Consider the following 111546-nt stretch of genomic DNA (forward strand, 5'->3'; position numbering starts at 1 on the left):
AGAACGGTCATACCTGAGGCGAGAAAGTTGATCGCAACCCCCGAGATCAGCTGATTGCCCCGGAACGTGATCGACGCAAACCCGTGTAGCGCCGAAAGGACCAGAGATGCCGCGATCCCGGCCAGCAATCCCAGCCACACCGAACCGGTTACGGCGGCGACGGCAGCCGAGAAGAATGCTGACATCAGCATTTTGCCTTCAAGGCCGATGTCGAAGATGCCCGCGCGCTCGGAGTATAGTCCGGCCAGGCAGGCAAGCAGCAAAGGCGTAGCCAGTCGGATGGTCGAATCCAGAACCTGGATGAGTGTCAGGAAGAAATCCATCAGGCCGACCCCTTCCGAAGCGCCATGAACAGCTTTTCAAGCGGCATGCGCACCATGTTGTCCAGTGCTCCGGTAAACAGAATGACCAGCGCTTGGATGACCACGATCAGTTCGCGCGGAATCGATGTCCAAAGCGCCAGTTCGGCCCCGCCCTGATACAGAAACCCAAACAGAATAGCGGCTAGAAATACCCCGAATGGATGCGACCGACCCATCAGTGCCACGGCAATTCCAATGAAACCCGCGCCTTCGGTTGCGTTCAGCACCAACCGCTCGGCTTCGCCCATCACGTTGTTGACTGCCATCAGGCCCGCCAGAGCGCCCGAGATCAGCATGGCAATAATCGTGATACGTACAGGCGAGATACCGGCGTAGACGGCACCGGTTTCCGAATGGCCGTAGGCGCGGATTTCATAGCCCAGCCGAGTTCGCCAGATCAGCGCCCAGACAACAAAACACGCAAGGATTGCGACGAAGAACGAGATGTTGGCAGGCGCACCTCGGAAAACGATGTTTTCGGCGCTCGAGAACATCGACTGGAAAGTCGGGAGATGCACTGCCTCGGGGAAACGAGCCGTTGCTGGATCTTGCGACCCTTGCGGGCGCATGACGTTGACCAGCATGTAATTCAGGAAAGCGGCAGCGATGAAATTGAACATGATCGTGGTGATCACGATATGGCTGCCCCGCTTCGCCTGCAGATAGGCCGGGATCGCGGCCCAGGCTGCACCGAAGATCATCGAAGCAGCACAGGCGGCCAGCAAAGCTATTGTCCAATGCGGCCAAGGAACCGATAGGCAGACGATGGCAACGCCCAGTCCGCCCAGCATGGCCTGACCCTCGCCGCCGATGTTGAACAAGCGCGCGTGAAAGGCAACTGCAACCGCGAGTCCGGTGAAGATGAAGTTCGTTGCATAATAAAGTGTATAGCCCCAGCCGTAGGTTGACCCTAGGGCCCCAGTGACCATCAGATTTACCGCCTCAAGCGGATCTTCCCCGATGGCCAGGATCACGATTGCCGAAAGGATTGTGGCTAGAAGCAGACTGATTAGCGGGATCAGTACCACATCGGCCCATTTGGGCATTTTTTCCATGGTTCAGGCGGCCTCTCCTGCAACACCGGCCATCAGCAGGCCCAGTTCTTTTTCATCCGTCTCGGCGGGCAGACGCTCGCCCATGATATGTCCGTCAAACATAACCGCGATCCGGTCCGAGAGTGAGAAGATCTCTTCCAACTCGACCGAAACCAGCAGTATCGCCTTGCCCTGATCCCTCAAGGCGACGATCTGTTTATGAATGAACTCGATGGCACCGATATCCACGCCGCGCGTGGGTTGGCCCACCAGCAGCAGATCGGGATTGCGCTCGATTTCTCGTGCAACGACGATTTTCTGTTGATTGCCGCCCGAGAAGCTTTTTGCCGTCAGCCAGCCATTGGGCGGGCGCACGTCGAACTTCTCGATCTTGGCTTCGGTGTCGGCACGCAGGGCGGCGTTGTCCATGAACAGCCCGCGTTTGTAAGCAGGGTCGCGGTGGTAGCCGAACGCCACGTTCTCCCACGCGTGAAAATCCATGATCAGGCCTTCGCGCTGCCGATCCTCGGGGACATGAGCGATATGTCGGGCGCGCCGCGCTTGCCCGTCCGATCCGGGGCCGTGCAACGCCAGAGGCTCGCCGTTCAGTTTGATCGAGCCTACCCCGGGTCGCATACCGCCCAAAACTTCAAGCAGCTCGGACTGCCCGTTGCCAGCAACGCCCGCGATGCCAACGATCTCACCCGCACGAACGGTTAGGTCGATGCCTTTGACACGCTCGACACCGGCCGAATCGGTGACACTGAGGTTTTCGATTTCCAGAACCGGTTTGCCCGGCTGTGCAGGCACCTTATCAACCTGTAGCAAGACCTTGCGGCCAACCATCAATTCGGCCAGTGCCTGCGGATTGGTATCAGCTGTTTTGACGGTGGCGGTCATCTCACCACGGCGCATAACCGAAACCGTATCGGTGTTCTCCATGATTTCGCGCAGCTTGTGCGTGATCACGATGATTGTTTTACCCTCGGACCGCAGCCGGTCGAGAATGCGAAACAGCTGGTCCGCCTCGGCAGGGGTAAGAACGCCCGTGGGTTCGTCCAGAATCAGAATTTCGGCGTTGCGGTAGAGCGCCTTGAGAATCTCAACCCGCTGCTGCATGCCCACACCGATCTCATCGATGCGTTTGTCAGGGTCGACGAACAGTTCGTATTCTTCCTCTAGATCTTTCAGCTCTTTCCGGGCTTTCGCCAGCGACGGAGCCAACAGCCCACCGTCTTCCGCACCCAGAACGATGTTTTCCAGAACGGTGAAATTCTCGACCAGTTTGAAATGCTGAAACACCATCCCGATGCCCGAGGCGATCGCCGCCTGGCTGTCAGGAATGTCGGTCTTGGTGCCGTTGATCCAGATTTCGCCTTTGTCGGCTTTGTAAAATCCGTAGAGGATGCTCATCAGCGTGGATTTGCCCGCTCCGTTTTCACCGATGATCCCGTGGATCGCTCCGCGGGCGACGCTGATAGAAATATCTTTATTAGCCTGAACCGGCCCAAAGGCTTTGGAAATCCCTTTGAGTTCAATGGCGGGGACGGTCATATCTTGTCCTTGGGTTGCCGAAAGGGCCGCATGCGGCAGAGTGGTGCAGGGCGGAGGCCATGGCCCCCGCCCCCAGTTACATCAGAACTGCAGTGCAGGGCAGCTGTCGTTCTCGTAGTAGCTGACAACGCTTACGTTGCCATCGATGATGTCGCGACGGGCACTTTCAATGGCCGAGCTCATTTCTTCGCTCACCAGTTCCGCGTTGTTTTCATCCATCGCAACGCCAACGCCATCTTGTGCAAGACCCATGGTGTAAACACCGGTCTGGACGTCTTCGCCAGCTTTCATGGCGTCATATACAGCAACGTCCACACGCTTGAGCATCGAGGTCAGGACCTTGCCCGGGTGCAGGTGGTTCTGGTTGCTATCGACACCGATTGACAGGATGCCTTCGTCGGCTGCGGTTTGCAGAACGCCAACACCGGTACCGCCCGCAGCGGCGTAAATCACGTCAGCACCCTGGCTGATCTGTGCTTTGGTCAACTCCGAGCCCTTCACCGGGTCGTTCCATGCTGCAGGGGTGGTGCCTGTCATATTGGCAACAACGTTGATGTCCGGGTTCACGGACTTCGCGCCTTGTGCATAACCACAACCAAAGTGACGGATCAGAGGGATATCCATACCACCGATAAAGCCCACCGTGCCGGATTGGGACGCCATCGCCGCCATCATGCCGACCAGGTATGATCCTTCATGTTCGGCAAATCCTATCTGGCGAATGTTCGGGGCTTCCAGCCAGGTCACGTCGACCGCAACGAATTTGGTATCCGGATAGTCACCTGCCACTGCAGCCAATGGATCGGCCATGGCGAAGCCCATTGTGATAATCGGGTTTGCGCCCGCTTCGGCAAAGCGGCGAAGCGCTTGTTCGCGCTGCGCTTCCGACTGAAGCTCGATCTCGCGATAGCTTTTGCCGGTCTGTTCCGCCCAACGCTGAGCGCCGTTATGCGCGGCTTCGTTGAACGATTTGTCGAACTTGCCACCCAGATCAAAGATAAGGGCCGGTTCTGCCATAGCAGCACCTGCTGTTAGTGCAACCGCAGCGGCTGCGCCCATCAAGGATTTCATAAATGTCATTTGTTACTCCCGTTGGCTGTTATCGGTCCGGGGCTTAATCCCCCGGTACCCACTCAGAGCGAGCATACCTGTTGTGATGGCGGGAATTGAAGCTGTTTGCAACAGCTTCGGTCAACACATTTTTGACCATATGGTCTAAAAAAGAGAATATTTTTCGCTCAAGGGGCGTTCCATGACGATCGCATCGGCGTTTGGGCCACTTTTGCGATGATAATAGGCTGCGCGATTGCCGCATGGCGTGTATCCGCTGGTTTGGTACAGAGATATCGCCGAATGGTTATCTGAGGCAACGTCCAGAAATGCACGGATTGCACCGAGTTCTCGTGCCTTGGCGTGCCAGTCTGCCATGATGCGCCGCGCCAGCCCGCGTCTTTGATAGTCTGGACGTGTCGCGATCGTGAGCAGCTCGGCCTCTTCGCCGATCACTTGAATGAGGGCGAAAGACCGTTTGTCGCCAACAACATGGGTAAAGCGATTGGCAATCAGATTGCTGAATTCTTCCGCGCTCCACGGGCGTGACTGTGTGAAGGCTGCGGCGTGGGTTTCTGCCATGTCCTGTGGTGTCATTCGTCCAAAAGCACCGGTGGTACATCGCTGGAGGGGGCCGCATCTGCAGGGCGGACATAAAGCGGAGCAGGTGGCGCTTGAACTGTCGTCCAACGACCAGCGGCCACCTGGGCGATCGCACGGGCCTGCTGTTCTGGGTCCTCGCAGAAATACAAGGGACCAATATCGTCAGCGGCATGACGTGAGGTCAGGTAAGGCGCGCGCCCCTTAGGTTGCACATAAACCTGATCGCGCGGTGCAGCTATCGCCGGGAGATGCCCGCCGGGCGCAGTTTCCGCAACTGCATCAAACCCCGACACCCCAACCGCCGGCACACCAAGCCCAAGCGCCAACCCGCGCGCGGCGGATACCGAGATACGGATGCCGGTGAAATTGCCGGGGCCGATTCCGACGGCGATCGCATCAAGGTGCCGCCATGTGCAATTGTTCCGGGTCAGGATTTCTTCAAGCAAGGGCATCAACCGTTCCGCCTGCCCACGAGTCATCGCCTCGGCGTGCGATGCGATAATCTTACCCTCTCGCAGCAAAGCGGCCGCGCAATGCGCGGCCGATGTATCGAATGCCAAAATCGTCGGTTCAGACGGCAACAGGGCGAACCTCGGTCACTTCGGGGATGTAGTGACGCAACAGGTTCTCGATCCCCATTTTCAGCGTTAGGGTCGAGGACGGACAGCCCGCGCAGGCTCCCTGCATGTGCAGATAAACAACGCCGCGGTCGAAGCCGTGGAAGGTGATGTCACCGCCGTCCTGAGCCACAGCAGGACGCACGCGGCTATCCAGCAGATCTTTGATCTGGTTGACAATCTCTGCATCTTCGCCGGTGTGTTCAGCGTGGCCCGAGGCGGTCTCTGCACCTGCGCCCATAACCGGTTGGCCGGACTGGTAATGCTCCATCACAGCGCCGAGAATTGCGGGCTTGATGTGATCCCACTGCACGTCATCAGATTTGGTTACCGTGACAAAATCGTTGCCGAAGAACACGCCTGTTACGCCGTTTACACCGAATATGCGTTTGGCGAGCGGTGATTTTTCTGCAGCGTCGGCGCTTGGAAAATCAGCGGTGCCTGCTTCCAGAACCGTCTGGCCGGGTAGGAATTTTAGTGTGGCCGGGTTGGGTGTGGATTCGGTTTGAATGAACATGGCGCGGCTCCGTCTAAGATGCACCTGATATGCGCGTCCGTGCGGGGGAAGTCAAGATTTGGAACCGTTCTAAATTGTGGCGGCGTAAGAAATCGCATCATCCAGACGATCATCACCCCAGAACAGCTCGTCCCCAATAACGAAACTCGGCGCACCAAAGATGTGTTTAGCCTTGGCCTGAGTAACTTGCTCGAACAAGGCAGCCTTGATCGCGGGGTCGCTTATCCGATCCATCAGATCAGTCGAAACGCCAGATTTGGTAAGGCACTCAGCCAGAACCGCCGGATTCGATATTTCACGACTGGAACCAAACTGTGCAGAATAGACAATGCGTACAAAGGCTGCCCGTTGATCAGCTGGTTCGATCGCCAGCGCTAGCCTTGCTGCTTTCAGGCTGTTTTGCGGAAATGGCTCAGGCCGCCGAAAAGGTAAATCGCGCGCGGCGCAAAGCCGTTCCATGTCCCGCCACATGTACCGACCTTTTGCAGGGTAGAGGTTGAACGGCGAGTTTTTCCATCCCTGTTCAGCAAAGATCGGCCCCAGAAGGAATGGGTGCCATTCTACGGCAACTCCATATTCCGAAGCCGCCTGCTGGATACGCATCGCGCTGAGATAAGAATAGGTCGATGCGAAGTCGAACCAGAACTGCAGCTTCGCGGACATAAATTCACCTCAGGTGATGGCTTCCAGCTTCTCTTTGCTCAGATCGCCGGGCACGATAGTAATAGGAATGGGCAAACTTCCAGAGTTCCGGGTCAGTTGTGTCACCAACGGTCCGGGGCCTTTTTTGTCAGTACCTGCACCCAGAACCAATACGCCGATCTCGGGATCGGATTGGACATGTTCAATGATTTCGGCCACCGGATCGCCTTCACGGATTGCCAATTCGGGCTCGACACCCTGTTTGTCGCGCATCCATTTGGCGAACACCTCGAAATGGGCGTGAATACGTTCACGCGCTTCTTCGCGCATCACCTCGGCAACACCGATCCAGTGGTTGAATTCGTCCGGTGGAATTACCGAAAGAACCGTAACCCCGCCGCCAGTATGTGCCGCACGCATAGCGGCAAAGCGCATGGCGTTCAGACATTCGCGGCTGTCGTCCAGAACGACTAGGAACTTGCGCATGTTTGTCCTCGTTTGTTTTCGGGATCATGCCTCACAGGGTAAGCAGTGGCAACTGAAACAGAAAAGGAGCAGATCAGCAATTGCTTGCAGCCCAATCCCAGTACATCTCGCGTGTGCGACGGGCGATTGGGCCCACCTGATACTGGGTGTCATCCAGCGCGGTGATTGGCGTCACTTTGCTCATGTTACCGCTCATGAACACTTCGTCCGCGTCGTGAAAGTCATCGAAACTCAGCACGGTTTCATGCACGGTTACCCCGTCGGCGCGCAGGTTTTTAATATGCCGCGCGCGTGTAATCCCGGCCAAGAATGTCCCATTGGGGATTGGAGTAAAAACCTCACCATCGCGCGCCATGAAGATATTTGCGGTCGCAGTCTCGGCCACATGCCCCATCGCGTCGGCCACAAGGGCGTTTGAAAAGCCCTTGCTGCGTGCCTCCTGCAACATCCGGGCATTGTTCGGATACAGGCACCCTGCCTTTGCGTTGACCACAGCGGATTCCAGAACAGGGCGGCGGAACCGAGTGGTTGTCAGCGTCGCCGAGGCGGTTTTGGGTGCCATTGGGATTTCTTCAAGACAGATGGCAAAGCCAGTGCTGTTTTCCTGAGGGACGATGGCGGTGTGATCCCCGTCGATGCCCCAATACATGGGGCGAATGTAAACGGCGGTGTCAGGTGCGTAACTTTGCAACCCTTCGTGAACCAGATCGACCATCTGTTCGGTTGTTACAGAAGGTGTCAGCATCAGCGCCTCGGCTGAACGGTTCACGCGGGCACAATGGGCATCCAGATCCGGGGTCATACCATCAAAGTACCGGGCTCCGTCAAACACCGATGAGCCCAGCCATGCGCCATGGTCAGCAGCGCGCATGATCGGTGCGTCCCCGTCATGCCATTGGCCGTTGAAATAGGTGCGGATGTTTTTGCCGACTGCCATTGCGCCCTCCCTCAAGCTTCGGGGAAACCTAGGTTGGGGCTGACGCAAGGTCCAGCAGATTATCCATGGTGCTGAGGCAGCGCTTCGCGTTTGACCATGGTGCGCAAAGCGAAGTTTGATCGTAGGTTTCGAATGCCCGAAATTTTCATAAGCCGGTTTTCCAGAAATGCATCAAACGCATTGAGGTCTTTGGCAACCACGCGCAGCAGAATGTCGCGTGATCCGGTCATAAGGTAGCATTCCATCACCTCGTCGCAGCGACGAATCGCCTTTTCGAAGGAATCGATGGCGTTGCGATCCTGTTTCTCCAACTCGACAGACACAAAGATTGTAACGCCGAATCCAAGCCGCTCGGGGTCGACCTGTGCGGCGTAGCCGGTGATAATCCCGTCCCGTTGCAGCCGATCCAAACGCCGTGCGCAGGGTGTCGGGGACAGCCCGACATGCTCCGCCAAATCGATGACAGTCATACGGCCATCGTTTTGAAGGGCGCGGATTATCTTGGAATCGATATCATCCATGGCGAAAAACTCCACAAAAGTTTTCAATCTTAGATGTTAGCACCAAAAATTTCCCTGATATAGTGACAAAAGGGTGAAAATCACTCGACGATAGGTGGCAAACTCTCGGAAGCACTCCGGAGGAGAAGAATGGACATCACCATCGTAGACGCGCCAGAGCACGAGCGCGTGGTCGAATTCAAAGATAACTCACTTGGTCTATTGGGCTACATCGCGATCCACTCAACGCAACGTGGCCCCGCTGCGGGCGGTGTGCGTATGCGCCCTTACGGCCACCCAGCCGAGGCCCTGGACGATGCTTTGCGACTGGCAAGGGGCATGACGTTCAAGAACGCCGCGGCTGATCTGCCGCTCGGGGGAGGCAAGGCTGTCATTATCGGGGATCCTCATGAGGATAAATCACCTGAACTTTTGCGGGCCTTTGGGCGCGTGATTCAAGGTTTGAACGGTCTGTACTGGACGGCAGAAGATATGGGTATGACGCCTGCAGATATGGCGCATATCGGGTCTGAAACCGAATTTGTGGCTGGGCTGGCGGAAGGTGAGTTCGCCAGCGGTGATCCGTCTCCGATAACGGCGCGCGGGATATTCAATGCTATCCGGGTGACAGCGCAGCACCGGTTTGGATTTTCTGGCCTGAAAGGCCTGACTGTATCGGTTCAGGGGCTTGGCCATGTAGGCGAGCATTTGTGCCAGTTGTTGCACGATTCTGGTGCGCAGTTAATCGTAACTGACATCGACACCCGGCAAGCGGCCCGCGTGGCCGAACGGTTTGCGGCACGGGTCGTTGCACCCGATGCGATCTACGGCGTTGAAGCGGATATCTTTGCGCCTTGTGCGATCGGCGGCATCCTGAACGAAACGAGTATTCCATTACTGAAAGTCGGCGCTGTGGCCGGAGGGGCAAATAATCAGTTGTCCAGCGATCGGGACGCGCAGTTGCTCCACGAGCGTGGCATTCTTTACGCCCCTGACTTCGTCGCCAATGGCGGTGGTATCGTGAATGTGGCGACGGAAATCCTGCGTGTCGCAGAGCGTGAAGCTTGGGTCGCCGGTAGGTTGCAGGCGCTGGAGCAGACGATGGATCGCATCCTGACACGGGCCAAAGCCGAAGCGGTCAGCCCGCACGAAGTTGCGGAATCCATCGTGCACGAGATGCTGAGCCTGCAGGCGGCATAAGAGCCGACGGAACGAAAAACGCCGCCCGAGAAAGGGCGGCGTTCTTTTTCGATTGCGATCGCGTGGTCAGGACTTGCCCGCGCCGACCATCCCTACAATCTCGTAGGTCTGCTGCAGAATCGGGGCCGCGATTGCACGTGCCCGTTCAGCACCTCGGGCGAGAATCTGATCAATCTCGGCCTCTTCGCCCATCAGGCGCGCCATTTCGGTTGAAATGGGTGAGAGTTTCGAGACCGCAAGTTCTGCCAACATTGGCTTGAACTCACCGAATTGCTTCCCGCCAACCTCAGCCAGCACTTGTGCGGCCGTCTGGTCGCTAAGCGCGGCATAGATATTCACCAGATTGCGCGCCTCGGGACGGTCTTCAAGGCCATCGACCTCCGACGGCAAAGCGTCCGGATCGGTCTTGGCTTTACGGATCTTCTTGGCGATGGCATCGGCATCATCGGTCATGTTGATCCGCGTCATATCAGACGGGTCTGACGACGACATCTTCCGGGACCCGTCACGCAGGTTCATCACACGGGGCGCAGGCCCACCGATGACCGGTTCGGTCACCGGAAAGAAATCGACGCCATAGTCATGGTTGAACTTGATTGCGATGTCGCGCGTCAGTTCCAGATGTTGCTTCTGGTCTTCACCAACAGGCACATGGGTCGCGTGATAGACCAGAATGTCTGCCGCCATCAGGGCAGGATAGGCGAACAGACCCAGCGAAGCATTCTGCGCATTCTTACCGGCCTTGTCCTTGAACTGTGTCATTCGCTGCATCCAGCCGATACGGGCGATGCAGTTGAAGATCCATGCCAGCTGTGTGTGCTCGGGCACCTGGCTCTGATTGAACAGGATGGATTTCTCGGGATCCAGACCAGCGGCAATGAACCCCGCGCAAACTTCGCGGGTCTTTTCACGCAGACGATCCGGATCTTGCCAGACAGTAATCGCGTGGAGGTCGACCATGCAGTAGACGGTCTCGTATTCCGGCCCCTGCATATCCACGAAACGTTTAAGTGCACCCAGGTAATTACCCAAGTGCAGGTTTCCTGAAGGCTGGATGCCGGAAAACACGCGCGGCGTGAATTGGGTCTCGGTCATCGAAGGAAACTCCTGTCTGGAAAAATCAGCCCCCGTCGCTTACCCATGAGGCCAAGGGACGTCAACAGCCGAGAAAGGCCAGCCCAATGAGCAGTGAGCATTATACACCGCCCGTGAACCCTCTGCCGCCGGTCGTGGTGGCGCTGGTTCTGTTCATCATCGGGATTGAACTGATCTTCTTGCTTGGCAGCAGGGGCTTGGTCGGAGGGCCGACTGCTGTTGGTTGGCGCTTGGATGCGTTGCAGCGATATACGTTTTCGCCCGATATATTCGATTGGATGGTCCAGAACGGGCGCTGGCCGTTCGAACACGCGATCCGCTTTGTCACATATCCCTTTGTTCAGGCCAATTTCACACAAGCTGTGTTCGTCTGCGTGTTTGTTCTGGCGATGGGGAAGATGGTGGCTGAGGTCTTTGGCAGCGTCGCCATGCTGATCATATTCGTCTTGTCCGGTGTCGGCGGAGCGTTGGCCTATGCAGTGCTGTTGAACCCGCCATATCCACTGGTTGGTGGGTTTCCTCCGGTCTACGGGCTAATCGGTGCGTTCACGTGGTTGCTATGGCGCAAGCTTTCTCTGGTGGGTGAAAACCAATCGCGCGCATTCAGCCTGATCGCGGTTCTTATGGGCATTCAGTTGCTGTTCGGTCTGATCTTCGGTGGGACCTCGGATTGGGTCGCCGATCTGGGCGGTTTTGCCACCGGGTTTGGTTTGTCTTTCTTTCTGGCTCCGGGTGGATGGGCGCGTATCCTCAGCAAAACCCGGCGGGATTGATGCGCCTTAGCTACGGCGCAGCGCTGTTCGGAATTCCGAAATCCTGAAGGCCCCCAAGAGGTGCCCCAAAAGGAAGTAGGCCACCGCCGCAGTTACAATGAGCACGATCAGCGCAAGGTAACGCCAGCCTGGTACGCCGAACGTCCAGCCGAAGAGGTTAATGGCCGTAAACAACACCACCCCCATGCCAGCCGATGCCGCCACGACCCGCCAGATCCGCTGTTTGAACCGGTCATCAAATCGGGCTTCGTCGCCCATTCTGCGCGCGCCGATTGCAAGCAGCGCAACCATGGCCCAGCCAGCAGTCGACGCTGCGATTGCGGGCGCAATCCACCCGAAAATGGGATAAAGCCCAAAGGCAAGCCCGGCATTCACCACCATTGCAACCACAGCGTATCGAAACGGTGATTTGGTATCCTCGCGGGCGAAGAACAACGGTTGCAGCAGCTTCTGCAGCATGAATGCGGGCAGCCCGATACCATAGATGGCCACGGCCAAGGCGGTCGCCGCTGTATCTTCGGCGCTGAACTGGCCGCGTTGGAACAGGACCGAGACCAACGGGCCGGGGATGATCATAAAGGCAACCGTTGAAGGCAAGGTCAGAAGCAGAGTAAACTCTCCGGCTCTTGAAAAGGCGTTGCGTGCTCCATCTTTGTCGTCTGCGCGCAGGCGGCGCGACAGGTCGGGTAACAGCACGATGCCGACGGCAATGCCAACCACTCCGAGCGGCAGTTGATACAAACGATCTGCGGCAAACAACCAACTGACTGCCTTTTCGGTTTTTGATGCCACAAGCTGTCCGACTACAAGATTGACTTGCGTTACGCCCATGGCCAGCGCCGCAGGAACCGCGATCCGCACCATGCGGCGCATTTCCGGGCTGAGCTTTGGCCGACCGAGCCGAATGCGAATTCCGGCGCGTTCAGTCGCAATCCAGACAAGCGCCAATTGCGCGATGCCTGCGACTGGGATGACCGCGATGAGCCAGCGTACGATTTCTCCACCAGATATCGCGCCAAAGATTAACGCGGAGCAGGCGAATATGTTCAGCAGCACAGGAGCGGCGGCTGCAGCGGCGAAGCGTCCGGTTGCGTTCAATACTCCGGAAAACAGCGCAGCGAGGGACATAAACAGGATGTAGGGGAACACGACGTAACCATAATCCAACGCCAGATCGAAGCGTTCATCACCATAGAATCCTTCGGCGGTTATCCAAACCAACGCGGGCATGAAGACCATCGCCAGACCGACTAGCGCCAACACCGCCACCGCCAACAGGTTAAACGCATCCTGTGCGAAACCTTCGGCGTCTTCGCCGCCTTCAAGGCGTTTTGAAAACATTGGAACAAAGGCTGCGTTGAATGCGCCCTCGGCAAAGAAGCGGCGGAACATATTGGGTAGTCGGAAGGCTGCGACGAAAGCGTCCATCACCGGTCCGGGCCCGATATAAGCGGTCAGCAGGATTTCCCGCAAAAAGCCCAGAATGCGGCTTGCCAAGGTCCAGAACCCAACGGTGAAAAAGCCCGAAATCAGGCGGATCGGCTTCATGATGCGGCCCGCTCGGCACCTTCGGTGATGGCCGCGCGCAGCTTGGCTTCCAACCCGCGTTGCTTGGCCTCAGAGTGGTATTTCAGGCCGAACATATCCTTGACATAGAACGTGTCGACCACCTGTTCTCCATAGGTGGCGATCACTGCGTTCGCGATATAGACATTGGCGGCTGCCATCGTGCGCGTCAAATCATATAGCAGTCCGGGCCGGTCGCGGGTGTCGACTTCGATGATCGTGTAAATCTCTGAACCTTCGTTGTCGAAGGTGATATGGGTCGGGACGTTGAAGGCGCGTTCGCGCTTCTTGATCTTGTCGCGGGATTTCAATGCGTCCCGTGCGACAACCTCACCCCTGAGTGTCTTGTGAATCATCTGGGTCAGCCGAGGCAGGCGCGTGGCCTCGAAGGGATGGCCCTCGGCGTCCTGAACCCAGAACGCATCAGTTACATATCCGTCTTTCGTCGTATAGCTGCGGGCATCAACCACGTTGGCTCCTACAAGGGCAAGTGCCCCCGCTATGCGAGAAAAAATACCCGGATGATCACCCATGGCAAAACACGCGCGGGTGGCGTCGCGATCCTCATCCGGATGCAGACGGATTTCTACGGCACCCGGATCGCCGCTGTCCTCCAGCGATTTCAACATTTCCGCGAATTCGACATGTGTCGAAAGGTTCAGTCCCTGCCAATACGGATCATAATGCCGCCCGGTTTCGGTTTTCAGGTCAGATTTGGACCAGTTTTCCAATTCGGCCCGCAACCGCTTTTTCGCCCCATCTCCACGATTGGCTCGGTTAAGCGCCTCCATCCCGGATTCCAGTGCGTGTTTGGTGTCAGCATGCAAAGCGCGCAGCAATGTAGCCTTCCAGTTGTTCCAGGTCGTTGGTCCGACACCGCGGATGTCACAGACTGTCAGCACCGTCAGCAAGTCCAGCCGTTTGACGGTTGCAACAGCTTTCGCGAAATCGCGGATTGTGCGCGGGTCTGAGATGTCGCGTTTTTGCGCCATATCGGACATCAGCAAGTGATAGCGTACAAGCCATTCGACGGTTTCAGAATCCGCCTTGCTCAGCCCCAATCGTGGTGCCACTTTGCGCGCGATTTGCGCACCCAGAATCGAATGATCTTCGGGGCGTCCTTTGCCGATGTCGTGCAGCAACAGAGCCACGTATAGAACCTTTCGGCTAACACCACCCTCCAGGATGGATGACGCCAAGGGCAGTTCCTCGATTAACTCTCCTCGCTCGATCTGCGCCAAATTGACAATGCACTGGATCGTATGCTCGTCCACCGTATAGCTGTGATACATATTGAACTGCATCATCGCCACGATGTGCTCAAACTCGGGCAAAAAGGCTGACAGAACCCCCAACTCGTTCATGCGTCGCAGGGCACGTTCGGGGTTGCCGTGTTTCAGCATCAGATCAAGAAAGATGCGCCGCGCCTCTTTGTCGTTGCGCATCTCATCGTCGATCAGGTTCAGGTTGGCCGTTACCAACCGCATTGCGTCGGGATGGATCAGCATACCCGTGCGCAAACCCTCTTCGAACAACCGTAACAGGTTGACCTTGTCTGACAGGAACGTGTCAGGGTCCGCGATATCCAGGCGGCCATGGACCACGCGGTAACCGGCCTTGACGCGGGGGCGACGGCGGAAAATACGTTCCAGCAAGGCCGCGCCCTTCATGTGCGAGGCTTCCAGTTTGGTCAGGAAAATCCGTGTCAATTCGCCCACACGGGTGGCTTCGCGGAAATAGCGTTGCATGAACACCTCGACGGCGCGCCGACCGGCGCGGTCTTGATATCCCATACGATCGGCCACCTCGACCTGCAGATCGAAGGTCAGTTGTTCCGTCGCGCGGCCCGTCACCAGATGCAAATGAGACCTGACGGCCCAGAGGAATTCTTCGGCTTGCGCGAACTCGTCAAACTCTTCGGGCGTAAAGAGGCCCATAGGGACCAGTTCGGCCACATCCGTTACGCCATAGATATATTTTGCGATCCAGTAGAGCGATTGCAGGTCGCGCAAGCCGCCCTTGCCCTCTTTGACATTGGGTTCGACCATATAGCGTTCACCCTGCTTCAGGTGCCGCTCATCGCGCTCTTTCAGCTTGGCTTCGATAAATTCCCGCTCGGTGCCTTTGAAAAGATCGGTCTTCAGGCGCGCTTCAAGTTCTTGCGCAAGGGGCTGATCCCCGACGAGATACCGTTGTTCCAGCATGGCGGTACGGATGGTGAAATCATCGGCCCCCAGACGCAGGCAATCTTTGATCGTGCGTGAAGAGTGACCGACCTTCAGCCGCAGATCCCAGAGAATATAGAGCATGGATTCGATCACGCTCTCGGCCCAGGCGGTGATTTTGTACGGCGTTAGAAAAAGCAGATCTACATCGGATGACGGGGCCATCTCACCCCGGCCATAACCTCCCACTGCCAGCACAGCGATTTTCTCGCCTTGCGTTGGATTTGCCAGCGGATGCAGATGCTCGCTGGCGATGCGCATTGCTGTCCCGACCATCTGATCCGTCAGATAGGTATAGGAATGCGTCAGCGGCAGTGCATCAAATGGGCGCTCGGCAAAGGCGTCCGCAATCGCCTTGCGGCCTGTCTTTTGCGCCTCTCGCAGAATGCGCACCGTCTCGGCGCGCAAGGCTGCGTTGTCCGAACTGATTTCAACAGCGGCGGACAGGTTGGCATTGACCTCGGCGTTGTTAAAAATCTCGTCAGCCGCGCAGATCAGATTGACATCGGGCGCAGAGCCCTGCGCCGGTCGATTAGAATCCGGCGCCAGAGAAGCTTTGTGGGGCAGGGTCAATCACAACCACCTGTTTGTTCTGGATCGTGGCAACAGCCAGACCGCGTTCGTTCGTACCGTTCGGCCGCAGGCGGAAAATACCGCCGACACCCTGAAAACCGGCGTTCTGGGTTAATGCTGCACCTGTCAACGCGTTCGATTTGCCCTGGCTAACCAAGGCTCCGATCGCAGCGATTCCGTCATAGGCAAGCCCGCTGATCGGGTGTGGTGCCTCACCGTAGGTGTTGTTGTAACGCTGGCGATACGCCTGTGCCTTTGCCGGATCGGGAAGTGCGAACCAGCCACCTTGTACGCCAGGCAATTCCAGCGTTTGGGCTGGAATGTCCCAACGTGTCAGGCCGATATACTGAGTTGTCGCAGGAGACACACCAGCCTCGGGCAACAACTGGCTGTAAAGCGGCAGCGCGCCTGCGGTTGTCGCGGTCAGGAAAATCGAATCTGCGCCGGTCGAATCGACCGTTGCTTTAATCGCCGAAACAGAATCGATCACGCCCTGCTGAGACCGGTCATATCCAACTGTGCCCGCATTGTTGACGCGGCTGTTGCTGAGCGCGGCAGCGATGGCAGACTGGCCTAGCTGGCCCGCTGAGTCATTGCTGTGCACAATGACAGTACTGTTTTTACCCTGCTGTCCGGCGTAGTTCACCAGTCTGTTGGCCGTGTTCTGGAAAGTGGGGCCAAGCACATAGACATTGCCGCCCGCAATGCTGGTGTTGTTCGAGAAGGACAGCACGTTCACATTGTTGTTTAGCACCGCAAGTCCTGCCGCGTTTGCGGCTTGTGCGTACACTGGCCCAAGAATGATCTTGGCCCCGTCCGCTACAGCTTGCTGTGCAACCGCCGAGGCCGTTCCGGCATTGCCGGCCGTGTCGTAGACGCGCAGATCAATCTTGACGTTCGGCAAATCCGCGATAGCCAGCCGCGCTGCGTTCTCAAGGCTACGGGCAAGGGCCGCATCGCCAGACTGAGGTGATCCGCTTGGGACCAACAGGGCCACCGGAACCGGGTCAGAGGTGTCGATCGAGGGGCCTCCGCTGATGCCGCCGACTTCACAGGCGGCCAGAAAAGCGGCCGTGGCCAGTACTATGGCGGATTTCGCCAGTTTGCGTGCGGGCTTGCAAACGGTAAACATCTAAAAGAAAACTCCCTGATCCGGCGTCTGAGGGCACCTTGGTCTATTGAACCGCGATAATAAACGTCACGCTGTGAGGGTCCAGCTTTGAATTTCCAAAAGATCAGATTGGCCGCTGGGCTGTACTTTATTGCCACCCCAATCGGGACGGCACGCGATATTACGCTCAGGGCGCTCGATGTTTTGGCCTCGGCGGACATGATTGCTGCCGAAGATACACGCAGCTTGCGACGTTTGATGGAAATCCATGGCGTGCCGCTCGAAGGGCGCCGTATATTGGCCTATCACGATCACAGCGGCGCGGGCGCGCGGGGCAAAATACTTGAGGCGCTGGAACAAGGGCAATCGGTGGCTTACGCGTCCGAGGCGGGAATGCCGCTGATCGCCGATCCCGGCTATGATTTGGGCCGTCAGGCGGCTGAGGCTGGGCACAACGTGACATGTGCTCCGGGACCGTCTGCTGTTTTGACGGCGCTGACATTGGCGGGGCTTCCCACGGATGCATTTTTCTTTGCCGGGTTCTTGCCCAATGCCTCTGGCGCACGGCGTTCACGAATCGAATCCCTGCGCAGCGTCCCCGGAACGCTTGTCTTCTATGAATCACCGAAGCGCGTGGCTGCCTGCCTCTCTGATCTCGCGGATATTTTGGGTGGAGACCGACAGGCGGCCCTGTGCCGTGAACTCACCAAAAAGTTTGAAGAAACTCGCCGAGGGACGCTCGCTGATCTGGCAACAGAGTACGAGGGCTTATCGGTTAAGGGCGAGGTGGTTCTGCTTGTGGATCGCGCCCATTCGCAATCTGTTAAGGACTCTGACGTAGAAGAGGCATTGATAAAAGCTTTGCAAACGCATTCGGTGCGTGATGCGGCAGATTTGGTGTCAGAGATGTTCAGCCTGCCGCGCCGCCCGATCTATCAGATGGCTCTGAAGCTGGGAAAGGGATGATATGGCACAGAGATCCGTTCGGGGTTCTGTATCTTATCACGCTGGACAATCCGCCGAACTTTGCGTGGCCGCCGAATACGTGCGCCGGGGTTATTCAATCGCAAGACGCAGGTGGCGCGGTGCTGGCGGTGAAATAGATCTGATCGCGCGCAACGCAGATGGGTTGGTCTTCATTGAGGTTAAGAAAAGCCGTAGTTTTGACCGTGCAGCCGCTCGGATTAGTCGCCGACAGATGGATCGAATTTGCGCATCCGCTGCCCAGTTTCTTGAACAGGAGCCTGCTGGTCAGCTGACGAATACTCGGTTTGATGCGGCACTGGTTGATGACACTGGAACTGTTCAAATCATCGAAAACGCCTTTGGTTTGGACTGACCCCCATTGAACCCGTCAAGCCTCTGCGCCATGTATCGAGCGTGGAATTGAGGGATACACCATGAAGATCGCCTTTCAGATGGACCCAATCGGGGCCGTGGATATCAACGCCGACAGCTCTTTCCGTCTGGCAGAAGAGGCTCAGGCGCGCGGCCACCAGCTGTTTTATTATGGCCCGGATCAATTGGCTTACCAGGAAGGCAAGATCACGGCGCGCGGCCATGACATGACGGTGCAACGAGTCGCTGGGAACCCGGCAGTGTTGGGCCCTGAGTGTGAAGTGGACCTTGCTGAATTTGATGTCGTCTGGCTGCGCCAAGACCCCCCGTTTGACATGCACTACATCACCTCGACCCATTTGCTTGACCGGCTAAAGGGGCAGGCCCTGGTGGTTAACGATCCGTTTTGGGTGCGAAACTATCCCGAAAAGCTGCTGGTTCTGGATTTCCCTGAACTGACTCCGCCCACCACGATTGCGCGGGATTTGCGAACCATCAAGGCGTTCAAGGAAAAGCATGGCGATATCATCCTCAAGCCGCTTTACGGCAACGGAGGTGCTGGCGTATTCCGTCTTGATGCGAATGACCGCAACCTGACGTCGCTGCATGAGCTGTTCACCGGCTTTTCTCGTGAGCCTCTGATCGCGCAGAAATTCCTGCCCGATGTGCGCAATGGCGACAAGCGGGTCATACTTGTCGATGGTGAGCCGGTGGGCGCCATCAACCGCGTTCCGGCTGAGGGCGAGACCCGCTCGAACATGCATGTGGGCGGGCGCCCCGAGAAAATCGGCCTGTCCGAGCGAGATATGGAAATCTGCGCTGCGATTGGACCGTTATTGAAGGAACGTGGTCAGATCTTTGTGGGGATCGATGTAATTGGCGACTACCTGACCGAGATCAACGTGACCTCACCCACTGGTATTCAGGAGCTTGAGCGGTTCAATGGCGTGAACATCGCCGAGAAAATCTGGCAAGCGATTGAGGCGAAACTTTAAGCTCCTGCTTTGGCGCTGATGCGAAAGCTCAGCGCCTCGGCGACATGGGGGCGGCGCACATCCGGCTCACCTTCGAGATCGGCAATGGTGCGGGCCACGCGTAGGATGCGGTGAAAGGCGCGGGCCGACTGGCCAAAGCGTTCCGCGGCTTTCAGTAATAGTTCTTTGCCCTGGGCATCAGGGGCGGCGATTTCTTCCAGCATATTGCCTTCGACATCTGCGTTTTGACGGGTATTTGGCGTGTCGCGAAAGCGATCTGCTTGTATGGCGCGCGCCGCTTCAACCCGCTCTGCGACGTTCGCAGAGCTGTCGCCAGTAGGCGGCAGGTCGAGATCGGTAAATCCGACCGGAGGGACTTCGATGCGCAGATCGAACCGGTCCATCAACGGCCCTGAGATACGCCCCAAGTAATCCTCACCACAGACCGGCGCGCGTGAACAGGCGCGGGATGGGTCCGTCAGGTATCCGCATTTGCACGGGTTCGCGGCGGCTACCAGCATAAAGCGGCATGGGTATTTCACATGGGCGTTGGCGCGGGCGACCATTACCTTGCCGGTTTCAATAGGTTGGCGCAGGGTTTCTAAAACTGTGCGCGGAAATTCGGGAAACTCGTCCATGAACAGGACGCCGTTATGCGCCAGTGAAATCTCACCGGGTTTCGCGCCTTTGCCACCGCCCACGATCGCGGCCATCGAAGCGGTATGGTGCGGCTCGCGAAACGGTCTGGCGCGGCTGATGCCACCTTCGTCCAGTAAGCCGCAAAGCGACTGGATCATCGATGTCTCTAAAGCTTCGACCGGGCTCAGAGGCGGCAAAATACTCGGCAGACGCGCCGCCAGCATGGATTTGCCGGAACCCGGTGTCCCGATCATGATCAAATGATGCCGCCCGGCTGCGGCGATTTCCAAGGCGCGTTTGGCGCGCTCTTGCCCCTTCACGTCCCGCAGGTCCCGTGCGTTGGGTGATAGTTTCACTTCGCCCGGTGTCGCAGCGGGCAGCGCAGACTGACCGGTAAAGTGCCTTACTACATCCCCCAACGAGCCCGCTCCGATCACCTGCGTGGCATCCACCCACGCGGCTTCGGCGCTCGAGGCGCTGGGACAAAGCAAGCTGCGATCATCGGCGGCTGCTGTCATGGCAGCGGGCAGCGCGCCGACGACGGGTACCAGAGAACCATCCAAAGACAACTCGCCCAACGCGACAGCGCCCTCGGCAGCATCCGCTGGGATGATTTCCAACGCAGTCAACAAAGCGACGGCGATAGGCAGGTCGAAATGGCTGCCCTCTTTGGGCAGATCGGCAGGCGAAAGGTTAATCGTGATCCGTTTCGACGGCAGCGCGATCGCCATCGAACTTAGCGCGCTGCGAACCCGGTCCCGTGCTTCGGAGACTGCCTTGTCAGGCAATCCCACGATGGAAAAGGCCGGAAGGCCCGGTGAGACGGCGCATTGCACCTCGACCGGGCGGGCATCGACTCCTTGAAAGGCAACAGTGTGGGCGCGGGCGACCATGGCAATCCTGTTCTTGGTTAACAGGACGTTGCTGCCATGGCTGCAGTTTAAGAATCGTTAACGTCAGCAACCATCGCCGTAAATTTCGGCCACGCCTCAGGGTCGGCAATGGTCTTGTCTCGGCAAAACGGATTACAAAAGCCCCAAATCTTGCCATCGAGTTCCAGATAGTCTTGCACAGGCTTGCCGGAATAGGGGCAGGCTGTGTTGACCGAGGGGCCGTTGCTGACCGCCAATACCCCTGAATCCCCGCCAATTGGCCAACTGTGTGCGGGAAGGTCTTGCGGATACGGGAAGGGCTCATACGCGACCGTCATGCCCATGGCGCGCCATTGTCGAACTGCGATATCCGAGAGCAGGTGCATGCAGTATGCGCGATTGTCTTCGGAGACTGGCAGTCCGTAGCCAATAATTCGCGCAGCGACCGGCGTGTAGAAAACATCAGCCAGAGAATAGGCACCAAACAGCGGGCCCGACGCGGCGCCAGAGACCTTCCGTGCATGGGCCCAGAGGGTTTCGATCCGCTGCAAATCAGTCATCGTTTCAGGTGAAGGTTTGAACCCTTCCCAGCAATGTTTCAACTGCATGGGGCATTGCCCCCGTAGCGCTGTGAAACCGGCAACCATTTCAGCACAAAGCCACCGGGCTGTGGCGCGGGCGGAGCGGTCTGACGGCCAAAGCCCTGCTTCGGGATGGCGTTCTGCCAATGTCTCTGCCATCGCGAGGCTTTCGCCGACCACGGTTCCATCTGGAAGACGCAGCGCAGGAACAAGGCGCGCCGGGCCCAGTGGTTCCATATCTGCCGCCATGGTGCCGGAATAAAGGCCAATCATGTGGGTGCGGTATGGCAGGCCGAATTTTTCAAGCATTAGCCATCCGCGCATGGACCAGCTGGAGAACAACCGGTCACCGATAAAGAGATCATATGTCATACAGCAACGATGTCGGACAGAGACGCGTCGGTAAATCAGAGATTTGTGCGCACACTTATCACGGTCGGTGATTAATCCGACCTACGGTCCAACCATCGTTATGGCGCGTGATCTCGGTGACGGACAGGTTGTCGATGCGGTGACCAAACGCGTGTTGGGCGTCTACGTCCAGAGCGCGTTGGACCTGAGTCAGGATCACTCCGAAATGGGCGACCAGGACTAGGTCACATCCGGTATGGGCCGCGATCAGGGTGTCGACGACCCTATCGACACGCGCGCGGACCTCATTCCAGCTTTCCCCGTTTGGAGGCCTGACCTCGCCCGGATTATCCCAGTAGGCAAAGCAAAGCTCGGGATCTTCCGCCTCGATCTCGGCGAAGGGGCGCATCTCCCAGTTGCCGAAATTAATTTCGCGCAGATCGCGGTGGTGCGGAAGGCGGAGTCGCGTGCCTTGAATGGCGCTGGCCGTATCGCTGGCGCGTGACAAGTCTGATGAGATTACGACGGCATTGGAAGGCAGATGCGCATCAAGCCGTGCAATCGCGGCCTTATCACTCAAGTCGGCAGGAAGGTCGGACCAGCCTACCATAGTTTTAGCATGGGTGGGGCCGTGCCGTACCAAATGCAGGCGCGTCATAGGGGTTGCCCTTTGAGAACCAGCGGCAGCCCGGCCGTAACCTGCACCACCCGCTCTGCCTGCGCAGCCAGAGCGATGTTCAGCCGTCCCTGCGCCTCGCGGAATCGACGGGACAAGGCGTTGTCGGGGACGATCCCGTGGCCGACTTCGTTTGATACCACGACGATCTGGGCGGCACAGGTCTTCATCGCCTCAAGCAGTCCGGCCTGTGCTTCCTCTAGGTTATTCTCTGCCAGCAGGTGATTTGTCAGCCACATGGTTGCACAATCGATCAGGCAAATCTGATCATTTGTCAGCTTGGCGAGTTCCGGCGATAGATCAAATGGCGCTTCGATCGTCGTCCACCCGCTGCCGCGTTGTGCAATATGTTGCCTGATTTTTAAGCGCATCTCATCATCAAACACTTGTGATGTCGCAAGGTAAACGCGGTTTTTCCCAGTTGAAACAGCAAGTTGCTCCGCAAAAGCAGATTTTCCGGATGCCGCCCCGCCCAAGATAAAGGTTAAATCGGCATGCACTTTTATTACCTTTCTGGTGATCCACCCGGTTTTGTCCTGCGTATCGACCACAAGTCGGCAAGGCAAGCCCGGCCCATCGCCTGTGATAAAAGGGGAGAATTGCATGGCACTCGACAACGCACATGATTTTTCGATGTCCCGGCAGGCAATGAAGGCCGAGCTCCTGGATGCGGAGACTGAATTGAAACTGGCCTATGCCTGGCGCGACGAACGCGATGAGCAGGCGCTGCATCGCCTCATTACGGCTTATATGCGGCTGGCGATATCAATGGCGGCGAAATTCAAACGCTACGGCGCGCCGATGAATGATCTGATTCAGGAGGCGGGACTGGGCTTGATGAAAGCCGCCGACAAGTTCGATCCGGATCGGGGTGTGCGGTTTTCAACGTATGCAGTGTGGTGGATCAAGGCCAGCATTCAGGATTACGTGATGCGCAATTGGTCGATGGTGCGCACTGGTTCGACCTCTTCCCAGAAATCGCTGTTCTTCAACATGCGTCGGGTACAGGCGCGTCTGGAGCGCGAAGCCGCGACCGAGGGGCTGGAGCTGGATCGCCATCAGTTGCATCAGAAGATTGCCGCCGAAATCGGAGTCCCGCTGCGTGATGTCGAGATGATGGAAGGCCGTCTGGCAGGGTCCGATTTCTCGCTGAATGCGGTGCAGTCTGCAGATGAGGACGGGCGCGAGTGGATTGATGCGCTGGAAGATGACAGCGAACAAGCCGCCGAGGTAGTAGAGAACAGCCACGACAACCAGCAACTGCGCGAATGGCTGGTGGCGGCGATGCAAGCTTTGAACGATCGCGAGCGGTTTATCGTCCGCGAAAGAAAACTGCGTGAGCCTGCCCGGACGCTGGAAAGTCTTGGGAAAGAGCTTGGCCTGTCGAAAGAGCGTGTGCGCCAGCTCGAGGCGGCAGCATTCACAAAGATGCGCAAGAACCTTGAAGCGCAATCGCGCGAGGTGCAACACTTCTTCGCATGAAACCTCTTGCGATTCTTACAGCTTTTGTGTTGCTCGCCACTTTGCCTCAAACGGTTCGAGCTGCTGAATTTATCCCTCAGGACGTGTTGGCCGACATGCGGGCCGCGGATGTCGTCATTCTGGGCGAGATACATGACAACCCTCAGCATCATCTGGTCCAAGCCGAAGCAGTTGAAGCAATCACGCCCACGGCGGTTGTCTGGGAGATGGTGACCGAAGAAGGTGCTCAGCGGTTGGCTCAAAAAGCGGCAACCAATCCCGAGGAGCTGTCCCGAATTCTGCGCTGGGCAGAATCCGGCTGGCCGCCTCTCAGAATGTACTACCCCATTTTTCAGGCCGCGGATGTGCCGGTGTATGGCGCGATGGTTCCGCGTGAGGCGGCCCGCGCTGCTATGGAACGCGGCGCGGCCACAGCGTTGGGGGCTGATGCGGCCAGATATGGATTGACGGTACCCCTGTCGGATGAAGATCAAGCCGCACGCGAGGCTGATCAACTGGCGGCACATTGCGACGCATTGCCCGCTGAAGTTCTACCGCAGATGGTAGCCATTCAACGTCTGAGGGACGCTGTGTTGACCCGAGCCATTCTGCGCGCCACCGACGAAACTGGCGGGCCTGTCGCGGTCATCACTGGCAATGGCCATGCCCGTAAGGATCGCGGAATTCCGACTTTTCTGTCGCGACTAAGCCCCGGTTTGAAGGTCTTTGTACTTGGACAATCGGAAGATGGGGTCGTGAGCGGGGATTTTGATGCTGTTATCGATAGCCCCACAGTCGAGCGAGAAGACCCCTGCAAAGCCTTTGAGGTGCAGAATTAACTGCTGGAACTGCCCGCCAGCGTTGCCTAATGTCAGGGCCGACCGGGACGGGAAGGGCGAGCCATGCTGTCATCGAAACGTATTTTGCTGATTATCGGCGGTGGGATTGCGGCCTACAAGTCGCTGGACCTGATCCGGCGGTTGCGGGAACGTGGTGCGGCGGTCACGCCGGTTTTGACGCGTGCTGCCGAAGAATTCGTAACTCCGTTATCCGTGTCTGCCCTGGCCGGTGAAAAGGTCTATCGAGATCTCTTTGATCTGACCGATGAAGCGGAGATGGGTCATATTCAGCTTTCCCGTTCGGCTGATCTGATCGTGGTTGCTCCGGCAACGGCCGATCTGATGGGTAAGATGGCAGGCGGGTTAGCTAATGATCTGGCCTCGACCCTTTTGATGGCGACCGATACGCCGGTTCTGTGTGCGCCTGCGATGAATGTCCGCATGTGGGAGCATCCCGCAACCCGGCGTAACCATGCGCAACTGGAAGCAGACGGCGTGCGTTTTGTCGGCCCGAACGAAGGCGATATGGCTTGCGGTGAATACGGTCCGGGCCGCATGTCGGAGCCACTTGAAATTGTCGCGGCGATTGAGGCGCAGTTCGGGGATGGGCCTTTGGCTGGCAAACGTATTCTGGTGACATCGGGTCCGACACATGAACCAATTGATCCGGTACGATACATCGCCAACCGATCATCGGGCGCGCAGGGAACAGCTGTTGCACGCGCGCTATCTGCATTGGGGGCCGATGTTACATTTGTTACGGGTCCGGCTGACGTGCCTCCGCCAGACGGCATAAAGGTCGTGCGTGTAGAGACCGCGCTGCAAATGTCGGATGCGGTCGACGCGGCGCTTCCGGTGGATGCGGGGGTATTTGCAGCTGCAGTGGCCGATTGGCGGGTATCCAGTGCCTCGGACCGGAAGCTGAAGAAAAGCCGCGACGGGGTGCCCGCGCTAGAGTTTGCCGAGAATCCCGACATTTTGAAGCGCATCGCGCGAATGGGAAGTGGCAGGCCCGATTTGGTGGTGGGTTTTGCCGCCGAAACAGACAACGTGATCGAACATGCTACGGCCAAACGTGCCCGCAAGGGATGTGACTGGATCGTTGCGAATGATGTCAGCCCCGCGACAGGTATCATGGGCGGTTCTGAGAATGCGGTGATCCTGATCTCAGAGCAAGGTGCCGAAGAATGGCCGCGTATGGGCAAGGATGATGTGGCAAAGCGGTTAGCAGCCAAGATCGCCGGCGCGTTGACCAGATAGCAGCCATAAAGACAAGAGGTACAGGTATGGTGGCAATTCGCGTGATCCGAGAGGAGGGGGCTGACCCGTTGGTGCCCTTGCCTTCATACGAAACCGCGGGTGCTGCCGGGGCGGATGTGCGCGCCAATCTGCCGGATGGTGAGTCTGTTATTCTTGAACCGGGCCGTCGTGCGCTGATACCGACAGGCCTTAGGATCGAAATTCCGCAGGGGTTCGAGGTTCAGGTGCGTCCACGATCGGGCCTTGCCTTGAAACACGGGATCACCTTGCCCAACACTCCGGGTACAATCGACAGCGACTATCGCGGGCCGTTGGGCGTGATCGTGATGAATGCGGGTCAGGACCCCTTCGAGATTACGCATGGCGAACGTATCGCGCAACTGATCGTCGCACCGGTGGTGCAGGCCATGTTCCAGGACGTTGAGGCTCTGACCGAGACTGATCGCGGCGCGGGTGGCTTCGGCTCGACCGGGCGCGGCTGATGCTGCTGGTTCTGATCCTTGCCGCCGGGCTTTGGGGTGTCGGCTATATCGCCGGGGTGTCGCGCAGCGCGCGTCTGGTTTCCATTGGCGCGCTCCTGATAGGCGTGATTATTGCTCAACTTCTCCTGCCTGAGGGAAACCCGTTGCGTCAGGCGACCGGTGGGTCGGCAGCGATGTGGCTGATCCTCGCTGGAGCGGCTGTGCTGGTGCTGCTTTATGGGCGGGGTTTGAAGGCGTTGCGAAATCGCGCCGCGTCCGGCCAGACGTCGGAGCCCGCCAAGCCATCCGAACAGTTCAGCGAGACCGAGCTTGAACGCTATGCCCGCCACATCGTTCTGCGTGAACTGGGCGGTCCCGGCCAAAAGCGAATGAAACAGGCGCGCGTGCTGGTAATCGGTGCGGGGGGGCTCGGCGCGCCCGCCCTGCAATATTTGGCTGCCGCCGGAGTGGGAACAATCGGCGTGATCGACGATGACGTGGTCGAGAACGCCAACCTACAGCGGCAAGTGATCCACCGCGACGCAGATATCGGCATGCCCAAAGTGTTCTCGGCCCAGCAGGCGATGGTGGCGCAGAATCCCAACGTGGTCGTCTTGCCGTACCACCGTCGCCTGACCGAAGAGATTGCAGCAGATCTGTTTGCTGATTTTGATCTGATCCTCGACGGCACTGACAATTTCGACACCCGCTACCTTGCAAACCGTACGGCGGTTGCACTGGGAAAACCCCTGATATCTGGCGCGCTGTCGCAGTGGGAAGGGCAGCTCAGCGTCTTTGACCCTGCCACCACCGGCCCATGTTATCAGTGCATTTTCCCCGAAGCACCCGCCCCCGGCCTTGCGCCTTCTTGCGCCGAGGCTGGAGTAATCGGCCCACTGCCGGGTGTGGTCGGCTCGATGATGGCGGTTGAGGCGATCAAGGTGATCACCGGCGCCGGGCAGGCATTGCGAGGTGAGATGTTGATCTACGATGCGCTATACGGCGAAAGCCGCAAGATCACCCTGGCGCGTCGCACCGATTGCCCGATCTGCGGGGCATCTCATTAAGGTGGGCTCAAATTTTCGGGTAGCTCTGGATCATTTCGACGGGTGGTCTTAGCTATGAGGTCAAAGGAGACCTCAATGACCAATCCGATCCTTTCTGACTGGAACACGCCTTTCGAAATCGCACCGTTTGACACAATCTCGGATGATGATTTTTCCCCCGCGCTGAAACAGGCGATGCACGCACATGATGCCGAGATTGAGGCGATAGCAGCGAGCCCGGACACGCCCACATTCGCCAATACGATCGAAGCGCTGGAGGCTGCAGGCGAGCAGATGGATAAGGTTCTGTCGGTCTTTTTCACCGTTGCAGGTGCGGACAGCAACCCCAAGCGTGAAGAACTGCAACGCGAATTTTCGCCCAAGCTGGCGGCACACTACTCGCGCATCTCATCAAACAAAGCACTGTTTAAGCGCGTGGCGGATTTATGGGACCGGCGCGATAATCTGGACCTGACCGATGAACAGGCGCGCGTTTTGATGCTGTCTCATCGCGGGTTCGTGCGGGCGGGGGCGGCGTTGACCGGCGAGGACGATGCGAGAATGCAAGAGATCAAGGCCCGTTTGGCGTCTCTGGGCACGTCCTTCACGCAGAACTTGCTGGCGGATGAACGCGACTGGTTCATGGATTTGACCGAAGAAGACCAGCAAGGCTTGCCGGATTTTGTTATCGATGCAGCGCGCGCAGCGGGTCAGGAAAAGGGGGCGGATGGCCCGGTGGTGACCCTCTCTCGGTCGATTATCGTGCCCTTTCTGCAATTCTCGCCCCGCCGGGATTTGCGTGCAAAGGCTTATCGCGCGTGGACTGCACGGGGGGCAAATGGAGGTGAGACCGACAACCGCGAGATTGCGGCGGACATCCTGCGCCTGCGCGAAGAACGCGCCAAGCTGCTGGGGTATGCCAGCTTCGCCGCCTACAAGCTTGAGACCGAGATGGCCCGCACACCAGATCGCGTGCGAGAGCTGCTGCTGGATGTGTGGGAGCCCGCCAAATCCCGCGCCGACGCAGATGCCGAGGTGCTGACGGCAATGATGCAAGAGGATGGCGTAAATGGCCCGCTGGAGGCGTGGGATTGGCGCTACTATGCCGAGAAACGCCGCAAGGCCGAACATGATCTCGATGAAGCGGCGCTGAAGCCGTACCTGCAACTGGACCGGATGATCGAGGCGTCTTTCGCCTGCGCCACACGGCTGTTCGGGCTGGAGTTCGCGCCGCTTGATGTGCCGCTCTATCATCCCGATTGCCGTGCGTGGGAGGTGACCCGTGACGGGCAGCATATTGCGGTGTTCATCGGTGACTACTTTGCACGCGGATCGAAACGGTCGGGTGCATGGTGCAGCGCAATGCGCGGGCAGGCGAAATACCCGAAAGAACAGGCTCCGGTCGTGATCAACGTCTGTAACTTTGCCAAAGGTGAACCAGCGCTTTTGTCCTATGATGACGCCCGAACGTTGTTTCACGAGTTCGGCCATGCCCTGCACCAGATGCTGTCCAATGTGACCTATGAGAGTATCTCGGGCACCTCGGTGGCGCGTGATTTCGTTGAACTGCCCAGCCAGCTTTACGAACATTGGCTGGAAGTGCCCGAGGTATTGGCTGAGTTCGCCACGCATGCCGAAACGGGCGCACCGATGCCGCAGGAGATGTTGCAGAAGGTGCTACAGGCCGCCAATTTCGATCAGGGGTTCCAGACGGTGGAATATGTTGCCTCGGCCCTGGTCGATCTGGCGTTTCATGAGGGGGCTGCCCCCGCTGATCCGATGGAGAAACAGGCCGAGGTGCTGGCCGAAATCGGCATGCCTCGGGCCATTGGAATGCGCCACGCCACCCCGCATTTCGCCCATGTCTTTGCGGGCGACGGTTATAGCGCAGGTTACTACAGTTATATGTGGTCCGAAGTCATGGATGCCGACGCCTTTGCGGCCTTTGAAGAAGCAGACGGTGCGTTTGATCCCGAACGCGCCAAGGCACTGGAGGAACACATCCTGTCAACTGGCGGATCCCGCGAGGCGGAAGAGCTGTATCTGGCCTTCCGTGGACGTCTGCCTGGCGTCGAAGCCTTGCTGAAAGGCCGCGGGCTGATCGCGGCCTAGTACCCAAGCTTTCGGTCGACGAGGTGGAGAAAGGGTTCACCCGCTTCACCTCGGCGAATGTTCTCGCAGATCACCTGAGCTGCGGTAACAGGTCTAGTTTCCGAGGCGATATGCGGCGTCACCGTCACATTGGGATGTGCCCAATAGGGATGCTCGGTCGGCAGGGGTTCGGTGCGGAAGACATCCAGCGTGGCGTGCCCGACCTGCCCTGAATTCAGCGCGGCCAGCAGGGCCTCATCATCGATAAGCGGCCCGCGACCCGGGTTGATGATCTTGGCCCCTTCCGGCAACAGCGCCAGTGTTTCGGCGTTGAGCGTGTTTTCGGTCGCCGGAGTATCTGGCAGCAGCAAAACCACTATCTCGGCCTGGGACAGTGCATCGCGCAGCCCGTTCTTACCATGCAGACAGGTCACGCCGGGAATAGTCTTGGCGGTACGGCTCCAACCGATGACATGGAAATTCAACGCTGCCAACGCGTGGGCCGATGCTTCACCCAATGCGCCCAAACCCAAGATGCAGACGGTGCGTTGCTGGGCCAGTGGTGGCGCATCAGGTGTCCAGACCCCATCCTGTAGCGTAATGTGTTGGTCCATCCCAAGGTGATAGCGCAGCATATGGCCCACCACCCATTCCGTCATGCCTTGCGTTAACCCCCCGTCAACCATACGCGCCAGCGGAACGGTCAAGGTTTCATTGCCCGAGATTTTCTCAACCCCCGCCCAGAGGCTCAGCACCGCCTTGAGCCGTGTGAAGGGCGTGAAATCCTGTACCCCTCCGTTCGGGGCGTAAACGATGTAGTCGACCTGATCTGCAGGGATGTCCGTGGCCAGATGAAAATCTAGCCCTGCGTCCGACAAGTATTGATGCATCAGAGCTTCATACTCAGGCCACAACTCAGGGCGCGCGGAAAACAGGACATTCACGGGCATAGGAAACCTTTCAGCGGGGACGATGTATATGGGCGCTTTGAACGATGCCAAAGGCGGCCATCAGGACCAGCATGGCCGAGCCGCCATAACTGACCATCGGCAGCGGTACTCCGACCACTGGGGCCAGCCCCATCACCATCGACATATTGACGGCAAAAAACAGGAAGAAATTCAGCGCGATCCCAAGTGTCACCAGAGACGAGAAACGATCCTTGGTCGACAGCGCCGTGACCATGCAGAAGATCAGGATCAGACCGTAAAGGATCAACAGTGTGATGCCGCCGACAAAGCCGAACTCTTCGGCCAAGGTGGTGAAGATGAAATCGGTGTGTTTTTCGGGCAGGAAGTTAAGACGTGATTGCGTTCCCTGCATGAAACCGCGCCCATTCCAGCCCCCCGAACCCAGAGCGATCTTCGATTGCGTGATGTGATATCCCGCTCCCAACGGATCGGTTGAAGGATCCAGAAACGTATCGATGCGTCGGAACTGGTAATCTTTGAGCAACTGCCATTCAGTCCCTCGGCTGTTGAACACCGCAGCAATCAGGCCAACCCCCGCTGCAATCACGGCAGCGAAATAGGCCCAATGCACCCCGGCAAGGAACAACAGACCACCACCAGCAGCCAATAACAGGATCGATGTGCCTAAGTCGGGCTGGCGCAGCACCATGAATGTCGGGATCAGGATCAGAATGACCGGGATAATCACCCAGAGCGGGCGCGAGGTTTTGTGCGCCGGAAGCCAGTCGTAATAAGCGGCCAGCACCATCACCAACGCCACTTTCATTACTTCTGAGGGTTGCAGCCGCATGAAGCCCAGATCAATCCAGCGCTGCGCCCCCATGCCGATCGTTCCAAACAGTTCGACCACGATCAGTAGACCGATCGCGCCCAGATAGGCCACAACCGACATGTTCCGCCAGAACCAGATAGGCACAAGCGCGATGATAAACATGGCTGCCAAGCCCAGACCGAACCGTTCCATTTGCGGTTCCGCCCACGGCATCCAGGATCCACCCGCGACCGAGTAGAGCATCAGGAACCCCGCGCTTGCCACGCTGATCAGCAACAGGGTGAGCGGCCAGTTCATATAAAGGAACTTGCGAAACCCCGACGGCGTGGATTTGACGGCATATTCAAGATAGCTCATGCGCGGTCCTTCTCGTCAGGACGCGCTTTGGGGCGACGGTCACCCTCCAGCCGTTTCTGTTGTTCTTTGATGCGCTCTCGGTCTCCGGCCGGATACGCCTCGAGCGGTGGCGTGCCATCGTAGAGTGCCTGCAGCATGATATCGCGCGCCACTGGGGCCGCGGCTTTGGAGCCGCCGCCGCCGTGTTCCACCACCACAGCCACAGCGTATTTCGGATTGTCATAGGGGGCGAAGCTGACGAACAGGGCATGGTCTCGACGCTCCCATGGCAGGTCTTCGTTTCGGATCACACCTGCGGCGCGTTCTGCCTTGGTAATATTGCGCACCTGACTGGTGCCGGTTTTGCCTGCCATGCGGAACTCATCGGCGATGATGCGACTGCGATACGCGGTGCCACGCCTGTTATTCGAGACTGTGAACATGGCTTTGCGCACTTGCTCAAGGTTGTTGCGGTTCACCTGCAGCGGTTCACCCGCGCCCGAGGGCTGTTCAACCCCATTGATTGATCGAACAAGGCGTGGTTGCACGGCGCGACCTGTCGCCAAACGCGCCGTCATCACGGCCAATTGAAGCGGGGAGGCAAGCATGAACCCCTGACCGATCGAAGCGTTTGCGGTGTCGCCTACCAGCCAGTCCTGTCCGTGAACCCGCTGCTTCCATTCCTGATTGGGGGCAAGCCCGGCAGCAACGGCAGACATCGGAATGTCATGTTTGATACCCAGTCCGAAGGTGCGTGCCATCTCGGAAATCCTGTCGATCCCGACACGTATTGCCACGTCGTAATAGTAGACGTCGCAACTGCGCTTCAGCGAAGTTTCAAGGTCGACCGTCCCGTGCCCGCCGCGTTTCCAGCAGTGAAAGCGGCGGCTGCCCACCTTCATGTGACCCGGACAGTACACCGTGCTGGAAGGGCTGATCACCCCGGCTTCGAGCGCAGCCATGGCGGTGATCATTTTGAAAGTCGATCCAGGAGGGTAGGTGCCCTGTACTGTCTTATTGGCAAGCGGGCGATACTTGTCCTGCGTCAGCATCTGGTAGTCCGCCACCGAGATCCCACGCACGAACAGGTTCGGATCGAAGCTGGGGGCCGAGCTGATGGCGCGGATGTCGCCGGTTTCGCAATCGATCACGACCGCAGCGGCGCTTTCCCCAGCCAATCGCGCCTGCGCGTATTGCTGCAGATTGGCGTCGACTGACAATTGCAAATCTGCCCCGGCTTCGCCGACCTGGCGGTCCAGCTCGCGCATCACCCGGCCTGTGGCGTTGACCTCAACCCGCTTGGCCCCGGCCTTGCCGCGCAAGGTGATCTCTTGCTTGGCTTCCAGCCCGACCTTGCCGATCTGGAACCGTGGGATGCGCAGTACCGGCTCGGGGTCTTCAATCTGGCTCAGATCATAGTCGCTGACCGGGCCGACATAGCCGACTACATGGGCGAAATCTTCATAGCGCGGATACTGGCGTGTCATGCCGACCTCGGGCGTGACACCAGGCAGTGCGGGGGCATTGACCGCGACTTTCGAGATATCCTCCCACGTTACTTGATCGGCCAGCGTGACCGGCAGAAACGGGGCCGATCGGCGCATTTCGGTTTTGGCACGCTCGATCTCATCCCCGGTCAACGGGATCAGTTCCGAAAGCTTGGCGATGACCTTGTCGATATCGCCTGCATCCTCGCGCACGATGACGATGCGATAGGACTGAGAGTTTAATCCGATGATCTGCCCGTTTCGGTCATAAATCCGGCCCCGGGTTGGTGGGATCAGACGGATGTTGATCCGGTTTTCTTCGGCCAGCAGACGGTATTCATCCGCTTGATCCACCTGCATGAACCGCATCCGGGCTGCCAGCCCCCCGATAAAGGCCGCTTGTAGCCCACCGAGGATCAAGGCGCGGCGCGGCAAACGTTTGTAAGCAAGGCCCTTGGGCTTTGGTTTGCGCTGCTTCATGGCCGCACCCTTGGCATCGTGCTGTCGGCAACAGATTTGCGCCTAACGCCAAATACAGTTTGGCTCATCAAAACCATCACAGGATAGATTGCGATTGTCAGAATAACTTGCACCACTACCGGTCCCAGAGTTGCCTGTTGCACCGAGAGGATAGCAAGAATGAGTCGATTGAGCACAAACACAACCGTGATCACGGCCCCGACGGTTGCCCATTCGCCCACAAACCCGCTGTCTTTCATGCCAGCTGCAGTGGAATGAAGATAGGCTGCACCCAGAACCACTAACGCAGCAAGCAACCCGGGTGGGCGTTGCAACAGCAAATCGGCCATGAACATGACCATGGCAATGATCAGGATCGGAATATATTCCGGCCGCCGCAGCACCCATGCGTAGGTAAGAGCGATCAGTATGTCAGGAAAGGGCAGGCGATCAGGTTTTGTATCCAGCGGCAACAGGTGCAGAAACACCACAAATACCGCCAGAGCGACATAGAGACCGCGCTTGGCCCACAGATCTGAGACCGACCTATCCATCATTGACCTCGGATGGGGTCAAGGATGCTTCGGGTTGACGGGGGCCGACGATATCACCGGATTCCGTGATTGGTGGGGCCGACTGATAGCGTAGTACGCGCAGAAACTCGAGCCGCTCGAAATCTGCCGACAGCCGCACGCGCAACCTGCCACCGGGATCAACCGTGATTTGACCGATCAGCAAGCCACCGGGGAACACGCCACCATCGCCTGATGTAACGACCCGGTCGCCCGGTCGCACGAGTTCCCGGTTTTCCAGAAACTCCACCGCAGGGGCTGAAGTATTGTCTCCTGCGATCAGCGCCGTCTGCCCCGAAGGCTGGATCGTCGCCGGGATCGCGCTTGAGGCATCGGTCATCAGGATCACGCGCGCGGTATCCGGGCCAACACCCGATATGCGCCCGACCACTCCGATCCCGTCCATTGTTGCCCAACCATCCACGATCCCGTCACGCTCCCCCACGTTCAGCAGCACAGATTGCCGGAAGGGTGAGCCGCTATCCGCCATCACCACCCCAGTGACATAGGTCAGGCGCGGATCGAGCCGAACATTGTTAAGGTCCAGCAGGCGGGCGTTTTCCTGTTCCAGCTGCAGCGCGGCCTCTTTCCAGGCGCGCATCAGGCGCAGCTCGCTGCGCAATTCCTGGTTCTGCTCGCTGAGCCGCTGATAGCTTTGGAAATCACGAGACAGGTTCACCAGCGCAGTGACCGGGACCATTGCCCACTCCATCGAGGGGACTACCGTATCCACCACCTGCGCGCGGAACCGTTCCACTCGCGGGCTGTCGATGCGCCAGATCAGGAAGATACCCAGCAGGCACAGGACCACGATCCCCAGCAGCAGGCGGCGCAAAGGGGTCGTGTATTCGTCGCGCTGTGAACGGTCTTTTGCCACAGGTTACCTTCCCGTGCTGCTCGTGCCCGAGTTCTCACCCCATCAGGGTGCGCGCCTTAGCTTTCGTAGTCAATCGCGTGGCGCAGTTGTTTTTCGTATTCGAGTGCTTTGCCCGTGCCCAAAGCCACACAATTCAGGCTTTCATCAGCAATAGAAACTGCCAAACCGGTCTGCTCGCGCAGCGCCAGATCCAGATCGCCCAGCAAAGCTCCGCCTCCGGTCAGCATAACACCCCGGTCCACGATATCAGCCGCCAGATCGGGCGGCGTGGTTTCCAGAGCTGTCATCACCGCCTCGCAAATCTGCTGCACGGGTTCAGACAGTGCTTCGGCCACCTGAGCCTGACTGATCTCGATTTCCTTCGGTACACCATTCAACAAGTCGCGCCCGCGAATATGCATCGACTGGCCACGCCCGTCGTCTGGCATCCGTGCGGTACCGATGGTGGTCTTGATCCGTTCCGCAGTTGATTCACCCACCAGCAGGTTCTGTTGACGCCGCAGGTACGAGATGATCGCCTCATCCATCCGGTCGCCACCAACGCGGACTGAGCGGGCATAGACGATGTCGCCCAGCGACAGAACCGCAACCTCGGTGGTCCCGCCGCCGATATCCACAACCATGTTGCCGGTTGGATCGGTGATCGGCATTCCTGCACCAATCGCAGCGGCAATCGGTTCGGCAATCAGGCCCGCGCGGCGCGCGCCTGCAGACAGAACCGACTGGCGGATTGCGCGTTTTTCAACCGGGGTTGCGCCATGAGGGACGCAAACGATGATCTTGGGTTTCGAGAAGGTCGAGCGTTTATGCACCTTGCGGATAAAATGCTTGATCATCTCTTCGGCGGTATCGAAGTCCGCGATGACACCCTCGCGCATCGGACGGATGGCTTCAATGGAGCCGGGGGTCCGGCCCAACATCAGCTTGGCGTCCTCGCCAACAGCAAGGACTTTCTTGACCCCATCCTTGACGTGGTAGGCAACGACCGAGGGCTCAGACAGGATCACTCCGCGCCCTTTGACATAAACCAGCGTGTTAGCTGTTCCAAGGTCGATAGCCATGTCGGCTGTGAACAGGCCGCCCAGATTGCCAAAGATGCCCATATTTCCCCGATCCCGTTTGTCAGAATTTCCACTGCCCGCGACTCGACGGTTCCGGGACGGATGCCTTATAGGGTGCCAACTCGCCCGGTTAAAGGGCTGATTCCGCGACAATCAGCACCTTTCCGCCTTATTGATGGAGACTTTAGAAGGCATAATGCTCTCATATCAACACATTTACCACGCTGGAAATCTGGCTGATGTGCAAAAGCACGCTTTATTGGCGTGGACGCTGCGTTATTTGACCCAAAAGGACAAACCCCTCAGCTATATCGAAACGCACTCCGGGCGTGGACTATATCACCTTGACGCGGCTGAGGCGGTTCGAACGGGTGAAGCTGTCGCCGGGATCGGGCGCGTCAGGCGCGAAGGTTGGTTTGATTCCGATCATCCAATGGCGCGGGTGCTGGATACCATACAGGCCAGTCACGGCGTGCAAGCGTATCCCGGTTCACCCCTGATTGCGGCCAACCTGTTGCGAAAACAGGATAGCCTGCATTTCGCCGAGCTGCATCCGCAGGAACATTCGGCACTTTCACTGGCATTGTCGCCGTTCGGTGCGAAGGTCTATCAGCAGGATGGGTTTGAGTTGGCCCAATCGTTGCTACCCCCGACCCCTCGGCGCGGGATGATGCTGATCGATCCCAGTTATGAAGTGAAGGCCGAGTATGACCGATTGCCCGGGGTGATCGCCAAGCTGCACCGCAAATGGAACGTGGGTGTGATCGCACTTTGGTATCCAATCCTGACGGATGCACGTCACAAGGCTATGATTTCGTCTCTGAAATCCGCTGGATATCCCAAAACGATTTGCCATGAGGTCACGTTCCCTCCGGCGCGGGAAGGTCATCGCATGGTCGGATCAGGTATGTTCATGTTGAATGCGCCCTTCGGGATCGAAGACGAAACGCGCCGCTTGTCGGAGCTGTTCGCTCAGCTTTGAAAAGCAAGAATTACACAGGGAAAGCTCCCGCTCCGTTTGCCTGCATCAAAGATGCCGTCAAACGCGTTGGGCCCGGCAGCGCGCCAGTGGCGCGCTGCCGGGCCCAAAACCCAAGAAGGGTCGGCGAAGCCGGGCCGCCGCGGGCGCGGGAGCCATTCGCCTTACCCTTCGATCAGGTCAGGTCTTTGTAGCTGATCTCGCGTGTATCTGCCCCCGGACCAGCCTTTTCACGACGCATGATCAGGCGGTTCAGCGCGTGGATATAGGCTTTGGCCGACGCAACCACCGTATCTGTATTTGCAGACTGACCGGTGGCGATCATACCATCCTCTTCCAGACGGACCGAAACCGTGGCTTGCGCGTCCGTACCTTCGGTCACCGCATGCACCTGATACAGTTGCAGCCGCGCAGTGTTGGGATAGATCGCCCGGATCGCCCGGAAGGTTGCGTCTACGGGGCCGTCACCGTTTTCCGTGGCGATCCTGTCCGCACCCTCTACCTCCAGTTCGACCGTCGCTTCGGCCTGACCTCCGGTACCGCAGGTCACTTTCATCGACACCAGCTGAAGGTGATCGTCCGCTTCGTCGTCGACGCTCATTAACGCGATGAGGTCATCGTCAAAGACTTCTTTCTTGCGGTCGGCCAGATCCTTGAAGCGCACAAAAATGTCTTTGAGCTGGTTGTCACCAACCTCATACCCGAGCGTTTCGAGCTTATCGCGCAGTGCAGCGCGGCCCGAATGCTTGCCCAGCGGCAAAGAGGTGCCAGAGAGCCCAATGTCTTCAGGGCGCATGATCTCGAAGTTTTCGCGGTTCTTCAGCATGCCATCCTGATGGATGCCGCTTTCATGGGCAAAAGCGTTCTTGCCGACAATGGCCTTGTTGAACTGCACCGGAAATCCGGCCACGGTCGCGACCCGTCGCGAAATATGCATGATCTTGGTGGTGTCGATGCCAGTATGCCACGGCATGATGTCGTTGCGTGTGCGCAACGCCATCACAACTTCTTCCAGCGCGGTGTTGCCTGCGCGTTCACCCAACCCGTTTATGGTGCATTCGATCTGACGCGCACCACCTGCGACCGCTGCCAGAGAGTTCGCTGTCGCCATGCCAAGGTCGTTGTGGCAGTGGGTGGCAAAGATTACCTCATCCGCGCCGGGAACCGTCTCGATCAGGCGCTTGATCAGATCTGCAGACTCGACCGGGGCAGTATAACCGACAGTATCGGGGATATTGATCGTGGTTGCGCCAGCCTTGATCGCAATCTCGATCACACGGCACAGATAATCCCATTCGGTCCGGGTCGCATCCATCGGCGACCACTGCACGTTTTCGCAAAGGTTGCGCGCGTGGCTGACCGTTTCGTGGATCTTGTCGGCCATCTCGTCTTGCGTCAGATTTGGTATCGCCCGGTGCAGCGGAGAGGTTCCGATAAAGGTGTGGATCCGGTTCTTCTCGGCGTGTTTCACCGCCTCCCAACACCGATCGATATCGGCGAAATTGGCGCGGGCCAGACCACAGATGCGGCTGTTCTTCGAGCGCTCGGCGATCTCGGACACCGCTTTGAAGTCGCCTTCCGATGCAATGGGGAATCCGGCTTCGATGATGTCGACGCCCATCTCATCCAGAAGCTCGGCAATTTCGAGCTTTTCGTTGTGGGTCATGGTCGCGCCGGGGCTCTGCTCGCCGTCGCGCAAGGTGGTGTCGAAGATCACGACGCGGTCTTGGTCGGTCACGTTTGTCATGGGGTTCTCTTTCTTCTTCTGTCCTAAAGCCTCTTGGCGCGCGGGCGTCCTCCTCTGAGCGGGCGCGCCGGATGGCACGCTCAGAGGCGGATTAGGATCAGTAGACCACGCAGCAACGCGCCGCTGGGTGCGGCGTTTGCAAAAGCGATATCTGCGCGGTTGATCATGGGGATCAGCTTATACAGGGCGCGCGGCGAATGAAAAGCGGGAAATTTACGGGGGAACAAAAATGACGTTGGAGTTGAAGCGATGAAGCTTTCGGCTAACTTCTCGAGCATGAAAACAGCATTAATCATCGGAGCTTCTGGCGGTATCGGGCGCGCTTTGAATGACCACCTGACAACGGATGGTGTCAAAGTCACCCGACTGGCCAGATCAACGGATGGGTTTGACCTGACCGACCCGGATGGCGCAGAGCGTATGCTGGCGTCCCTTTCTGATCCGTTTGATCTGATCCTGGTAGCCTCAGGGGCGCTTGAGATTAACGGTATGGGTCCGGAAAAATCTATGCGCACCTTGTCCGCGAAGGCGATGATGGACCAGTTCGCACTGAACGCAGTTGGCCCGGCCTTGGTGTTGAAGCACGTGCACCGCCTGCTGCCACGCGACCGCAGATCGGTGATCGCCGTGCTGTCGGCCCGGGTTGGTTCAATCGGGGACAACCGGCTGGGTGGGTGGGTCAGTTACCGTGCGGCCAAGGCGGCTGTGAACCAGATTGTACATACTGCTGCCATCGAATTGGCGCGCACGCACAAACAGGCCATATGTGTCGCTTTGCACCCCGGTACAGTCAAAACGGCCTTTACCGAAAAGTACCTTGCCCGCCACCCGGCTGTTGAACCCGTTGAGGCCGCGGCCAATCTGCTGTCCGTCATCAATGGACTCACCCCCGCTGACTCGGGCAGTTTTTACGATTGGGCTGGCAAGCGCGTGCCTTGGTAGGGCTGATTTAGCCGTCGTCTATATCCGGGTCTGTCGCGTCAGGGGCGGGCGCGTCGGGGGTAGAGTCGGGCTCAGGGGTTTCAGCACCCGCAGCGGGGGTTTCGGGGGCAGTCTCTGTTTCGGTCGCCAGCGTGTCATTTTCCCAGACGCCGGTCTCAACCTCGCCGCCCGCGAAACGCATCGTGCCGTCACCATGGCGTTTGTTTTCCAGGAAATTGCCCTCATAGACATCCCCGGTCTCATAGGTGGCGGTTCCAAAGCCAGTGATCTTGCCGTCGGCCCAGTCGCCTGTGTAGCTGTATCCGCCCGGTCGGGTCAGTGTTCCCTTGCCGTGACGCTTGCCATTCAGAAAATCGCCTTCGTAAATGATCCCGTCCGGAAACGTAGCCTTGCCCTTGCCCTGTCGGACACCGTCTACCCAATCGCCATCATAGCGATAGCCATTTGCAAAGGTCAGAATACCTTTGCCGTCGAAGCGGGCGTTTTTGAACTGGCCCTTATAAGCCGTTCCGTTGGGATAGGTTGCCGTGCCGGTGCCCTCAAAAATCCCGGCGATCCAGTTGCCGTCGTAAATTGATCCGTCGGGGTATGTCGTTTGCCCCTTGCCATGAGGCAGGTCATCCAGAAAGTCGCCGATATAAACCGAACCATCGGGATAGAGCATCTCGCCCAGGCCCTCAATCTGGCCCTTTTGCCAGGCACCTGTGTATGCAAACCCGTCGCTGCCCTTGTAGGTGCCCTGACCATGGCGCTGGTCATCAGCATAGTCGCCTTCATAGGTCGCACCGTTGGCATAGATGGATTTGCCTTTGCCCTGTCGGCGATTTTCGACCATTTCGCCTTCGTAGACATCTCCGTTGGGTTGAACCAAACGGCCCGTTCCGGCCATCTGGTCGTTGGCCCAGGACCCAGCATAAGTCATGCCGTCGACCCAGACTTGACTACCCTGACCATGCCGTTGCCCGCCATTCAAGCCGCCCTCATAGGTACTTCCATCGGCGTAGGTGATCTTGGCGCTGCCGATTTTCTGGCCGTTTACCCAGTCGCCCTCATAAACCGAGCCATCCGGGCCGGTCAGCACGCCGTGACCGTGATATCTGGCGTCCTTGAAGCCGCCCTCGTATCGCGAGCCGTTGGAATATGTCGCGATACCGGTACCGTTTATCGTGCCTTTGGCCCACTCGCCCTCATAGGACTGGCCATCAGAATAGACGATTTTGCCGCGCCCTTCTGGTTGGCCCTTGGTGAATGTCCCTTCATAGACAGAGCCATTGGCGTAGCGCGCGGTGCCTTGTCCTTGAATCTCGCCCTCGACCCATTGACCGGAATATTCAAAACCGTTCGGCAGGCGGTAAGTGCCGGTGCCATGGCGCAGCCCGTTTTCGAACGTGCCCTCGTAGACACCTCCGACATCATCATCAGCGATGACAATCTGACCGTCCTGTTGGGCGATCGCAAAAGACGCCAGCATTGTAAGCGTTGCAGCGGTAAGGGATGTGCGGATCGCTTTCATTTTTTGTACCTGCCTGCGGTGTTTGTGTTGGCGCAAAACTAAGATACCGCCGAGGGCAGAGCAACGGCTTTTGGCGCATTTGCCTTTCACTCGCGGTGTGATCTGCTAAATCCCTGAAAGACATGAGGGCAAGAGGGCAAAAATGGCCGATCGTTTCCGCATCACTCTGGCGCAATTGAACCCAACGGTTGGGGATATCGACGGTAATGCCGCCAAGGCTGCTGCAGCCTGGCAGCAAGGGCGCGCTGCACAGGCCGATCTTGTGGCGCTGCCCGAGATGTTCATCACTGGCTACAATACTCAGGATCTGGTGATGAAGCCCGTTTTTCATCAGGCAGCGATGAAGGCGGTGCAGGCGTTGGCTGAAGACTGCGCCGAAGGCCCGGCGCTGGCAATCGGCGGCCCCTGGGTCGAAGATGGGAAGCTTTATAACGCCTACCTGATCCTCAAAGGTGGGCGGATTGTCAGCAAAGTTCTTAAACATCATTTGCCCAATGAAACCGTCTTTGATGAAGTTCGTCTTTATGATGCGGGTCCTATGGGCGGCCCTTATGCGGTTGGAAATGTTCGTATCGGTAGCCCGATTTGCGAGGATGGCTGGCACGAGGATGTCGCTGAGACACTGGAAGAAACCGGGGCCGAGTTTCTGCTGATCCCCAACGGCTCGCCCTATTTTCGAAACAAATACGATATCCGGTTGAACCACATGGTGGCTCGCACGGTCGAAACGGGCCTGCCGGTAATCTACCTGAACATGGTCGGCGGGCAGGATGATCAGGTTTTCGACGGTGCTACGTTTGGATTGAACCCGGGTGGAGAGCTTGCGTTCCGCATGCCCGTCTTCGATGAGGCCGTCAGCCATATCGATCTGTCGCGCCAAGATGACGGATGGCGTATTGTGGCTGGTGAAGTCGTGCCGCAACCCGACGAATGGGAGCAGGATTATCGCGCGATGGTGCAATCTCTGCGCGATTACATGGGCAAGACGGGGTTTGGCAAAGCTGTGCTGGGGTTGTCGGGCGGCGTCGACTCGGCGCTGGTGGCCGCAATAGCCGTGGATGCGATCGGTGCGGAAAATGTACGCTGCGTAATGCTGCCTTCGGAATATACAAGCCAAAGTTCTTTGGATGATGCCGAAGCCGTCGCCAAGGCGCTGGGAGTGCACTACGACTTTGTGCCGATCTCTGAGGGACGCGCAGCGGTAACCAACACTTTGGCTCCGCTTTTTGCAGGGCGGAATGAGGACCTGACCGAAGAAAATGTCCAGTCTCGCCTGCGCGGTCTTCTGCTAATGGCGATTTCGAACAAGTTTGGCGAGATGCTGCTGACCACCGGCAACAAGTCCGAGGTCGCAGTGGGATATGCCACCATTTATGGAGACATGAACGGCGGCTATAACCCGATCAAGGATCTGTACAAAACTCGCGTGTTCGAGACCTGCCGCTGGCGCAACGCCAATCATCGCGACTGGATGATGGGACCCGAAGACGAAGTCATACGCCCTTCGGTGATCGACAAGCCGCCAAGTGCTGAATTGCGTGAAGACCAGAAAGACAGCGACAGCCTGCCGGACTACCCCGTTCTCGATGCGATTCTTGATATTTTGGTGGATCAGGATGGCTCAATCGCCGACTGCGTTGCAGCCGGATTTGACGAGGCCGAGGCCCGGCGGGTCGAACATCTGATTTACATTAGTGAATACAAGCGCTTCCAGTCCGCGCCTGGCACACGGTTGACACCGCGGGCCTTCTGGCTGGATCGCCGCTATCCGATTGTAAATCGCTGGCGGGATAGAACGTAAGCACCGCTCTGATTGAAGAATTTACCATTGTTTCGAAAGTGCATGGTAATGCGGATTTCTGCGGCAGTTTGTTTATCCATTTCAGCCAGTTGTGCGATGAAAAGACTATGTTTCGCTTGTACGCGCGTCCTTTTTTTGCCACATTTACGACAGGGGTCTGCCTCATATGGGGCGGATGTGACGCAATCCGGTAGGTTGGCCTGCCATTTTCAGAGCCGATGACCGGGATTGTGGAACTGGGAAAAGGCATCCGTGTTTGGGATGTCAGTAAAGGTATTGGTGGTCAAATGACGAATGGATACGATAAGCCGCTTCATTCTCCGTTGCAGTTGAAGCCTATGGAATCAGCGCCGCGCAAGTTGGATGAACAGGCGCTGGATGCTGCGATTGCAGACATTATGAGCCAGGAAGAGCCGACGCCCGGCGCGGTGGCAGGCCCGGTTCCGTTGCGATCGGAATTTCCGGTGTTGCAGCCACAGGAATCGCTTGCATCAAAGTCCGATCCCAAGCTCAGCACGGTACTGCGCCAGAAATGGGCGCAACTTTCCGGGGCGGCGTAATCTGAACGCATCTGCGCGGCGTAATTCGCCGCGCATTGGCCAATTGGCCACAGGTTCCGGCAATTGCCCGGGACCAACCGTTTTCTACATTGCCAGTGAAATCGCCTTCAGGCTGGATGTCGCTCCGATGAACGAGCACCGAGCGGTTAATGCCAGGCCCCACACCGACACCCGTCGAATCTGATCTCACACTTCCCAAACACGTAGATGTTGTCGTCATAGGTGGTGGAATCATCGGGGCTTCGGCTGCCTTCGAGCTTGCTGAGCGAGGTGTTTCCGTTCTGTTGTGCGAGAAAGGCCGGATTGCGGGCGAGCAAAGCTCGCGCAATTGGGGCTGGGTGCGCCTTGGGACACGTGATCCGCGCGAGATCCCCCTGATGCAAGAGGCGCTTAGAATCTGGCAAGGGCTGGATGCGCGATTGGGACGCGCCACAGGCTATGTTCAATCAGGAATCGTGTTTGGCGCATCTGGCGCACGAGACGATGAAAACCTGACGCGATGGCTGGACCATGTTGAAGGGCTGCAAACAGGTGCTAGCATGGTATCCGGCGCTGAACTGGACTGGTTGCTGTCGGACAACAGTATGAAACTGCGCTCAGCGCTTTACATGCCGCAGGACGGGCGGGCCGAGCCGCAATGGGCGGCCCCCGCAATCGCCGAGGCGGCGCGCGACCGTGGGGCCGCGATCATGACGCAATGCGCGGTGCGAAGTGTCGATGTTGCTGCGGGCCGGATCGCAGGTGTTTTCACCGAACGCGGCCGCGTAAGGTGTAGTCAAGTCGTACTTGCAGGCGGAGCCTGGTCTCGGCTGTTTGCGGGGAACGCGGGAATCGCTCTGCCACAGCTCAAAGTGCTCAATACGGTCATGCGGACCTCTCCGGTTGCAGCAGGGCCAGAGGTGTCGCTTTGGAGTGATGATTTTGCCATTCGAAAGCGCTCGGACGGGGGATACACCATAGCTTCGGGTCACGAGAATACAGTGGATATCGTTCCTGACAGTTTCCGACTCGGGTTGCAGTTTCTGCCCGCATTCCGGCAAGAGTGGCGGTCCTTAAGGTTTCGCCTTTCGAGACGCTGGATAGTCGAGGCGAATGAGGATCGAAGCTGGCTGCCGACCGATGTGACACCGTTTGAACATTGCCGAGTACTCGACCCGGAACCTTCCCAGAAAGTGTTGCGAAGGGCGTGGGCCAACGCCCGCAAGGCGTTGCCTGCGCTTGATAGTGCGGAGATCGTGCAAAGCTGGGCCGGCCTGATCGATGTGACCCCGGATGCGATCCCGGTCATCTCGAAAGTGGACGCGGTGCAGGGCCTGCATATTGCGACCGGTTTCTCCGGCCACGGTTTTGGCATCGGTCCTGCCGCAGGTCGATTAGTGGCGGACCTTGTTACGGAAAGCACGCCTTGCGTTGATCCGACCGCCTTTCGCCTGTCCCGTTTCACGGATGGGTCAAAAGTGCGGCCGGATGCTGGTTTTTAGCCTCTAACCCATCATTTGATAGCTGACCGGCACGAACCGGAACCCGTCGCCACGGGATTCGACATACCCAGCGGCCGGGAAAGGCATGTGATAGCCGATCATAGGCACTTTGTCCGCAGCCAGCATGCCCAGCACATTCCTGCGCGATTCCGTTGCAGCGGCTTTGTCCATGTCGAATCGCACTTCCCATTCAGGATGTGCAAAGGACCAGACATAGTGATTTGCAAGATCCGCCGTCAGGACCAGACGCTGACCGTTGCTTTCTAGGTGATAGACCATATGGCCCGGAGTATGCCCAAACGCTGCCATACCGGTGACGCCAGATGCGACTTCACCACCATCCCCGATAAAGGTCATCTTCTCTGCCATCGGGGTGACTTTGGCTGCAACCATATCACCCACTCGGTTGCCCGCGTCTTGCGCTGACCAAAAGTCGTATTCGGGTGCTGCTGTTACATAACGCGCATTGGCAAAAGTTGCGGCATCATTGGTTGTCATACCACCGATATGATCGGGGTGCATGTGGGTAATGACCACCACATCGATCTGATCAGGCGTTACGCCGGCGTCGGCCAGCGCGGCCTGAATTCCACCTTGGCCAAGCCCAGTATCAAACAGGATCATCTCGGACCCCGTATTAACCAGCGTTGGTGTGAAGAAGAACTGCGCAACATCTGGCGAGATGAAGTTGTCAGCCGATACACGGGCGAAATCTTCATCCGAGGCGCCGCCGCCGAAAATGTCTTGCGCACCATCACGAGGCAGGCTGCCATCCAACAAGGTGGTGACGGTGAAATCGCCCAGTTGAAACGATTTTGCTATTGTAGAGTTGGCTTTGGTCTCGGTACCTGCGGCCAGAACAGGCGAAGTAGCTGCCGCAAGCGGCAGAGCCGCAACTGTTCCAAGCGCCGCCCGGCGAGTCAATCTGATGGTCATGGTCGTTCTCCCTGTCAGAGCATGTTTGACTGAATTAGGTCAGTCTGGGCCTGTGGCCATACTATGGCACTGTTATATGGGCTGCGTGGTTGAACATTACGTGTTAATTTTTGTTCATGCCGCGATCTGCGAATAAAACTGTACCCACAGGGCAAAACGTTGCTGATTTTCTGGCGAGTATTCAGCCGACCCGCAAGGCGGATGAGGCGCACGTGCTGGACGGGCTGTTTCGTGAAACCACAGGTTATGCGCCAGTAATGTGGGGCCCGTCGATCATTGGCTATGGTCGATATCATTATCGCTATGCGTCAGGGCGCGAGGGCGACTTTCTCGCAACTGGGTTCTCTCCGCGCAAGGCGGCGCATTCCATCTACATCATGCCCGGGTATGCTGACTTCGGAGATATCTTATCGAGACTGGGCAAGCACAAGCTGGGTAAATCCTGCCTCTATGTGAATAAACTACCGGATATTGATCTCGACGTGCTTCGTGAACTCATCAAAGCCGGGCTCGAACGCTTAGATGGCATTTGGCCGGTTGAACCGACCTGAAAGCCCCTGCTGGACAAAATCGCGCCCATGTGAGATGAGCCGCGCCAACAGGAGACTTCCATGACCACGACCCGTTTTGCCCCGTCGCCCACCGGTTACATCCATGTGGGCAACCTGCGCACCGCCCTGATGAACTATCTGATCGCCCGCAAGGCTGGCGGTACGTTCATTCTGCGCATTGATGACACCGATCCCGAGCGGTCTAAGGAAGAATATGTCGACGCGATCAAGCAGGATCTGGAGTGGTTGGGCCTGCATTGGGACCGGGTTGAGCGACAGTCGGAGCGTCTGGACCGCTACGCCGAGGCCGCCGACAAGCTGCGCGAGATGGGCCGGTTCTACGAGGCGTTCGAGACGCCCACCGAGCTCGACCTCAAGCGCAAGAAGCAACTGAACATGGGCAAGCCGCCGGTCTATGACCGTGCAGCGCTGAACCTCAGCGATGCCGAGAAAGAAGCCCTGCGCGTTGAGCGTGGCAATGGCGTCTGGCGGTTCAAACTGAACCACGAGCGTATCGAATGGAACGATGGCATTTTGGGCGACATCTCGATCGATGCAGCTTCAGTATCCGACCCGGTGCTGATCCGGGGCGATGGTCAGGTTCTCTATACGATTGCCTCTGTGGTCGATGACACCGAGATGGGCGTAACCGATGTCGTGCGCGGCTCGGACCATGTCACCAACACCGCAACGCAGATTCAGATCATCGAGGCCTTGGGCGGGACCTGTCCGCGTTTTGCGCACCACTCGTTGCTGACTGGCCCGCAGGGAGAGGCGTTGTCGAAACGCTTGGGCACTCTGGCCTTGCGCGATCTGCGAGAGCAGGGTGTGCAGTCAATGGCCTTACTGAGCCTGATGGCGCGTCTGGGGTCGTCAGATCCGGTTGAGCTGCGCTCGGATATGGCAGAGTTGATCGACGGCTTTGATGTTACACGCTTCGGTGCAGCCCCAACCAAGTTCGACGTGCAGGACCTGTTCCCGCTGACTGCGAAGCATCTACAATCGCTGCCGCTGACCGATGTGGCCGATGCCGTTGCTGAAGCAGGTGTCCCTGCTGAACTGGCCGAGCCTTTCTGGACCATGGCGCGCGAAAACATCACCACGCTGAGCGATCTCGAGGGATGGTGGGAATTGTGCCGTGATGGGGCCGAACCCCTGATCGCTGACGAGGACCGTGAGTTCATCGCTCAGGCTGTCTCGTTGCTGCCCGAAGGCCCATTCGATGGGGAAACTTGGGGCACATGGACCAAGGCCGTGAAAGAGGCTACAGGCCGCAAGGGCAAAGGCCTGTTCATGCCGCTGCGCAAAGCGCTGACGGGGATGGAGCGCGGGCCCGAAATGGCGACCTTGCTGCCGCTGTTGCAGGTGATCCGCGCTCGCGGCTGACTTCAGGGTCAGTGCTTAGAATACGAAGGAGGCAGGTAAATCACCTGCCTTTCTTTGTTCTCCGGGTCGCAAAACTTGCGCCGAAACGCGTTGCAGGCGGTCATCCACGAATTCGGTCTCGGCCTGCTTCAATTGTTGGTGACGGGGATAACGGGGCTCGGCGCGGTCGTTCAAAATCGGAGCATCCCAACCATCGGTTGTTGCAAAGAAGCGATCGGCGCCCTCTGGTCCAAAAGCCCGCAGATACCCTTGCACGACAACATCAATATAGCTGAGCAATAGGGGATGGTGATTGCTGGGCGCGGTGTGTCGATCATGTGGGACTGCGTAGACAGCGATTTCCACCTCTTGCGTCAGAGTGTGCGTGACCGACCGTGTGGCTGGAACGCGGTCATAGGCCCATTCTCTTTCATCCAACGCGGCCCAGTCGTTTTTAGGAACATGGGCGATCATACCATCGATCTCGGAATCAGCATCCGGCACAGCGGTCAAAAACGCCACCGGGCGCAGATCCGTGTGCCGCCATGCGCGTCGCCAACCTTTCAGTCGCGCTGGGCGCGGGTCGGGGAAATCATGCGTCGACAGGTTCACGAGGCTGCCATAGCCGAAGAAATAAGGGTCTGCCATGCGGGTCGCGTCCTTCTTTGACGATTGATGTATGTCAAACAGTCTTTTTACGAGACATGCAATAAAGCTTCACCTTGAGATTCGGGAGGCCCTAATGCGGATTACCAAACGGACGAATATCGCGGTGCGTGTTTTGATGTATTGCGCCGCACATCAGGAACGGCTGGTCACGAAGGCCGAGATCGCCGATGTCTGTAATATTTCAGAAAACCATCTGGCACAGGTGATCAACCAACTGAGCCAGCTAGGCTATCTCAGCACACAACGCGGCCGCAATGGCGGCATGACCCTGGCGCGCCCGGCGGATCAGATCCGGGTCGGGTCCGTGTTTCGCCATGTCGAAGGCGGGTTGCCGATTGCCGAGTGTTTTGCGGATGCTGACAACACCTGCCCACTGACCGATGCCTGCCGCCTCCGGTTGGCGCTGCAGGATGCGGCTGAGGTGTTTTATGCGTCGCTGGACGAAATCACGCTCGATGCGTTGGTGTGCGACAATGACCAATTGCTGAAAATATTGCAGCCTGTCGCTTGTATGCGCTGAACTCAGTCGCTGGCGCGCAGTATGCGCGCAGGGCGTACTGAAAGCGGGCGCAGGGCAAAGACCATCCCCGCGCCTAAGGTAACGCCAACACCGGCGATGACGATCCCAAGCGCGGATGGCCAGATGACCGCGAACTCTGTGTCGAATATATAAGTAGCCACGGCCCGACCGCCCAGAATTCCGGTCAGCAAAGCAACGCAACCTGCGGCTGCTCCCAAAAGGATTGCCCGCAGGGCAAAGCTGCGCAATATGCGCCCACGGTTGGCACCCAGAGTCTTGAGGATCGCTGCCTCGTACCTACGCGCCGGTTCGCCCGCTGCCGCCGCACCGATCAACACTAAAAACCCGGTCAACAGGGAAACCCCTGCGCCATATGACGTGGCTGCCGCAAGCCCTGCCAGCAGGCCTGATACCCGGTCGATGGCGTCTCTGACCCGGACTGCCGTGATGTTGGGGAATTGACCGGCCAAATCACGCAGAATGGCGGCCTCGGCCTGTTCTTCGGCGTAGACGGTAGCGATGAAGCTATGCGGGGCACCAGCCAAAGCAGAGGGGTTCATCGACATGACAAAACCCATTCCTGCAGTAGAGAAATCAACCTCGCGCAGCGATGTGAGTTCAGCTGTGATATCGCGGGCCAGGATATTAACGGTCAGCTCATCGCCAAGTTTCAGGCCCATCTCGTCGGCCTCTTCTGCGGCAAAGCTGACTTGCGGTGGGCCGCTGTAGTCCTCTGGCCACCAAACCCCGTCAGTCACGCGGGCATTCCGTGGGGGGCGGGCAGAGTAGGTTACGCCCCGGTCGCCGTCCAGAACCCAGTGATCGCCTGCAATCTCGCGCGCGGGTCGCCCATTGATTTTGGTAATGATCCCACGCAGCATCGGAGCGCTTTCTACCCGACTGACGGCAGGGTCGGTGTCGAGACGTTCGCTGAACCCGGGCATCTGATCCTTCTGGATATCGACGAAGAAATACGAGGGTGCGACCTCGGGCAAGTTGCCCGAAATCGCATTGCGTAGCGTGCCGTCGATCTGCCCCACCGCCGCAAGGACCGAAAGGCCGAGCCCAAGGGACAGGACCACCGATGCTGCGCCTTCGCGTGGGTCAGAGATTGCGGACAACGCCCACCGCAGGGCTGGACGCCCTCTGGCCCAAGGAGCGCCCGCGCGGGCCAATTTGCGAATGGCAATGGCAGAAAGGGTCAGCAAAGTGAGCGCCCCCGCCAGACCTGCGCTTGTCCAGAGGGTCAACCGGGTTGAACCGCTGAACCAAGCGGCGGCTCCGATCAGTACGGCCAGGCCAATTGCAGTCGCAATTACATAGATCAAGCGCGGGAAGCTGCTTGCCGAAGTCAGCGCATCCCGGAACAATGTTGCCGCACGCACCTCCTCGGTTCTGGCCAGAGGCCAAAGCGTAAACAGGAACGCGGTTAGCACACCATAAAGTGCGGCCTCGAACAGGGGCTGCGGATATAGCGAGAATACAGCAGGGATCGGCAGTTGGGTTTCGATAACCGGTGCCAGCAACATTGGAAGCGCCGCGCCCAGGGTCAAACCCATGACGATACCAACGCCTGAAAGAACGGCGATCTGGATCATGTATGTCTGAAAGATTGTGGCCCGATCAGCGCCCAAAGTCCGCAATGTCGCAATGGTTTCCGTTTTCTGGGACAGGTAAGCGCGCACGGCAGCCGATACGCCGATCCCCCCAACCGCCAATCCGGATAGACCAACCAGCACCAGAAACGCGCTGAGGCGCCCTACAAACTCGGATATCCCCGGCGCACCATTGCGGGCATCAGTCCAGCGCATGCCGGTTCCCTCGAAGGCCTGCCTGGCCTGCTGCGACAGCGCCTCCAACTCGGCGGTTTGCGGCAAGTTCATCCTGTATTTGGTGGAAAACAAAGTACCCGGAGCCAGCAGGCCCGATGATTGCAAATCCTCGGTTCGAACCAACGTGCGCGGTCCCAGCGAGAACCCATCTGCCGCACCATCCGGTTCGTGTTCCAGCGAGGCCATCAAAACGAACCTCTGCGTGCCGAGATCAAATTGGTCCCCAATCGCAAGGTTCAGGCGGTCAATCAGGGACGGAGCCATCACGGCGCCGGGCAGACCATTGGCGCCCGCCAAGGCCTCGGGCAAAGAAACTGCGGGTTCCAGAGCCACCGATCCCAACAGCGGATAGGCCCCGTCCACGGCCTTCACCTGAGTTAACGCCCGTTGCGCGCCTGCGCCATCACCCGTGACGGCCATGGACCTGAAATCGACGACCTCCGACACTGCTTGCGCGGTGTCCGCCATCCAGTCACGTTCCTCATCGTTTGCAAAGCGATAGGTGAACTCCAGCTGGGCATCGCCGCCTAAGAGCGACGCGCCCTCTTGTTGCAATCCGGTCTGAATGGCTTGGCGCACCATGCCAACCGCAGCAATTGCTGCAACACCCAAAGCCAGGCAGGCCAGAAACACCCGAAACCCGCGCAACCCACCGCGCAGTTCGCGCCGGGCCAGGCGACCGGCCAGACGCAGGCTCATTCGGCGGCCTCACGCTGGGATTCCTCGGCGATACGCCCATCGCGCAAGCGCACAACGCGGTCGCATTTCTGAGCCAGCGTATGGCTGTGCGTGACCAGTACCAGAGTTGCCCCGTGACGGTCCCGCAGTCCGAATAACAGATCAATGATTGCTGAACCGTTGGTTTCATCCAGATTTCCCGTTGGTTCATCTGCCAGTAATATATGCGGGCGCGGGGCCGAAGCGCGGGCCAGCGCCACACGCTGTTGCTCGCCGCCTGACAACTGCGCCGGGTAGTGATCGATACGATGTGAAAGGCCCACGGCCTCCAACTCGGCCGCGGCGCGCTGGAATGCATCTTTGTGTCCCGCGAGTTCTAACGGGGTCGCCACGTTCTCAAGCGCGGTCATCGTCGGAATCAAGTGGAAATTCTGAAACACTACGCCCATGGCATCTCTTCTGAACCGTGCCAGCGCATCCTCGCTCATTTTCGTCAAATCTTGGCCCAATGCGGTAACGCGTCCACCGGTCGCCTGTTCTAAGCCGCCCATTAGCATCAGTAGCGAAGACTTTCCGGAACCAGAGGGACCGATCAGCCCCAGAGTTTCACCCTTGCTCACAGTCAAAGTGATGTCGTGCAGGATATCCACTCTTCCGGCATTGCCATCCAGCGATAATGCGGCATCTTGGAGGGTGAGAACGGGTGTCGTCATCGATCAGGCCATCAAGAGGGGTACAGTCCATTGGGATATGGCGCGATACAGAAGCTGCGCAAGGGTTTGATGTCAGGCGTGTTCATCTGTTGCGGATTTGCCGCGACGGCTGAGCCGGTGGTGATTGCGGCGCTCGGAGATTCCCTGACACAAGGATATGGACTTCCGCAACAAGACGGGTTTGTGCCGCAACTGCAACGCTGGTTGCAGGAGGAAGGGGCGGATATTCAGCTTATCAACGCCGGTGTTTCCGGGGATACGACCGCAGGAGGAGCCTCCCGCGTTGATTGGACTCTGACGCCAGAGGTCGATGCCATGATTGTAGCCCTCGGCGGCAATGATCTGTTACGCGGTATCGATCCGGATGTGTCGCGCGCCAATCTTGAGGCAATCCTGAACACCGCTGACGCTGCGAATGTCAAAGTTCTGCTGATCGGCATGCAAGCCCCCGGGAACTATGGGACGGACTACAAGCAAAGTTTCGATGCCATGTATCCGGAACTGGCGCAGCAGTATGGCGCGATCTATGCGGAAAGCTTCTTTGACGGGCTCACGACCGAGAACGATCCTGCAGCCGCGCGCCAGTTCATGCAATCTGATGGTATCCATCCAAATGCCCAAGGCGTTGCGCTGATCGTTGACGCGCTGGGACCTTTTGTACTGGCTTTAGCGGAGCGCGCTGCCGATTAGGAGGGTCCTATGCCAGGCCGGTTTTTTCTCACACGACCAATTGGCGAGATTGCTAAGTTCCTGAACGTGAAAGATAACGTAGGGCCTCAACCCCCGCGCAGGAACATTCAACCGGGTCAGGAGGTGACGGTATTGACCGGTGAAGGCTTGAAGATGATGCGTTGGGGGATGATCCCGGTCGGCAGGGTCAATGCGCGCGGACGTCCGGTGATGGAGACCATTATCAACGCTCGCTCTGAAACGGTTTTTGACAAAAGCGCATTCGAAGGTGTTGGGCGCGCAGTTATACCAGTTGATGGCTGGTACGAGTGGACCGGAGAGAAACGGCGCAAAACTGCATGGCGTATCGCAGCGAAGGATGGCATATCGCTATTATTTGCTGCAATTACGGATTGTTGGGAGGCCCCTGGTGGGCAGCGTGTGGATCAGGTCGCCGCAGTCACCTGCGAGCCAAATGCCGATGTAAAGCCGATCCACCACCGTATGGGTGTGTTGCTGGGGTCGCAGGATGTGGATTGCTGGTTACATGGATCCGAAGAAGAGGCGCAGAAGCTGATGCGCCCATGGCCAGAAGGTCGCCTGAGGATTGAACAAGCCGACGATGTGGATTGGTCGGCGGCTTAGACCACGGTCACCACGGTTCCAATCGGCACCCGGTTGTACAGATCGATTACATGCTCATTCAGCATCCGTATGCAGCCGTTCGAGGCCGCGCGACCGATGGTTTGCGGTTGTGTGGTGCCATGGATGCGGAAATAGGTGTCGACTCCGTTTTGGAACAGATACAAAGCGCGCGCGCCCAGTGGATTATCGCTCCCTCCGGGTTGGACATAGTCGTTGTCCTTGAACCGACCATAGGCCACCGGGTCGCGTTCGATCATCTCATCGGTCGGTCGCCAGGTGGGCCATTCCTTCTTTACGTCGATAGTTGCGGTTCCTGTAAACTCCAGTCCGGCTTTGCCGACGCCGCAGCCATAGCGGATCGCTTTGCGGGGTTCGGTTATGTAATAAAGGTAGAAGGAACGGGGAACGACCAGCAGCTGACCGGGTAGGAATTGCTTTTTGACCCGCACGAATTGTGGCGTGGGATCATACTCGACCGCTTTCTTGGCGCTGACAACGCCCGGAAGCAGGCTGACGGCAGTACCGGCCAGAAATACGCGGCGTGTGAACATGGTGACATCCCTCAAATGACCAAAGAAATCATAACGCTAGTTTTGAAATGATAGCGGATTTGGTCAATCACCGGGGAGGAATAACCCGATTGTGATGTATTCCCTATGCCACACAATCAACGAGGGCATAGCGGAGTGGGGCGGGAAAAATCCCGCCCTTTGAACGGCTTAGGCCAGTTCGATATTGTCGGCGCTTTCGCGGCCGTCACGACCAGCGCGCAGCTCGTACGTGACTTTCTGGTTGTCGGCCAGACCGGTGAGGCCCGAACGCTCGACTGCCGAGATGTGTACGAAGATGTCTTTGCCGCCATCTTCGGGTGCGATAAAGCCGTAGCCTTTGGTGGTGTTGAACCATTTTACGGTGCCTGCGGGCATATCCGTTGTCTCCTGTTTAGTGCTGCCCACGTGGATGCGGCAGCCCGGCGTCGTTGTCTGTATCGATAGACTGAGCGCCGTAGAAGGAGACAGTAGGTCGAAATAGAAAAACGTAAGCCTCTTGGATATGGCATCGGTCAGACGGTGTGGCAAGGGCGGATTGTATGGATTGTACAAGGGTTTGAGGCGGAATCGTCCGTCTTGTACAAAAATCCGCCGATGGTTCTGGTTATTAGTTAGCAGAGCTTTGATAAGGTCCGGTTATTTATCTGGCGCGTCGGAGTGGCATTCAGAATCCGTTAACCCTCGTCATGATCAAGTTACAGCATGAGCGATTATCGACGCGTCCGCATTCCCGGAGCCAAGTATTTTTTCACAGTGTCTTTGGCCGACCGGTCGTCGGATTTGCTGGTGCGAGAGGTGGCGCATTTGCGGGCCGCCTTTGCAGTGACCCAGAGGGAGCGGCCGTTCTGGTGCGATGCGTTTGTTGTGTTGCCGGATCATTTGCACGCGGTGTGGACCTTGCCGCCAGGGGATGCGGATTATTCGACGCGGTGGCGGTTAATCAAAAGCCGATTTGTGCGTGCCGTCGGAGAATTCTGTCCGCGAAGCGAGTCCAAGGTTGTCAAACAGGAACGCGGGATTTGGCAACGCCGATTTTGGGAGCACACCATTCGGGACGAACGAGATTACCGCAATCATGTGGTTTATTGTTGGGGCAATCCGGTCAAACATGGGTTGGTGGAGCATCCAACCGATTGGCCGTATTCGTCGATTTATCGTGATATCCGCGCAGGCCGGGTTGATCCGGAATGGAGTGGCGTTGTCACCGAAGGAGCGTTTGGGGAAGCGTGGGATGGGTGGTTTCACCCATCAATTTATGTGGTGGGATATTGGAGAATTGAGGAGTGATGGGTGCGAGCACCCATCCTACGCTTGCTGAAGCCCGGCCTACGGGCCGACAAACGCGAAGCGCCTATTTGGCTACGCCGATTTTGGGAGCACACCATTCGGGACGAACAGGATTACCGCAATCATATGGCGTATTGTTGGGGGAATCCGGTGAAGCACGGGTTGGTCGAGCGCCCGACCGATTGGCCGTATTCGTCAATCCACCGCGATATTCGTGCGGGTCGGGTTGATCCGCAGTGGAGCGGTGTGGTCACCGGCGGCACGTTCGGAGAGCCGTAGGATGGGGTTTTACCCCATCATTTGATAGGTTGGAGTTTGGAAGTGGATTGGTGCGCGGGAACAGATCGAGCGGGTGTTCGAGTATGATCGTGGAGTGAGTGATGGGTGCGAGCACCCATCCTACGCTTGCTTATTCGTAGAGTTCAGCAATCTTGACTTGGTCTAAGTATTGGGCGAATCCGGTTAGGTACTCATTAACAGCTCTGTTTTGTGCCAGTTCAAGTGCTGCGATTCTCCCGAAAGCTTCAAATGCATTTTCCATCGCAAGTTGGCCTTCTTGTTTTAGCGCTGCGCGAGTTTCTTCGTTGCAGTGTTCTAAAAGCAGTTTTGAAAAAACATCAGCTACATTATTCTGCACCTCCTCGCCAAAGCCTTGTTGTGCTGTAATAACTGGTGCAACGTCAGGGTGTTTCGAATAGCCGAGAACCATCCATCGAACCAATTCAATTCGATCTTGACCGGTGCTCTGCTTAACAAGACAATCAGCCATCTTCTCGGTCGCCGGTCCCGCTGAGACGTTGCTACCAGTCGCTATCAATGCGATTACGCTCACAACCCGTGAAAATCCTATAAGCATCTTAGCTATTCCTTGTAGATATTTTTTGGGCGAGCGATTGCACGCACCAGTTGCAGTTAACAAAGGTCGGATTTGCCTGATCGAAGCGGGCAAATCGGAGCGCTATGAAACAAATAATCTCATCTAATCACCGCGCAAACTTCTTATGCTTCAACCGCTTGGGCTCCAGCGCGTCCGGTCCCAGACGGCGTTTTTTGTCTTCTTCGTAATCCTCGAAGTTGCCCTCGAACCATTCCACTTGGGCGTCGCCCTCGAAGGCCAGAATATGCGTGCAAATCCGGTCAAGGAAGAAGCGGTCGTGGGAGATCACCACGGCGCAGCCGGCGAAATCGACCAGCGCGTCTTCCAGTGCGCGCAGGGTTTCAACGTCAAGGTCGTTGGTCGGTTCGTCGAGCAGCAGGACGTTGCCGCCCTCTTTCAGCAGGCGGGCCATGTGGACGCGGTTGCGTTCACCGCCTGAGAGTAGCGAGACCTTTTTCTGCTGGTCGCCGCCCTTGAAGTTGAAAGACGAGCAATAGGCGCGGGAATTGACCTGCGCGTCACCCAGTTGGATGATCTCGGCGCCGCCGGTGATCGCCTCCCACACGGTGTCATTGTCTTTCAGGTCGTCGCGGGACTGGTCGACATAAGACAGCTCGACCGTGTCTCCCAGCGTGATGGTGCCGCTGTCGGGCTGTTCCTGACCGGTGAGCATCTTGAACAGGGTCGATTTACCCGCACCGTTGGGGCCGATTACGCCGACGATGCCGCCGGGGGGCAGGGCAAAGTCCAGCCCTTCGATCAGTTGCTTGTCGCCCATGTGTTTTGACAGGCCCTCGACCTCGATCACCTTGCCACCAAGGCGCTGGCCATTGGGGATGACGATCTGGGCGCGGGTCAGCTTTTCGCGTTCGGACTGGTCTGCCAGTTCGTTATAGGCGTTGATCCGGGCCTTGGATTTGGCCTGACGGGCCTTTTGGCCCTGACGCATCCATTCCAGCTCGCGTTGCAGGGTCTTCTGCTTGGACTTGTCTTCGCGCGCTTCCTGTTCCAGCCGTTTGGCTTTTTGTTCCAGCCATGCGGAATAGTTGCCCTCGTAAGGAATGCCGCGGCCGCGGTCGAGTTCGAGGATCCAGCCGGTGATATCATCCAGGAAATAGCGGTCGTGGGTGACGATCAGGATGGTGCCTTTGTAGTCGATCAGGTGCTGTTGCAGCCACGCGATGGTCTCGGCGTCCAGGTGGTTGGTCGGTTCGTCGAGCAGCAGCATGTCGGGCGCTTCCAGCAGCAGCTTGCAAAGCGCCACACGGCGTTTCTCACCGCCCGAAAGGTTGGCGATGTTTGCATCGTCTGGCGGGCAGCGCAGCGCTTCCATCGAGACATCGATCTGACTGTCGAGGTCCCACAGGTTTTCCGCGTCGATCGCGTCCTGCAGGGTGGTCATTTCCTCCATCAGCTCATCCGAGTAGTTCTCGGCGATCTCCATGGCGATTTCGTTGAAGCGGTCGACCTTGGCCTTTTTCGCGGCCACGCCCAGCATGACGTTTTCGCGGACGGTCAGCGATTCATCCAGCTGAGGTTCCTGCGGCAGATAGCCGACCTTGGCGCCCTCGGCCGCCCATGCCTCACCGGTGAAGTCCGTGTCGAGGCCCGCCATGATCTTCATCAGCGTCGATTTACCTGCGCCGTTGACGCCGACGACACCGATTTTCACGCCGGGCAGAAAGCTGAGGTGGATGTTTTCAAAGCACTTTTTGCCACCGGGATAGGTCTTGGAGACACCCTGCATGTGGTAGACATATTGATAGGCGGCCATGTCGCGTCCTCTGGGTCGGGGAAATCAAGTTGGAACGCTGGATATCCGAGGCGAGCGGGCGGGGCAAGCTGGTGGTATTGTGAATTTTCTGTGGTCGTTTGATCCGGTAGAACCAACACGACAAGGAGTGGTGGGGTTTTGGCAGAACTTGCGGAACTGATTGCCGGTTGGGCGCAACCGGGCCGGGTGACATGGATCGGTTTACGTCCCGGCCGCAGAGCGGAAATGGATGGGCGCAACGAGGTTTGGGTATCAGCCGATGGGCTCGACGGCGACCGCAGCCGGGCGGGCAAGCGGGCGGTGACTTTGATCCAGCAGGAACATCTGGCGGCGATTGGCTCTTATCTGGGGCAAGGATCGGTTAAGCCTGAGATCCTGCGGCGCAATCTGGTGGTTTCGGGAATCAATCTGGCGGCGCTAAAGGGGCGGGAGGTGCAGGTCGGGGAGGCCGTTTTGCGCTTTACCGTGATCTGCGCTCCGTGCAGTCGGATGGAGGAGGCGTTGGGCAAAGGCGGCTATTCTGCTGTGCGGGGGCATGGGGGATGGTGTGCCGAAGTAGTGCAACCGGGGCAAGTCAGGCTTGGCGATGTGGTGCAGCCGATTGATTGACAACACCTCTCAGTTCTGAACATCAGCAGAGGATGGAACGCAGTACCATTCCATATGCGGGGCCCGGGCAGGTCGTGGGGTTGTTCGGAGGGTCATTTGATCCTCCGCATCAAGGTCATGTGCATGTGACGCGCGAAGCGATGAAGGCGTTCGGGCTGGATCGGGTGTGGTGGCTGGTGTCGCCGGGCAATCCGTTGAAGGAGCGGGGGCCTGCGCCTTTGGCGCGGCGGGTTGCGGCGGCGCGGGACGTGATGCAGCATCCGCGCGTTGATGTGACGGATATTGAGGCGCTGACGGGGACGCGAGCGACGGCGGATACACTGGCGGCGCTGCGGCGGCTTTATCCTCAGGTTCGGTTCGTCTGGCTGATGGGCGCGGACAATCTGGCGCAGTTTCATCGCTGGAAGGACTGGCGGCAGATCATGGACAGCGTGCCTGTGGGCGTCGTGGCGCGGCCGGGGGATCGGATCTCGGCGCGGATGTCTCCGGCGGCTCGGCTTTATGCCAAGTACCGTATCGACGGGCAGGCGCGGCATTTGCTGGGGCGGGCGGAGGCTCCGGCGTGGTGTTTTGTGAACGTGCCGATGGTTGACGTCAGTTCGACCGAGTTGCGCAATCGCGGGAATTGGAGCGATGGGGTGTTGCCCGAATGACTCCACTTGGCGCATAATCTTAATCAAGTGATTGTCTGCATTTAAGCTCTGGGATTCTAATAGACCCATGGTCGATCGAATTTCGCGTCGTTTGTTTCTGGGTGGATTAGGGGCGTCTCTGGTTCCGGGCGCAGGTCTGGCCGAGGCGCCTTCGGTGTCTCTGCGCCCTGTGCTGCGTGGCCCGCAGCCCAGCGGGGCCGAGCGACTGGTTCAGGCAGCGGGGCTGAAGGGCGAGGTTGTTTTCGCCGTGGCCGACGTGGAAACCGGAACGCCGCTGGAGGTGTTCGGCGAGGGCCAAAGCCTACCACCAGCCAGCGTCGCCAAGGCGCTGACCGCGCTTTATGCGCTGGATGTGCTGGGTCCGGAGTATCGGTTCGAAACGCGCTTGATCGCGGATGGACCGGTCGAGAATGGCATTCTGAAAGGCGACCTGATCCTTGCGGGTGGCGGTGATCCGCTGCTGGATACAGACGCGCTGGCCACAATGGCAGCCAATCTGCGCAAGGCCGGGATCACCGAGGTGAAGGGCGCGTTCAAGGTCTATGATGGTGCGCTGCCCTACGTCTTCAGCATTGATCCGGGGCAGCCGGATCATCTGGGCTATAGCCCGTCGATCAGCGGGATTTCCCTGAATTTCAACCGTGTGCATTTCGAGTGGAAACGCGAGGGCACCGGCTATGACGTGACCATGGATGCGCGCAGCGCAAGTTACAGGCCGTCGGTGGATATGGCATCAATGCGGGTCGAGAACCGCAGCCTGCCGATCTACACCTATCAGCCAAGCGCGCGGCAGGATCGCTGGACCGTGGCCAAAGGCGCGCTAGGCAATGGCGGGGCACGCTGGCTGCCGGTACGCAAGCCTGCGCTTTATGCCGGAGATGTGTTCCGCACGCTGGCACGCGTGAATGGGATCGTGCTGGGCCGGGTGCAGGTGACGCGGCAAGCACCGCAAGGGACCGAACTGGTGGTGCATCAGAGCGATCCGTTGGAAAGCATCCTGAAGGGGATGCTGAGATATTCGACCAATATAACCGCCGAAATGGTGGGTTTGGCGGCCACCAAGGCGCGCGGGGTTGCGCCGCAGAGCCTTGAGGACTCGGCCGCAGAAATGAACCTGTGGGCGGCAGAGCGTTTTGGCGCAGATGGGATCGCGATGGTAGATCATTCCGGACTTAGCGGTTCCTCACGTATGGCCCCCTCCGGTCTGGTCAATACGCTGGTGGCGGCGGGGCAATCAGAGGAGCTGCGGCCGTTGCTTCGGTCCTTTACGCTGGCCGACAAAAACGGGCAGCCGGTCAAGGATCATCCGATCAAGGTCGACGCAAAAACGGGTACTTTGAACTTCGTCTCGGGTCTTGGCGGTTACATGACAACGGCAGATGGAGTGGATCTGGCGTTTGCAATCTTCACCGCCGACACCGCGCACCGCGCCACGATCCCGCGTGCGTCGCGCGAGCGCCCGAACGGCGCGCGGGCCTGGAACCGACGGTCTCGCACTTTGCAGCGCAATCTGATTGAGCGGTGGGGTACGCTCTACGGCAGCTAGGTCGTATGCCGCGCCCGTGCCCCGCGTTCGATAGCGGCAGCGTGCAGGCGGTCGATGCTCAGCTCGTACCGGATTTCTTCCAGCAGGCGCAGTTCGGTTTCGGCCAGAGTGCCGTCAGCGGCGGCGACATCACAGGCCAGCGCGTAGGCGGTTTCGTTCAGGCGTTCGGGCAGGTTGTCACGGATCAGTCCGAACAGGGCATCCAGCCCGTCCACCTGCTCAAACAAATCAAACACGATCTGCGAGACGCGGCGGGTTCGGTCGATGTCGTAGCCTGCAAACACCGGCAGCATGTTGACCGCGCCTTCAATCTTGACCAGCTCTGCGGTTCGGATGTTCTCGTCCGAGGCGGAAATCGCCACCATGATCGCCACAAGGCAATCCTGCGGGGACATCGGGTGTGGGGTTTGCTCGGTCATGGTGTCGTCCTGAATGAAACGTTTGTTGCCGCACGATAGGAGCGGGTGCAAGGAGGTTCAACTGGTAGTTTTGGGGTGCAATGAATGCGATCGGTGAGGGTGGGTGATTTCGGCTGTGATGTAAACGTCCGTTGAGAGCTTATACCTGCCGTCGACCAGGCTTCTATTCTTTGCATGTGCTGCGCGTCGCGAACCAAGCATTTTGGGCTTTCGCTGTCAGCATTTTAAAGCAGAACTTCGCCAAGTTAATTGACTGCACGGAAACGACTAGGCATGAGATTTAAAGCGTTTCAGTTGGGCGTTTTTCTATGCCTTGCAACGCCGGTCATGCCCGATATTTAGCAAGCTCACTCCAGAATAATTCTACAGCATCCGAAGTGTTCTGTGACTTACGCGCTGCGCAGATGTTCCACGTAAGGTTCTGTGCCATAGACACGGGTTTCACCGTCTTTGCATGGATCAGATCCGCAAATGTGTCCGCCATCCCTCCCACGATGTAGTCCGGTTCTGCCAACAATCCGGTCAGGAGGTTGTAGTCGTCGCATTCGATATGCGGCTGTGCATTCACCTTTTCGACGGCTTCAGCACCGCCACCAAGTGCTTTTGTCAAAGCGGCTTTCCAGTGTTTGTGGAGATGCGGAGATGCAAAGGGAAAATCGAATATGCCTGCCATCGTTTGCGGGCCACGCTGATGAATCTCATGGTCGCGATGTGCCACAAACTGGATTTGTTGTTTCTCCATCACCATAATCTCGACGTTGTCAGCTTCGGGTGTGTAGGTCAGGTCACCCAGGAACATGTCGAACTTTCCCGCCTGCAACAAATCAAGCGGTCGTGCGTAGGCGCTTACCAGAATTCGGAAACGAAGATCAGGCATCACTTGCCGCACTGATCGCAGGGCGGGCAGGATCAGGGTTCTCGTGGTCAGAGGCCCGCAACCGATCAGCAAAGTGCCCGGCCCGGTTTCGCGCAAAGCGGCCACGCGCGTTGCATACTGGTTCAGGTCTTCGCGCAGCGCCTGGGCGATTGGCAAGAACTCCTGCCCTGCGCGTGTCAGAGTGCTGTTGTTTCGGCTTCGATGAAACAAAACAAGCCCCGTATAGTCCTCGGCCTGCCCGACATAGCGGGACAATGATGCGTTGGACACACCCATCGCACGGGCAGCATTTTGGAAACTGCCGATTTCAGCCAATGTAAGAAAAGCGGTCAAAGAGTTTTCGTTCATCATGCCGTCAAACACATTTCAGGTTTTGCTCTTTAGATTTCACAATATGAAATTCCGGTAAAGCTCTGTTGCGACGCGAAAGTTTCGACCGCTATCCCTGATCGGACTTTCGATATTCCCTTCACCGGTATCGTCTTCTACGTTCGCAGAGGTAAAAATGTTCATTTTTCGATCTATTGTGGTTTCCGCCACGCTGGCTACAGCTTCGGTCTGTGCCCTGCCAGTTTTGGCCGAAACCGACCAGCCCAATATCCTTGTCATCATGGCCGACGATGTCGGCTGGGCCAGTCTGGGCAGCTATCATCAGGGTGTGAAAAGTATCAAAACCCCCAACCTTGACCAGCTTGCTGCGGATGGTATGCGCCTTACGGACTACTATGCACAGCCAAGCTGCACCGCAGGGCGATCTGCCTTTATCACCGGACAATTGCCAGTTCGGACGGGGATGCACACAGTCGGGCTGCCCGGAGATCCGGAAAAAGGTCTGAATGAAAAAGACCCTACTCTGGCAAACATCCTTAAATCTCTAGGCTACACCACCGGGCAATTCGGCAAAAATCACTTGGGCGATATGAACAAGTTTCTGCCAACTGTGAAAGGTTTCGATGAATATTGGGGCTGGCTCTACCACCTGAATGCGATGGAATACACCTCTGACCCCGATTGGCCCAAAGATCAGAAATTCAACGACACATTTGGCCCACGGAACATCATCCACGCCTATGCCACTGATACAATTGATGAAACCGTAGATCCACGCTGGGGGCTGGTTGGAAAGCAGCGTATAATAGACGATGGCCCAGCTCCGCCTGAACGGCAAAAAACGCTCGACGATGAGGTGACGGCCCATACTCTGGACTTCATCAACCGCGCGGTCGATAGCGACACGCCCTTCTTTGTCTGGATGGCCACGGCCCGAGCGCATGTCTGGACACATCTGAGCCCCGAATACGAGGCAATGCTGGGCGACGGGCGCGGTTTGCAGGATGTCGTAATGAAAGAGCTTGACGACAACGTGGGCAAGGTCATGGCCCGTCTGGACGAACTTGGCATCTCGGACAACACTATTGTAGTCTTCACCTCGGATAACGGCCCCGAAACCATGACTTGGCCTGATGGTGGAACAACACCGTTCCGAGGCGAAAAAGGTACGACATGGGAAGGCGGCTTCCGCGTTCCTGCTATCATTCGCTGGCCCGGAAGAGTTTCCGCCGGGACCGTAAGCAACGGTATTTTTGCCGGTCTTGATTGGATGCCTACCCTCGTCGCCGCCGCCGGAGGACCTGACGATCTGCCTGGATCACTACTGAAGGGCTATGAGGGCTATCAGGTGCATCTGGATGGTTACAACCAACTGCCTTTCCTGACTGGCGAGGGTGAGAGCAACCGGGACGAGATTATCTACTACGAAGGTCCGGACCTGCAAGCTGTACGCCATGGTGATTGGAAAGCACATTTCACGATACAAACCGAAGGATGGGCAGGTCCAAAAGAGGAACTGAACGCGCCCCTGCTGTTCAACCTGCGCCGCGATCCCTATGAAAAGGCAGCTGAGGAGTCGGGGATGTATACCCGTTGGATGGGCAACAAAATGTGGGCCTTTGGCCCTGCTGCTAAATTCGTCCAAAACCACCTGTCTACCTTCATTGACTATCCTCCGCGGGGGTCGGACATAACCAACCAGGGCCATGTCGAAGAGCAGATATCGACCGAAGGTGGGATGTCGCAGTAGAAAACAAACCTCGGGAGGCATCACCTGTTGCCTCCCGATCTGTGTCAAGGATTTCATCGAGGGCCGCGAAAATCACGCTTCACCGCCTCTTTGCTATCGCACCGCCCGGTTCATCCCGCCGTCGGACAGTATACTCTGACCGTTGATATACCGGGCTGCATCGCTGGCGAGAAACACGCAAGCCTGCCCAATTTCTTCGAACGTTGCGGGCCGCTGAGCGGGGATTTCCCGGCGAGCTTGTTCGGACAGGTTCACGTTCTCGCAGAACCCCGGCAGCAGGTTGTTCATGCGAATATTGTGCCGTGCATATCGGTCCCCGTAAAGCTTTGAGAAACTATGCAATGCTCCACGCAGCATGCTCATGGGATAGGGCGCACGTGGCTCGATTGTGTTCATGGATGAGATATTAACGAATGCACCACCGCCTTGTTCGATCAGAATGGGCGTGACGATACGGGCGATCTTGACGACATTTAGCACATACATGTCCAGACTTTCGTGCCATAACTCGTCGCTGAGTTCCAAAAGCGGTCCGTCAAAGTCAGGATCGAAACCGACGGTTTTGATGGCTTCAGGCACCGTTCCACCGTGACCCATATTACTGACGATTGCATCAATCCGTCCATATTTGCTCATGGTGTCGTCGACCATCGCTTGCAAATCATCGACATCTAATACAGAGCCGCGACGGCCAATGCCCTCAAGTTCCTCAGCCAATTCAACCGAGCGGTTGGACGGAGACATAAGCGAAACCTTATAGCCGGCTTTCGCCATTTCAATGGCACAACCCCGGCCAATTCCCTGTCCTGCACCTGTCATCAAAGCAACTTTGGTATCAGGCATGGTGTGTCCTTTCTTTGGGCGCACAGTGTGTGAGGTTTATTGATCTGTGGTCAGTGTAACTGCCGGAAACAAAGCAGACCTATCGAGTTTTTGGGGCAATGCTGTTAGGTTTTCTCACATGCCGGAGAACCTTAGACATCTACGTGCCCTTCAGGCCTTTGATGAAACCGCAACCCACTCCAGCCTGACCAAGGCAGCGGATGTTCTGAACGTCACCCACGGGGCGATCAGTCGGCAAATTAAGCTGCTGGAACTGCATCTTGGCGTAACGCTTTTTCATCGCCGCCCAAATGGGGTTGAACTGACCAGTGCCGGGGAGCTTCTGCATCAATCGACGCGCGGGGCATTTTCGGCGTTGCAACTGGGCGTGATGGAGGTGAAGCGGCTGCATCACCGCCAGTCGATTACGGTGTCGTTGTCAACATCGCTGGCGCTTAAATGGCTTGTCCCGTTGCTCAGTTCATTTCAGCAAGAACATCCGGGTATCGCGTTGCTGCTGGACACAAATGATCGATTTGCGGATTTTGATGCGTCTGAGGTCGATGTCGCCCTGCGGTTCGGGGAACCCGGTTGGGACGGGCTCTATCATGAGCAGATAAGACAAGAGGACCTGATTGTTGTAGCAGCGCCATCCCTTGTTGGTAAAACCCGACTGCCGATGCCTGCCGAGAATGTGGCTGATCTTCCACTCTTGCATGATGCCTACAACGTCGGGTGGGAAAGCTGGGCTGCGCAGGTCGGGCTGGGCGCTGACCGGATCAATTCGCAGAGCATCAAGTACGTGGACAGCGCGGTTCTGTTGGAGGCTGCGATTGACGGGCAAGGTGTAGCGTTGGCAAGACATCTCTTGGCGGAGAGGGATTTGGAACTTGGTCGCTTGATCCGCCTCGATGAAAGCCGGGTTCCATTGGATCGGGGGCTCTACTTCGTCTGCCGCCCCGGCGATCAGGAACGGGTCACCGTGAGAATTTTCAGGAAATGGCTTATGTCGATTTAATCTTTTGCCTTGCTTGCAAATCCGCGAGAGCGATCAACAGACTACGTTTTTCAGAATGCCGCAATGCCCCGTGCTGCGGACACTTGTAACCAAGACCAGATATGGATTGCACGCTGTTCATGCTCATAGAGGCATGAAAATCACCACCCTTTATTGACTCATACTGCACCTGCACAATAACAGGGGCCGGTCCGGGCGCATGGGGTGTCTGGCACGTTTCCCGATGGAGTATCCAAATGTCTGACCTGCGTGAAACCGCGATGACGTCCAAGGCGTGGCCGTTTGAAGAGGCGCGGCGGTTGCTCAAACGGTATAAGCAGGGCGCTCCGGAAAAGGGATATGTGCTGTTTGAGACGGGCTATGGCCCCTCAGGTCTGCCGCATATCGGCACCTTTGGTGAGGTCGCGAGGACCACGATGGTCAAGCGCGCGTTTGAGGCGCTGTCGGATATCCCGACCAAGCTGATCTGTTTCTCGGACGATCTGGATGGGATGCGGAAAGTGCCCAGCAATGTGCCGAACCCCGAGGCGCTGCAGGATTATCTGCAATGTCCGCTGACCTCGGTGCCGGACCCGTTTGGTGAATATGACAGCTTTGGTGAGCATAACAATGCGATGCTGCGCCGGTTCCTCGATACTTTCGGGTTCGAGTATGAGTTCTATTCGGCGCGCGAGTTTTACCGCTCGGGCCAGTTCGACGAGATCCTGAAGCGCGCCGTTGAGAAGTATGACGACGTGATGGCCATCATGCTGAAAAGCCTGCGCGAAGAACGTCAGCAGACCTACTCGATCTTCCTGCCGATCCATCCCGAGACCGGGCGGGTTCTGTATGTGCCGATGAAGAAGGTTTGCGCCGATACCTACACTGTCACCTTCGATGACGAGGATGGCAAGGAATGGACGCTGCCCGTGACTGGCGGCAATGTGAAGCTGCAGTGGAAGCCTGATTTTGGCGCGCGCTGGGCCGCTTTGGGCGTTGATTTCGAAATGTATGGCAAGGAACATGCCACCAACGAGAAGATCTATGACGCGATCTGCCGGGCTTTGGGAGGTCGTGCGCCTGAGCATTTCTCGTATGAACTGTTCCTCGATGAGAACGGCCAGAAGATTTCGAAGTCGTCGGGCAATGGTGTTTCGATCGATGAATGGCTGACCTATGCGCCCACCGAGTCGCTGGCCTATTTCATGTATCAAAAGCCCAAGACCGCGAAGCGGATGCATTTCGATGTGATCCCAAAGGCGTATGATGAATATCATCAACAGTTGCGGGCCTATCCGGGACAGGACCTGAAGGCTCAGCTGAATAATCCCGTCTGGCATATCCATGGTGGCGACGTTCCGGAATGCACCCTGATGGTTCCGTTTGCGATGCTGTTGAACCTGGCGTCCGTGTCTGGGGCCGAGGACAAGGAGGCGCTGTGGGGATTTATCCGCCGTTATGCGCCCGAGGCCACTGCCGAGACCCATCCCGATCTGGATCAGGCGGCGGGCTTTGCAGTGAGGTACTTCAACGATTTCGTCAAGCCGACGCGCCAGCATCGCGAGCCGACGGATCAGGAGCGTGAGGCGCTGGAAGCATTGAGGGCGGCCTTGGAAGCCTATGACGGGCCGATGGAAGACGAGGCACTGCAATCGGTGGTCTATTCCATCGGGCGTGAGCGGTTCGATCCGATGCGCGGCTGGTTCACGGCACTTTACGAAGTGCTGTTGGGGGCGTCGCAAGGGCCTCGGTTTGGTGGGTTCATCGCGCTTTATGGCGTGCCAGAGACGATTGCTCTGATCGACAAGGCGCTGGCCGGGGAATTGTCTGATTTGACCTGATCCAGTGTGGGGCTACCCTTGCATCAGGAGGTGGCCCCATGCGTCGACTATTGCTTGCTGTATCCCTGAGTGCCGGACTGGCATCCGGAGCTTTTGCTCAGAGTGACGAGATTGAGGCCAATATCTCGGCGCAGATTCAGGCGTTCAAGGCGGATGACTTTGCCACCGCCTTCACCTTTGCCAGCCCCAATATCCAGCGGCTGTTCGGCGATCCCGAGAATTTCGGGATCATGGTGCGCCGCGGCTATCCTATGGTCTGGCGGCCTGCGGATGTGAGGTTTCTGGAGCTGCGCGAGATTGGCGGAGCCCTGTGGCAGAAGGTCATGATCACTGATGGTGACGGACGGGTGCATCTGCTGGACTACCAGATGATCCGGCAGGAAAACGGCTGGAAGATCAACGGTGTACAGTTGCTGGGCAACTCCGACCCGGCGGCCTGAGGCAACACCACCGTCACGGTGGTAAGAGCCGCGATTAATTCCTTTTCGATACTCAGACCCATGCGCTTGGGCTCAGGGCTCGGGCGGTATCGGGTTTTGGCGCGCGTGCTTGGCGCGATTGGGAAAGGGATTTTACATGAACAAGGCAATCACCGACGGCATCGTGTTCATGCCGCCCGCCTATGCGGCTGGTCTTGGGGTTTGGTCCAGTGGCGACGGCACGCCGGGCTCTCCGACCTATGAGGGGTCGGGGACGGGGGTGTTCGTTCCGGCGGATGCGGATTTCGCAGGCTGTCTGGAGATTTATAAGACGGCAGAACCTCAGCGGCTGCGCTATATGGGGCAGACACCTTTGTTGCCGGGCTGCTATTTGCAGATCAAGGCGCGGGTGAAGGCGATCAGCGGGCCGCTTCCCGAGGTGCGGATTGCCGGCTGGGCCGGAGGAGCCGGTGATGCGCATGTGGACGGATTGGCCGAGCAGGGTCCGGCGGTGCAGCTGACCGGCTATGGCACCGTGCATGAGGTGACGGCCATCGTGGGCACGGGCCTGCGCCCCGGCGTGGACATGCCATGGGGCAATGCGGCGCTTTATGGACACTTTGGTTTGGATATCGAAGGCACCAACGGCGCGGTGGTGCGGGTGGATGATATCGAGATCACCGATGTGACCTCGGTCTTCCTGCGCGATTTGATTGGTCTGGTCGACGTGCGCGATTTCGGCGCTGTGGGTGACGGGGTCACCGATGACTCGGCAGCGTTTGAGGCGGCGGATCAGGCAGCGAACGGGCGCAAGGTTTATATTCCGCAAGGTGAGTTCCGGCTGGAAGAGAACACTAACATGGCGTCCGAGGTCGCATTTGACGGCACCGTCACGATGCCGGTCGACAAGATGTTGCTGCTGACCAAGAATTTCGATCTGCCGACCTATATCACCGCCTTTGGTGATGAAATGCTGGCGTTTAAAAAGGCGTTTCAGGCGTTGCTGAACAGCTCGGACCATGAATCGCTGGATCTGGGCGGGCGCAAGATCGCGGTGACCGAGCCCATCGATATGGCGGCAGCGGTGCCGAACCGGACGGGTTATGCCACCCGTCGAGTGGTGCGCAACGGGCAGTTTGATGTGAAAAGCAGCTCGAATTGGGATACCGAAACCTTCACCTCGGTTGCGACCTACAGCCCGTCTGATCCTGATACGCTGACCAACGTGGCCAATGTGGCGAATATACCGGTGGGTTCGCTGGTCACCGGCAGCGGGGTCGGGCGTGAGGTTTATGTGCGGTCGAAAAACGAAAGCACCGGTGAAATCACGCTGAGTGCGCCGACTTATGATGCCGCAGGGACGCAGACCTTCACCTTCACATCGTTCAAGTACCTGCTAGATTTCAGCGGTTTCAGTGCGCTGCAGAAGTTCAACATGGAAGGGATCGAGTTCCAGTGTAACGGTCGGTGCAGCGCGATCCGGTTGTCTCCGGGCGGGAACACTTTTGTACTGAAAGACTGTTTCATCAGTCGCCCGAAGGACCGGGGTATCACATCAATCGGGCGCGGATGTCAGGGGATGCTGATCGATGGCTGTCAGTTCCTATCGACCGAGGAAAGTCTGGACGTGCCGGACCGAAGCTCAATCGCGCTGAATGCCAATGCCAACGACGTCAAGCTGCGCCACAACCGGGCCACGCGGTTCCATCATTTCGCGGTGCTAAGTGGGGACAACAATCTGGTGCTGGGCAACCACTTCTTCCAGGGCGACAACGTCGCGAACGGGGTGCGCAACGCTGGGTTGGTGATCATCGGCGGCTATAACAGTTCGTCCATCGCCGAGAACTATGTCGATAACTGTTTTATCGAATGGACCAACGAGCACGATGCCAACCCGGATTATTTCACCAGCTTCTCGTTCAGCGCGCTGAGCATCACGGATAACATCTTTTATGCCAGCGATGTTGCCCCCTGGTTCAGCTATCTGGTGATCCGCCCCCATGGCACGGGGCATTTCTTGAACGGGCTGACCGTCACCGGCAACAAGTTCCGCGTCAACAACGTGCGGATCGACCGAGTGGACCGGGTCGATACCAGTTTTGCCGATCTTGATCCGGAAAGGCACAAGAGGGTGTGTTTCGAGAACAATACGTTCCACGGCATCGATACGCCTTGCGCCAATCCATTGCGGCTGCAGCACACGCAAAGCTCACCGTCATCAGCCTGGACCGTCAGTTCGCAGGGCCAATTGCCGTTCGGGGGCAGGGCGCGCGGGTGTGATGCGGTTGTTGCCCTGGGAAGCCTCAGGACATCGTTGAATGCGGTGCGCTATACCGCGCCATATGTCGAGTTGCGACAGGGATCGGGCCAGAGCGATATCCGCCTGCGCTGGTCCGAAAGCTTGCGTGGTGCGGTTTCGACCATTCTGCGGATTGATACCTGATTGATGTGGTGGGCCGCCTGAATGTAGGCGGCCCATCTTTAATAGCTGCGCCACAATCCAAATTTGATCCCGATGTTATCATCAGCCGAATTGCGCTCGGCACCCAGAATCCAGGTGAGTCTGCCCGTCTTTGGGCGATACATCAGCGAAGGTCGCACCCTCCAGTACCATGGTCGGTCCGAAACATAAGAAGTTTCGATCTGCAGGAGCGGGTCAAACCGTCGACCCGAGGACAGACCGGCCGTGAAATCCAATTTGCGGATCACTGCCTCATGGGTGCGGTTTTCGAGCGCTGCGTCGACATTGATCCATCCGCCTCCCAATCCGGTTTGAATGCTTTTGCCGTATGAAAGTGTTGCTTTGTACATTGCCCAACTACTGTACTGGCGATGGTGCGCGCCAACGCCGAACTCGGCCGCCAGACGCCCTGCTGACCCCATGTCTGCAACCGGCACGCGTGCAAAGACCAGCGCGTGCCCATACAAATCCTGATGCTCCTCGGCATCCAGTCCGATCGTGAGTTTCGGCCGCAATCCCCACTCGGTATAAAGCGAGGTTTTGTACTTGTAGACGTCTTCCTCTTTGAAAGCGGTCACAGATAACGCGGTGAAGCTTGACCCCTTCTCGCGGAGCCACGCACCGGACCATGCCGGAGTGCACACCATAAAAAGCAGCGGAATGACGAGAACCAGACGAGCCATGGGGGCAGCATCGGCAGACATGGTTAACGGATGGTTAGTTTCTTGTTCATCTTCGAGAAAGATTTTTTGATCCAAAAACATTGTCTATGTGCAGGAAAAGGGTGGCGTTTTCAAAAGCTGTGCTAGGCTCGGGTCAGCTATAAAGGAGGAGCCTTATGCCGCAGATTTCCAAAACCAACAGCTATCAGACTGTCATCACCACCTTCGAGATGACCCCTGGAACCTGCCAGGACCTTCTTGAGGCGCTGACCGATGCTTATGCCGAGTTCATTTCGAAACAGCCGGGTTTCATTTCAGCCGGATTGCATGTGAATGATGCCCAGACGCGGATTGCCAATTATTCACAATGGGAGCGCCGCGAGGATTTCCTGGCGATGTTGCGCACACCGGAAATGCGAGAGCGGAATCGCAGGGTTAACGAGCTGTGCAAGAGCTTTGAACCCGTGATGTACGACGTCGCCGAGACATTCGGTGAGACCTGATCTGAGTCAATGCACGGCCACCACCGGTCGCGCAGTATAGCGGCACAACTACGGAGGCGCGAGCCATGTATCATAACATTCTTGTTCCCATTTCCTTTGATGCTGAACGGGACAGCTCGGCAGCGTTGAAGCTGGCAGAACTACTGTCGACGCCCGAGGCTGCGGTTACGCTGCTGCATGTGGTAGAGCACATTCCGGATTATGCGATCTCGTACATGCCTGCCGAGTATCTGTCCGAAGCCCGCAAGGCCATTCAGACCGAGCTTGATGCTCTGGCGGCGCGCGTCCCGAATGCGAAGGGGCTGGTGGTTGAAGGCCATTCCGGGCGAACGATTCTGGACTGGGCCGAAGTGAATAAGCCTGACCTGATCATCCTGGCTTCGCACCGCCCGGGGATGCAGGACCTGTTGTTGGGTTCAACAGCGACCCATGTGGTGCGCCACGCCAAATGCGCCGTGCATGTGGTGCGATAAGGTCGAGCTTTTTCCAAGCCGACCCCGATTGCGGCCATGGCTTTGCCACATACCGCGTGTAAGACCTATGGCATGACAACCGGGAAACAAACGAAAGACACCGATCCGAACCCTCGTCTTACACGGCGGCAACGGCGGGCAGACGCGTTGCGCAGGCAGGCTCTGTCTCCGGTGCGTATTCTACTGATGGTGCTGGCCTTGCCCTTAACCACAGGAATGATCGCAATCGGTGTCTACCTGCGCGTTTCAGACTACGAACGTCATGAAGCGGTGATCCATCTGGTGGCGCTGGCTGGGTGTGATGCGGTGGAGATGCTGGGTTTCGGGCCTTTTCGCGAAGGAAGGCCCGGATATCATAAGCGCAATGACCCCGATGGCGATGGTGTCGCCTGTGGCTCGTTTGCCTTGCAGAAACCACGCAATGTCGCGATGCCGGGAGATATCCAAGCCAATCCCCGGAATCTTCAGACCCCGAAACAGCGCACTGTCGGAACGGCAAAGTTTTTGAAGCCTTGAATCGGTGGGGGGCGAAATCTTGAAAAGATTTCGGGGCGCTTTCTTTTCAAGAAAGCGTTGCGTGGCTCAGGTGAGCCAACGCACGGGTGCGCGGTTGCAGAAGATTACGATCTGGCCCGAGTTTTCCGCCACTTGATAACCGCGACGATTGATTTCGGCCATAAAACGCTCCATCCCGGCAAAGCGCTCTATATCGCGCGCCTTGCGACGGATTACGCCACCTTGCTGCACCGCCTTGGAGGCGAATAGATCACTGAGCCAAACCTCAGGCGAGAGGGAAGAATTACAGTTATACATCACCTATGATTTGGCGCAGCTAGGTTAATGCCGGGTAAAGAAAGTTGCGCCCGCAATGCGGGTCTTGCCTTGTCCTGACCAGAGCGCCACAGTCGCCGCGATGACTCGTGATGAATTCAATGCCTTTTGCTCGGACCTCAAAGCCACCAGCCATGTCGTGCAGTGGGGCAACGCAGATGTCTGGAAAGTAAGCGGCAAAGTCTTTGCCATCTGTGGTTGGAACGACGGAAAGGATGCGTTTACCTTCAAGGCTACCGATCTAGCCTTTGAGGTCCTCGGAGATGAGCCAGGTATCCGCCCAGCGCCTTATCTGGCATCGCGAGGTATGAAATGGCTGCAGGTTTACGATGAACGTGGCATGAGCGACGCGTCGCTGCGAGATCATATTGTAATCTCATACGATCTGGTCGTAGCTAAGCTGACCAGAAAGGCGCGGGCAGAGCTGGGCCTTTAAGGCGGTCAGTCTTTCATGGCGTGCAGCAGCTCAAGCAGTTTTTTCCGGTCATCATCGTCGGCATAGTCTCCGCTGGCCAGCCGTTCGGCGATGCTGAGGCGCAGACGGTCATGTTGTGTGCGAACCTCTTCGCCCGCCGTTTCAGCGAGGGTCTTCATGATCACTGCCACCGCCTGCTGCCGTTTGGTGGTGGGATTGGCGATGTAGTCCACAAGGCTTTGCTGTCCGGAATCAAGGATGTTTTCTGCCAGATCACGTAGTTGATCCCCATTTGGAAGCAACGGCGTAGGGGCATTTTGCGGTGGCAGAATCTCAGGCGGGTTGCGCGGGGTTTCCGCTAGCGCATTGGTGCCGTCAACAAAGGCTTCGGTGATCATCCGCGTGATCCTGATCGCGCGCGGATCTTTAAACAAAGTCGAGGCAATAGCTACGCCGTAGTCGGTATAGACCCACGGATTGACCCGTCGGCCACCGCGGCCTTCGGGTTTTGAGATCACATTCTGTGATTGCAAATCCGCGACCTCTGCGTCGGAAAGCTGAAAGCGGTAGCCTTCGAACAGATCCTTATTGCGCGAGACGGCCTGATTGAAGGCGCTGACGGATTTCCCGTAAAACTGCGCCAGATCTTCTGCCAGAACCACGCGTACACCGCGCACCCGATGAATGGCGTTTTGGACCTCTTGAGGGCTGGGCAGGTTTTCCGGGTTCGTCATCATATCCGTTTGGAATCACAATTTGTGATTTCAAACGTGACGCAGGGCGCGCTGGGCTGCAAGTTTGAACTGCAGGTAGGTTCGATGTCTCTTGCCGAGAGGTCTGCCAGATTCGGCCAATACCCTGATGGAAATAACCTTTTTGAAGGAACAAGCTTGCCCCCTATCAAGTTGACAATCCTAATGGATTGACTGATACAAACGGAACAAGACCGGGCCGTTAGCTCAGCTGGATTAGAGCAGGGAACTTCTAATTCTCAGGTCGGGGGTTCGAGTCCTCCACGGCTCGCCATTTTTTCAGATGTTTTTCGAAACGGGGCAAGGGTACGGCCCTTATATCTGAATTCAAAGCGGTCGGTCAGACTGCACCAAGCGGGTGCATTCAGCTTTTCCCTCAGCGTTTTGGGCTGGACCTAAGGTCCAACCGCATAAACGCGCTGTTTGGATCGGCGTCATAGCCATAAATCGGATCGCAATAGGAATATCCCAATGTTTCATATAGCTTGCGTGCTGCGTCATATTCCGAGAGATGATTTGCGCCAGTTTCCAGGACAAGTGCGGAAACGCCCTCGGCTCGAGCCAGATCGGCAAGATGGTTCATGATCACACGCGCCAATCCTCGGCCGCGCGCAGCAGCAACCACGTGCACCGATTTAACTTCGGCAGTGCCATCCGGCAGCGCCTTAAGCGCACCACAACCCAAGGGCTTACCCGCCTCATAAATAGCCCAAAAGCGAATGCCCGGCTCGCGCAGGGCATCAATGTCCAGCGTATGATTTGAGGTTTGCGGTGTCGCGTCCCAGCTATGGGCGAGATGCGCTTGAATGATCGGGCGCAGATCCTTGGCGCCGGGGTCTGCTTGGCGGATGTCGATCATTCACAGGGCCTTGTCAGTGGGTCCAGGGAGCGCGCCGGTCAGTGGCGAAATTCTCACCATAGCCGCGCGCCCGCAGGTTCGGCTTGCGCTTGTGCGGCTCGCTTACCTGCGCGTCGATGCCGTTGTCTTTGGCATAGTCCAGCGCCTCTTCCTTGGTATCGAACTTCAGACGCACCTGCGTTTGGGTGTCATTGGACGAGGTCCAGCCCATCAGCGGATCGACCTCACGCGCAGAAGCCGGGGCGTATTCCAGAACCCATTTGCGGGTTTTGGCCATCCCCGAGGTCATCGCGTTTCGCGAAGGCTGGTAAATCCGTGCGCGCATGTCGCCTCTCCGTACTCACTTGGCTGAAGCTGTTTATGCGTCAGAGCGCGCGCCGGGACAAGATGACAATTGTCGCGGGTCGCATGGACTGCCTAATGACAGGTATTGTCATTAGTTCGGGGTAGAAAGCGCGCAGACATAAAAGGACAGCAGGATGCTTCACCAAGAACGCCACCTCGACATCAACGCCCGACCCAATGAGATTTGGGCTATCCTCCGCCGCTTTATGCATATCGATGAGTTTGCCCCGCAGGTTACATCGGTTGATGCTTTGACTGCCGGATCGGATGGTGTTGGGTCACAGCGCCGGTGTCACTTCGCGAACGGCACATCATTGGTCGAAGAGGTGACGGATTGGCAGGTTGACCGCGGCTACACCGTGCGGTTGTCGCAGATGGCGATGCCTCTGCGCGAAGCACAGGCGGCGATTGCCATCACACCGCTGTCCGACACGTGCAGCCGTGTTATCTGGAGTATGGATTTTCGTATGAAATATGGACCGTTGGGCTGGTTAATGGGACAAACTCTGTTGAAGATGATGATAGGCCGCGTACTGGCCGAGAACCTGTCGGCCTTGGCGGTGAAGGTTCAAACGCACCCCGACGCCCAAGCCCGGACCGCTTAGCTGAAAATGAATCCAGATCAGCCCTTGCAGATGGACAAAATAAGAACAAATGTAGGGGCCTGACCCGGAGCCCGCCCATGCCTTATGCCCATTCCGACAAGACTCAACTGACCGCAGACGACGTGCGCGCGCGTCTGAAACTGGAGGGCGGCAAGGAGTTCGTCATGCACACCGAGTTCGCACCGGCTGGCGACCAGCCGACGGCGATTAAGGAGCTGGCAGGCGGTGTGAATGATGGTGAGCGAGATCAGGTCCTGCTGGGTGCGACCGGGACGGGCAAGACCTTCACCATGGCCAAGGTGATTGAAGAAACGCAGCGGCCTGCGATCATCCTGGCGCCAAATAAGACGCTGGCAGCGCAGCTGTACGGGGAATTCAAGGGCTTCTTCCCAGAGAACTCGGTCGAGTATTTCGTTTCCTATTACGACTATTACCAGCCAGAAGCCTATGTGCCGCGGTCGGACACGTACATCGAGAAAGAATCGCAGATCAACGAACAGATCGACCGGATGCGCCACTCGGCCACGCGGGCGCTGCTGGAACGCGATGACGTGATCATCGTCGCCTCGGTCTCGTGCATCTACGGTATCGGTTCGGTCGAGACCTATGGAGCGATGACACAGGATCTGAAGGTGGGTCATGAGTATGACCAGAGGCAGGTGATGGCTGATCTGGTTGCCCAACAGTACCGCCGCAACGATCAGGCTTTCCAGCGCGGGTCCTTCCGGGTGCGTGGCGATTCCCTGGAAATCTGGCCGGCCCACCTTGAGGACCGTGCTTGGAAATTCTCGTTCTTCGGCGAGGAACTGGAAACCATCACCGAGTTCGACCCGCTGACCGGCGAACGCGCGGCAACGATGGAGCAGGTGCGGGTCTATGCGAATTCGCACTACGTCACGCCGAAGCCAACGATGAATCAAGCGATCATTGGGATCAAAAAGGAACTCCGCATCCGGTTGGATCAGCTGGTTGGCGAGGGCAAGCTGCTGGAAGCCCAACGTCTGGAACAGCGCACCAATTTCGATCTGGAAATGCTCGAGGCCACCGGCGTCTGCAACGGGATCGAGAACTACTCGCGCTACCTCACGGGCCGTGCGCCTGGCGAACCGCCGCCAACCCTGTTCGAATTCATTCCGGACAACGCGATTGTCTTCGCGGATGAATCCCATGTCAGCGTCCCGCAGATCGGCGGCATGTACCGTGGCGACTATCGGCGCAAGTTCACGCTGGCGGAACACGGGTTCCGCCTGCCGTCCTGCATGGATAACCGTCCTCTCAAGTTCGAGGAATGGGACGCCATGCGCCCGCAATCCGTCTTCGTCTCGGCCACCCCGGCAAAGTGGGAGATCGAACAAACCGGCGGTGTCTTCACCGAACAGGTGATCCGCCCCACGGGTCTACTGGACCCAGAGGTTGAAATCCGCCCGGTGTCGATGCAGGTGGACGACCTGCTGGACGAGGTGCGCAAGGTGGCCGCCAACGGATTCCGCACGCTGGTGACAACGCTGACCAAACGCATGGCCGAGGACCTGACCGAATACCTGCACGAACAGGGCATCAAGGTCCGCTATATGCACTCGGACATCGATACGCTGGAACGCATCGAAATCCTGCGCGACCTGCGGCTGGGGGCCTTCGACGTGCTGGTCGGGATCAACCTGCTGCGCGAAGGGCTCGACATCCCAGAATGCGGACTGGTCGCCATTCTGGACGCGGATAAAGAGGGTTTCCTGCGCTCGGAAACCTCACTGATCCAGACCATCGGTCGCGCCGCGCGCAACGCCGATGGGCGGGTGATCATGTATGCCGACAAGATCACCGGCTCGATGGAGCGCGCCTTGGGCGAAACCAACCGCCGCCGCGCCAAACAGCTCGCCTATAACGAAGAACACGGCATCACGCCTGAGACCGTGAAGAAGAACGTCGAGGACGTTCTGGCCGGTCTCTACGAAGGCGATGTCGACATGAACCGCGTCACCGCCACGATCGACAAACCGATGCACGGCGCGAATTTGGAGGCGCATCTGGACGGATTGCGTGACCAAATGCGCAAAGCCGCCGAGAACCTGGAATTCGAAGAGGCCGCCAATATCCGGGATGAGATCAAACGTCTGGAAGCGGTCGATCTGGCCGTCGCCGACGACCCCATGGCGCGCCAATGGGCGGTCGAGAAAGCCTCGGAAGACGCAGTGAAATCGCGCGGACGGTCAACGGCGGGCAGGCCGGGGCAGCGGGGTGGGAATGTGAAGAGAAGGAAGCGGTAGAGACTATGCACCAACGCGATTCTGGGTTCGCAATGAGCATTGGTGATGCTTTTGATCGAAGTGGCGTCAAATATATGCAAGTCATCAACGATCAACTGTATGCCATCAAGGAAGCAAGTATTTGGCGCATTCAATTAGCCGATGAGATCGATCCCGAGCGGAAATATACTAATATTCCCAATTTACAACAACGCGTTGCCTCTTGCGGAACATCCAGCAAGGTTGTCAGTAGGACACTAATTCAAGCAATTGAACTGACAAAAAACAGAAGTTGGGGGCTGCCAGTTTCTGTCGACGACGTGTTGATGTCAGCTCTTCGTGCAGCTCAAGCCGGTAGTTTGATCGACAACAATATTGTGCGATTGGTGGAGCACGCTTCCATCACAAAAAAGGAACTGTCTGAACTGACTTCAATGAAGAACTTTGCGCTTCCAAGCTATCCTGAGTTGGAAAACTTGTGGGCGTCTTCTCTCTATGCGATTAGTGCTTTTCGCTCTGCAATTCGCGATTTAGTTATTTCAGTCTTTCCTGAGAATGATATGGGTGCAAATTGGCTGTCAGACTTGAAGTGCCGGGTAGACTTCAAGCCAGCAAAGTTTTTTGACAACGAAGCAGCATTTTCCAATGTCGAACATGATTTGAAGTTGGTCAGGGAGTTCCGGAATATTGAGCAACACCCGAAAGCAAATAGGTACGTAAACTTTTCTGACTACTGGATGAGGCAGGATGGCCAGATCGGCGCTCCCTGCCTGCACATAGTTGGTCTGTACAAAAAGGAGATATTGGCGGAAATATCTGACTTCTTAAATCAGATGCGTGATTGCCTTACCTTTGCGTATGAGATGATACTCTTGTGGTCTGTTAGCACTGCAATAAGCCCGTTCCTTGGTCAGAAGCCATTCATCATTCACAACGAGAACAGTGAGGAAGGGCCGAACGCCCGATATAGTTTAGCGATTGAGTTCGAAGGTAAAACCTCCGTCATAGGTTAGAAATCCAGTATGGTCGCAATCCGCCGCCCCACACTTCAATCTTGCAGCAAGGGTAGGATGGGTTTCAAACCCCTCACATCTGGGTCACTCAAACAAACGATGGGGTAAAACCCAATCTTGCCCGCTAGACAACCCGTGTCTTTTTGAACAACGTGATCACGGCCAACTCGTGCTCCCGATCAGGCCCAATGAACCGAAACCCTCTCAGATCACCGTGCCAACGTCTTAGAAGTCAAACAGTTCGTCCAGAAAGCCGCCGCGTTTCTTCTTTTTCCGGTATCCGTGATCAGATCGGTCATCATAACCCCGCTGCGGCGGTGGTGGTGGCGTATGGTCGGCAGAGCGATCGATGATCTTGTCCAGCTCTCCACGGTCCAGCCACACGCCACGACATTGCGGACAATAATCAATCTCGACCCCGCTCCGCTCGGTGATTACCAGCTGAGTTCCATCAATCGGACATTGCATCAGACGCTCTCCTTTTTCTGTCCTGAACAGATGGGAGCGCGCGCAGGGATTTTCACCCCACTGCGACCGCACGTCCCGCTATGGGCAAAGCTATAGGGCAGAGTTGGCCCGGTCCCGCGCTGCCCCCTTCAGCATTGGAATTCACAAATTGAGGTTCCAAATGGTTGCCATGACGAACCCGAAGAAATTTCTCAGCAACTGATGGGTGCATAGACCCATTGTCTCTGTCTTCGAGCCCTCAATGCTGGGTTGGATACTCCCCAAAACGCGATGGAAATGTGCTTAGGGCTCACCTCAAAACGCAGGCGAAACCCAAACGTGAATTGGTCTAACGAGATGCGTGCAACGAGACCGCAGAACGACCCGAGTTTGGACAAAATTCCGCCCAAAATCGTCAATAGCCGCCGCAGTGCAACAGATCGAATACAGATTGGAAATCAATGAAAAAGGCAGCTCTTCTTCTTGCCCTACTGCCCGCAGCCGCATTCGCTGAGGAGCGGGTGTTTGAATGTGAGGCACCGGATGCGGAACACCCGGAAATGGCCGCTCGGCTTGTGAAGTATGATGGCCAGCAAAAGGGCCACATCACGATCGGGGATATCGACAAGGATGTGGATGTGTTTCCCGGTCTCGACACCCTGACCTATCTGTATGTCGGTGAGGATTACACGCTGAATTATAACGTTCACCCTGAGAAGGGCACGTTTGATTACTCTGCCTCTGGCAGCAAGTCAGGATGGGGCAAGGGAACGTGCGTAGAGACCACGGGCCAATAATGGCGTTCGAATAGAATGGTTTAAGGCGCGGTCGAGACGGCAGTCTGGTCGCGCCTTTGCTTTTGTTGCGAGGTCGAGTTCGCACAGCTGATCCAAGCATTTGCAACATAATTACGAACCCAGGCGGAACTTGGTCGGTGTCATTCCGGTCTGGCCCCTGAAAAAGCGTGTGAAATGGGATTTGTCGGAGTAGCCGAGCATCAGACCGATCTCAGCTATTGTCATTTTGTCTTCTCCGAGGTGTTCCTTGGCGACATCGACACGCAGCCGTTTGATTTCGCGGGGCAGCGTTGTGCCTTGTTGCTGAAGCGCCTTAAGAAACCGTTCCGGCTGTATTCCCAACAATCCAGCCACCACCTCTGGTCCCAAATCGGTTTCATCCAGCTTATCGCGTAAAACAGATCGCAAAGCAGCTACTACGGTTACTTCTTCATCTTGTCGCGTTGAGGCGATGGGCTTGGCAGAGCCCTCAGAGACATGGTGCAAAAACAACCATTCTACAGGGAAGCTGATCTGCATTCCGGGATCGGTCCCAAGGCCGACCTCGATCTCTTTGTAATCGATAGGTAGTCCGTTGATGTATCTGCTTTCCCATCGCACACGCGAAGAATCCCAGGCATCCCCGACGACGGTCTGCAATAGGCGTACATAGATTGCGGCACCAAAACCGTTCACCTGAATCGGCGGCACAGTAGGCTCTTGTTGCCTTTCGATTCGATAAGTCGCTTTGTCTGCTTCAACGACAAGGCTATGTCGCACAGAATTGGATTCCTGCGGTACAAGCCCCACGAAACGGGTAAAGAACTCGAACAGCGTCTTTGTCGATTGCAGTGCCTGAGCGAACGGAGGCCACTGTTGCAGGTCAAACGTCTCCCCTACTTTCAGTCCAAGGTATCGATCTCCTGACACTTCTGAGAAGGCATTTACCAAACCGTAGACCAACTCTGAGTGCACGAACACGGCTGGGTCAGACAACAGTTCGGCTTTCAGGCCAACCTGATCCAATGCTGGTTGCGGATTGATCTTACGTTCGGTGAGATATTGTAGGAACGGAGCAGCCAAGGAGAGGCGAATAAAGCCCTCGCTATGCTCTTGAGAGGTGGAGTTGAAAGGCAAGCTCGTCACCCTCGTTTGGTTTAGTTTTACACTGTGGCCATTTTTACGATCACATTCGAACATTCTAATTCAAAAATGGCAACCGAGCCAAGATTTTCCGGACTACAGTTTGCAAAACACGAATATGAAGGGAGTACTTATGTCCGGCCTACGATTGTCCCTTTGCTCGACGGTAATTGTCGCTGCAGCTCTTTCTTTTTCAACGTCCGCGCATGCTCAGGATCAAGAAGAACCCCAAGGTCCGCTCAGGGCTCTCACCACCAGTCCAAGCGCACCACAGTGAATGGCCGTAGCGAGTCCATACTTTCGACTGCCGCAATCCAACCGAATGGCCGCAAACAGTGCTTCAAGGTGGTGAGCGATACCAGCTCTCAATTCAGAATGTCGGCGATTGCCCCTATCAGGTTCAGCACTTCATGTGTTTCACGGTTTACTTCGTAAACATAATCTCCGGCACGCACGTAATATCCGTTGCGCCGTAGTCCCCAACGGCTGGGATCATCAATGCGGACATACCCATCATAGATGTAATCGCCACGTCGATATTTCTTTGCCTGTCCAGGCGGTACGCACGGGATTGCCTTTTTTGCCAAGCCCGGCGGACAATGTCCGGATTTGGATTTCACATGGATCGGCGAGGTGGCGCCGGTTCCGCTAACGTGCCCCGTGCTAAGGCTCCACAAGCTGACACTGGCGTTCGCAAATGACGCGCCTTGCACGGTAAGTGCCACCGCTAGAATCCCAACAATCTTTTTCATTCCCAGCGCCTTTTTCAGCTTCTTAGCCTAGATATGATCTTGAATGGGCCTTAGCGAGTTCATAAGCGAAGAGTCGCTTTCCGATGCAGCAGTTTGTTCACGAGCTGAAATCATCGGCTGCGATTGTCATCGCAAATTCAACTAAAGCATCAAAACGGGATGTTCTTCCTCCATCTGGTCGCCCGCCTATTCGTTTGTCTTTATTTCGCGAACAACATTAACTGAACGTGAACAATGTATTCTCAGAGTGTTCAAACAGTCTCAGGCATAGTGACGGTGTTGGATCAATAGGGACGTTGTTCCGTTTGATCGCTGACAAGGGGAAACGCATGATCAAGTCTGCCTTTGTGACTGAAGAGTCCAGCACAACAGCTGTGATGCAAACCTCCGGCAAAATCGCCGGAGAACGTTTGTCAACCACCACCAAATCGAGCAGTGGTCGCTTCCCTCCTATCGAAAATGCATTAACACAGATCGTCAAAAACAAGCGGCTTTCCGAGGCACATAACAACGTCTGAAGGCAGTTCAGCAGACCCCCAAACAATTCCCGGTATTCGTCCTAGATATTGGAATTGAAAACTAAATCCCGCTCCAGTTTTGGGGCGGGGTTTCTTTATTAAGCCTTAGGGAAAAAGGGCGTAGCCTTTGATATGCAAAAGTATCCGGCCAGCCGCTACCCATCCTGTGAAGCCTTTGGCTGACCCGGGTTTCAGTACTTCCGTGAGTGGTCAGTACTGAGGGTTGATTGACGCAGAGAGCTGTTGTCTTTCGTTACAGACCCAACAGCGCCTTTACCTCATGTTCAACGGCGTCGGTCACGGGCTTGTTTGCGGCCGCTTCCAGGGCTTCTCGCTCGGTCAATTCCTGTTCCTCGACCTGGTCAGCCAGTTCTTGCACCTGTTCAGTCGCTTCTTCGTATTCGACGGCAGCCTGACGTTCATCGTTCAGCTCCTGCGCTGCTTCGATCGAAGAGTCCAAATCAGCGCGGGCTTCATCCAATTGCTCCTCAATCTCTGGGTCCGTTCCGCCTGCGTCTTCCAGCGCTTGTTCGAGATCCTCGACGCGTTCCTGGTTTTCCTGGACTTCACCCAACGCGGCTTCCAGGTCTTCTTCAATCTCAGGAACAGTCCGCTCCGGCGGCTCCAAGCCAGCGAGCTCTTCCAATTGTTCCTCAAGCTCTTCGCGCAAGGGTTCTCCGGCCAACACGGTATCTCGATAATTGGCAATTCGGCCTACGCGGGAGTTGGGCGCTGCATTTTCTAATGCAGTTGCGCTGGCGTTGGCGGCATTGAGCGCCCCTAACTCAGATGGGTGGGCACCAAGAAGTGCTGCCATCTTGTTCCCCTTTGCCCGGACCGCTGGGCGAATGGACTCTTCGATAATTACTGTTTTCGAAGGCTTCTTGTACGTCCTAGGCTTTTGTTTGCCACCGCTGGTGGTCGAGCGTTTTCCAGATGTGGCAACCGTTCTCGACTTGCCTTTGCCGCTAAAGATATCCTTCAAGGAAAAACGACCTCCCTTGCCCAAAGCAGAGCGCGAAGGTTTTGTCTTGGATTTCGCGGCAGAGGATTTCCCGGCACTTCGGTCACCGCGACTTTTGTCGGCACCTTTCTTTCCACCTTTGTTACCGGCGGAACTGTGGTCACCTCGATCTCCGCTGCCAGAGTTCCCTTTGCCACCGCTATTGCCTTTTCCGCCGCCGTTGCCGCCGCCGCTTCCGTTATCGCCGCCCTTGCCGTTACCCCCGCCGTTACCCTTTCCACCGCCATTGCCTTTGCCCTCCTTTGCTAAGGCAATGTCGGGCACGGTGACGGTGGCTACAATGGCTGCTGATCCCAGCAACGCAATTGCCAGTGTCGATGCTTTTAGCAGCCCCAATCTGGTGGTTTTCATATCGACCTCCTCGGTGGAAATCAGCGGGTATCAGTTTTTTGAAACAACTCGCTGTGTTCTATAGTCTCGATTTACGCACGAATCCCCAATGCTCCTTGCCATTTAACTTGAGAGAGCTTGAACGCAGGGCTAACTGCTTGTTCATCATCGGTTCATGTCGAAAGACGTAGTCTCTAGCCGCGAAATAAGAGGAATATCATGCGCGCGAAGGTGATCTTGGTGGTTGCAAGCTTGCTTGTTTCTGCGCCCTTTGGGGAAGCGGCTGCTCAGACACGCGAGCTCAAGCAAGGTGAACTGCGCAAAGCGACCCTGACCGGGGACACCATCCGTTTGAAACGGGTTATCAAAGGTGTCGAGAAAGCCTATGGCGGCACCCCTGTCGATGCGCGCGCGTTTCAGGCCGATCAGATTTACTATCGTATTCTTGTCAAAAAGCCTGATGGAAAAATTGTCAGTGTAATTGTGAATGCTCAGAACGGAACGGTCGTTTCCAATCGATCCAGTGTTGGGCGCCAAATATCGAAAGCCGCTCGTTCGGCCCCCGCCAATGCCAACGACAATCGCAATGCCAACAGCAACCGTGGTGCCTCTGCGAGCCGTGGAAACAGTGGGAAAAACGGCAACACCGGTGGTAACGGTAATGGAGGCGGCAACGGCGGTGACAACGGCAACGGCAACGGCGGTGGCAACGGCGGTGGCAACGGCGGCGGCAACGGTAATGGAGGCGGCAACGGCAACGGCGGCGGCAACGGCAACGGCGGCGGCAACGGCAATGGAGGCGGCAACGGCAATGGCGGCGGAAACAGCGGTGGTAACGGTGGCGGCAATTCTGGCGGGAACGGCAAAGGCAACGGCAAAAAATAGGGCTTAAACCAAAGCCGTTGTGCCTGTAGTTTTTGAATATGAGAGTACTTTTGGCCGAAGATGAGCCGCAGCTATGCGAGCAGATTAAGAAACTTCTAAGTGCAGAGGGCCGCGTGGTAGATGTGGCCAACAATGGAACAGACGCCCTGCATTTGGGTGCGACCGAACCTTACGACATGATCATCCTCGACATCGGGTTGCCGGAACGCGACGGTATTTCTGTGCTGCGCGAATGGCGCAGCGGGGGCGTCAAGACACCTGTGTTGATCCTCACCGCCCGCGACGGGTGGAGCGAGCGCGTGGATGGTCTTGATGCAGGTGCTGATGACTACATGACCAAGCCATTTCACATGCCTGAGCTGGCCGCTCGTGTACGGGCCATCCTACGTAGGCAAAGCGGTCAGTTAAACCCGGTTATCGAAATGGGGGACGTTATGCTCGATACGCGAAACGGTCGCGTCAGCGTGGGCGGCATTCCTGTTGATCTGACGGCGCAAGAGATCGCAGTTCTGACATACCTTGCCCACAACATCGGACGCATGGTGTCACGTACCGAGTTGTCAGAGCATATCTATGAATATGACGGTGACAGGGATTCGAACACCATTGCCGTCTTCATAACCCGGCTGCGAAAGAAACTGGGCTCTGACCTTATTACAACGGTCAGAGGACGCGGCTATATGATCGATACGGTCTGATGTTATCGCTGCGCCAACGCGCTTTGCTTGGCGGCCTTGCGACAGGCGCGCTTTCTGTCGGCGTCGGAACGTTGATTGTGTTTTCGTACATCAACACACGTGTTCTGGAACAATTCGACCAGACGCTACGTGACCGGCACACCCAACTCGTTGTCGGTTTGAGCGCAACGACGCATAACCCTGAGGCATTGCGCGAACTGATATTCGATCCAGCCTATGGAACGCCGTATTCAGGCAGATACTGGCAGGTTACCGATGGAAACGGGGCTACATTCACATCAGCCTCGCTCTTTGACGAGACAATTTCCGAACCTGTACGTGTGAGCGAAGAGGCAATCGTTTGGAACACCACAGGTCCGGACAGCGAAGCCGTTCGTAGCGCATATCAGAGAATCACATTCGAAGACGGAACCGAGTGGGGCGTAACGGTCGCCGAAAGCAGGCGAGAGCTGATAAGCGAACGCAGAGCCGCGCAAAACAACTTGCTACCGGTTTTTGGATTGGTTGGTTTGATTGGAGTTGCCGGTTCGTTGTTGTTGATGTCAGCAATTATCGGCCCCCTCAGGAAGTTGCGTGCAGATGTGGCGCATCGCTGGGACAAGGGAGATGACTTGATTCCGGAAGACTACCCAGAAGAGGTTTCGCCGCTTGTTGAGGACCTAAATAAATTGCTTCACAGGAATCGTGAAATTGTGTCTGGTTCTCGGCGACAAGCTGCGGATCTGGCACATGCGCTCAAAACACCGACGGCAATTCTCAGAAATGAACTGGCGATTTTGTCGGACGCGGGTGCAGATATCGAACCTGCAGATGACGCGTTAAATCGAATTGATGCTCAGCTAAAGCGCTCACTTGCGCGTATGCGTGCGTCGAACACCGCAGAACTTACGCATTCACGAACTGACCTTACCAATTCCGTCAACAGGTTATCCAGACTGTTTTCGGTCATGGCGGAACGCGAAGGAAAATCTCTGACGACAGATTGCGAGGATGGGATTCAGGTTCGAATGGATACTCAGGACATCGAAGAGGTGATTGGAAACCTTCTCGACAACGCGCTCAAGTGGTGTCGGACAACAATTCACATCGCCGCAAAGCGTGTAGACGGCGGCATTGAGATTTGCATTGAGGATGACGGACAAGGAATTCCGGAGGATGCACTTGACGGAGTAGTTCGATCCGGAGGTCGGTTGGATACCTCTGTCAGCGGCACAGGATTGGGTTTGGCAATCTGTGTTGATCTGATGAACGCTTATGGTGGCAAACTGAAACTGGAGAAATCAGCGGACCTTGGCGGCTTGGCCTGCCGAGTACTTATATCAAGCTAAAGGTGGCCGCATCTGGTTAGAAATAGTCGTTGATCGCAAGCAATCAAAAGGCGGCTTTGTCCGTAGAGCAGACATTGAGTTGAATTCAAACAACGACTGCTTCGTGCCCAATCTCCCAAATGCTGCGCCTCACCCCAAACGCACCGATGCGCCCAGAGCTGACATTGAGCCATAAACGAACGACCCAAACTTGCTTTCCAGTTACCTTTAGATACCCGGCTACGTAGCTCCTAAGAATGGAAATTCGGTGCAAACGCGAAATCGGAGCAGTATCGAACCGAAAAATTTGTGGACATTCGAGTTCTTGTTTGAGTGCGGTTTGCCAGAGATCATTGTGCTCAAGTCTGACACTGGTAGGGGACTTGTCGGACGGCAGATCCAACGTAAGAGCTTTCACGTATTCTATCAAAAAGGAGATTACGTGCAGGTTGTATGGTTCAAACGCGATCTCCGGGTCGATGATCATGAGGCGCTGGCGCAGGCGTCTCGTATCGGTCCGGTTTTGCTGCTTTATGTGGTTGAGCCCGAGCTTTGGCAGCAACCCGATGCCGCGGCGCGACATTGGGACTTTGTTGCCGAAACACTTGCTGAATTGCGTGGAGATTTAGCGGACTTGGGCCAACTGCTCATCGTACGTATGGGTCGGGTGACACAGGTGCTGTCTGATTTGGCGACCTGCCGACTAATCGAAGCCCTTTGGTCACATGATGAAAAGGGAAATGATTGGACCTATCGGCGGGATCGTGAAGTTAGCGCGTGGTGCAGGCAGAGAGGTATTCCTTGGACCCAGGTTCAGAACCATGGTGTGTTTCGCCCGCTTAAATCCCGCGATGGCTGGGCGGCCCGTTGGACAGAGTTTATGGAGCGGCCCGTGTCTTCGTCAACGCAACTTACCCCTTTAGACATAGAGCTCGGCCCCACGCCGATCCGGTGTGACCTTAACCTGGCGGATGATCCATGCGCCCACCGCCAATTTGGTGGCCGCCGTGCGGGACTTGATTCCTTGGATAGTTATCTGATCAGCCGCGGCAAACGATATCGGCGCGAAATGTCGAGCCCTATTGAGGGCTCAGTCGCGTGCTCGCGCATTTCGCCTTATCTTGCATGGGGTGCGTTTTCGATGCGTGAAGTGAAGCAAGCGACGGATCGACAGCGTCGTTCAATGCCTGCGAATGCCAGAAATTGGCGCAAATCTCTCCGATCATATTCCAGCCGGCTCCATTGGCATTGCCACTTTATTCAAAAGCTTGAGGACGAACCGCGGATGGAGTCGGAGAATTTAAATCCGCTCTACGATGGTCTTCGTCCTCGGGAGCCCCACGCGGATTTACTTTCCGCATGGTCAAGGGGTGAAACGGGGTATCCGTATTTTGATGCTTGCATGCAGTCAATTTCAGCGACTGGGTGGCTGAATTTTCGGATGCGGGCAATGGTGATGGCCACGGCTAGCTATCACCTCTGGCTTGATTGGTGGGCTCCGGGGTTGCATTTGACGCGGATGTTTTCGGATTACGAGCCGGGTATTCATTGTAGCCAAGTGCAGATGCAATCGGGAACCACGGGCATCAATACGGTGCGCATCTACAATCCAGTGAAACAGGGGTGTGATCAGGACCCGCATGAGCAGTTCATTCGAAAATGGGTGCCCGAATTGGCACCGATCTCTGACCCGTACATCCATGAACCTTGGACGGCACCGAACGCAGGGCAGATCATAGGCTTTGCCTATCCTGCACGCGTCTTTGATCATATGGCGGCCGTCAAAGCCGCGCGCGAAAGGGTCTGGAGGGTCCGCAGAGGCGATGAATTCCGCGATGGATCCAAAAAGATCATGTCAAAACACACCAGCAGAAAATCCGGTAAAAGAACACTTAAACGCACAGGATCGACAGAGGATCTAGCACAGCTCAGTCTACCACGCGGAGACGCCGAATGAAGATGCGAAAAAAAGCGAATCTACCACAGAAAATCTGCTCAGTCTGTCAGCGTCCGTTTGTTTGGCGCAAGAAATGGGAAAAGGTCTGGGATGAGGTTAAGTACTGCTCAAAAAAATGCAGATCCGCCGCATGACTGAACTGTTCCCGGAACTTATTACTTTACCCGAGACCGTCGATTTCAGCCCGACGCGCGCGGATGGCCTTAAACGGCTAGAGAAATTCGTGACGCGTGCTGGACAGGACTATGCTCGCACGCGGAACTACGATTTTGGGACCGAGCGGCGCAACAATGTATCAGTCTTGTCACCATGGCTCCGCCATCGCTTGTTGACCGAAGAGGAGGTGCTTACACGGGTATTGGCGTCGCACAGTCCCGACACTGCTGAGAAGTTTGTACAAGAAGTTTTTTGGCGGGCTTACTTCAAAGGTTGGCTGGAACAAAGACCAAGCGTCTGGTCACACTATCAACGCGACCTGATGGGCGCGCTTAACTCACTTGATAACGACACGTCATTGGCAAGCCGCCATACTGATGCAGTGTCAGGCAATACCGGCATAGACTGCTTTGATCATTGGGCAAAAGAACTCGTGGGCACCGGTTATCTGCATAACCATGCGCGGATTTGGTTTGCCTCAATCTGGATATTCACCTTGCGTCTGCCTTGGCAGTTGGGCGCTGACTTGTTTTTGCGACATCTGATTGATGGTGATCCGGCGTCGAACACATTGAGCTGGCGATGGGTCGCGGGCTTGCACACGAAAGGCAAGACCTACCTCGCCCGACCTGACAACATCGCCAAATATACCGAAGGCCGATTTCGCCCCACTGGGTTGGCCAAGTTCGCAGAACCGCTGACCGAACCGGTAGAACACCCACGTGTTTCTTTTCCAATTCTTCAAATGCAGCCGAAAGAGCCATTTCTATTGCTAGTAAGCGAGGATGACATGACCGGTGCATCCATCATGCCCGTACCGCCCGTTGCAGTGGTAGGACTTTTGGCAACCCACGGTCGCTCCCCTAATCCGGTTGGATTTATCCCGGTGAATTTTGCAAAAGAAGCAATGAACAGCGTTTTGTCAGACCATGAAGTGCGTGCGCAATCTGCCGATGATTGGAGTCTGCCAATAATTGAAGCTGCGCAAAGTGCAGGAGTAAGAAGAATTGCGACTGCTTATGCGCCAATAGGTCCGGTACGGTCCAGGTTAGATCGTGCTGAGCCTATTTTGCGAGAAGCAGGCCTGACGCTGGAACGGTTAATTCGCCCTTACGACGCTGTCTCATGGCCCCACGCGAAGGCGGGATTTTTCGGACTAAAGAAAAAGATACCGAACGTTCTGAGCCAGTTGAATTTTATCGCTGTAACGAAGTGAGATCTCAGTTTGTCAACCGCTGCCCTGCTGCTCCCTAACCAACTGTTTGCTCAACATCCCAGTCTGACTCCCCAGCCGGACAAAGTGGTGCTCTTTGAAGACCCTCTATTCTTTGGCGACCCGATCTATCCCGCCAACATGCACAAGCAAAAGCTTTGGCTGCACCGGTCATCGATGGCCCGATATCGCGACGATCTGATTAGGCAGGGTTTCGACGCGACGATCTGGCCCTATGAACGGGAGGCGGGTTCGTGTTTGCGGTTATTTCAGAACCTGCAAGAACTCGGCGTTGATCAAGTGAACATGGTCGATCCTGTCGATTTTATCGCCGAAAAACGCCTAAGTGCGGCGGCGGGTATTACAAACATCATAATCAACTTAAAGCCGTCCCCAGGCTTCTTGAACACACAAGACTATAACCTGGCTTGGTCGACCGGCAGAAAGCGCTGGTTCATGGCGGAGTTCTACAAAAGCCAACGCCGCCGTTTGAACGTGCTGATGAATGGCGATCAACCGGTGGGCGGGCAGTGGAGCTATGACGAAGACAATCGAAAGAAAGTCCCCAAAGCGCTGCTCAAGAGCCTGCCTTGGATTGATTGGCCGACCCATGATGCAATTGATCAAACGGCAAAAGACAGCGTTCTTGCCGAGTTTCCGGACGCTCTGGGGACACTGGATCGTCTTTATTACCCAACATTCCACAAAGAAGCTGCCGACTGGCTAAATCAGTTTTTGGAACGGCGCTTTGATCGGTTTGGCGATTATGAGGATGCCATTGTCGAAGGCGAAAGCTGGCTTTGGCACGCTGTCCTGACGCCCGCATTGAACATTGGACTTTTGACGCCGAAACAAGTCTTGAATACAACGCTCGCCCATGCCTATCGCAGAAATGTTCCGCTGAATTCGGTGGAAGGGTTCATCCGCCAGATCATCGGATGGCGTGAATTTATGCGGGCGACCTATGATGACCTAGGCGTAAAGATGCGGACCACAAATCACTGGAACCATCGCCGCACTATGCCAGTCGCATTCTACGACGCCAGCACAGGGATCGATCCGCTGGACGACACGATCCGCAGGGTGCTTAAAACCGGGTATTGCCACCACATCGAGCGGCTTATGGTTCTGGGTGGCTTCATGTTCCTTTGCGAGATCGATCCTGACGATGTTTACCGCTGGTTCATGGAGATGTTCGTGGACAGCTATGATTGGGTCATGGTTCCCAACGCCTATGCCATGAGCCAGCATGCTGACGGCGGGCTGATCACAACGAAGCCCTATTTTTCCGGCTCAAACTACATCCGCAAAATGAGCCATTGGGGCAAAGGGCCGTGGGCCGACATATGGGATGGTCTGTATTGGCGCTTCATCCTGAAACACGCGGGCACGCTTGCCAGCAATCCAAGATGGGCAATGATGTGCCGCACGGCTGAGCGCATGTCCTCGGATGTCAAAGACAAACACGTCACGACCGCCGAAGCCTTTCTGCAGCGGATAACCTGAACATGATCTACCTGGGGCACCATGGACGAGATCGTGATCACATCCAAAGATCAGCTTTGGCACTGGTTGGCAAAGAACGATGCCCAAAACGAAAGCGCCCGATTGATCACCTGGAAAGCAGCACATCCCGATAAATATATCAGCTGCGAAGAGGTATCGGGTGCGCTGGTTGTACATGGGCGGATCGATGGCCGAAGGCTCAAAGTCGACGAAAAAAGGAGGGCACAACTCATCAGCCCGCGCTGGCAGCAAGCTTGGTCCAAAAGCTACAAAGATCGTGCCGCGCGTCTCAGTCATTAAGGCATCATGCACCTATCAGGTGAACCACTGTCATCGGCTGTTCGGATATGCTTGGGCCTTACTTATGGCGGGAACGGCGTTTACCGCAGTTTTCATGCACCAGATACGGTTATGGGGGAGCTACTCTCCCATCCACCTGTTGATTCCGGTTACACTTGTTAGCCTTTTTCTGGCGATCAAGGCGGCACGTCAGGGAGACATCAACCGTCACAAGGTGCTTATGATATCCCTATTTGTTTTGGCGCTTGTGGTAACGGGCTTGTTCACGCTGTTACCTGGCCGCGTCATGAACACTACACTTTTTGGTGCTGTTCATATCTGAATCGCCGCATCGCCTAGCGCCTGATCTAGACTCGTTGTGACTTGATCCACATCCTCCATAGACAGGCAAAGCGGGGGCACCATGCGTAGGCATTGCTGGAACGGACCGGATTTCGATAAGATAATTCCTTGTGCGCGGCAAGCCTCGAAGACCTCGGACGTCATCGTCTTGTCAGGTGTTTTGCTGTCGCGGTCGATCACGAATTCCAGTGCCAGCATCAGACCGTGGCCTCGAACATCTCCGATGGCCTTATGCTTGGCTTTCAGATCGTTCAGGCGCTCCAACAGCTTTGCACCAACGGTCTTTGCGTTCTCTTGCAAACCCTCATCGCGCATTACCGCAAGGACGGCACGCGCGGCGGCAGCAGAGGTCGGGTTCGCTCCATAGGTGTGGAACATGAACTTCTCGGCCATTGGCTCTGCGATATGTTTCTTGGCCACAACGGCGCCGATAGGAAAGCCATTGCCCAAACCTTTAGCCATAACAATTATATCGGGAACCACGCCGTCCGCCTCAAACCCCCAGAAGTGATCGCCAGTGCGGCCGAAACCGGATTGAACCTCATCCGCGATATAGAGCCCACCTGCTGTGCGTACTCGTTCTGCCGCCCCCGACATGTATCCCGGCGGCATCTGGTGGATACCGCCATAACCTTGCACACTCTCAACCAAAATCCCGGCCACCTGGCCGGATGTAGCGGCATTGATCGTGTGTGTGATCTCATCAAGATAAGGCGCAGTGCCGGGGCCAAAAATGCCGCGATACTGGTTCGGATCAGCGACAAAGGCCACGTTGCCGGGCATGCCCGGGTGCCGCCACCCAGAAATACCCGTGACTGATTGCGCTGCAGCGGTCGGTCCATGATAGGCGGTCCTCAAAGCGAGCAAATCAAGATTGCCGGTGAAGGTTCGCGCCATTGTCATGGCCAGGTCGATGGCCTCAGACCCCGAATTGGTAAGATGCACCCCCCAGTCATGACCTTTTGGCATTGTGGCGGCGAGTTCCTCTGCCAAATGCGCAGGCGTCGGGTGATAGAACATGGTCGTACAATGGGTGAGTTCTTGCGCCTGTTCCATCGCTGCGGCGACGACCCGGGGATGCGAATGGCCGACAGAGATGCAGACGTTCATTCCCAGAAGGTCCGTGTATTTCCGCCCGTCCGTATCCCACAAATACTGACCTTGCCCCTTCTGAAATACGATTGGTTCCCGGAACGGCGTGAAACGGGTCAGTGAGGCTGCATAGAACCGATCACGCCGCGCTGCGGTGCTGTCAAAGTTCCAATCGGTATGCAGGGGATGTTCGATCATTTGGCGGCTCCAGCTTTCAAACGGGTATTGTCAGGGTCATATGGAGGACGCGGCAGAATGGTTGCCCGCCTGTGCTGCCCTAGGATGGAAACGGTCAAGTTTTCGCGTGCGGTTGGGTCGCGCAGGTACGCCAGTGCGAGCACCTTGCCGGTGCGATGGCCATAAGCACCGGAGGTGATGATCCCAACCGGGTGCTCCCGATGCCAAAGCGTGTGGGCATAGAACGGATCGACTTCGCCTGCCTCAATCTCCAGCAGAACCATGTCCCATTCTTGACGCAGGGTGTTGCGCAAGTCTTTGCGGACAAAGGGTGTAAGGCCGGCGTCTAGCGGGCTGCGTTCCGTTGTCAGGTCGCTTCCCCAAGCGCGATAGCCCTTTTCCAGCCGCATCGAGTTGGCGGCATAGGCGCCATAAAAGCCAAGGCCATGGGGTTGGGCGGTCTCTTCCAGTTTGGTGAAAAGCGCAACGGCCTGATTGCGCGTAACATGCAGCTCCCACCCGCATTCCCCAAGGTAGGACACGCGCAGGGCTCGCACGGGGATACCAGCGATCTCGGTTGCCTGCGCGGTGAGCCACGGCATGCTGGTGAGTTCGGGCAACACATCGGGTGATTTCGGGCCCATGACACCGATCACGGCCAGATCTTCGCAGCGGTTGGTAACGGTGACCTCGAACGCCGCCGCTGCCTTGATCAACTGATCCAAGTCGATTTCCTCGGCCGCAGCCGCGCAGGTCAGGTAGGCATGATCCTCGGCCAATCTGGTGACGGTGAGCTCCGACAATACCCCGCCTGCTGGTGTTAGCACATGGGTCAGGCCGATGCGCCCCGGTTCTGGCGCGCGGTTGGATCCGAGCGCCTCAAGGAACGCCGCCACATCCGGCCCGGTGACATCGAATTTCGAGAACACCGAAAGATCGGCCATCGCAACGCGGTTGGTGGCGGCATCGACCTCGGCGGCCACTGCATCGAACCAATTGGCGCGGCGGAAGGTTTCAATCGCCTCTGCGCCGGGTGTATCGGTGAACCAGTTTGGCCGTTCCCAGCCATGGGCCGCTCCCATGACCGCGCCCCGTTCGACCATCAGCTCATGCAATTGAGACAGACGCAGGCCACGACCTGCGGGTCGTTCCTCGTGGGGATAGTGGACACCAAATTGTAAGCCGAAACACTCAATGGCTTTGGCCACGCGATAGTCGCGATCTGCCCAGGACCCGAAGCGGCGACTATCCACTGCCAGCGCATCCATAGGCGGCGCGCCATGGGTCATCCAATGCGCGAGGAACCAGCCTGCGCCGCCGCCCTCCATCACACCCATGGACGAGCCGGTCAGCAACCACGCGTTTTGCAACCCATGCGCCGGACCAATCAGCGGGTTGGCGTCGGGGGTAAAGGTGATGGGGCCGTTGATGACCGATTTGATGCCCCCAGTTTCCAGCGCTGGAATGCGTGCCATGGCCGCCTCGATGATATCTTCGACCCGGTCTAGGTCAGGCGGCATCAAGTCCGCACCAAATTCGGGCGGGACGCCATCCACGGACCAGACCTGTGCCTCTTTTTCGTAAGGTCCAAGGATCAGCCCATCGCGTTCTTGCCGGACATACCAGCTTTCTTCGGGGTCGCGGATGATCGGCAGTTCAGGCAGCCCCTGAGTAATCCGGTCTTCCACGACCTGTACAGTATCGGTTACCAGATATTGGTGTAGCACCGGGACAGAGGGGATGTTCAGCCCCATCATTTGGCCGATTTCCCATCCCCAAGTGCCAGCCGCGTTGACTACATGTACCGCCTCAACCGTGCCTTTGGGCGTGTCGAGCAACCAATGGTCGCCATCGCGCCGGATCGCGGTTACTGGGCAGTTGCGCCAGATCTGCGCGCCGTCCTGGCGCGCCACCTCGGCCATGGCGTTGGTGGCAAGCGTGGGATCGACGTGGCCGTCATCGGGTTCATAGATTCCGCCCAACAGACCGTCGAGTCTTGCCAGCGGATGCAACTCGGCGATGCGTTCGGGTGTCAGGACTTCCAGCGGATAGCCCGTGAAATCCGACAGGCCTGCGACATGGCGAAACTCATCCATCCGGTCCGGGTTGCGCGTGATCCGCATTGCGCCAGTGGTGTGAAACCCGCAGTCACGGCCCGTCTCCTGTGGCAGAATATCCCGATAGAGTCGTACGGACGTGGCACGCAGTTCCTGAATCGTCGGATTGTGCGCGAAATGGGTACACAGGCCCGCTGCATGCCAGGTTGAGCCATGGGTGAGGTCGTTCTTCTCCACCAGCAGCACATCCGTCCAACCCACTTTGACCAGATGATACATCAGCGAGACGCCCATCGCGCCGCCGCCGATGATGACAACCTGTGCCTTGGTCACGGTGCTCATTGTCCACGCATCCTTTCATTTTTCGGGTCAAAGGGCGGGCGCTGCAACGGGGTGGCAGCATAGTCTTTGCCAGCGACCTTTACCGTGAAACTACGTGCGCAAGTTTGAGCTTTCGCCTCACTTGGGTCGGTGGACACAAGAGCAAAGCAAAGGTTCAGCCCGGTGCGAGGTCCACGCGCGCCGGAGGTTGTGAACCCGACATGTCGACCTTCTTCAAAGATGGGTTCATCGTGCAGAATCAACGCCGAACCTTCGATTTGCATCAGGACAAGACGTTTGCGGGTGCCCTGTTCCTTTTGTTCCTGCAAAGCTGCCTTGCCGGTGAAGTCCTTATTCCAGTCGATGGTAAAGCCAAGCCCCGCTTCCAAAGGTGTGACGGTCGGATCAATGTCATGGCCCCAGTGTTTGAAGCCCTTTTCGATCCGGCAGCCATCAAGCGCATAGTGCCCAAGCGGCGCAGCGCCTGCAGCGATGAGCGCGTCGAAAACGCGCACTGCGACAGCATTGGGAAGGGTTAACTCCCAGCCGTATTCACCGACAAAGCTTACGCGGGTGGCGCGCGCACTTTGGCCTTCGACCTTAAATTCGCACACCTGACCCATTGGCGCATTTGCCCATGCGACCCCGGCATCCAGTTTCTGCAGCACCGGGCCACTGCCTGCGCCCATGACACCAAGTGTGCAAAACTCCTCGGTCACATCCGTTAGCGTCACGCCATCGGCCAGATTGCGTCGCAGGAACGCAAAGTCACGAGCACGGGTCGCGGCACCCGATGTGATATGGAAACGGCTGTCGGCGAGACGAGAGACGGTGATATCCATCTCGATCCCGCCACGGTCGTTCAGGATTTGGGTGTAAACTGCTTTGCCGATAGCGACGTCCATCTGCGCGGTACAAAGCTGGTTCAGCGCGTCAAGAACACGCGGCCCCGTGACGTCTATCTTGGTAAAGGGGCTGAGGTCGATCAGGGCCGTGCCCTTGGCCATAGACGCAGCTTCGTTTTGGGTAATCGGCCACCATCCTTGAGCGCCAATAGAATACGCCTGCGCCTCGCCATACCAAAGCCCTCGCTCCCACCCGGCGGTTTGTCCAAACTGCGCCCCAAGGGCAGCCCATCGATCATGCAGTGCGGACCTAAGCATCCCGCGCCCGGCCTTGGGCTGTTTGTAAGGCCAATGCAGGTTGAAGAGGTCCGCGACGGCCTCTTCCATCCGTGCTTCCAAATGCGCGGGCGTTGCCGTAAGTGGGTCGACCCGGGCGACATCCACCTCCCACATGTTCATTGGCGGTTGGCCATCGACCATCCAATCGGCCAAGGCGCGTCCGATCCCGGCCGAGGACATAACGCCCACCGAGTTCATGCCTGCGCCGACAAACAGACGATCAACGTCAGTTTCCCCGACTAGTGGGCGTGTGTCGGCGGTAAAGCTCTCGGGGCCGTTCATGAAATGCTGCACGCCTAAGTGCTCCAACGCGGGGCAAAGCTCCAAAGCCGCTTCCATAAAAGGGGCAAACTGATCCCAGTCTTCTGCCATCTCAAGGAAAGGTCGGTTGCCTTCTGGCCCGTATGGGTTCCAGCATTTGGCATTGGGTTCAAATCCGCCAATCACCAATTTTCCGGCATCGCCCTTGATATAGATGCCTCGATCCAGATCGCGGATCACTGGGAAAGGGTCGGGCAGATCGGGGAAGGGTTCGGTCACAACGTACATATGCTCAACCGCTTGGAGCGGTAGCGCGACCCCGGCAGTCGCAGCCAGCTCTCGCGACCAGGCTCCTGTCGCGATGACCACCTGGTCCGCTTCCATAGTGGTGCCGTCAGCAAATGCCACGCCCTTTGCTTTCCTGTTTTCGGTGATCAGTCTTTCGACCTCGACGCCTTCACGGATCGTTACACCGAGGGTTTTGGCGGCACGAGCATAGGCCATACATAGGTCGACCGGGTTCACATTGGCGTCTTCCGGCACATGCAATGCGCCGACATGTTTTGAAAGATCGAGCGCGGGCAGCGGAACATCGCGCGCAGCGATCACCGCTGGCGTTAACCCTTGCGTCGCGCCGAGGTCAGCAATCCGGTGAAATTCGTCCATGCGCGCCGGTTCGCGCGCCAGCCAATAACCCCCGGTGCGTCGATATCCGGTGGACATGCCTGTCTCTTGCTCCAGCGCCGGAAAGACCTCAAGCGCGGCAGAGGCAAGTACCGTCATATTGGGCGTCGCGCGCAAAGGGCCAACAATCCCCGCCGCATGCCAGGAGGTGCCCGACGTCAACTGGTTGCGCTCCAGCAACGTGACATCATCTGCGCCGCGTTTCCCAAGATGATAGGCTACGCTAAGGCCAATTGCGCCGCCGCCAATGATCAAAATGCGGCTCATGCAAACCCCTGTTGACGCAAGCTTTTCAGCACCACTAGGCTAACCACATGACTATACATGCTTTGTGGTGCCACCCACGCTCGGTTTCGACGGCGTTTGAACGGATCATGCGCGAGCGTGGTGATCTGTCGGTCCTGCACGAACCGTTCATGTACCACCACTACCTTACGACCAAGGATCGGCTTTTTCCGGGTTTCACTCCGGAACCGGGACATCCGGTGACCTACGATGAAATCCGCGCCATGATCCGCAAGACCGCGCAGGGTGGTCTGGTTTTCTTCAAGGACATGGCGTACTACGTCGCCGACAGACTGCCCCGCGATGCAGGGTTTGCGGGCGAAATGACCCACGCCTTTTTGGTGCGCAATCCCATCGAAGCCGCGCTTTCCTACGCAAAGCGCGATCCTGAGTTTACGCAGTTGGAGTTGGGGCATGAGGCGCAATGCAGGCTTTACAGCGCGTTGACCGAGCTGGGCCATAGCCCGTTGGTGATTACTGCAGATCAGTTGCGCAATGATCCGCAGACCACGTTGCGCCGCTACTGGGCACATGTGGGGCTTACGTTTCTGGACCATGCGTTCACGTGGAACGATGCTGTGCCGGATGGATGGGGTTCGGTTCAAAGCTGGCATACCGAAGTGCTGCAAAGCGGGGCGATCAAGGCGCCTGAAGCGGTCGACTTCCAAGCAGAGCTTCACCAGCTCGGAGAACCCTATACCGACATAGCTGCGCATCACGTACCGTTCTACGAGCGGATGTGTGAGATTGCAGAAAGCCAGGCCCATCAGAAGTATTCCTGATCTGGTTTTTCGGCTTTGCGGGCGGCGATGTAGTCCTTGAGAGCTGCATCAATGTCTCGGTCGAGGCCAGGGTCCTCATACCCTGCTAGTCGTTCCTTCCAAATGACGTTGGCCCGCACGGCCGCATCCTGTTCACCTGCCGCGTGCCATTGCTCGAACGAGTTATCGTCGGGTGTCCACGGGCGAAAGAGCGCAGTCATGAAGTTGGCTCGCGTATGTTCAGACCCAAGGAAATGTTGCCCCGGCCCTGTTGTGGCAATAGCCTCCATCGCCTGAGCATTTTCGCTCATATCGATCCCGTCAAAAAAGCGTCCGATCTTGCCGCACAGATCATGATCAATCACGGTTTTTTCGAACGAGGTCACCAACCCCCCTTCGAGCCAGCCGGTCGCATGGTTGATCAAGTTGGCACCGGCAAACATCGACATCATCAGACCCCACGCGGCCTCTTGCTGGCTTTGTGCATCGGACAGTTTGGACGAACTTAGTGTGCCAACAGTGTGCAGGGGCACCCCGAGCCTGCGCGCAAGTTGCCCCGCGGCGAGAACCATCAACCCGGCCTCAGGTGTGCCAAAAGTTGGCGCGCCGGATTTCATCGACATGGTCGAGGCGAAGCTGCCCATCAGACAAGGCGCGCCGGGGTTCACCAGTTGGGTTAACGTCATTGTCGCCATGGATTCGGCCAGCACTTGCGCAAGCGTGCCGGCCACGGTTGCGGGTGACATCGCCCCAGTCAGCACCCAGGGCGTGCAGGCGACGGGCTGGCCCGCGCGGGCATAGGTTTTCAGCGCGCCAGACATATGGCTGTCCATCACCAAAGGCGCATTGGTGTTAGACACGCAGTATAACGCGGGCTTCTCTGAGATGTCGCCAAAAACAATGCGCGCCATGTCAATTGCATGACCTGCCCGTTCAGCGCCGATAAAGGCCCCCATAAACGCGCGGTCAGAGTGGCGGATATGAGCGTAGAGCATATCCAGATGGCGCTTGTTGGCGGGCAGATCAACAGGTTCACAAACCACACCGCCCGAATGATGCAGCCATGGCAGCGTGTGGTGTAGCTTTACCAGATTGTTGAAGTCTTCATGGCTCGCATAACGCCGGCCGCGATCCAGATCATGCACAAAAGGCGGACCCCAGGACGGGCACAAAACCGTCGCATCGCCGCCAAGCTGGACAGTGTTTTTGGGGTTGCGGGCATGCTGTATGAACTGGCTTGGCGCGGTTGCCATGATGGTCCGGCGGCAAAAGCCGGGCGCGAACCGTACCCGTGTGCCGTCTACATCGCACCCTGCATCCGCAAAAATCAGGAGGATCTCAGGATCGTCTTGAAATTCCATACCCGTCTCAGAAAGGATGGTGTCGGCATTTGCCTCAATCTGCTCAAGCCCGGCATCGCTGAGGACACCGAAGGTTGAAAGCTTGCGCAAAATGAATGGCGCACGCGCGTCGTTCGGTGAGCGTTGCTTTGCCGTTTTTTTGCGGCGAGAGGTGCGTATGCGAGACATGTGATAACGATGCCGCAGCGATTGACCAAACCCAAGAAAATCTAAATAGTATTAGAAATTCTTATACTAAGGATGAGCCGTGCTTGATCGCTATAAAATGTCACCCAGTCTTATGCGCTCGCTTGAGGTGTTCCTTGCGGTAGCAGAAACAGGTCAAATGCGGGCTGGAGCGAGCCTGCTGAGTCTGTCACAACCCGCCGCATCTCAGCACATTTCCGCGTTGGAAAAGGCGTTCGGCACGACGCTACTGGACCGCAGCACGCGACCCGCAAAACTGACATACGCTGGTGCACGACTGCACGGCAAAGCGCAAAAGATACTTGATGCTTTGTCGGATATGGAAACCGAGTTGCGCCATGTCGGTGGCCAGTCCCTGACGCTGCTAAGGGTGGGCATTCAAGCCTCCGTTGCAACAACCCTTACACCGCCATTGATCGATCTTGCGCAAAAGATGTTCAACGTCGAAGATATCACATTGCACGCCGGGCAAAGCGGTAACCATGAGCATCTCTTGCGCACCAAGCAGGCGGACCTGGCAATTACATCAAACCCTTTTTTGGACATGGACGGGCTAGAACGGCATCACATTTTGACCGAAAAATACCTCTTGGTTCTTCCTGAAGCATACAACGGACCAACTGAAAGCCTGGAAGCAATCCAGACAAGGCTGCCTCTTGTACGTTTCGGGGATACGACCAATGCAGGACGCCAGATTGCCCAACACCTGCGACGACTGCGCTTCGAGCCTGACAAAGTCATACAGGCAGATCGCTCCAGCATGGTGACTTCCTGCGTTTCGACAGGACAGGGTTTTAGCCTTTTGACCCCGACGCTGTTGATCGATGGTCTCGTTGAAAACATGGCTTTGCGATTGCAAGAATTGCCTGTTTCGGGTTTGTCGCGCACGTTGACGGTCGTTGCGAGGAAAGAGGAGTTGCAAGGCTTGCCAGCGGCCGTAGCGGAGTTGTGCAAACAAAGGCTAGCAGAGCGAATAACTCTCCACATGGGTAATATCGGAGTTAACAGTGTGGAGCTCGAGCGGTCTAGTAGCTCAGTCTATAGTTGAATAGCGGTTGGCTAAATCGCCTGACTTCCAGACAAAATAACAGAAGCAGACATTCCGTCCGCAAAGTTGGAGATGGGGTTGTCCGAATTGCGGTCGTTTTCGGCGACTTGCTTGTACGTCCACTTTGCGGACAATTGCTGCCATTCGCTGTTTTGGACCCAGCAGGAGCGAAGGCCCAAACCGGACCAAGATGCGCGTGAACGGCGTAAGCCGACCTACACAGGGCTCATTAGGGGCCGCCTGATGTTTCTGCGTATTCGTTAAGCACGTCCCAGACAATTTCTTGCATCCATGCCGCCTGCACCTTGTCCGGCCCGCCCTGCGTCAGCATCGTTGGCGGCAAGCCACGCGGATCGCCGTCGTAGATCACCGCGAAATGTGCCAGTGCGATGAGATAGTTACCCATCTTGTTGGGGTGAATGCTATCTGAAAAAAGGTCGTGAATATCATTGAGCCCCGGGGCTGTGCCTGATGCAATTTCGTCATAAGCGCGAGCCATAATCAGAGGGCCAGGGATCATGTCCATTTCAGGCATCCCATCGGGCCGGTTTGCGTTGACGTGATCAAGAATGCTTTGCCACCGCACCATCTCCAGCGGCAGTCGTTCGCGAAATGTCAAATGACCTTCAGGGTCGTTGTGGCGATTTTCAAAACCCGAACCGCTTTCGATATCGACCCAGCTTGCATAGAGCACAGACCGAGCGCCATCACCATTCGCGCCATGCTCCCACGCATGGCTCGCCCAATGCAAAGCCCAGTGTTTGCTGTCATGATGGTCCATTGTGTTTGTCAGTGCGACACGTTCGGTGATTGCTAGAACGTCGTAACGGGCCATCACCTCAGGCTGACGGATATCCGGGTTACTCGCATTTTCCCATCGCCACTCCATCGGACTGCCCGGAATTGTAGCCTTGTCCAGTTTGCCGCCACGCATACTGGTTACACGTACCATGATCTCAAGCGGACCGATGACGCCATCGGTGAGGCTATGACCTGATTGTACGACGCGTAGCGCCGGTAGCCGCTCAGAGGCCGCAGCGCCAATCCCGAACGCCATACTTGCAAAGCTTGCCAGCACTAGTGCCTTGACCCGGTTGCTTCGATGTAAATTCATGTCAATCCTGAAAGGTTATTCCTAGGAGTGTACAAAATATAAGGCTGTGTGCACAAACGCGTTAGGCTCTGAGCGCATCACAAGTGAGAGTCTTGAGGGTTTTCGGATCAAAATCATGCGGCCTGACTGCGTGAGTGCGCGGGCTCAAATTGGCCATTTCTGACAACTTTCGAAATGTGTAAAGTTGGCCTAGTTTTTGCTGTCCCTGCTTAGGTGCATCTAGCTAACCAAGGTTGGCTTGAAGAGTATAGCAGCTGCCAAAACACTGCGACTAGCCGACGTAGGCTCATTTCGCTGCGAAAGACCGCTTTTCTGCCTTTAACAGACAATGCTGCGTCTTAGCCTGATGTCTGCTTTGAGCCCTAAGCGGCCATTGCAGAACCTCGATCTAACTTCCGCTTGTCGGCAAGGAGGCAGAGACCACTGTATGACCTCTGCCTCATCACTTCATCTATTGAAGAACTCTGCTACAGCGTCCGTCGACGCCTTTACTGCCTCGGGCTTGTAGTAGAAGTCCACATGAGAGAACTCATCAAACGCCAACTCCTCATGTTCATTCGTCAGCTTCGCGACAAACTGCGTGGAGCACGGCGCTGTAAAGGCCGTGCTGCTGTAGATGGTTAGGGACGGCTGCACGATCTTATCGGCATAAGCCTCTCCAATGGAAATCAGAGACTGCATGCCCTGATCGCCGATATGCATGTTGGTATAGGTCGGAACCGCAACCGGGCCTTTGACTCCATCGCGTCCGTAGTAGTCATAGGATTCTCCGGCCATCGGGTTGACACCCGATCCAACAAATTCTTCTCGGGTTTGCTCATCATTTAGCCCAAATGGTTCGACATAATCCGGCTCGCCGGTTTCATACATCTTCTGCATCGAGGCGTTCGAGGCCGCGATTTGCTGATTGACCATATCGCGGTCGGTCCATTGAAAACCATCAGCCGCCATCATGCCCGACACCATGGCGATCTTCTTGATGCGATGATCGGTCACGGCGGCGGATGCGATGATCGAGCCGCGTTGGCAAACACCCAGACCGTAAATCTCGTCAACGAACGGTAGAGTGCCGAGGTAAGACACGGCGTCCCAGGTGTTTTCGATCAGCCGGAACATGTAGCGGGATTGCTTGTACTCTCCGGGCAGCGCAGGGGACGAGCCCATGCCGAGGTAATCGAAACCGAGGTAGATGAAACCCCGCGCGGCCATTTCCGGCCCGTAAGTAGCCGGGATCTGATCTTTGACCTGCGGGAACGGGCTGGCCCCCACGATGGCCTTGTAGGTCTTGGTCTCATCAAAGCCTTCGGGCAGGTAGAGATCGCCCGCCAAATCCACGCCAAAGGATTTGAAGGTGACTTCGTTTTTGCCCGCTGTGAGATTTTGAGTTGTCATGGTCTTGGTCCTTTCGGGATCAGGTAGCATTGCGCCTTGCTAAAGTAAATCGTTGAGTTTACTTATGGTGAGGCAAGTGTTTTTGTAAACACTTCTTTTTACTTTTTGAGGTAGAAATCTTGAAACGTACTGAAAAAAAACGAAAAGATATCATCGATGCGGCCATCGATGAGTTCAAAGAGCAGGGGTTTCTGGGGGCAAAGACCACTTCAATCGCCAAAAAAGCGAACGTATCGAGTCGCACGCTCTACAATCACTTCGAGAGCAAGGAGGCTCTCTTTGAGGCGATCTCACAGATCATGCTGGAGCAGAACCGGAGCATGGAGCCAGTGCCTTATGATCCGGATCGAGAATTCGTTGAGCAACTGAAGAACGCCTTGTGGCGCTACATTGGGGTGATCACCGATGAGACCGCCATCGGATTGAACCGGATGGTCATCTCAGAATTGATCCGTGACCTTGACCGTTCCCGGCAATTCTTCACTGAAACAGCAACACATGATTACCCAATAACGAGGCTGATCAGCGAAGCCATGGATGCAGGCGTGATCCGAAAGGCTGATCCGGTTCTTGCGACCAACCAACTTCTGGCGCTTGTAAAAAACTTCTTCTTCTGGCCAGAGTTCTTCCTTGGCGAGAACCCAACGCCGAAAGACGTACTGGACGATTGTGTCGCGATGTTCCTAAAGCACTACAAAGCGGACGTTTAAACGGCCATCACGAAGAGCAGGAAAGTCCGCAGGACTGACGTTCGGCATAAGCTAAGGGAATATCGGCTTTGCCTTCTTCCTTGAATACTCGATAACGGTGCGGGTTGAGCAAATTCGCAACCAGCCTTGTGCAAAGAAGACAGATTCTAGCCCGCACGGGCGAGCCTTACGCCCCGCCCTTTGCTAGGATGTCCCGCTTCCAAAGAGGTTGCAGGTTGCTGTAACCGCAAAGTTCGATGAGGTGCTCCAAAGACCGAGCAGCCGAAAGAGGGGTAATGTGGTCGACCTCGCATTGACCATACCGATCCCATGTCATGCCATCCAAAAACTGGAAGTCTATGTGCCGTGTTAATGTGTCCTTGGAGCAGCCAACCGAATTGGTCGGTTTCGCTCAACCCTTTGGAACTTGTCCCGACCGATATAGCGCCGACCTAAACATTCGGTACGACGGAACGGTTGCCCGACATCTCCGATCCCGCTCTACTGTTTTTTCGGCATTAAACTGCACGCATTGGCGATTGCTGACGTACCGTTCGAGCTAGCGCATCTGGAGACTGCGACCACCCTACATTGTATCAAGGCGATCTAAGCAAGTTCTACGGCGGCCAGCTTTGCCATGATGTCATCGGTCTGTAGGTGGGTATAACGCATCAACATCCGCAAATCCCGATGCCCGCTGATCATTTGGACCTGCGCCAGCGACGATCCACTTTCCATAAAGCGTGACACCGCCTCGTGCCGAAGATCATGAAATGTCAGGTCAACCACACCTGCCCCTTGCCTGAGACGTTCAAAGACTAATCGCACAGAGTTACCAGACAGGGGCAAACACCGGTCGTCTCTGCTTGGCAGGTCCATCAATACGGATATGGCATTTGGGCTGAGGCTGTTTTACGATTGTTGCCATGGCCCATATCTCCTGTGTTGGAGACATCTTTTCCGTTTAAGTGCGGCGGACACAGTTTCCCGAGCAGCACAGCAGCAAGTGTTTTTCGCGTAAGACCTTGATCCATTGTGGGGAAAGGATGGTGGGTGATGAGAGACTCGAACTCCCGACATCTTCGGTGTAAACGAAGCGCTCTACCAACTGAGCTAATCACCCGTGAGGGCTCATGTAGCTAAGCCCGTGCGTGGGTGCAAGAGGGTATGGCACAATTTCTTTTGCAAAATTGCGCAAGGTTTCAGATCAGCGTTTAGGCAACTGGGCGCGGTTACCAATCGAGCAAACTCGTGTGTCATATCGTGGTTGAATAGCGAAATGCGAATATCGCTGTTCAGACGAGGCGGATCAGACACGTTGTTTAGCGATTGAGCGCTCTACCTCGGGAGTTTTCGGTTTTAGAGAAGCGTGACAGCATATTGATCTTGGGTTGGGCGATTCTCGTTTTCCACCGAATTCTGAGTTCAATATGGGCCGTAGCTTTGGTTGTAAGGCCAAAGGGCCTTGCCTGCCACGTGTTGCCTCCGATATGCCCAGAGGGATTGCAACCCTCTGATCCGGAGGCAAAGAATGACGGGCGCCTGTCGCTGTCTGATCGCAGCTTTGGCCTTCTGCGCGATACTCGCTGCCCCGGTTCGGGCCGAGGGCGTGCTGGTTTTTGCCGCCGCCAGCCTCAAGACCGCACTGGACGTGATTGCCAGAAGTTATGAGGCTGAGACCGGGCAAGAGGTGACGGTGTCTTACGCGGCCTCCTCGGTGCTGGCACGGCAGATACAAGCGGGGGCGCCCGCCGATCTGTTCATTTCCGCCAACGAGGATTGGATGGACGTGCTGCAGGATCAGGGCCTGATCGATACCGCTTCACGTATTGAGTTGCTGGGTAACGGGCTGGTTTTGGTTGGTGCGCCGGGGGCTGAAACGGCCGAGATAGAGGCGGGGTTTGACCTGAGCACCCGTCTAGGCAGTGGGTATCTGGCCATGGCTTTGGTCGATGCGGTGCCTGCGGGCATCTATGGCAAGGCCGCGTTACAGGGTCTGGGACTTTGGGGCGATGTTCGGGACCAGATCGCCCAGACGGACAATGTACGCGCCGCGCTGGCGCTGGTTGCGACGGGGGCGGCGCCTTTGGGCATTGTCTATCGCTCGGACGCTGTGGCTGATGAGCGGGTCGGTGTCATCGGTGTCATCCCGGCAGATATCCACCCGAAAATTGTGTATCCAGCAGCCCTGACTTCTACTGCAGAACCTACGGCGCACGCGCTTTTGACCTATTTGCAAGGCAATTCCGCACGGGCCGAATTTGTGAGGCAGGGGTTCTCCCTGCCCGAAGGATAATACGATGGGATGGTTGGGCCCGGCAGAGATGGAGGCATTGCGCCTGTCGCTGCGCGTATCGTTCTGGGCAACGCTGATCACGTTGCCCTTTGGGATTTTCATTGCCTATGCGCTTGCGCGCTGGCGGTTTCCGGGGCGCCAGTTGCTGAATGGTCTGGTTCACCTGCCTCTGATACTGCCGCCGGTGGTAACCGGCTATCTGCTGCTGCTGACCTTTGGGATTCAGGGGCCGTTGGGCGCGCCTTTGGCCGAGCTTGGGATCGTTTTTGCATTCCGATGGACTGGCGCTGCGCTGGCTGCCGGGATCATGGCTTTTCCGCTGATGGTGCGCGCGATCCGGCTGTCGATCGAGGTGGTAGACCCAAAACTGGAACAGGCAGGCGCCACTTTGGGGGCCTCGCGTCTGCTGGTCTTTGGAACGGTGACGCTGCCGATGATCCTGCCTGGGGTCATTGCGGGCGCGATTCTGGCGTTTGCCAAGGCGATGGGAGAGTTCGGGGCCACGATTACCTTTGTTTCGAACATACCCGGTCAGACGCAGACGCTGCCCTCGGCAGTCTATGCGTTTTTGCAGGTTCCAGGGGGTGAGGCGGCGGCGACGCGGCTGGTGATCATCTCGATCATCATCGCCATGGGCGCGCTTTTGCTGTCAGAATATGTGGGCCGTCGTGTGGCCAAACGCGTGGCCGGATCATGAGCCTGTCCGTCCGCCTGCAACACCAGCTGCCCGGGATGAAGCTGGACCTCGATTTCGACGCACCTTCCGGTGTAACGGTTCTGTTTGGGCGTTCTGGTTCGGGAAAGACGACGGTAGTGAATGCAGTCGCTGGGCTACTGAGACCCGAGGCCGGGCGGGTCGCGGTCGGCGATTGGGTGTTGTTCGACACGGGTCGTGGGGCATGGCTGCCGCCGCATCGGCGGCGTCTGGGCTATATCTTTCAGGAAGGCCGTCTGTTCCCGCATATGACCGTGCGCCAGAACCTGAATTATGGTCGCTGGTTTGCACCGCGCGGGGCACGACGCGAAAACCCGGACCGGGTGATCGAGATGTTGGGTGTTGGCCATTTGCTGGACCGCCGCCCAGCGATGCTATCGGGGGGTGAGAAACAGCGCGTCGCCATTGGCCGCGCCCTGCTGGCCAGCCCGCGACTGATTCTGGCGGATGAACCTTTGGCCGCGCTCGACGACGCGCGAAAGGCCGAAATCCTGCCCTATTTCGAACGGTTGCGGGACGAGGTATCAGTCCCGATACTCTATGTGACCCATTCGGCGGCCGAGGTTGCCCGGCTTGCAACGTCCGTGGTTGCGCTGCAGGACGGGCGTGTCGTGCGGCATGGTCCCGCGTCCGATGTTCTGTCGGACCCATCTGTGGCCCCTGCAGGCGTGCGCGCGGTGGGGGCCGTTTTGCGGGTCCGTGTTACGGCGCATCACGACGATGGCCTGTCCGAACTTGATGCCGGCGGCGCACGTCTTTACCTGCCTCGGATTGCCCATCAAATCGGCGAAGAGCTGCGTATTCGTATTCCGGCGCAAGAGGTGATCCTGTCCAATAAACCACCCGAGGGCCTTTCAGCCTTGAATGTGTTGTCGGGGCAGGTCGAGGCGATCCGGGCAGGCGAGGGGCCCGGTGCAATCGTGTCGGTCAAAACAACTGCGGGTGTTGTGCTGGCGCGCGTGACCCGACGCTCGGTCGCGGCGCTGGGTTTGCAGCAGGGCAGTACATGCTATGCGGTGATCAAGACCGTCGCGCTGGCTCCGCAGGATGTCGGGGGGCGGGTTGTCTAGGACCTAGGCAAGCGCACGCGCCTCATGTTCGCGCAGGATCAGCCGCGCAGCAAGGCCGAAGCCGATATGTTCGTCCGAGGCGCGCTCGGGGAATATCTCGGCGAGTTCCTGCAGCGCGTCAGAAGACAGCGTGTGGAGTGTTTCTTCACCCAGAAACAGGCTTTCGGCCTGAGCCCCTTCGGCAATTAAAATCTCGTGCCTGTCCAGCAGGATATGCAGGTATTCGACCGGCTCATCACCGGTATCAATATCTATTCCCGGCCACGAGCACAGATGTTTGGCGGCGACCAACACTTCGGGCGCGCCGAACAGCATCTCGACCTTGGGGCCACGGATCAGGAGGCGATGCTGTTGAGACACCAGCAAATCGCGGGATGGAACACCGGTTCCCAGACTGCCTGCGGTCACACGCACCGGGCGCATCGCAGGATTTGCGCGCAACCGCTCGGGCGACATGGTGCTGCTTTCGATCCAGCGGATCGGCTGTATTCCGTGATCGGCAGTTAACACGTCGTCATCCACGCGCAGGGTCTCAATGGCGCGCTGGCCTTCCGCCGTTTCAATCAGAGTGCCTGCGGTAAAGCAAACGCCTTCGATAGTGATATCAATGATCTGGGTCTGGGTTCCACTGAAGGTGAAGAAACCATTGGCGAAATTGGCGGTGACCGTCACCTCGAACGAGTCCAATTGGATTTCTCCGTCATCGAGGCTATCGAAGAAGGCCGGGTCGACGGTATAGGTCCACGTACCGTTCGCATCGATTGAGGCGGTGCCGAAATCCGGTTGATCGGAGATTGCCCAGGTGGCCCCGGTGAAGGTCCCGAAATCCGATGTTGCGGTGACATCGAGGTCACCCGAGGCGACATTCGGAGGAAAGCCGGTCACGTCGCCCGTGATATCGCCCGATATGGTTACAACCGAAGTCATCCGTTTTCCTGCTCGAGCGTTCTGGCAAATTCGGCATCGCGGTAAAGGCGCATATGCACCTGTTGCTGGTCATCGCGTGTCCATTCGACGATACGTTTTGTGGATAGGTCGCTGCTGAGACGATTGGTGCGCACGCGTGGGTGCGGGATGTCCCGTTTCAGCATGTCGACGATCTGACGAGTTTGGCCGAAGGGTGCCACCATATCGATGATCCAGAAGGATGAGCCACTGGCGAAATCGACATCTCTCAGCGGCTCTTCCTTCACCGCATAGCGATATTCGGCTTCAGGGCTGAGACCGGCAAATGTCACGAATCCGCGCGGAAAGCCGTTTTGGCGGAAGATGTGATACTGGCCCAATCTCAGCGGCGTTTCGAACGCATAGAGAACCTGCGCCAAACTGCGGTTACGATGCGTTTTGGTCAGGGCAGCCAGATAAAATAACGCACCGAAGTCGGCGTATTTTTCACCGGAAAGATCGAACCAGTCTTTGGGAAATGACTTTTCCACGGGCCACTCTGGAAACTGCTGATGCAGAGATCATAGCGCACCACATATTCAAAGAAAGAATTTTCACTCAAGCTGATGTGTTACGGGTTGAGTTAGACCTGAGGCCCGGTTTGACTATATTGATTCGTATAGGCTGGTTGGTCCCACGTCGTCTCAGCCGTGATCGCGTTTTTCATAGGGTGTTTTATATGCGTTTTCTTACATGCCTCTCTTTGACAGCCATCATACTGGCCCCCACCATTGCGCAGTCTCAGGGCGTTGGTTTTGGCTATAAACTAAGACCGCAGTTCAGAACCCAGATCACGCCGCTTAAGGATGGAACCTACGAAGTGAAGCCTGTCGGTGGATCCTCGGCCGCGGTCACCTATTGGTGTGGAATTGGTGATTATGCAGTTCGCACTTTGGGAGTTTCAAACTCGCAGCGGATTTATGTTTTCAAAGCTTACGAGAAAGGTGTTCGCACAGTGCAGTTTTCGCTAACTCCACCGCCCGGCGCGGATACCAATCCGGGATATTCTTTGACCGTCAACAGGGTGGGTGAGAACCTTTCCGCCGCTTCGGCGCAAAACTACTGCTTTG

General features: G+C 57.0%; 112 protein-coding genes, 2 tRNA genes and 1 pseudogene (2 of these 115 cut by a window edge). 57 read left to right on the forward strand and 58 right to left on the reverse strand.

The features are described 5' to 3' along the window. The 11 genes from ACR0BI_RS16505 to ACR0BI_RS16555 all read right to left on the reverse strand — a co-directional run. Positions 1–323: the start of an ABC transporter permease gene (locus ACR0BI_RS16505; protein WP_170408321.1), read on the reverse strand. It extends 688 nt beyond the left edge of the window; only the first 323 of its 1011 coding nucleotides appear in the window; its start codon is at positions 321–323; its stop codon lies off the left edge, out of view. Continuing rightward, the gene (locus ACR0BI_RS16510; protein WP_170513031.1) at positions 323–1417 is read right to left on the reverse strand and encodes an ABC transporter permease; all 1095 of its coding nucleotides are present in this window, start codon (positions 1415–1417) and stop codon (positions 323–325) included. Before ACR0BI_RS16510 ends, ACR0BI_RS16505 begins: the two co-directional genes overlap by 1 nt. Before the next feature lie 3 nt (positions 1418–1420). Then, positions 1421–2950, reverse strand: a complete 1530-nt coding sequence (locus ACR0BI_RS16515; protein ID WP_480562810.1) for an ABC transporter ATP-binding protein — start codon at positions 2948–2950, stop codon at positions 1421–1423. 81 nt (positions 2951–3031) lie between these two features. Beyond that, positions 3032–4030 carry a BMP family lipoprotein gene (locus ACR0BI_RS16520; protein ID WP_170395841.1) on the reverse strand — a complete coding sequence of 333 codons (999 nt, stop codon included), beginning with the start codon at positions 4028–4030 and terminating at the stop codon, positions 3032–3034. A 135-nt stretch (positions 4031–4165) separates the two neighbouring features. Continuing rightward, positions 4166–4582 carry a GNAT family N-acetyltransferase gene (locus ACR0BI_RS16525; protein ID WP_480587241.1) on the reverse strand — a complete coding sequence of 139 codons (417 nt, stop codon included), beginning with the start codon at positions 4580–4582 and terminating at the stop codon, positions 4166–4168. An 11-nt stretch (positions 4583–4593) separates the two neighbouring features. Further along, complete coding sequence (gene tsaB / locus ACR0BI_RS16530; protein WP_480562811.1) at positions 4594–5184, reverse strand: tRNA (adenosine(37)-N6)-threonylcarbamoyltransferase complex dimerization subunit type 1 TsaB; 591 nt, start codon at positions 5182–5184, stop codon at positions 4594–4596. Beyond that, entirely contained in the window at positions 5174–5737 is a 564-nt protein-coding gene (locus ACR0BI_RS16535; RefSeq protein WP_170395847.1) for a NifU family protein, read from the reverse strand. The genes tsaB and ACR0BI_RS16535 overlap by 11 nt, the downstream gene beginning before the upstream one ends. A 69-nt stretch (positions 5738–5806) precedes the next feature. Then, complete coding sequence (locus ACR0BI_RS16540) at positions 5807–6400, reverse strand: 2-hydroxychromene-2-carboxylate isomerase (RefSeq protein ID WP_170647107.1); 594 nt, start codon at positions 6398–6400, stop codon at positions 5807–5809. Between the two features lie 9 nt (positions 6401–6409). Beyond that, the gene (locus ACR0BI_RS16545; protein ID WP_074736907.1) at positions 6410–6865 is read right to left on the reverse strand and encodes a universal stress protein; all 456 of its coding nucleotides are present in this window, start codon (positions 6863–6865) and stop codon (positions 6410–6412) included. Positions 6866–6938: 73 nt separating this feature from the next. Next, positions 6939–7802 carry a branched-chain amino acid aminotransferase gene (locus tag ACR0BI_RS16550; RefSeq protein WP_170423749.1) on the reverse strand — a complete coding sequence of 288 codons (864 nt, stop codon included), beginning with the start codon at positions 7800–7802 and terminating at the stop codon, positions 6939–6941. 59 nt (positions 7803–7861) lie between these two features. After that, positions 7862–8323: an Lrp/AsnC family transcriptional regulator gene (locus ACR0BI_RS16555; RefSeq protein WP_170423751.1), complete on the reverse strand. Its 462-nt coding sequence runs from the start codon at positions 8321–8323 to the stop codon at positions 7862–7864. 129 nt (positions 8324–8452) lie between these two features. Here ACR0BI_RS16555 and ACR0BI_RS16560 point away from each other — a divergent pair, with 129 nt between their 5' ends. Continuing rightward, positions 8453–9502 (forward strand): Glu/Leu/Phe/Val dehydrogenase, encoded by a 1050-nt coding sequence (locus ACR0BI_RS16560; protein WP_170818609.1) that lies wholly within the window; start codon positions 8453–8455, stop codon positions 9500–9502. 66 nt (positions 9503–9568) lie between these two features. Here the strand turns inward: ACR0BI_RS16560 and trpS are convergent, their stop codons facing one another. Next, on the reverse strand, positions 9569–10597 hold the full coding sequence (trpS, locus tag ACR0BI_RS16565; protein ID WP_170423755.1) for a tryptophan--tRNA ligase: 1029 nt from the start codon (positions 10595–10597) through the stop codon (positions 9569–9571). A gap of 86 nt (positions 10598–10683) precedes the next feature. Between trpS and ACR0BI_RS16570 the strand changes: the two genes are divergently transcribed. Continuing rightward, the gene (locus ACR0BI_RS16570) at positions 10684–11370 is read left to right on the forward strand and encodes a rhomboid family intramembrane serine protease (RefSeq protein WP_480562812.1); all 687 of its coding nucleotides are present in this window, start codon (positions 10684–10686) and stop codon (positions 11368–11370) included. Positions 11371–11376: 6 nt separating this feature from the next. On the opposite strand, the gene murJ is transcribed toward ACR0BI_RS16570, so the two are convergent. Genes murJ through ACR0BI_RS16585 form a run of 3 tightly spaced genes read right to left on the reverse strand, consistent with a single transcriptional unit; the run spans position 11377 to position 16866 of the window. Beyond that, complete coding sequence (gene murJ / locus ACR0BI_RS16575) at positions 11377–12918, reverse strand: murein biosynthesis integral membrane protein MurJ (RefSeq protein WP_480562813.1); 1542 nt, start codon at positions 12916–12918, stop codon at positions 11377–11379. Further along, entirely contained in the window at positions 12915–15734 is a 2820-nt protein-coding gene (locus ACR0BI_RS16580; RefSeq protein ID WP_170395863.1) for a [protein-PII] uridylyltransferase, read from the reverse strand. Before ACR0BI_RS16580 ends, murJ begins: the two co-directional genes overlap by 4 nt. Beyond that, positions 15694–16866, reverse strand: coding sequence for a penicillin-binding protein activator (locus tag ACR0BI_RS16585; RefSeq protein ID WP_170395865.1), 1173 nt, complete (start codon positions 16864–16866; stop codon positions 15694–15696). Before ACR0BI_RS16585 ends, ACR0BI_RS16580 begins: the two co-directional genes overlap by 41 nt. Before the next feature lie 87 nt (positions 16867–16953). Here ACR0BI_RS16585 and rsmI point away from each other — a divergent pair, with 87 nt between their 5' ends. From rsmI to gshB, 3 genes are all read left to right on the forward strand, one after another. Next, a complete protein-coding gene (gene rsmI, locus ACR0BI_RS16590) occupies positions 16954–17811 on the forward strand; it encodes a 16S rRNA (cytidine(1402)-2'-O)-methyltransferase (RefSeq protein WP_170395867.1) in 858 nt (285 codons plus the stop codon). 1 nt (position 17812) lies between these two features. Continuing rightward, a complete protein-coding gene (locus tag ACR0BI_RS16595) occupies positions 17813–18184 on the forward strand; it encodes a YraN family protein (protein WP_170395869.1) in 372 nt (123 codons plus the stop codon). A gap of 61 nt (positions 18185–18245) precedes the next feature. Beyond that, positions 18246–19178 (forward strand): glutathione synthase, encoded by a 933-nt coding sequence (gene gshB, locus ACR0BI_RS16600; protein ID WP_170395871.1) that lies wholly within the window; start codon positions 18246–18248, stop codon positions 19176–19178. On the opposite strand, the gene ACR0BI_RS16605 is transcribed toward gshB, so the two are convergent. The 4 genes from ACR0BI_RS16605 to cobU are packed head-to-tail and all read right to left on the reverse strand — an operon-like array spanning position 19175 to position 22776. Further along, positions 19175–20689 carry a YifB family Mg chelatase-like AAA ATPase gene (locus ACR0BI_RS16605; protein WP_480562814.1) on the reverse strand — a complete coding sequence of 505 codons (1515 nt, stop codon included), beginning with the start codon at positions 20687–20689 and terminating at the stop codon, positions 19175–19177. The genes gshB and ACR0BI_RS16605 overlap by 4 nt on opposite strands. A 47-nt stretch (positions 20690–20736) precedes the next feature. After that, entirely contained in the window at positions 20737–21621 is an 885-nt protein-coding gene (locus ACR0BI_RS16610; RefSeq protein WP_480562815.1) for a glutathione S-transferase N-terminal domain-containing protein, read from the reverse strand. Positions 21622–21679: 58 nt separating this feature from the next. Then, on the reverse strand, positions 21680–22258 hold the full coding sequence (locus ACR0BI_RS16615) for a histidine phosphatase family protein (protein ID WP_170408306.1): 579 nt from the start codon (positions 22256–22258) through the stop codon (positions 21680–21682). Next, positions 22255–22776 carry a bifunctional adenosylcobinamide kinase/adenosylcobinamide-phosphate guanylyltransferase gene (gene cobU, locus ACR0BI_RS16620; protein WP_480562825.1) on the reverse strand — a complete coding sequence of 174 codons (522 nt, stop codon included), beginning with the start codon at positions 22774–22776 and terminating at the stop codon, positions 22255–22257. Before cobU ends, ACR0BI_RS16615 begins: the two co-directional genes overlap by 4 nt. Positions 22777–22879: 103 nt before the next feature. On the opposite strand from cobU, the gene ACR0BI_RS16625 reads away from it, so the two are divergent. The 6 genes from ACR0BI_RS16625 (at position 22880) to ACR0BI_RS16650 (ending at position 29455) form a co-directional block, all read left to right on the forward strand. Continuing rightward, entirely contained in the window at positions 22880–23758 is an 879-nt protein-coding gene (locus tag ACR0BI_RS16625) for an RNA polymerase factor sigma-32 (protein WP_170423772.1), read from the forward strand. After that, positions 23755–24576 (forward strand): ChaN family lipoprotein, encoded by an 822-nt coding sequence (locus tag ACR0BI_RS16630; protein ID WP_480562816.1) that lies wholly within the window; start codon positions 23755–23757, stop codon positions 24574–24576. Before ACR0BI_RS16625 ends, ACR0BI_RS16630 begins: the two co-directional genes overlap by 4 nt. Positions 24577–24639: 63 nt before the next feature. Next, positions 24640–25836: a bifunctional phosphopantothenoylcysteine decarboxylase/phosphopantothenate--cysteine ligase CoaBC gene (coaBC, locus tag ACR0BI_RS16635; RefSeq protein WP_170423774.1), complete on the forward strand. Its 1197-nt coding sequence runs from the start codon at positions 24640–24642 to the stop codon at positions 25834–25836. 26 nt (positions 25837–25862) lie between these two features. Continuing rightward, positions 25863–26318: a dUTP diphosphatase gene (dut, locus tag ACR0BI_RS16640; RefSeq protein WP_170423776.1), complete on the forward strand. Its 456-nt coding sequence runs from the start codon at positions 25863–25865 to the stop codon at positions 26316–26318. Continuing rightward, a complete protein-coding gene (locus ACR0BI_RS16645) occupies positions 26318–27364 on the forward strand; it encodes a molybdopterin-synthase adenylyltransferase MoeB (protein WP_170664051.1) in 1047 nt (348 codons plus the stop codon). Before dut ends, ACR0BI_RS16645 begins: the two co-directional genes overlap by 1 nt. A gap of 75 nt (positions 27365–27439) precedes the next feature. Then, positions 27440–29455 carry a M3 family metallopeptidase gene (locus ACR0BI_RS16650; RefSeq protein ID WP_480562817.1) on the forward strand — a complete coding sequence of 672 codons (2016 nt, stop codon included), beginning with the start codon at positions 27440–27442 and terminating at the stop codon, positions 29453–29455. Here ACR0BI_RS16650 and ACR0BI_RS16655 read toward each other — a convergent pair. Genes ACR0BI_RS16655 through ACR0BI_RS16680 form a run of 6 tightly spaced genes read right to left on the reverse strand, consistent with a single transcriptional unit; the run spans position 29452 to position 36011 of the window. Beyond that, positions 29452–30384 carry a 2-hydroxyacid dehydrogenase gene (locus tag ACR0BI_RS16655; protein ID WP_480562818.1) on the reverse strand — a complete coding sequence of 311 codons (933 nt, stop codon included), beginning with the start codon at positions 30382–30384 and terminating at the stop codon, positions 29452–29454. The two genes, ACR0BI_RS16650 and ACR0BI_RS16655, sit on opposite strands and share 4 nt — an antisense overlap. Before the next feature lie 10 nt (positions 30385–30394). Next, positions 30395–31534 carry a rod shape-determining protein RodA gene (rodA, locus tag ACR0BI_RS16660; protein ID WP_480562819.1) on the reverse strand — a complete coding sequence of 380 codons (1140 nt, stop codon included), beginning with the start codon at positions 31532–31534 and terminating at the stop codon, positions 30395–30397. After that, complete coding sequence (gene mrdA / locus ACR0BI_RS16665) at positions 31531–33480, reverse strand: penicillin-binding protein 2 (RefSeq protein WP_170512994.1); 1950 nt, start codon at positions 33478–33480, stop codon at positions 31531–31533. The genes rodA and mrdA overlap by 4 nt, the downstream gene beginning before the upstream one ends. Beyond that, entirely contained in the window at positions 33477–34013 is a 537-nt protein-coding gene (locus tag ACR0BI_RS16670) for a rod shape-determining protein MreD (RefSeq protein ID WP_170597301.1), read from the reverse strand. The genes mrdA and ACR0BI_RS16670 overlap by 4 nt, the downstream gene beginning before the upstream one ends. Next, the gene (gene mreC, locus ACR0BI_RS16675; RefSeq protein ID WP_170423788.1) at positions 34006–34908 is read right to left on the reverse strand and encodes a rod shape-determining protein MreC; all 903 of its coding nucleotides are present in this window, start codon (positions 34906–34908) and stop codon (positions 34006–34008) included. The genes ACR0BI_RS16670 and mreC overlap by 8 nt, the downstream gene beginning before the upstream one ends. A gap of 56 nt (positions 34909–34964) precedes the next feature. Beyond that, the gene (locus ACR0BI_RS16680) at positions 34965–36011 is read right to left on the reverse strand and encodes a rod shape-determining protein (RefSeq protein WP_039523195.1); all 1047 of its coding nucleotides are present in this window, start codon (positions 36009–36011) and stop codon (positions 34965–34967) included. A gap of 154 nt (positions 36012–36165) precedes the next feature. On the opposite strand from ACR0BI_RS16680, the gene ACR0BI_RS16685 reads away from it, so the two are divergent. After that, a complete protein-coding gene (locus tag ACR0BI_RS16685; protein WP_480562820.1) occupies positions 36166–36951 on the forward strand; it encodes a 23S rRNA (adenine(2030)-N(6))-methyltransferase RlmJ in 786 nt (261 codons plus the stop codon). A 172-nt stretch (positions 36952–37123) separates the two neighbouring features. Here the strand turns inward: ACR0BI_RS16685 and ACR0BI_RS16690 are convergent, their stop codons facing one another. Both ACR0BI_RS16690 and ACR0BI_RS16695 read right to left on the reverse strand, forming a co-directional pair. Further along, positions 37124–38695 (reverse strand): 2-isopropylmalate synthase, encoded by a 1572-nt coding sequence (locus ACR0BI_RS16690; protein WP_170395900.1) that lies wholly within the window; start codon positions 38693–38695, stop codon positions 37124–37126. An 80-nt stretch (positions 38696–38775) separates the two neighbouring features. Next, on the reverse strand, positions 38776–38991 hold the full coding sequence (locus tag ACR0BI_RS16695; protein ID WP_480563059.1) for a hypothetical protein: 216 nt from the start codon (positions 38989–38991) through the stop codon (positions 38776–38778). Between ACR0BI_RS16695 and ACR0BI_RS16700 the strand changes: the two genes are divergently transcribed. After that, entirely contained in the window at positions 38972–39637 is a 666-nt protein-coding gene (locus ACR0BI_RS16700; protein ID WP_480563058.1) for an SDR family NAD(P)-dependent oxidoreductase, read from the forward strand. The two genes, ACR0BI_RS16695 and ACR0BI_RS16700, sit on opposite strands and share 20 nt — an antisense overlap. A 7-nt stretch (positions 39638–39644) precedes the next feature. Here ACR0BI_RS16700 and ACR0BI_RS16705 read toward each other — a convergent pair whose 3' ends face one another. Beyond that, complete coding sequence (locus ACR0BI_RS16705) at positions 39645–41150, reverse strand: MORN repeat-containing protein (RefSeq protein WP_480563057.1); 1506 nt, start codon at positions 41148–41150, stop codon at positions 39645–39647. Between the two features lie 142 nt (positions 41151–41292). Between ACR0BI_RS16705 and ACR0BI_RS16710 the strand changes: the two genes are divergently transcribed. The 3 genes from ACR0BI_RS16710 to ACR0BI_RS16720 all read left to right on the forward strand — a co-directional run bounded on the left by ACR0BI_RS16710 (position 41293) and on the right by ACR0BI_RS16720 (position 44992). Beyond that, positions 41293–42951 (forward strand): NAD+ synthase, encoded by a 1659-nt coding sequence (locus tag ACR0BI_RS16710; protein WP_480563056.1) that lies wholly within the window; start codon positions 41293–41295, stop codon positions 42949–42951. A 218-nt stretch (positions 42952–43169) separates the two neighbouring features. Beyond that, positions 43170–43511, forward strand: a complete 342-nt coding sequence (locus ACR0BI_RS16715) for a hypothetical protein (RefSeq protein WP_170395910.1) — start codon at positions 43170–43172, stop codon at positions 43509–43511. A gap of 149 nt (positions 43512–43660) precedes the next feature. Further along, positions 43661–44992, forward strand: coding sequence for an NAD(P)/FAD-dependent oxidoreductase (locus ACR0BI_RS16720; protein ID WP_480563054.1), 1332 nt, complete (start codon positions 43661–43663; stop codon positions 44990–44992). Between the two features lie 3 nt (positions 44993–44995). On the opposite strand, the gene ACR0BI_RS16725 is transcribed toward ACR0BI_RS16720, so the two are convergent. After that, positions 44996–45928 carry an MBL fold metallo-hydrolase gene (locus tag ACR0BI_RS16725; protein WP_170395914.1) on the reverse strand — a complete coding sequence of 311 codons (933 nt, stop codon included), beginning with the start codon at positions 45926–45928 and terminating at the stop codon, positions 44996–44998. 116 nt (positions 45929–46044) lie between these two features. On the opposite strand from ACR0BI_RS16725, the gene ACR0BI_RS16730 reads away from it, so the two are divergent. Beyond that, positions 46045–46479, forward strand: coding sequence for a DUF1801 domain-containing protein (locus tag ACR0BI_RS16730; RefSeq protein ID WP_170636847.1), 435 nt, complete (start codon positions 46045–46047; stop codon positions 46477–46479). A 60-nt stretch (positions 46480–46539) separates the two neighbouring features. Next, entirely contained in the window at positions 46540–47865 is a 1326-nt protein-coding gene (gene gltX / locus ACR0BI_RS16735) for a glutamate--tRNA ligase (protein WP_480563053.1), read from the forward strand. 15 nt (positions 47866–47880) lie between these two features. Here gltX and ACR0BI_RS16740 read toward each other — a convergent pair whose 3' ends face one another. Further along, positions 47881–48492 (reverse strand): gamma-glutamylcyclotransferase family protein, encoded by a 612-nt coding sequence (locus ACR0BI_RS16740; RefSeq protein WP_170514025.1) that lies wholly within the window; start codon positions 48490–48492, stop codon positions 47881–47883. Positions 48493–48586: 94 nt separating this feature from the next. Here ACR0BI_RS16740 and ACR0BI_RS16745 point away from each other — a divergent pair, with 94 nt between their 5' ends. Next, the gene (locus tag ACR0BI_RS16745) at positions 48587–49033 is read left to right on the forward strand and encodes an RrF2 family transcriptional regulator (RefSeq protein ID WP_480563052.1); all 447 of its coding nucleotides are present in this window, start codon (positions 48587–48589) and stop codon (positions 49031–49033) included. Between the two features lie 2 nt (positions 49034–49035). On the opposite strand, the gene ACR0BI_RS16750 is transcribed toward ACR0BI_RS16745, so the two are convergent. Then, complete coding sequence (locus ACR0BI_RS16750; RefSeq protein ID WP_480563051.1) at positions 49036–51564, reverse strand: ABC transporter permease; 2529 nt, start codon at positions 51562–51564, stop codon at positions 49036–49038. After that, on the reverse strand, positions 51561–52256 hold the full coding sequence (locus tag ACR0BI_RS16755) for an ATP-binding cassette domain-containing protein (protein WP_170395925.1): 696 nt from the start codon (positions 52254–52256) through the stop codon (positions 51561–51563). The genes ACR0BI_RS16750 and ACR0BI_RS16755 overlap by 4 nt, the downstream gene beginning before the upstream one ends. A 69-nt stretch (positions 52257–52325) precedes the next feature. On the opposite strand from ACR0BI_RS16755, the gene ACR0BI_RS16760 reads away from it, so the two are divergent. Further along, positions 52326–52946: an arylesterase gene (locus ACR0BI_RS16760; RefSeq protein WP_480563062.1), complete on the forward strand. Its 621-nt coding sequence runs from the start codon at positions 52326–52328 to the stop codon at positions 52944–52946. 9 nt (positions 52947–52955) lie between these two features. Then, complete coding sequence (locus ACR0BI_RS16765; protein ID WP_480563050.1) at positions 52956–53570, forward strand: SOS response-associated peptidase; 615 nt, start codon at positions 52956–52958, stop codon at positions 53568–53570. Here ACR0BI_RS16765 and ACR0BI_RS16770 read toward each other — a convergent pair. Both ACR0BI_RS16770 and ACR0BI_RS16775 read right to left on the reverse strand, forming a co-directional pair. Continuing rightward, entirely contained in the window at positions 53567–54121 is a 555-nt protein-coding gene (locus ACR0BI_RS16770) for a L,D-transpeptidase (protein ID WP_170395928.1), read from the reverse strand. The two genes, ACR0BI_RS16765 and ACR0BI_RS16770, sit on opposite strands and share 4 nt — an antisense overlap. Before the next feature lie 168 nt (positions 54122–54289). Beyond that, entirely contained in the window at positions 54290–54496 is a 207-nt protein-coding gene (locus ACR0BI_RS16775; RefSeq protein ID WP_010442474.1) for a cold-shock protein, read from the reverse strand. A gap of 327 nt (positions 54497–54823) precedes the next feature. On the opposite strand from ACR0BI_RS16775, the gene ACR0BI_RS16780 reads away from it, so the two are divergent. Continuing rightward, a complete protein-coding gene (locus tag ACR0BI_RS16780; protein ID WP_480563049.1) occupies positions 54824–55408 on the forward strand; it encodes an REP-associated tyrosine transposase in 585 nt (194 codons plus the stop codon). Positions 55409–55411: 3 nt separating this feature from the next. After that, positions 55412–55687: a transposase gene (locus ACR0BI_RS16785; protein WP_480563048.1), complete on the forward strand. Its 276-nt coding sequence runs from the start codon at positions 55412–55414 to the stop codon at positions 55685–55687. Between the two features lie 130 nt (positions 55688–55817). Here the strand turns inward: ACR0BI_RS16785 and ACR0BI_RS16790 are convergent, their stop codons facing one another. Next, positions 55818–56177, reverse strand: a complete 360-nt coding sequence (locus ACR0BI_RS16790; RefSeq protein ID WP_480878836.1) for a hypothetical protein — start codon at positions 56175–56177, stop codon at positions 55818–55820. Between the two features lie 214 nt (positions 56178–56391). Continuing rightward, entirely contained in the window at positions 56392–58059 is a 1668-nt protein-coding gene (gene ettA, locus ACR0BI_RS16795) for an energy-dependent translational throttle protein EttA (protein WP_480563046.1), read from the reverse strand. 138 nt (positions 58060–58197) lie between these two features. On the opposite strand from ettA, the gene ACR0BI_RS16800 reads away from it, so the two are divergent. The 3 genes from ACR0BI_RS16800 (at position 58198) to dacB (ending at position 60867) form a co-directional block, all read left to right on the forward strand. Further along, positions 58198–58668, forward strand: a complete 471-nt coding sequence (locus ACR0BI_RS16800) for an MOSC domain-containing protein (protein ID WP_223117574.1) — start codon at positions 58198–58200, stop codon at positions 58666–58668. Between the two features lie 32 nt (positions 58669–58700). Next, complete coding sequence (locus tag ACR0BI_RS16805) at positions 58701–59321, forward strand: nicotinate-nucleotide adenylyltransferase (protein WP_480563045.1); 621 nt, start codon at positions 58701–58703, stop codon at positions 59319–59321. Between the two features lie 67 nt (positions 59322–59388). After that, entirely contained in the window at positions 59389–60867 is a 1479-nt protein-coding gene (gene dacB / locus ACR0BI_RS16810; protein WP_480563044.1) for a D-alanyl-D-alanine carboxypeptidase/D-alanyl-D-alanine endopeptidase, read from the forward strand. On the opposite strand, the gene ACR0BI_RS16815 is transcribed toward dacB, so the two are convergent. Further along, a complete protein-coding gene (locus tag ACR0BI_RS16815; protein ID WP_170395941.1) occupies positions 60864–61286 on the reverse strand; it encodes a tellurite resistance TerB family protein in 423 nt (140 codons plus the stop codon). The genes dacB and ACR0BI_RS16815 overlap by 4 nt on opposite strands. A gap of 325 nt (positions 61287–61611) precedes the next feature. Beyond that, entirely contained in the window at positions 61612–62511 is a 900-nt protein-coding gene (locus tag ACR0BI_RS16820) for a LysR family transcriptional regulator (RefSeq protein WP_170408274.1), read from the reverse strand. A 157-nt stretch (positions 62512–62668) separates the two neighbouring features. Here ACR0BI_RS16820 and ACR0BI_RS16825 point away from each other — a divergent pair, with 157 nt between their 5' ends. Beyond that, positions 62669–64243 carry an arylsulfatase gene (locus ACR0BI_RS16825; RefSeq protein WP_480563043.1) on the forward strand — a complete coding sequence of 525 codons (1575 nt, stop codon included), beginning with the start codon at positions 62669–62671 and terminating at the stop codon, positions 64241–64243. A 93-nt stretch (positions 64244–64336) separates the two neighbouring features. On the opposite strand, the gene ACR0BI_RS16830 is transcribed toward ACR0BI_RS16825, so the two are convergent. After that, positions 64337–65086, reverse strand: a complete 750-nt coding sequence (locus ACR0BI_RS16830; RefSeq protein WP_480563042.1) for an SDR family oxidoreductase — start codon at positions 65084–65086, stop codon at positions 64337–64339. Between the two features lie 118 nt (positions 65087–65204). On the opposite strand from ACR0BI_RS16830, the gene ACR0BI_RS16835 reads away from it, so the two are divergent. The 4 genes from ACR0BI_RS16835 (at position 65205) to ACR0BI_RS16850 (ending at position 70765) form a co-directional block, all read left to right on the forward strand. Continuing rightward, a complete protein-coding gene (locus tag ACR0BI_RS16835; RefSeq protein ID WP_480563041.1) occupies positions 65205–66083 on the forward strand; it encodes a LysR substrate-binding domain-containing protein in 879 nt (292 codons plus the stop codon). A 236-nt stretch (positions 66084–66319) separates the two neighbouring features. Next, the gene (locus ACR0BI_RS16840; protein WP_480563040.1) at positions 66320–67903 is read left to right on the forward strand and encodes a lysine--tRNA ligase; all 1584 of its coding nucleotides are present in this window, start codon (positions 66320–66322) and stop codon (positions 67901–67903) included. 38 nt (positions 67904–67941) lie between these two features. Continuing rightward, complete coding sequence (locus ACR0BI_RS16845; RefSeq protein WP_480563039.1) at positions 67942–68343, forward strand: DUF4864 domain-containing protein; 402 nt, start codon at positions 67942–67944, stop codon at positions 68341–68343. Between the two features lie 136 nt (positions 68344–68479). Continuing rightward, positions 68480–70765: a glycosyl hydrolase family 28-related protein gene (locus tag ACR0BI_RS16850; RefSeq protein WP_480563038.1), complete on the forward strand. Its 2286-nt coding sequence runs from the start codon at positions 68480–68482 to the stop codon at positions 70763–70765. 38 nt (positions 70766–70803) lie between these two features. On the opposite strand, the gene ACR0BI_RS16855 is transcribed toward ACR0BI_RS16850, so the two are convergent. Beyond that, entirely contained in the window at positions 70804–71487 is a 684-nt protein-coding gene (locus ACR0BI_RS16855) for a hypothetical protein (RefSeq protein ID WP_480602887.1), read from the reverse strand. Between the two features lie 134 nt (positions 71488–71621). On the opposite strand from ACR0BI_RS16855, the gene ACR0BI_RS16860 reads away from it, so the two are divergent. From ACR0BI_RS16860 to ACR0BI_RS16870, 3 genes are all read left to right on the forward strand, one after another. After that, on the forward strand, positions 71622–71948 hold the full coding sequence (locus ACR0BI_RS16860) for an antibiotic biosynthesis monooxygenase family protein (RefSeq protein ID WP_170395957.1): 327 nt from the start codon (positions 71622–71624) through the stop codon (positions 71946–71948). 65 nt (positions 71949–72013) lie between these two features. Then, positions 72014–72421, forward strand: a complete 408-nt coding sequence (locus tag ACR0BI_RS16865) for a universal stress protein (protein WP_170395959.1) — start codon at positions 72014–72016, stop codon at positions 72419–72421. A 36-nt stretch (positions 72422–72457) separates the two neighbouring features. Beyond that, entirely contained in the window at positions 72458–72937 is a 480-nt protein-coding gene (locus ACR0BI_RS16870) for an excalibur calcium-binding domain-containing protein (protein WP_480537247.1), read from the forward strand. Between the two features lie 66 nt (positions 72938–73003). Here ACR0BI_RS16870 and ACR0BI_RS16875 read toward each other — a convergent pair whose 3' ends face one another. Further along, complete coding sequence (locus ACR0BI_RS16875) at positions 73004–73234, reverse strand: aspartate aminotransferase (RefSeq protein ID WP_480563037.1); 231 nt, start codon at positions 73232–73234, stop codon at positions 73004–73006. Positions 73235–73334: 100 nt separating this feature from the next. On the opposite strand from ACR0BI_RS16875, the gene ACR0BI_RS16880 reads away from it, so the two are divergent. Beyond that, positions 73335–73688: an MmcQ/YjbR family DNA-binding protein gene (locus ACR0BI_RS16880; RefSeq protein WP_170514068.1), complete on the forward strand. Its 354-nt coding sequence runs from the start codon at positions 73335–73337 to the stop codon at positions 73686–73688. A 5-nt stretch (positions 73689–73693) separates the two neighbouring features. Here the strand turns inward: ACR0BI_RS16880 and ACR0BI_RS16885 are convergent, their stop codons facing one another. Next, entirely contained in the window at positions 73694–74401 is a 708-nt protein-coding gene (locus tag ACR0BI_RS16885; protein ID WP_170514072.1) for an ORF6N domain-containing protein, read from the reverse strand. A 214-nt stretch (positions 74402–74615) separates the two neighbouring features. Here ACR0BI_RS16885 and ACR0BI_RS16890 point away from each other — a divergent pair. Next, positions 74616–74693 (forward strand) — tRNA-Arg (locus ACR0BI_RS16890). Between the two features lie 102 nt (positions 74694–74795). Here ACR0BI_RS16890 and ACR0BI_RS16895 read toward each other — a convergent pair. Next, a complete protein-coding gene (locus ACR0BI_RS16895; RefSeq protein ID WP_170597325.1) occupies positions 74796–75278 on the reverse strand; it encodes a GNAT family N-acetyltransferase in 483 nt (160 codons plus the stop codon). Between the two features lie 13 nt (positions 75279–75291). Continuing rightward, positions 75292–75603, reverse strand: a complete 312-nt coding sequence (locus tag ACR0BI_RS16900; RefSeq protein WP_010442452.1) for an ETC complex I subunit — start codon at positions 75601–75603, stop codon at positions 75292–75294. A gap of 154 nt (positions 75604–75757) precedes the next feature. Here ACR0BI_RS16900 and ACR0BI_RS16905 point away from each other — a divergent pair, with 154 nt between their 5' ends. The 3 genes from ACR0BI_RS16905 (at position 75758) to ACR0BI_RS16915 (ending at position 79484) form a co-directional block, all read left to right on the forward strand. Then, positions 75758–76228 (forward strand): SRPBCC family protein, encoded by a 471-nt coding sequence (locus ACR0BI_RS16905; protein ID WP_170637494.1) that lies wholly within the window; start codon positions 75758–75760, stop codon positions 76226–76228. 77 nt (positions 76229–76305) lie between these two features. Next, a complete protein-coding gene (gene uvrB / locus ACR0BI_RS16910) occupies positions 76306–78492 on the forward strand; it encodes an excinuclease ABC subunit UvrB (protein WP_170664073.1) in 2187 nt (728 codons plus the stop codon). Positions 78493–78524: 32 nt separating this feature from the next. After that, complete coding sequence (locus tag ACR0BI_RS16915) at positions 78525–79484, forward strand: hypothetical protein (RefSeq protein WP_480888633.1); 960 nt, start codon at positions 78525–78527, stop codon at positions 79482–79484. 225 nt (positions 79485–79709) lie between these two features. Here ACR0BI_RS16915 and ACR0BI_RS16920 read toward each other — a convergent pair whose 3' ends face one another. Continuing rightward, a complete protein-coding gene (locus ACR0BI_RS16920) occupies positions 79710–79952 on the reverse strand; it encodes a TFIIB-type zinc ribbon-containing protein (RefSeq protein ID WP_170408258.1) in 243 nt (80 codons plus the stop codon). A gap of 440 nt (positions 79953–80392) precedes the next feature. Here ACR0BI_RS16920 and ACR0BI_RS16925 point away from each other — a divergent pair, with 440 nt between their 5' ends. Continuing rightward, positions 80393–80728 (forward strand): hypothetical protein, encoded by a 336-nt coding sequence (locus tag ACR0BI_RS16925; protein WP_170423854.1) that lies wholly within the window; start codon positions 80393–80395, stop codon positions 80726–80728. 111 nt (positions 80729–80839) lie between these two features. Here the strand turns inward: ACR0BI_RS16925 and ACR0BI_RS16930 are convergent, their stop codons facing one another. Continuing rightward, a complete protein-coding gene (locus tag ACR0BI_RS16930; protein ID WP_480563036.1) occupies positions 80840–81907 on the reverse strand; it encodes a helix-turn-helix domain-containing protein in 1068 nt (355 codons plus the stop codon). Positions 81908–82215: 308 nt separating this feature from the next. Then, entirely contained in the window at positions 82216–82602 is a 387-nt protein-coding gene (locus ACR0BI_RS16935; RefSeq protein WP_255612012.1) for an excinuclease ABC subunit A, read from the reverse strand. Between the two features lie 329 nt (positions 82603–82931). Between ACR0BI_RS16935 and ACR0BI_RS16940 the strand changes: the two genes are divergently transcribed. Beyond that, on the forward strand, positions 82932–83120 hold the full coding sequence (locus tag ACR0BI_RS16940) for a hypothetical protein (protein ID WP_170395992.1): 189 nt from the start codon (positions 82932–82934) through the stop codon (positions 83118–83120). 253 nt (positions 83121–83373) lie between these two features. On the opposite strand, the gene ACR0BI_RS16945 is transcribed toward ACR0BI_RS16940, so the two are convergent. After that, on the reverse strand, positions 83374–84495 hold the full coding sequence (locus tag ACR0BI_RS16945; protein ID WP_480563035.1) for a hypothetical protein: 1122 nt from the start codon (positions 84493–84495) through the stop codon (positions 83374–83376). Between the two features lie 198 nt (positions 84496–84693). Here ACR0BI_RS16945 and ACR0BI_RS16950 point away from each other — a divergent pair, with 198 nt between their 5' ends. The 8 genes from ACR0BI_RS16950 to ACR0BI_RS16985 all read left to right on the forward strand — a co-directional run bounded on the left by ACR0BI_RS16950 (position 84694) and on the right by ACR0BI_RS16985 (position 92818). Further along, positions 84694–85359, forward strand: a complete 666-nt coding sequence (locus ACR0BI_RS16950) for a PepSY domain-containing protein (protein ID WP_480563034.1) — start codon at positions 84694–84696, stop codon at positions 85357–85359. Between the two features lie 38 nt (positions 85360–85397). Next, a complete protein-coding gene (locus tag ACR0BI_RS16955) occupies positions 85398–86057 on the forward strand; it encodes a response regulator transcription factor (RefSeq protein ID WP_480878829.1) in 660 nt (219 codons plus the stop codon). Continuing rightward, complete coding sequence (locus ACR0BI_RS16960; RefSeq protein ID WP_480563032.1) at positions 86057–87385, forward strand: sensor histidine kinase; 1329 nt, start codon at positions 86057–86059, stop codon at positions 87383–87385. Before ACR0BI_RS16955 ends, ACR0BI_RS16960 begins: the two co-directional genes overlap by 1 nt. A 319-nt stretch (positions 87386–87704) precedes the next feature. Further along, positions 87705–89321, forward strand: a complete 1617-nt coding sequence (locus ACR0BI_RS16965; RefSeq protein WP_480878827.1) for a cryptochrome/deoxyribodipyrimidine photo-lyase family protein — start codon at positions 87705–87707, stop codon at positions 89319–89321. Positions 89322–89323: 2 nt separating this feature from the next. Next, on the forward strand, positions 89324–89455 hold the full coding sequence (locus tag ACR0BI_RS16970) for a DUF2256 domain-containing protein (RefSeq protein WP_480537249.1): 132 nt from the start codon (positions 89324–89326) through the stop codon (positions 89453–89455). After that, a complete protein-coding gene (locus tag ACR0BI_RS16975; RefSeq protein WP_480563031.1) occupies positions 89452–90693 on the forward strand; it encodes an FAD-binding domain-containing protein in 1242 nt (413 codons plus the stop codon). Before ACR0BI_RS16970 ends, ACR0BI_RS16975 begins: the two co-directional genes overlap by 4 nt. A gap of 9 nt (positions 90694–90702) precedes the next feature. Further along, positions 90703–92196 carry a cryptochrome/photolyase family protein gene (locus ACR0BI_RS16980; RefSeq protein WP_480563030.1) on the forward strand — a complete coding sequence of 498 codons (1494 nt, stop codon included), beginning with the start codon at positions 90703–90705 and terminating at the stop codon, positions 92194–92196. A 187-nt stretch (positions 92197–92383) separates the two neighbouring features. Further along, positions 92384–92818 carry a DUF2306 domain-containing protein gene (locus tag ACR0BI_RS16985; protein WP_480563029.1) on the forward strand — a complete coding sequence of 145 codons (435 nt, stop codon included), beginning with the start codon at positions 92384–92386 and terminating at the stop codon, positions 92816–92818. On the opposite strand, the gene ACR0BI_RS16990 is transcribed toward ACR0BI_RS16985, so the two are convergent. The 3 genes from ACR0BI_RS16990 to ACR0BI_RS17000 are packed head-to-tail and all read right to left on the reverse strand — an operon-like array spanning position 92809 to position 98881. Continuing rightward, entirely contained in the window at positions 92809–94128 is a 1320-nt protein-coding gene (locus ACR0BI_RS16990; protein ID WP_480563028.1) for an aspartate aminotransferase family protein, read from the reverse strand. The genes ACR0BI_RS16985 and ACR0BI_RS16990 overlap by 10 nt on opposite strands. Further along, a complete protein-coding gene (locus ACR0BI_RS16995; RefSeq protein ID WP_480563027.1) occupies positions 94125–96506 on the reverse strand; it encodes a GcvT family protein in 2382 nt (793 codons plus the stop codon). Before ACR0BI_RS16995 ends, ACR0BI_RS16990 begins: the two co-directional genes overlap by 4 nt. Next, positions 96503–98881: a GcvT family protein gene (locus ACR0BI_RS17000; RefSeq protein WP_480563026.1), complete on the reverse strand. Its 2379-nt coding sequence runs from the start codon at positions 98879–98881 to the stop codon at positions 96503–96505. The genes ACR0BI_RS16995 and ACR0BI_RS17000 overlap by 4 nt, the downstream gene beginning before the upstream one ends. 47 nt (positions 98882–98928) lie before the next feature. On the opposite strand from ACR0BI_RS17000, the gene ACR0BI_RS17005 reads away from it, so the two are divergent. After that, the gene (locus ACR0BI_RS17005) at positions 98929–99681 is read left to right on the forward strand and encodes a sulfotransferase-like domain-containing protein (protein ID WP_170396015.1); all 753 of its coding nucleotides are present in this window, start codon (positions 98929–98931) and stop codon (positions 99679–99681) included. Here ACR0BI_RS17005 and ACR0BI_RS17010 read toward each other — a convergent pair. Further along, positions 99666–101189, reverse strand: a complete 1524-nt coding sequence (locus ACR0BI_RS17010; protein WP_480563025.1) for a trimethylamine methyltransferase family protein — start codon at positions 101187–101189, stop codon at positions 99666–99668. The two genes, ACR0BI_RS17005 and ACR0BI_RS17010, sit on opposite strands and share 16 nt — an antisense overlap. Positions 101190–101301: 112 nt before the next feature. Here ACR0BI_RS17010 and ACR0BI_RS17015 point away from each other — a divergent pair. Further along, positions 101302–101466, forward strand: a pseudogene (locus tag ACR0BI_RS17015) (helix-turn-helix domain-containing protein); the annotation flags it as partial. Between the two features lie 60 nt (positions 101467–101526). Beyond that, positions 101527–102255 (forward strand): substrate-binding domain-containing protein, encoded by a 729-nt coding sequence (locus ACR0BI_RS17020; protein ID WP_255612158.1) that lies wholly within the window; start codon positions 101527–101529, stop codon positions 102253–102255. A gap of 229 nt (positions 102256–102484) precedes the next feature. Here ACR0BI_RS17020 and ACR0BI_RS17025 read toward each other — a convergent pair whose 3' ends face one another. Together ACR0BI_RS17025 and ACR0BI_RS17030 are read right to left on the reverse strand one after the other, a co-directional pair. Further along, positions 102485–103369: a hypothetical protein gene (locus tag ACR0BI_RS17025; protein WP_223117601.1), complete on the reverse strand. Its 885-nt coding sequence runs from the start codon at positions 103367–103369 to the stop codon at positions 102485–102487. A 447-nt stretch (positions 103370–103816) separates the two neighbouring features. Further along, positions 103817–104761: an alpha/beta hydrolase gene (locus ACR0BI_RS17030; RefSeq protein ID WP_480563024.1), complete on the reverse strand. Its 945-nt coding sequence runs from the start codon at positions 104759–104761 to the stop codon at positions 103817–103819. A 119-nt stretch (positions 104762–104880) separates the two neighbouring features. Here ACR0BI_RS17030 and ACR0BI_RS17035 point away from each other — a divergent pair, with 119 nt between their 5' ends. After that, positions 104881–105471: a TetR/AcrR family transcriptional regulator gene (locus ACR0BI_RS17035; protein WP_223117602.1), complete on the forward strand. Its 591-nt coding sequence runs from the start codon at positions 104881–104883 to the stop codon at positions 105469–105471. A gap of 585 nt (positions 105472–106056) precedes the next feature. On the opposite strand, the gene ACR0BI_RS17040 is transcribed toward ACR0BI_RS17035, so the two are convergent. Together ACR0BI_RS17040 and ACR0BI_RS17045 are read right to left on the reverse strand one after the other, a co-directional pair. Further along, positions 106057–106329, reverse strand: a complete 273-nt coding sequence (locus ACR0BI_RS17040; RefSeq protein WP_480563023.1) for a tyrosine-type recombinase/integrase — start codon at positions 106327–106329, stop codon at positions 106057–106059. A 168-nt stretch (positions 106330–106497) separates the two neighbouring features. Continuing rightward, a tRNA-Val gene (locus tag ACR0BI_RS17045) sits at positions 106498–106573 on the reverse strand. A gap of 408 nt (positions 106574–106981) precedes the next feature. Between ACR0BI_RS17045 and modA the strand changes: the two genes are divergently transcribed. Genes modA through modC form a run of 3 tightly spaced genes read left to right on the forward strand, consistent with a single transcriptional unit; the run spans position 106982 to position 109531 of the window. Beyond that, positions 106982–107746: a molybdate ABC transporter substrate-binding protein gene (gene modA / locus ACR0BI_RS17050; protein WP_480563022.1), complete on the forward strand. Its 765-nt coding sequence runs from the start codon at positions 106982–106984 to the stop codon at positions 107744–107746. A gap of 4 nt (positions 107747–107750) precedes the next feature. Further along, positions 107751–108443: a molybdate ABC transporter permease subunit gene (gene modB, locus ACR0BI_RS17055; RefSeq protein WP_480563021.1), complete on the forward strand. Its 693-nt coding sequence runs from the start codon at positions 107751–107753 to the stop codon at positions 108441–108443. After that, on the forward strand, positions 108440–109531 hold the full coding sequence (gene modC, locus ACR0BI_RS17060; protein ID WP_170613009.1) for a molybdenum ABC transporter ATP-binding protein: 1092 nt from the start codon (positions 108440–108442) through the stop codon (positions 109529–109531). Before modB ends, modC begins: the two co-directional genes overlap by 4 nt. A 3-nt stretch (positions 109532–109534) precedes the next feature. Here the strand turns inward: modC and ACR0BI_RS17065 are convergent, their stop codons facing one another. Both ACR0BI_RS17065 and ACR0BI_RS17070 read right to left on the reverse strand, forming a co-directional pair. Further along, positions 109535–110458, reverse strand: coding sequence for a Hint domain-containing protein (locus tag ACR0BI_RS17065; RefSeq protein WP_480563020.1), 924 nt, complete (start codon positions 110456–110458; stop codon positions 109535–109537). Further along, on the reverse strand, positions 110455–110967 hold the full coding sequence (locus ACR0BI_RS17070; RefSeq protein ID WP_170408881.1) for a toxin-activating lysine-acyltransferase: 513 nt from the start codon (positions 110965–110967) through the stop codon (positions 110455–110457). Before ACR0BI_RS17070 ends, ACR0BI_RS17065 begins: the two co-directional genes overlap by 4 nt. On the opposite strand from ACR0BI_RS17070, the gene ACR0BI_RS17075 reads away from it, so the two are divergent. Next, positions 110955–111546 carry the 5' portion of a hypothetical protein gene (locus ACR0BI_RS17075; protein ID WP_480563019.1) on the forward strand. Its footprint extends 26 nt past the window's final position, so 592 of the gene's 618 nt are visible here — the first part of the coding sequence; its start codon is at positions 110955–110957; its stop codon lies off the right edge, out of view. The two genes, ACR0BI_RS17070 and ACR0BI_RS17075, sit on opposite strands and share 13 nt — an antisense overlap.

Source organism: Ruegeria sp. E5, from assembly GCF_056534105.1.

Bases quoted from the DNA above. Each gene is read 5' to 3' on its own strand.
- ACR0BI_RS16560 (WP_170818609.1), top strand. From the start codon at position 8,453: ATGGACATCACCATCGTAGACGCGCCAGAGCACGAGCGCGTGGTCGAA.
- ACR0BI_RS16625 (WP_170423772.1), top strand. From the start codon at position 22,880: ATGGCACTCGACAACGCACATGATTTTTCGATGTCCCGGCAGGCAATG.
- ACR0BI_RS16685 (WP_480562820.1), top strand. From the start codon at position 36,166: ATGCTCTCATATCAACACATTTACCACGCTGGAAATCTGGCTGATGTG.
- ACR0BI_RS16830 (WP_480563042.1), bottom strand. From the start codon at position 65,086: ATGCCTGATACCAAAGTTGCTTTGATGACAGGTGCAGGACAGGGAATT.
- ACR0BI_RS16655 (WP_480562818.1), bottom strand. From the start codon at position 30,384: ATGCCCGTGAATGTCCTGTTTTCCGCGCGCCCTGAGTTGTGGCCTGAG.
- ACR0BI_RS16690 (WP_170395900.1), bottom strand. From the start codon at position 38,695: ATGACAAACGTGACCGACCAAGACCGCGTCGTGATCTTCGACACCACC.
- ACR0BI_RS16570 (WP_480562812.1), top strand. From the start codon at position 10,684: ATGAGCAGTGAGCATTATACACCGCCCGTGAACCCTCTGCCGCCGGTC.
- ACR0BI_RS16605 (WP_480562814.1), bottom strand. From the start codon at position 20,689: ATGGTCGCCCGCGCCCACACTGTTGCCTTTCAAGGAGTCGATGCCCGC.
- ACR0BI_RS16915 (WP_480888633.1), top strand. From the start codon at position 78,525: ATGAGCATTGGTGATGCTTTTGATCGAAGTGGCGTCAAATATATGCAA.
- gltX (WP_480563053.1), top strand. From the start codon at position 46,540: ATGACCACGACCCGTTTTGCCCCGTCGCCCACCGGTTACATCCATGTG.
- modA (WP_480563022.1), top strand. From the start codon at position 106,982: ATGACGGGCGCCTGTCGCTGTCTGATCGCAGCTTTGGCCTTCTGCGCG.
- ACR0BI_RS16515 (WP_480562810.1), bottom strand. From the start codon at position 2,950: ATGACCGTCCCCGCCATTGAACTCAAAGGGATTTCCAAAGCCTTTGGG.
- mrdA (WP_170512994.1), bottom strand. From the start codon at position 33,480: ATGAAGCAGCGCAAACCAAAGCCCAAGGGCCTTGCTTACAAACGTTTG.
- ACR0BI_RS16855 (WP_480602887.1), bottom strand. From the start codon at position 71,487: ATGTCTGCCGATGCTGCCCCCATGGCTCGTCTGGTTCTCGTCATTCCG.
- ACR0BI_RS16760 (WP_480563062.1), top strand. From the start codon at position 52,326: ATGTCAGGCGTGTTCATCTGTTGCGGATTTGCCGCGACGGCTGAGCCG.
- ACR0BI_RS17010 (WP_480563025.1), bottom strand. From the start codon at position 101,189: ATGTCTCGCATACGCACCTCTCGCCGCAAAAAAACGGCAAAGCAACGC.
- ACR0BI_RS16875 (WP_480563037.1), bottom strand. From the start codon at position 73,234: ATGTATAACTGTAATTCTTCCCTCTCGCCTGAGGTTTGGCTCAGTGAT.
- ACR0BI_RS16740 (WP_170514025.1), bottom strand. From the start codon at position 48,492: ATGGCAGACCCTTATTTCTTCGGCTATGGCAGCCTCGTGAACCTGTCG.
- ACR0BI_RS17025 (WP_223117601.1), bottom strand. From the start codon at position 103,369: ATGAATTTACATCGAAGCAACCGGGTCAAGGCACTAGTGCTGGCAAGC.
- ACR0BI_RS16925 (WP_170423854.1), top strand. From the start codon at position 80,393: ATGAAAAAGGCAGCTCTTCTTCTTGCCCTACTGCCCGCAGCCGCATTC.
- ACR0BI_RS16975 (WP_480563031.1), top strand. From the start codon at position 89,452: ATGACTGAACTGTTCCCGGAACTTATTACTTTACCCGAGACCGTCGAT.
- ACR0BI_RS16950 (WP_480563034.1), top strand. From the start codon at position 84,694: ATGCGCGCGAAGGTGATCTTGGTGGTTGCAAGCTTGCTTGTTTCTGCG.
- ACR0BI_RS16920 (WP_170408258.1), bottom strand. From the start codon at position 79,952: ATGCAATGTCCGATTGATGGAACTCAGCTGGTAATCACCGAGCGGAGC.
- ACR0BI_RS16510 (WP_170513031.1), bottom strand. From the start codon at position 1,417: ATGGAAAAAATGCCCAAATGGGCCGATGTGGTACTGATCCCGCTAATC.
- ACR0BI_RS16545 (WP_074736907.1), bottom strand. From the start codon at position 6,865: ATGCGCAAGTTCCTAGTCGTTCTGGACGACAGCCGCGAATGTCTGAAC.
- ACR0BI_RS16985 (WP_480563029.1), top strand. From the start codon at position 92,384: ATGGCCGAAGGCTCAAAGTCGACGAAAAAAGGAGGGCACAACTCATCA.
- ACR0BI_RS16955 (WP_480878829.1), top strand. From the start codon at position 85,398: ATGAGAGTACTTTTGGCCGAAGATGAGCCGCAGCTATGCGAGCAGATT.
- ACR0BI_RS16775 (WP_010442474.1), bottom strand. From the start codon at position 54,496: ATGCCCGCAGGCACCGTAAAATGGTTCAACACCACCAAAGGCTACGGC.
- ACR0BI_RS16650 (WP_480562817.1), top strand. From the start codon at position 27,440: ATGACCAATCCGATCCTTTCTGACTGGAACACGCCTTTCGAAATCGCA.
- ACR0BI_RS16700 (WP_480563058.1), top strand. From the start codon at position 38,972: ATGAAAACAGCATTAATCATCGGAGCTTCTGGCGGTATCGGGCGCGCT.
- ACR0BI_RS16750 (WP_480563051.1), bottom strand. From the start codon at position 51,564: ATGAGCCTGCGTCTGGCCGGTCGCCTGGCCCGGCGCGAACTGCGCGGT.
- ACR0BI_RS16885 (WP_170514072.1), bottom strand. From the start codon at position 74,401: ATGACGAACCCGGAAAACCTGCCCAGCCCTCAAGAGGTCCAAAACGCC.
- ACR0BI_RS16790 (WP_480878836.1), bottom strand. From the start codon at position 56,177: ATGGCTGATTGTCTTGTTAAGCAGAGCACCGGTCAAGATCGAATTGAA.
- murJ (WP_480562813.1), bottom strand. From the start codon at position 12,918: ATGAAGCCGATCCGCCTGATTTCGGGCTTTTTCACCGTTGGGTTCTGG.
- ACR0BI_RS16670 (WP_170597301.1), bottom strand. From the start codon at position 34,013: ATGGATAGGTCGGTCTCAGATCTGTGGGCCAAGCGCGGTCTCTATGTC.
- ACR0BI_RS17005 (WP_170396015.1), top strand. From the start codon at position 98,929: ATGACTATACATGCTTTGTGGTGCCACCCACGCTCGGTTTCGACGGCG.
- ACR0BI_RS17065 (WP_480563020.1), bottom strand. From the start codon at position 110,458: ATGACTTCGGTTGTAACCATATCGGGCGATATCACGGGCGACGTGACC.
- ACR0BI_RS16935 (WP_255612012.1), bottom strand. From the start codon at position 82,602: ATGAAAAAGATTGTTGGGATTCTAGCGGTGGCACTTACCGTGCAAGGC.
- ACR0BI_RS16720 (WP_480563054.1), top strand. From the start codon at position 43,661: ATGCCAGGCCCCACACCGACACCCGTCGAATCTGATCTCACACTTCCC.
- ACR0BI_RS16850 (WP_480563038.1), top strand. From the start codon at position 68,480: ATGAACAAGGCAATCACCGACGGCATCGTGTTCATGCCGCCCGCCTAT.
- ACR0BI_RS16755 (WP_170395925.1), bottom strand. From the start codon at position 52,256: ATGACGACACCCGTTCTCACCCTCCAAGATGCCGCATTATCGCTGGAT.
- ACR0BI_RS17040 (WP_480563023.1), bottom strand. From the start codon at position 106,329: ATGGACCTGCCAAGCAGAGACGACCGGTGTTTGCCCCTGTCTGGTAAC.
- ACR0BI_RS16725 (WP_170395914.1), bottom strand. From the start codon at position 45,928: ATGACCATCAGATTGACTCGCCGGGCGGCGCTTGGAACAGTTGCGGCT.
- ACR0BI_RS16550 (WP_170423749.1), bottom strand. From the start codon at position 7,802: ATGGCAGTCGGCAAAAACATCCGCACCTATTTCAACGGCCAATGGCAT.
- ACR0BI_RS16970 (WP_480537249.1), top strand. From the start codon at position 89,324: ATGCGAAAAAAAGCGAATCTACCACAGAAAATCTGCTCAGTCTGTCAG.
- ACR0BI_RS16705 (WP_480563057.1), bottom strand. From the start codon at position 41,150: ATGAAAGCGATCCGCACATCCCTTACCGCTGCAACGCTTACAATGCTG.
- gshB (WP_170395871.1), top strand. From the start codon at position 18,246: ATGAAGATCGCCTTTCAGATGGACCCAATCGGGGCCGTGGATATCAAC.
- ACR0BI_RS16610 (WP_480562815.1), bottom strand. From the start codon at position 21,621: ATGACATATGATCTCTTTATCGGTGACCGGTTGTTCTCCAGCTGGTCC.
- ACR0BI_RS16745 (WP_480563052.1), top strand. From the start codon at position 48,587: ATGCGGATTACCAAACGGACGAATATCGCGGTGCGTGTTTTGATGTAT.
- coaBC (WP_170423774.1), top strand. From the start codon at position 24,640: ATGCTGTCATCGAAACGTATTTTGCTGATTATCGGCGGTGGGATTGCG.
- ACR0BI_RS16520 (WP_170395841.1), bottom strand. From the start codon at position 4,030: ATGACATTTATGAAATCCTTGATGGGCGCAGCCGCTGCGGTTGCACTA.
- trpS (WP_170423755.1), bottom strand. From the start codon at position 10,597: ATGACCGAGACCCAATTCACGCCGCGCGTGTTTTCCGGCATCCAGCCT.
- ACR0BI_RS16615 (WP_170408306.1), bottom strand. From the start codon at position 22,258: ATGACGCGCCTGCATTTGGTACGGCACGGCCCCACCCATGCTAAAACT.
- ACR0BI_RS16865 (WP_170395959.1), top strand. From the start codon at position 72,014: ATGTATCATAACATTCTTGTTCCCATTTCCTTTGATGCTGAACGGGAC.
- ACR0BI_RS16940 (WP_170395992.1), top strand. From the start codon at position 82,932: ATGATCAAGTCTGCCTTTGTGACTGAAGAGTCCAGCACAACAGCTGTG.
- ACR0BI_RS16765 (WP_480563050.1), top strand. From the start codon at position 52,956: ATGCCAGGCCGGTTTTTTCTCACACGACCAATTGGCGAGATTGCTAAG.
- ACR0BI_RS16960 (WP_480563032.1), top strand. From the start codon at position 86,057: ATGTTATCGCTGCGCCAACGCGCTTTGCTTGGCGGCCTTGCGACAGGC.
- ACR0BI_RS16845 (WP_480563039.1), top strand. From the start codon at position 67,942: ATGCGTCGACTATTGCTTGCTGTATCCCTGAGTGCCGGACTGGCATCC.
- ACR0BI_RS16990 (WP_480563028.1), bottom strand. From the start codon at position 94,128: ATGATCGAACATCCCCTGCATACCGATTGGAACTTTGACAGCACCGCA.
- ACR0BI_RS17020 (WP_255612158.1), top strand. From the start codon at position 101,527: ATGGAAACCGAGTTGCGCCATGTCGGTGGCCAGTCCCTGACGCTGCTA.
- ACR0BI_RS16895 (WP_170597325.1), bottom strand. From the start codon at position 75,278: ATGATCGACATCCGCCAAGCAGACCCCGGCGCCAAGGATCTGCGCCCG.
- ACR0BI_RS16715 (WP_170395910.1), top strand. From the start codon at position 43,170: ATGACCGGGATTGTGGAACTGGGAAAAGGCATCCGTGTTTGGGATGTC.
- modB (WP_480563021.1), top strand. From the start codon at position 107,751: ATGGGATGGTTGGGCCCGGCAGAGATGGAGGCATTGCGCCTGTCGCTG.
- ACR0BI_RS16840 (WP_480563040.1), top strand. From the start codon at position 66,320: ATGTCTGACCTGCGTGAAACCGCGATGACGTCCAAGGCGTGGCCGTTT.
- dacB (WP_480563044.1), top strand. From the start codon at position 59,389: ATGGTCGATCGAATTTCGCGTCGTTTGTTTCTGGGTGGATTAGGGGCG.
- ACR0BI_RS16835 (WP_480563041.1), top strand. From the start codon at position 65,205: ATGCCGGAGAACCTTAGACATCTACGTGCCCTTCAGGCCTTTGATGAA.
- uvrB (WP_170664073.1), top strand. From the start codon at position 76,306: ATGCCTTATGCCCATTCCGACAAGACTCAACTGACCGCAGACGACGTG.
- ettA (WP_480563046.1), bottom strand. From the start codon at position 58,059: ATGGCCGCCTATCAATATGTCTACCACATGCAGGGTGTCTCCAAGACC.
- ACR0BI_RS16820 (WP_170408274.1), bottom strand. From the start codon at position 62,511: ATGAACGAAAACTCTTTGACCGCTTTTCTTACATTGGCTGAAATCGGC.
- ACR0BI_RS16595 (WP_170395869.1), top strand. From the start codon at position 17,813: ATGGCACAGAGATCCGTTCGGGGTTCTGTATCTTATCACGCTGGACAA.
- ACR0BI_RS16770 (WP_170395928.1), bottom strand. From the start codon at position 54,121: ATGTTCACACGCCGCGTATTTCTGGCCGGTACTGCCGTCAGCCTGCTT.
- ACR0BI_RS16905 (WP_170637494.1), top strand. From the start codon at position 75,758: ATGCTTCACCAAGAACGCCACCTCGACATCAACGCCCGACCCAATGAG.
- ACR0BI_RS16630 (WP_480562816.1), top strand. From the start codon at position 23,755: ATGAAACCTCTTGCGATTCTTACAGCTTTTGTGTTGCTCGCCACTTTG.
- ACR0BI_RS16900 (WP_010442452.1), bottom strand. From the start codon at position 75,603: ATGCGCGCACGGATTTACCAGCCTTCGCGAAACGCGATGACCTCGGGG.
- modC (WP_170613009.1), top strand. From the start codon at position 108,440: ATGAGCCTGTCCGTCCGCCTGCAACACCAGCTGCCCGGGATGAAGCTG.
- ACR0BI_RS16555 (WP_170423751.1), bottom strand. From the start codon at position 8,323: ATGGATGATATCGATTCCAAGATAATCCGCGCCCTTCAAAACGATGGC.
- ACR0BI_RS16930 (WP_480563036.1), bottom strand. From the start codon at position 81,907: ATGTTCGAATGTGATCGTAAAAATGGCCACAGTGTAAAACTAAACCAA.
- ACR0BI_RS16730 (WP_170636847.1), top strand. From the start codon at position 46,045: ATGCCGCGATCTGCGAATAAAACTGTACCCACAGGGCAAAACGTTGCT.
- ACR0BI_RS16860 (WP_170395957.1), top strand. From the start codon at position 71,622: ATGCCGCAGATTTCCAAAACCAACAGCTATCAGACTGTCATCACCACC.
- ACR0BI_RS16780 (WP_480563049.1), top strand. From the start codon at position 54,824: ATGAGCGATTATCGACGCGTCCGCATTCCCGGAGCCAAGTATTTTTTC.
- dut (WP_170423776.1), top strand. From the start codon at position 25,863: ATGGTGGCAATTCGCGTGATCCGAGAGGAGGGGGCTGACCCGTTGGTG.
- ACR0BI_RS16995 (WP_480563027.1), bottom strand. From the start codon at position 96,506: ATGAGCACCGTGACCAAGGCACAGGTTGTCATCATCGGCGGCGGCGCG.
- ACR0BI_RS16535 (WP_170395847.1), bottom strand. From the start codon at position 5,737: ATGTTCATTCAAACCGAATCCACACCCAACCCGGCCACACTAAAATTC.
- ACR0BI_RS16710 (WP_480563056.1), top strand. From the start codon at position 41,293: ATGGCCGATCGTTTCCGCATCACTCTGGCGCAATTGAACCCAACGGTT.
- ACR0BI_RS16645 (WP_170664051.1), top strand. From the start codon at position 26,318: ATGCTGCTGGTTCTGATCCTTGCCGCCGGGCTTTGGGGTGTCGGCTAT.
- ACR0BI_RS16880 (WP_170514068.1), top strand. From the start codon at position 73,335: ATGACTCGTGATGAATTCAATGCCTTTTGCTCGGACCTCAAAGCCACC.
- ACR0BI_RS16585 (WP_170395865.1), bottom strand. From the start codon at position 16,866: ATGTTTACCGTTTGCAAGCCCGCACGCAAACTGGCGAAATCCGCCATA.
- ACR0BI_RS16805 (WP_480563045.1), top strand. From the start codon at position 58,701: ATGGAACGCAGTACCATTCCATATGCGGGGCCCGGGCAGGTCGTGGGG.
- ACR0BI_RS16945 (WP_480563035.1), bottom strand. From the start codon at position 84,495: ATGAAAACCACCAGATTGGGGCTGCTAAAAGCATCGACACTGGCAATT.
- ACR0BI_RS16870 (WP_480537247.1), top strand. From the start codon at position 72,458: ATGGCTTTGCCACATACCGCGTGTAAGACCTATGGCATGACAACCGGG.
- ACR0BI_RS16695 (WP_480563059.1), bottom strand. From the start codon at position 38,991: ATGATTAATGCTGTTTTCATGCTCGAGAAGTTAGCCGAAAGCTTCATC.
- ACR0BI_RS16815 (WP_170395941.1), bottom strand. From the start codon at position 61,286: ATGACCGAGCAAACCCCACACCCGATGTCCCCGCAGGATTGCCTTGTG.
- rodA (WP_480562819.1), bottom strand. From the start codon at position 31,534: ATGAGCTATCTTGAATATGCCGTCAAATCCACGCCGTCGGGGTTTCGC.
- ACR0BI_RS17000 (WP_480563026.1), bottom strand. From the start codon at position 98,881: ATGAGCCGCATTTTGATCATTGGCGGCGGCGCAATTGGCCTTAGCGTA.
- ACR0BI_RS16540 (WP_170647107.1), bottom strand. From the start codon at position 6,400: ATGTCCGCGAAGCTGCAGTTCTGGTTCGACTTCGCATCGACCTATTCT.
- ACR0BI_RS16680 (WP_039523195.1), bottom strand. From the start codon at position 36,011: ATGGGCATCTTTGGCAATCTGGGCGGCCTGTTCACAGCCGACATGGCT.
- ACR0BI_RS16825 (WP_480563043.1), top strand. From the start codon at position 62,669: ATGTTCATTTTTCGATCTATTGTGGTTTCCGCCACGCTGGCTACAGCT.
- ACR0BI_RS16525 (WP_480587241.1), bottom strand. From the start codon at position 4,582: ATGGCAGAAACCCACGCCGCAGCCTTCACACAGTCACGCCCGTGGAGC.
- ACR0BI_RS17030 (WP_480563024.1), bottom strand. From the start codon at position 104,761: ATGACAACTCAAAATCTCACAGCGGGCAAAAACGAAGTCACCTTCAAA.